89 protein-coding genes and 2 pseudogenes (2 of these 91 running past the window's edge) are annotated in these 115343 nt (G+C 65.3%); 48 read left to right on the plus strand and 43 right to left on the minus strand.

The genetic code is table 11. The features are described from left to right. The 6 genes from ASF09_RS05565 to ASF09_RS05590 all read right to left on the minus strand — a co-directional run. On the minus strand, positions 1 to 663 hold the 5' end (the start) of the coding sequence (locus ASF09_RS05565) for a glycoside hydrolase family 32 protein (protein WP_060525299.1). 984 nt of this gene lie to the left of the window's left edge; the window shows 663 of its 1647 coding nt (coding positions 1–663); the start codon lies at positions 661 to 663; the stop codon falls past the left edge of the window. A 125-nt stretch (positions 664 to 788) separates the two neighbouring features. Beyond that, positions 789 to 3683: a TonB-dependent receptor gene (locus ASF09_RS05570; protein ID WP_235529665.1), complete on the minus strand. Its 2895-nt coding sequence runs from the start codon at positions 3681 to 3683 to the stop codon at positions 789 to 791. 114 nt (positions 3684 to 3797) lie between these two features. After that, entirely contained in the window at positions 3798 to 5312 is a 1515-nt protein-coding gene (locus ASF09_RS05575) for a glycoside hydrolase family 32 protein (protein WP_060525300.1), read from the minus strand. Continuing rightward, positions 5309 to 6685: a sugar porter family MFS transporter gene (locus tag ASF09_RS05580; protein ID WP_156359233.1), complete on the minus strand. Its 1377-nt coding sequence runs from the start codon at positions 6683 to 6685 to the stop codon at positions 5309 to 5311. Before ASF09_RS05580 ends, ASF09_RS05575 begins: the two co-directional genes overlap by 4 nt. Further along, positions 6678 to 7640: an ROK family protein gene (locus ASF09_RS05585; protein WP_060525301.1), complete on the minus strand. Its 963-nt coding sequence runs from the start codon at positions 7638 to 7640 to the stop codon at positions 6678 to 6680. Before ASF09_RS05585 ends, ASF09_RS05580 begins: the two co-directional genes overlap by 8 nt. Before the next feature lie 189 nt (positions 7641 to 7829). Next, the gene (locus ASF09_RS05590; RefSeq protein ID WP_235529666.1) at positions 7830 to 8918 is read right to left on the minus strand and encodes an ROK family transcriptional regulator; all 1089 of its coding nucleotides are present in this window, start codon (positions 8916 to 8918) and stop codon (positions 7830 to 7832) included. A 392-nt stretch (positions 8919 to 9310) separates the two neighbouring features. Between ASF09_RS05590 and ASF09_RS05595 the strand changes: the two genes are divergently transcribed. The 3 genes from ASF09_RS05595 to ASF09_RS05605 all read left to right on the plus strand — a co-directional run bounded on the left by ASF09_RS05595 (position 9311) and on the right by ASF09_RS05605 (position 14318). Continuing rightward, positions 9311 to 10444 carry an ROK family transcriptional regulator gene (locus ASF09_RS05595; RefSeq protein ID WP_082444151.1) on the plus strand — a complete coding sequence of 378 codons (1134 nt, stop codon included), beginning with the start codon at positions 9311 to 9313 and terminating at the stop codon, positions 10442 to 10444. 107 nt (positions 10445 to 10551) lie between these two features. Further along, positions 10552 to 13350, plus strand: coding sequence for a TonB-dependent receptor (locus tag ASF09_RS05600; RefSeq protein ID WP_082444103.1), 2799 nt, complete (start codon positions 10552 to 10554; stop codon positions 13348 to 13350). A 38-nt stretch (positions 13351 to 13388) separates the two neighbouring features. Then, entirely contained in the window at positions 13389 to 14318 is a 930-nt protein-coding gene (locus tag ASF09_RS05605; protein WP_200912528.1) for a glycerophosphodiester phosphodiesterase family protein, read from the plus strand. Here ASF09_RS05605 and ASF09_RS05610 read toward each other — a convergent pair. Both ASF09_RS05610 and ASF09_RS05615 read right to left on the minus strand, forming a co-directional pair. Further along, positions 14300 to 15103: a phytanoyl-CoA dioxygenase family protein gene (locus ASF09_RS05610; protein WP_200912529.1), complete on the minus strand. Its 804-nt coding sequence runs from the start codon at positions 15101 to 15103 to the stop codon at positions 14300 to 14302. The two genes, ASF09_RS05605 and ASF09_RS05610, sit on opposite strands and share 19 nt — an antisense overlap. After that, positions 15075 to 15836, minus strand: coding sequence for a phosphocholine cytidylyltransferase family protein (locus tag ASF09_RS05615; RefSeq protein WP_060525305.1), 762 nt, complete (start codon positions 15834 to 15836; stop codon positions 15075 to 15077). Before ASF09_RS05615 ends, ASF09_RS05610 begins: the two co-directional genes overlap by 29 nt. Before the next feature lie 103 nt (positions 15837 to 15939). Here ASF09_RS05615 and aepX point away from each other — a divergent pair, with 103 nt between their 5' ends. Genes aepX through ASF09_RS05635 form a run of 4 tightly spaced genes read left to right on the plus strand, consistent with a single transcriptional unit; the run spans position 15940 to position 20748 of the window. Then, positions 15940 to 17571, plus strand: coding sequence for a phosphoenolpyruvate mutase (gene aepX / locus ASF09_RS05620; RefSeq protein WP_060525306.1), 1632 nt, complete (start codon positions 15940 to 15942; stop codon positions 17569 to 17571). Further along, the gene (gene aepY / locus ASF09_RS05625; RefSeq protein WP_060525307.1) at positions 17571 to 18707 is read left to right on the plus strand and encodes a phosphonopyruvate decarboxylase; all 1137 of its coding nucleotides are present in this window, start codon (positions 17571 to 17573) and stop codon (positions 18705 to 18707) included. Before aepX ends, aepY begins: the two co-directional genes overlap by 1 nt. Next, the gene (locus ASF09_RS05630) at positions 18704 to 19663 is read left to right on the plus strand and encodes a lysylphosphatidylglycerol synthase domain-containing protein (RefSeq protein ID WP_060525308.1); all 960 of its coding nucleotides are present in this window, start codon (positions 18704 to 18706) and stop codon (positions 19661 to 19663) included. The genes aepY and ASF09_RS05630 overlap by 4 nt, the downstream gene beginning before the upstream one ends. After that, positions 19660 to 20748, plus strand: a complete 1089-nt coding sequence (locus tag ASF09_RS05635; protein WP_200912530.1) for a 2-aminoethylphosphonate--pyruvate transaminase — start codon at positions 19660 to 19662, stop codon at positions 20746 to 20748. Before ASF09_RS05630 ends, ASF09_RS05635 begins: the two co-directional genes overlap by 4 nt. On the opposite strand, the gene ASF09_RS05640 is transcribed toward ASF09_RS05635, so the two are convergent. Next, entirely contained in the window at positions 20725 to 21312 is a 588-nt protein-coding gene (locus ASF09_RS05640; protein WP_060525310.1) for a CDP-alcohol phosphatidyltransferase family protein, read from the minus strand. The two genes, ASF09_RS05635 and ASF09_RS05640, sit on opposite strands and share 24 nt — an antisense overlap. A 115-nt stretch (positions 21313 to 21427) precedes the next feature. Here ASF09_RS05640 and dxs point away from each other — a divergent pair, with 115 nt between their 5' ends. Genes dxs through ASF09_RS05655 form a run of 3 tightly spaced genes read left to right on the plus strand, consistent with a single transcriptional unit; the run spans position 21428 to position 26362 of the window. Beyond that, positions 21428 to 23344 (plus strand): 1-deoxy-D-xylulose-5-phosphate synthase, encoded by a 1917-nt coding sequence (gene dxs / locus ASF09_RS05645; RefSeq protein ID WP_060525683.1) that lies wholly within the window; start codon positions 21428 to 21430, stop codon positions 23342 to 23344. Continuing rightward, positions 23341 to 23766, plus strand: coding sequence for a DUF2141 domain-containing protein (locus ASF09_RS05650; protein WP_060525311.1), 426 nt, complete (start codon positions 23341 to 23343; stop codon positions 23764 to 23766). Before dxs ends, ASF09_RS05650 begins: the two co-directional genes overlap by 4 nt. A 7-nt stretch (positions 23767 to 23773) precedes the next feature. Then, positions 23774 to 26362, plus strand: a complete 2589-nt coding sequence (locus ASF09_RS05655) for an MMPL family transporter (RefSeq protein ID WP_200912544.1) — start codon at positions 23774 to 23776, stop codon at positions 26360 to 26362. Positions 26363 to 26664: 302 nt separating this feature from the next. Here ASF09_RS05655 and ASF09_RS20910 read toward each other — a convergent pair. Both ASF09_RS20910 and ASF09_RS05665 read right to left on the minus strand, forming a co-directional pair. Next, a pseudogene (locus ASF09_RS20910) lies at positions 26665 to 27387 on the minus strand (MlaA family lipoprotein); the annotation flags it as partial. After that, a complete protein-coding gene (locus tag ASF09_RS05665) occupies positions 27384 to 27998 on the minus strand; it encodes an ABC transporter substrate-binding protein (RefSeq protein WP_060525313.1) in 615 nt (204 codons plus the stop codon). The pseudogene ASF09_RS20910 and the gene ASF09_RS05665, both read right to left, overlap by 4 nt. A gap of 238 nt (positions 27999 to 28236) precedes the next feature. On the opposite strand from ASF09_RS05665, the gene ispH reads away from it, so the two are divergent. Further along, positions 28237 to 29220, plus strand: a complete 984-nt coding sequence (ispH, locus tag ASF09_RS05670; RefSeq protein ID WP_235529728.1) for a 4-hydroxy-3-methylbut-2-enyl diphosphate reductase — start codon at positions 28237 to 28239, stop codon at positions 29218 to 29220. A gap of 8 nt (positions 29221 to 29228) precedes the next feature. Beyond that, complete coding sequence (hpnH, locus tag ASF09_RS05675; RefSeq protein ID WP_056049552.1) at positions 29229 to 30374, plus strand: adenosyl-hopene transferase HpnH; 1146 nt, start codon at positions 29229 to 29231, stop codon at positions 30372 to 30374. Here the strand turns inward: hpnH and ASF09_RS05680 are convergent. Genes ASF09_RS05680 through hpnA form a run of 7 tightly spaced genes read right to left on the minus strand, consistent with a single transcriptional unit; the run spans position 30297 to position 37942 of the window. Further along, positions 30297 to 30950 carry a phosphorylase family protein gene (locus ASF09_RS05680; protein WP_060525315.1) on the minus strand — a complete coding sequence of 218 codons (654 nt, stop codon included), beginning with the start codon at positions 30948 to 30950 and terminating at the stop codon, positions 30297 to 30299. The two genes, hpnH and ASF09_RS05680, sit on opposite strands and share 78 nt — an antisense overlap. Next, positions 30947 to 32866, minus strand: a complete 1920-nt coding sequence (gene shc / locus ASF09_RS05685) for a squalene--hopene cyclase (RefSeq protein ID WP_235529668.1) — start codon at positions 32864 to 32866, stop codon at positions 30947 to 30949. The genes ASF09_RS05680 and shc overlap by 4 nt, the downstream gene beginning before the upstream one ends. A 7-nt stretch (positions 32867 to 32873) precedes the next feature. After that, positions 32874 to 34127 (minus strand): hydroxysqualene dehydroxylase HpnE, encoded by a 1254-nt coding sequence (gene hpnE, locus ASF09_RS05690; protein WP_082444104.1) that lies wholly within the window; start codon positions 34125 to 34127, stop codon positions 32874 to 32876. Beyond that, entirely contained in the window at positions 34124 to 34963 is an 840-nt protein-coding gene (gene hpnD / locus ASF09_RS05695; protein ID WP_060525317.1) for a presqualene diphosphate synthase HpnD, read from the minus strand. The genes hpnE and hpnD overlap by 4 nt, the downstream gene beginning before the upstream one ends. After that, positions 34960 to 35820, minus strand: coding sequence for a squalene synthase HpnC (gene hpnC, locus ASF09_RS05700; protein WP_060525318.1), 861 nt, complete (start codon positions 35818 to 35820; stop codon positions 34960 to 34962). Before hpnC ends, hpnD begins: the two co-directional genes overlap by 4 nt. Then, the gene (locus ASF09_RS05705) at positions 35817 to 36944 is read right to left on the minus strand and encodes a glycosyltransferase (protein ID WP_060525319.1); all 1128 of its coding nucleotides are present in this window, start codon (positions 36942 to 36944) and stop codon (positions 35817 to 35819) included. Before ASF09_RS05705 ends, hpnC begins: the two co-directional genes overlap by 4 nt. Further along, on the minus strand, positions 36941 to 37942 hold the full coding sequence (gene hpnA, locus ASF09_RS05710; protein ID WP_235529670.1) for a hopanoid-associated sugar epimerase: 1002 nt from the start codon (positions 37940 to 37942) through the stop codon (positions 36941 to 36943). The genes ASF09_RS05705 and hpnA overlap by 4 nt, the downstream gene beginning before the upstream one ends. Positions 37943 to 38385: 443 nt before the next feature. Here hpnA and ASF09_RS05715 point away from each other — a divergent pair, with 443 nt between their 5' ends. Both ASF09_RS05715 and yghU read left to right on the plus strand, forming a co-directional pair. Beyond that, entirely contained in the window at positions 38386 to 39243 is an 858-nt protein-coding gene (locus ASF09_RS05715; RefSeq protein ID WP_082444106.1) for a serine hydrolase, read from the plus strand. A 178-nt stretch (positions 39244 to 39421) separates the two neighbouring features. Beyond that, complete coding sequence (gene yghU / locus ASF09_RS05720) at positions 39422 to 40315, plus strand: glutathione-dependent disulfide-bond oxidoreductase (protein WP_060525320.1); 894 nt, start codon at positions 39422 to 39424, stop codon at positions 40313 to 40315. Between the two features lie 9 nt (positions 40316 to 40324). Here yghU and ASF09_RS20205 read toward each other — a convergent pair. Further along, positions 40325 to 40429 (minus strand): annotated as a pseudogene (locus ASF09_RS20205) (IS5 family transposase); the annotation flags it as partial. Positions 40430 to 40656: 227 nt separating this feature from the next. Here ASF09_RS20205 and ASF09_RS05725 point away from each other — a divergent pair. The 4 genes from ASF09_RS05725 (at position 40657) to ASF09_RS05740 (ending at position 44410) form a co-directional block, all read left to right on the plus strand. Next, entirely contained in the window at positions 40657 to 40839 is a 183-nt protein-coding gene (locus tag ASF09_RS05725) for a hypothetical protein (RefSeq protein ID WP_056049531.1), read from the plus strand. Between the two features lie 80 nt (positions 40840 to 40919). Then, positions 40920 to 41909 carry an iron-containing redox enzyme family protein gene (locus ASF09_RS05730; RefSeq protein WP_200912531.1) on the plus strand — a complete coding sequence of 330 codons (990 nt, stop codon included), beginning with the start codon at positions 40920 to 40922 and terminating at the stop codon, positions 41907 to 41909. A 12-nt stretch (positions 41910 to 41921) separates the two neighbouring features. Continuing rightward, positions 41922 to 42920 carry an iron-containing redox enzyme family protein gene (locus ASF09_RS05735; RefSeq protein ID WP_060525321.1) on the plus strand — a complete coding sequence of 333 codons (999 nt, stop codon included), beginning with the start codon at positions 41922 to 41924 and terminating at the stop codon, positions 42918 to 42920. After that, entirely contained in the window at positions 42920 to 44410 is a 1491-nt protein-coding gene (locus tag ASF09_RS05740) for a hypothetical protein (RefSeq protein ID WP_060525322.1), read from the plus strand. The genes ASF09_RS05735 and ASF09_RS05740 overlap by 1 nt, the downstream gene beginning before the upstream one ends. 18 nt (positions 44411 to 44428) lie before the next feature. Here the strand turns inward: ASF09_RS05740 and ASF09_RS05745 are convergent, their stop codons facing one another. Next, the gene (locus ASF09_RS05745; RefSeq protein WP_060525323.1) at positions 44429 to 45271 is read right to left on the minus strand and encodes an endonuclease/exonuclease/phosphatase family protein; all 843 of its coding nucleotides are present in this window, start codon (positions 45269 to 45271) and stop codon (positions 44429 to 44431) included. 232 nt (positions 45272 to 45503) lie between these two features. Here ASF09_RS05745 and ASF09_RS05750 point away from each other — a divergent pair, with 232 nt between their 5' ends. From ASF09_RS05750 to ASF09_RS05760, 3 genes are all read left to right on the plus strand, one after another. Next, positions 45504 to 48317, plus strand: a complete 2814-nt coding sequence (locus tag ASF09_RS05750; RefSeq protein WP_082444108.1) for a TonB-dependent receptor — start codon at positions 45504 to 45506, stop codon at positions 48315 to 48317. Between the two features lie 73 nt (positions 48318 to 48390). Then, entirely contained in the window at positions 48391 to 49203 is an 813-nt protein-coding gene (locus ASF09_RS05755) for an acid phosphatase (protein WP_060525325.1), read from the plus strand. Between the two features lie 480 nt (positions 49204 to 49683). Continuing rightward, complete coding sequence (locus tag ASF09_RS05760; protein ID WP_060525326.1) at positions 49684 to 52692, plus strand: TonB-dependent receptor domain-containing protein; 3009 nt, start codon at positions 49684 to 49686, stop codon at positions 52690 to 52692. 132 nt (positions 52693 to 52824) lie between these two features. On the opposite strand, the gene ASF09_RS05765 is transcribed toward ASF09_RS05760, so the two are convergent. The 4 genes from ASF09_RS05765 to ASF09_RS05780 all read right to left on the minus strand — a co-directional run bounded on the left by ASF09_RS05765 (position 52825) and on the right by ASF09_RS05780 (position 55275). Then, positions 52825 to 53055: a hypothetical protein gene (locus tag ASF09_RS05765; RefSeq protein ID WP_060525327.1), complete on the minus strand. Its 231-nt coding sequence runs from the start codon at positions 53053 to 53055 to the stop codon at positions 52825 to 52827. Positions 53056 to 53150: 95 nt separating this feature from the next. Then, positions 53151 to 53963, minus strand: coding sequence for a sterol desaturase family protein (locus tag ASF09_RS05770; RefSeq protein ID WP_060525328.1), 813 nt, complete (start codon positions 53961 to 53963; stop codon positions 53151 to 53153). Beyond that, on the minus strand, positions 53960 to 54757 hold the full coding sequence (locus ASF09_RS05775) for a fatty acid desaturase (protein WP_235529672.1): 798 nt from the start codon (positions 54755 to 54757) through the stop codon (positions 53960 to 53962). The genes ASF09_RS05770 and ASF09_RS05775 overlap by 4 nt, the downstream gene beginning before the upstream one ends. Next, on the minus strand, positions 54754 to 55275 hold the full coding sequence (locus ASF09_RS05780) for a sterol desaturase family protein (protein WP_060525329.1): 522 nt from the start codon (positions 55273 to 55275) through the stop codon (positions 54754 to 54756). Before ASF09_RS05780 ends, ASF09_RS05775 begins: the two co-directional genes overlap by 4 nt. Before the next feature lie 269 nt (positions 55276 to 55544). Here ASF09_RS05780 and ASF09_RS05785 point away from each other — a divergent pair, with 269 nt between their 5' ends. Together ASF09_RS05785 and ASF09_RS05790 are read left to right on the plus strand one after the other, a co-directional pair. Then, positions 55545 to 58052: a TonB-dependent receptor gene (locus ASF09_RS05785; protein WP_060525330.1), complete on the plus strand. Its 2508-nt coding sequence runs from the start codon at positions 55545 to 55547 to the stop codon at positions 58050 to 58052. A gap of 17 nt (positions 58053 to 58069) precedes the next feature. Next, positions 58070 to 59239: a CehA/McbA family metallohydrolase gene (locus ASF09_RS05790; RefSeq protein WP_060525331.1), complete on the plus strand. Its 1170-nt coding sequence runs from the start codon at positions 58070 to 58072 to the stop codon at positions 59237 to 59239. Between the two features lie 45 nt (positions 59240 to 59284). Here the strand turns inward: ASF09_RS05790 and ASF09_RS05795 are convergent, their stop codons facing one another. Together ASF09_RS05795 and ASF09_RS05800 are read right to left on the minus strand one after the other, a co-directional pair. Then, entirely contained in the window at positions 59285 to 59803 is a 519-nt protein-coding gene (locus ASF09_RS05795; RefSeq protein ID WP_060525332.1) for a hypothetical protein, read from the minus strand. Positions 59804 to 59926: 123 nt separating this feature from the next. Continuing rightward, positions 59927 to 62749 (minus strand): TonB-dependent receptor, encoded by a 2823-nt coding sequence (locus tag ASF09_RS05800; RefSeq protein WP_060525333.1) that lies wholly within the window; start codon positions 62747 to 62749, stop codon positions 59927 to 59929. Positions 62750 to 62974: 225 nt separating this feature from the next. Between ASF09_RS05800 and rsgA the strand changes: the two genes are divergently transcribed. Continuing rightward, on the plus strand, positions 62975 to 63970 hold the full coding sequence (gene rsgA / locus ASF09_RS05805; protein WP_060525689.1) for a ribosome small subunit-dependent GTPase A: 996 nt from the start codon (positions 62975 to 62977) through the stop codon (positions 63968 to 63970). Between the two features lie 59 nt (positions 63971 to 64029). Continuing rightward, complete coding sequence (locus ASF09_RS05810) at positions 64030 to 64275, plus strand: hypothetical protein (protein ID WP_060525334.1); 246 nt, start codon at positions 64030 to 64032, stop codon at positions 64273 to 64275. Positions 64276 to 64280: 5 nt separating this feature from the next. Here the strand turns inward: ASF09_RS05810 and ASF09_RS05815 are convergent, their stop codons facing one another. From ASF09_RS05815 to ASF09_RS05835, 5 genes are all read right to left on the minus strand, one after another. After that, a complete protein-coding gene (locus tag ASF09_RS05815; RefSeq protein ID WP_156359236.1) occupies positions 64281 to 64625 on the minus strand; it encodes a Rap1a/Tai family immunity protein in 345 nt (114 codons plus the stop codon). 34 nt (positions 64626 to 64659) lie between these two features. Then, entirely contained in the window at positions 64660 to 65211 is a 552-nt protein-coding gene (locus ASF09_RS05820) for a L,D-transpeptidase (protein WP_443024973.1), read from the minus strand. Between the two features lie 356 nt (positions 65212 to 65567). Continuing rightward, the gene (locus ASF09_RS05825) at positions 65568 to 65843 is read right to left on the minus strand and encodes a hypothetical protein (RefSeq protein WP_056049482.1); all 276 of its coding nucleotides are present in this window, start codon (positions 65841 to 65843) and stop codon (positions 65568 to 65570) included. Between the two features lie 320 nt (positions 65844 to 66163). Further along, positions 66164 to 66499, minus strand: coding sequence for a hypothetical protein (locus tag ASF09_RS05830; protein ID WP_060525335.1), 336 nt, complete (start codon positions 66497 to 66499; stop codon positions 66164 to 66166). 3 nt (positions 66500 to 66502) lie between these two features. Then, on the minus strand, positions 66503 to 66844 hold the full coding sequence (locus tag ASF09_RS05835; RefSeq protein WP_060525336.1) for a hypothetical protein: 342 nt from the start codon (positions 66842 to 66844) through the stop codon (positions 66503 to 66505). Positions 66845 to 67029: 185 nt separating this feature from the next. On the opposite strand from ASF09_RS05835, the gene poxB reads away from it, so the two are divergent. Then, a complete protein-coding gene (gene poxB, locus ASF09_RS05840) occupies positions 67030 to 68778 on the plus strand; it encodes a ubiquinone-dependent pyruvate dehydrogenase (RefSeq protein WP_060525337.1) in 1749 nt (582 codons plus the stop codon). 16 nt (positions 68779 to 68794) lie between these two features. Here the strand turns inward: poxB and ASF09_RS05845 are convergent, their stop codons facing one another. Continuing rightward, entirely contained in the window at positions 68795 to 69157 is a 363-nt protein-coding gene (locus ASF09_RS05845) for a hypothetical protein (protein WP_060525338.1), read from the minus strand. A 209-nt stretch (positions 69158 to 69366) separates the two neighbouring features. Between ASF09_RS05845 and ASF09_RS05850 the strand changes: the two genes are divergently transcribed. From ASF09_RS05850 to ASF09_RS05860, 3 genes are read left to right on the plus strand one after another with little or no spacing between them, the layout of a single operon-like run. Continuing rightward, positions 69367 to 69873, plus strand: a complete 507-nt coding sequence (locus ASF09_RS05850; protein WP_060525339.1) for a 2Fe-2S iron-sulfur cluster-binding protein — start codon at positions 69367 to 69369, stop codon at positions 69871 to 69873. Next, a complete protein-coding gene (locus ASF09_RS05855) occupies positions 69870 to 70853 on the plus strand; it encodes an FAD binding domain-containing protein (RefSeq protein ID WP_060525340.1) in 984 nt (327 codons plus the stop codon). Before ASF09_RS05850 ends, ASF09_RS05855 begins: the two co-directional genes overlap by 4 nt. Further along, positions 70850 to 73183 (plus strand): xanthine dehydrogenase family protein molybdopterin-binding subunit, encoded by a 2334-nt coding sequence (locus ASF09_RS05860; protein ID WP_060525341.1) that lies wholly within the window; start codon positions 70850 to 70852, stop codon positions 73181 to 73183. Before ASF09_RS05855 ends, ASF09_RS05860 begins: the two co-directional genes overlap by 4 nt. A gap of 17 nt (positions 73184 to 73200) precedes the next feature. Here the strand turns inward: ASF09_RS05860 and ASF09_RS05865 are convergent, their stop codons facing one another. The 3 genes from ASF09_RS05865 to ASF09_RS05875 all read right to left on the minus strand — a co-directional run bounded on the left by ASF09_RS05865 (position 73201) and on the right by ASF09_RS05875 (position 78812). After that, a complete protein-coding gene (locus tag ASF09_RS05865; RefSeq protein ID WP_235529676.1) occupies positions 73201 to 74466 on the minus strand; it encodes an MFS transporter in 1266 nt (421 codons plus the stop codon). 191 nt (positions 74467 to 74657) lie between these two features. Then, on the minus strand, positions 74658 to 76250 hold the full coding sequence (locus tag ASF09_RS05870) for an ArnT family glycosyltransferase (protein WP_060525343.1): 1593 nt from the start codon (positions 76248 to 76250) through the stop codon (positions 74658 to 74660). Between the two features lie 129 nt (positions 76251 to 76379). Next, positions 76380 to 78812 (minus strand): TonB-dependent receptor, encoded by a 2433-nt coding sequence (locus tag ASF09_RS05875; RefSeq protein ID WP_060525344.1) that lies wholly within the window; start codon positions 78810 to 78812, stop codon positions 76380 to 76382. Positions 78813 to 79066: 254 nt separating this feature from the next. On the opposite strand from ASF09_RS05875, the gene ASF09_RS05880 reads away from it, so the two are divergent. The 5 genes from ASF09_RS05880 to ASF09_RS05900 all read left to right on the plus strand — a co-directional run bounded on the left by ASF09_RS05880 (position 79067) and on the right by ASF09_RS05900 (position 84983). After that, entirely contained in the window at positions 79067 to 79960 is an 894-nt protein-coding gene (locus ASF09_RS05880; protein ID WP_060525691.1) for a fatty acid desaturase, read from the plus strand. Continuing rightward, entirely contained in the window at positions 79957 to 80769 is an 813-nt protein-coding gene (locus ASF09_RS05885) for a phosphate/phosphite/phosphonate ABC transporter substrate-binding protein (protein WP_060525345.1), read from the plus strand. Before ASF09_RS05880 ends, ASF09_RS05885 begins: the two co-directional genes overlap by 4 nt. Before the next feature lie 15 nt (positions 80770 to 80784). Then, positions 80785 to 81732, plus strand: coding sequence for a serine O-acetyltransferase EpsC (gene epsC, locus ASF09_RS05890; RefSeq protein WP_060525346.1), 948 nt, complete (start codon positions 80785 to 80787; stop codon positions 81730 to 81732). Continuing rightward, complete coding sequence (locus ASF09_RS05895) at positions 81729 to 82499, plus strand: gamma-glutamyl-gamma-aminobutyrate hydrolase family protein (RefSeq protein ID WP_200912532.1); 771 nt, start codon at positions 81729 to 81731, stop codon at positions 82497 to 82499. The genes epsC and ASF09_RS05895 overlap by 4 nt, the downstream gene beginning before the upstream one ends. A 66-nt stretch (positions 82500 to 82565) precedes the next feature. Next, positions 82566 to 84983, plus strand: a complete 2418-nt coding sequence (locus ASF09_RS05900; protein ID WP_060525347.1) for a TonB-dependent receptor plug domain-containing protein — start codon at positions 82566 to 82568, stop codon at positions 84981 to 84983. 216 nt (positions 84984 to 85199) lie between these two features. On the opposite strand, the gene ASF09_RS05905 is transcribed toward ASF09_RS05900, so the two are convergent. The 3 genes from ASF09_RS05905 to ASF09_RS20210 form a co-directional block, all read right to left on the minus strand. Further along, positions 85200 to 85877 carry a nitroreductase gene (locus ASF09_RS05905; protein ID WP_060525348.1) on the minus strand — a complete coding sequence of 226 codons (678 nt, stop codon included), beginning with the start codon at positions 85875 to 85877 and terminating at the stop codon, positions 85200 to 85202. Between the two features lie 125 nt (positions 85878 to 86002). Next, complete coding sequence (locus tag ASF09_RS05910) at positions 86003 to 88660, minus strand: TonB-dependent receptor plug domain-containing protein (protein ID WP_060525349.1); 2658 nt, start codon at positions 88658 to 88660, stop codon at positions 86003 to 86005. A 133-nt stretch (positions 88661 to 88793) separates the two neighbouring features. Next, on the minus strand, positions 88794 to 89129 hold the full coding sequence (locus ASF09_RS20210) for a hypothetical protein (RefSeq protein ID WP_156359237.1): 336 nt from the start codon (positions 89127 to 89129) through the stop codon (positions 88794 to 88796). Between ASF09_RS20210 and ASF09_RS05915 the strand changes: the two genes are divergently transcribed. Genes ASF09_RS05915 through ASF09_RS05925 form a run of 3 tightly spaced genes read left to right on the plus strand, consistent with a single transcriptional unit; the run spans position 89128 to position 93808 of the window. Then, positions 89128 to 90471 (plus strand): MFS transporter, encoded by a 1344-nt coding sequence (locus tag ASF09_RS05915; RefSeq protein ID WP_060525693.1) that lies wholly within the window; start codon positions 89128 to 89130, stop codon positions 90469 to 90471. The two genes, ASF09_RS20210 and ASF09_RS05915, sit on opposite strands and share 2 nt — an antisense overlap. Further along, positions 90464 to 92581, plus strand: coding sequence for an alpha-galactosidase (locus ASF09_RS05920; protein WP_060525350.1), 2118 nt, complete (start codon positions 90464 to 90466; stop codon positions 92579 to 92581). The genes ASF09_RS05915 and ASF09_RS05920 overlap by 8 nt, the downstream gene beginning before the upstream one ends. Before the next feature lie 48 nt (positions 92582 to 92629). After that, complete coding sequence (locus ASF09_RS05925) at positions 92630 to 93808, plus strand: glycoside hydrolase family 68 protein (protein ID WP_082444109.1); 1179 nt, start codon at positions 92630 to 92632, stop codon at positions 93806 to 93808. Here the strand turns inward: ASF09_RS05925 and ASF09_RS05930 are convergent. Beyond that, entirely contained in the window at positions 93733 to 94758 is a 1026-nt protein-coding gene (locus ASF09_RS05930; RefSeq protein ID WP_060525351.1) for a LacI family DNA-binding transcriptional regulator, read from the minus strand. The two genes, ASF09_RS05925 and ASF09_RS05930, sit on opposite strands and share 76 nt — an antisense overlap. Before the next feature lie 184 nt (positions 94759 to 94942). Here ASF09_RS05930 and ASF09_RS05935 point away from each other — a divergent pair, with 184 nt between their 5' ends. The 4 genes from ASF09_RS05935 to ASF09_RS05950 all read left to right on the plus strand — a co-directional run bounded on the left by ASF09_RS05935 (position 94943) and on the right by ASF09_RS05950 (position 99016). After that, positions 94943 to 97630 (plus strand): TonB-dependent receptor domain-containing protein, encoded by a 2688-nt coding sequence (locus tag ASF09_RS05935; RefSeq protein WP_060525352.1) that lies wholly within the window; start codon positions 94943 to 94945, stop codon positions 97628 to 97630. Positions 97631 to 97830: 200 nt separating this feature from the next. Next, positions 97831 to 98052, plus strand: coding sequence for a hypothetical protein (locus tag ASF09_RS05940; RefSeq protein WP_060525353.1), 222 nt, complete (start codon positions 97831 to 97833; stop codon positions 98050 to 98052). A 195-nt stretch (positions 98053 to 98247) separates the two neighbouring features. Continuing rightward, positions 98248 to 98604, plus strand: a complete 357-nt coding sequence (locus ASF09_RS05945; RefSeq protein ID WP_060525354.1) for a hypothetical protein — start codon at positions 98248 to 98250, stop codon at positions 98602 to 98604. Between the two features lie 127 nt (positions 98605 to 98731). Then, positions 98732 to 99016 (plus strand): CsbD family protein, encoded by a 285-nt coding sequence (locus ASF09_RS05950; RefSeq protein WP_060525355.1) that lies wholly within the window; start codon positions 98732 to 98734, stop codon positions 99014 to 99016. Positions 99017 to 99464: 448 nt separating this feature from the next. On the opposite strand, the gene glpK is transcribed toward ASF09_RS05950, so the two are convergent. Next, a complete protein-coding gene (gene glpK / locus ASF09_RS05955) occupies positions 99465 to 100949 on the minus strand; it encodes a glycerol kinase GlpK (RefSeq protein WP_060525356.1) in 1485 nt (494 codons plus the stop codon). Positions 100950 to 101061: 112 nt separating this feature from the next. On the opposite strand from glpK, the gene ASF09_RS05960 reads away from it, so the two are divergent. Together ASF09_RS05960 and ASF09_RS05965 are read left to right on the plus strand one after the other, a co-directional pair. Next, complete coding sequence (locus ASF09_RS05960) at positions 101062 to 102576, plus strand: glycerol-3-phosphate dehydrogenase (protein ID WP_060525357.1); 1515 nt, start codon at positions 101062 to 101064, stop codon at positions 102574 to 102576. Continuing rightward, a complete protein-coding gene (locus tag ASF09_RS05965; RefSeq protein ID WP_060525358.1) occupies positions 102573 to 103361 on the plus strand; it encodes a DeoR/GlpR family DNA-binding transcription regulator in 789 nt (262 codons plus the stop codon). Before ASF09_RS05960 ends, ASF09_RS05965 begins: the two co-directional genes overlap by 4 nt. Before the next feature lie 43 nt (positions 103362 to 103404). On the opposite strand, the gene ASF09_RS05970 is transcribed toward ASF09_RS05965, so the two are convergent. Continuing rightward, entirely contained in the window at positions 103405 to 104133 is a 729-nt protein-coding gene (locus tag ASF09_RS05970; protein ID WP_060525359.1) for a hypothetical protein, read from the minus strand. A gap of 616 nt (positions 104134 to 104749) precedes the next feature. Between ASF09_RS05970 and ASF09_RS05975 the strand changes: the two genes are divergently transcribed. Beyond that, complete coding sequence (locus ASF09_RS05975; RefSeq protein WP_060525360.1) at positions 104750 to 106837, plus strand: catalase; 2088 nt, start codon at positions 104750 to 104752, stop codon at positions 106835 to 106837. A 151-nt stretch (positions 106838 to 106988) separates the two neighbouring features. Here the strand turns inward: ASF09_RS05975 and ASF09_RS05980 are convergent, their stop codons facing one another. Further along, entirely contained in the window at positions 106989 to 107369 is a 381-nt protein-coding gene (locus tag ASF09_RS05980) for a hypothetical protein (protein WP_235529678.1), read from the minus strand. Between the two features lie 108 nt (positions 107370 to 107477). After that, positions 107478 to 108650, minus strand: a complete 1173-nt coding sequence (locus ASF09_RS05985) for a methyl-accepting chemotaxis protein (RefSeq protein ID WP_060525362.1) — start codon at positions 108648 to 108650, stop codon at positions 107478 to 107480. 234 nt (positions 108651 to 108884) lie between these two features. Here ASF09_RS05985 and ASF09_RS05990 point away from each other — a divergent pair, with 234 nt between their 5' ends. The 4 genes from ASF09_RS05990 to ASF09_RS06005 all read left to right on the plus strand — a co-directional run. Further along, positions 108885 to 111467 carry a TonB-dependent receptor gene (locus ASF09_RS05990; RefSeq protein ID WP_060525363.1) on the plus strand — a complete coding sequence of 861 codons (2583 nt, stop codon included), beginning with the start codon at positions 108885 to 108887 and terminating at the stop codon, positions 111465 to 111467. Positions 111468 to 111476: 9 nt separating this feature from the next. After that, positions 111477 to 112721, plus strand: a complete 1245-nt coding sequence (locus ASF09_RS05995) for a histidine-type phosphatase (protein WP_060525364.1) — start codon at positions 111477 to 111479, stop codon at positions 112719 to 112721. A 299-nt stretch (positions 112722 to 113020) separates the two neighbouring features. Beyond that, positions 113021 to 113401, plus strand: coding sequence for a DUF2946 family protein (locus tag ASF09_RS06000; protein ID WP_060525365.1), 381 nt, complete (start codon positions 113021 to 113023; stop codon positions 113399 to 113401). A 100-nt stretch (positions 113402 to 113501) separates the two neighbouring features. Beyond that, a protein-coding gene (locus tag ASF09_RS06005) for a TonB-dependent receptor (protein ID WP_060525366.1) crosses the window boundary here: on the plus strand, positions 113502 to 115343 show its 5' portion. It continues 357 nt past the right edge of the window; only the first 1842 of its 2199 coding nucleotides appear in the window; it begins with the start codon at positions 113502 to 113504; its stop codon lies off the right edge, out of view.

The following is a 115343-nucleotide window of genomic DNA, read 5'->3' on the forward strand; positions in this document are numbered from 1 at the left end:
GGACGTGTAGACTCCGATCTTGCCTTCCTCGGACAGGGTCATCACCCAGCGATCGGTCGGCGCATGCCAGAACACGGTGGGATCGCGGAAATCCTTGTGACCACCGGGATTGGGCAGGACGATGTCATGGACCGTGAAGCTCGCGCCGCTGTCGCGCGAGTACCACAAGGCGCAGGACTGGCCGGCGCCCGGCACCGGCATCGTGACCAGGGTTACGAGCGTTCCGGCACCGAAACCGGCCGTGTTCGCCGTATCGACGACGGTACTGCCGCTCCACACGTCGCCGAAGCGGGTCGTGTTACGCGGGATCGCGATGCCCCGATCCTGCCATGTGACGAGGTCCTTTGACGTCCAGCGCCGCCAGCTCGTGCCGCCGATCGGGTAGGTGGGATTGTAGAGTGCCCACAGCGTCCAGGTGTCGCCGATCTTCAGCGGACGCTGCGGATCGTTGATCCAGCCACCGGCCGGGGCAGCGATGTGATAGCGCGGGCGACCATTCGACAGTTGGGGTGTGCCGGCTGGCGGCGGCGGAAACGAGGCCTCCGAGCCGGTCATCCGGGTGGCGCTGGCTCGGGCCAACGACTGCCCGCAGGCGTTCACCATCGGCAGCGAGGCGATCAGGCCGAGCGTCGTGCGCCGGGTGTAGAGTGTCTCGCGCGTCAAGGCCTCGGCCTCCTGTTGGCGTGGTCTTGGCAAGAGGCTCCCGGCCTCCTGCGACCGGACGGATCCCGAACGATGGCCGGGATCCAGTGCGGCGTGGGATCATCACGCCGCACGGGGCAGGGCGGTTACATCTTGAAGCGCAGGCCGAGGCTCATGTAGCGCCCTTCGATCCGAAGATCGCGACCGAAATACTGCGTCTCGTTATAGTAACGGTAGTTCCTGAACGGCTGTGCCAGGATGTTGCTGGCGTTGGCTACGAGCGAGATGTTCTTGTACGGCTCGAAGCTCGCCGAGAAATCCAGTCGCGATACCGGACGGACGAGCTCGCCCGCATATTGCGTCTCGTTGATGGTGCGGTTGTAGCTGGTCGTGTACCCGGACCGCCAGTTGTACGAGAGGCGCGCGGACACCTTGCCCTTCTCGTAGAAGCCGGTGAGATTATAGGCCCATTTGGACAGACCGGTGATCCGCACCTGGCGCTCGCTGTCGCCGAGCGTCTGCGGCAACTGGTTGGTGCCGTCGAGATAGGTGCCGTTCGCCTGCACGCCAAAGCCCGAGAGCAGACCGGGAAGGAAGTCGAAGAACGTCTGCGCCGAGGCCTCGATACCCTTGATCCGTCCGTCGCCCGCATTCTCGGGACGATTGAGCTGGACGCGGCCGTAGATCGGATCGTTCACCACCTGCGTGTAGTCGCCGATGAAGCCGTTGAGATCGCGGTAGAACGCGGCGACCGATGCCGATCCGTTCTTGGAAAAATACCACTCCAGGGTGGAGTCGTAGTTCTTCGAGGTCAGCGGGCGCAGGTTCGGATTGCCGCCCGAGCCGGTCGCATCGAACTGTGGCGGCGAGCCGTCCGGACCGGGGCTGTTGGCGGTGATGTTGAGCGACGGGTTCAACTGACCGAACCCCGGGCGGGTCCGCGTCTGCGTGTAGCCGAGACGCATCTGCCACTTGCGGGAGAAGCGAACGCGCGCGATCGCGGACGGCAGGACGTCGACATAGTTCTGCCTGGTCGTCGTCGGCACGATGCCGACGCTGCCGTTACTCGCCTGTACGCGACTGAAACCGCGATACGCGCCATCGGTGTTGACGATGCGTGCGCCAGCGGTGCCGTCGACCTCGATACCGCCGAGGTCGAAGGCGAACTTGCCCTGACCGTAGAACGCGTAGGTCGCCTCGCTGGCGGTGAAGCCGCCGAGCGGATCGACCGGGATTTCAGCCGTGGCGTACTTCGTCACGGCATCGCGGATGCCGCCATCGTTCGGGAACAGCACGGTCGCGCGCTGGACCGACTGATAGGCTAGCTGACGCAGTGCCTCGCTGTTGGCGATCATCGCGTCGCGATTGGGCGCAAGCCAGTTCTGGAAGCGCTGTGGATCGTTGCGGAACCCGTCGGTGATCACCTCGAGTGCGCCGGTGGGAAGGCTGGCGAGGGGGTTGTCGAGACCAGCCGTGTAGGCGTAGCGGGTGTTGTTCTGCGACGACGCATTGCGGTCGCTGGCCCGGACGCCGAACTGGAGATGCGGCAGGAAGCCCCAGTCGGTTTCGAGATCGAGATCGAGACGCCCCTGAAGGCCGTTGCCTTTCGCGACGAACTCGCGCTGGTTGAGACCACGCCATCGCGCGGTGTCCGGATTGGTGATGTTGTACCCGCCCAGATCGAACACGGCCGATCCGCGCGCGTTCCAGTCGACGTTGATGGTCGGCGCGGTGGCAAGCTGCGAATCGACGGTGATCTCCGACGCCTTGTAGCGGCTGTTGGTGTACGCGAAATCACCCGACAGCGTCGCGCGGCCGGTCGTCCACTTGAAGCCCAAGGCGCCCTGATAGGTGTCCGTGCGATCGTCCTGCGCGACGCGGGAAAACTCGGGAACGTAGCCACCGGTCTTGGTGAAGCTGGCGGCCTTGTTCGGTTCGCCGGGTACCAGCACGACGTTGCTGAGCGTGGGGGCGACACCGTTGGCGTCGGGACGTTCGAAGTTGACGTTGAACGAGTCCCGCAGGACGTTGCCGCGATACGCTTGCCAGAGACCTTCCGCGTAGACCTCTAGATTGGCCGACGGGCGCCACTGGATCGTGCCATTGATGGCGGGCCGGTGACGGACGCCCTTCTCGTAGAAGTTGCCGGCGTTTGCCGGAAAACTGAAGTTGCCGACGCCAGGGGTGGTGACGGTCAGGTCGTCGGCGGGCGTGTCGACGCCGAAACCGCGCGGCGTGATGACGGCGGCATCCGCATAGCGATCGGCATTGCGGTAGGTGGTGCGCGTGTAGCTGAGGTTCACCAGCGCGCCGATCTCGCCGATCGGCGTATCCCAGCGCTTCGTCAGAAGGAGGTTGCCCGACGGGTCGAACGCCTTGGACTGATCATTGTACGATCCGCGGATTTCGCCGGCGATCTCGGTGTCCTTCACGTCGAACGGGCGACGCGAGCGCAGATTGACCAGCCCTGCCAGACCGGGCTCGATCAGATCCGGCGTCCCCGACTTGTAGACCTCGATACCCGCGGCGACCCCGGCCGGAAAATCCTGGAGATGCAGGACGCGGTCTTCGGCCGAGAAGAACTCGCGTCCGTTGAACGTCGTCGCGACGTCCGGCAGGCCGCGCACGAGGATGACGCCGGCCTCGTCGTTGTAGCGCAGAACGGTCACGCCGACGATCCGCGAGATGGCTTCGGCGGCGTTGTTGTCCGGCAGTTTGCCGATGTCGTCGGAAACGACCGCGTCGACGATCGAAGACGAATTGCGCTTGAGTTCCTGCGCGGAGCCAAGCGCGGCGCGGTAACCGGTGACGACGATGTCCTTGTCCGCGCCTGCCGACGCGTTCTCGGGCGCGGCGTCCGACTGCACCTGCGCTGCGCTGGTCGGCGCGGGGTTCGGCACCGGATCGCTGGACGTCCGTGCCGGTGTGGCGCCGGTCTGGTTGGTGGCCGGCGCTACATCTGTTTGCGCCCAGGCGGCGGAGGCTACGATCATCGGCACGATTGCCGCCGACGCCAGCAAGGCGTGAAAAGACCTCGTCATAAAAATCCCCTTTTTATTACGTTATTGTGTGTTCGATCGTTGGTGGCCCGGGTCTTGAGCCCGATAGTTAGCCTGTATCCGGCACACTCGCCCGCCATGGTTCGCGACCGGCCATCACTTCGCAGCGACCTTCACCGTTCCGGCGTTTATCGACCATGCGGTGAGCTTCAGCGGCGCACTGCCGCCGCGCGAGGACGCGCTCCACCGAAGCGGTCCACTGCCACGGAAGAACCGGTCGGTGATCGTGCGCTCGCCGTCGTTGATGAAGACTTCCAGGATCGACTCGTCGGCCAGAATGCGCAGCTTCACGCGGCGGGTTTTCAGGTCGACCGGGGCGACGTGGCGGGCGGCGAACCCGTCATGGAAATGCGGCCCCGAGCGCGTCCGATCGACGAAGACCTCGTTCACGGTCGGGTTGACGCCGACGACGGTCTGATAGCCTTCGCCATCGGTAAGCGTGATCGCCACCTGCTCGGACGAACCAGTATCGATCGCGAACTCGAGATCCGCCGAGCCGCCCTGGATGGGAAGCGCGGTCGGGCTGTCGCGCAACGCGGCGGCGAAATCCTGTCGGGCGCCGTGCAGAGCTGCGACCTCGCGCACCGGCGCCTGCAGGATGCGATACCCCTCGGGCGATTTCCGGAGCGTGACCTGGCGCGGGACGGTCATCAGCCCGCGCGACGGCCAGGTCGGGATCACCTCGGCATAGCGCCAGTCGTTCGCCCAGCCGATCCAGATGCGACGGGGATCGTCCTTCGGCAGATCGTTCCAGGACACGGCGGCGTAGAAGTCCGCACCATAGTCCATCCACTGCGCATCGCCGGGCCAGCCCTGCACCGGCGTGAAGCGGGTACCGTCGAAGTCGCCGACGAAATACTGACCACCCGAGCCACCACCGACGGCATTGTCGCCGAGGTTGATGCCGAGCACCCAGCGCTTTTCGCCGGCAGCCCCGCCATCGACCGGCAATTCGAACAGATCCGGGCACTCCCAGTTCTTGCCGCGACCCCCAGCGGGGCCGAAACTGCTGGCGAACGTCCACTGCTTGAGGTTCGGCGAGGTGAAGATCACCGCGCGGTTCTCCAGCGCCATCACCGCGACCATGACCCAGCGCTTGGTGGCGGCATGCCAGAAGACCTTCGGATCGCGGAACTCGGGCGATCCGACGCTCAGCACCTCGCCGTGGACGGTCCATGTCCGACCGCGATCGTTGCTGTAGGCGACGTATTGCGACTGCAGCTTCGCCTTGGGATTGTGCCCGGTATAGATCGCGATCATCGGCGGCTTGCCGTTCCGGCCGAAACCGCTCGTGTTGTTCCAGTCGATGACGGCGCTACCGGAAAACGCCATGACGTCGGCGGTCTCGGGAATCGCGATCGGCAGCTCCTGCCAGTGGACGAGATCGCGGCTGACTGCGTGGCCCCAATTCATGTGCCCCCAGCGATCGCCGTGTGGGTTGTACTGATAGAACAGGTGATATTCGCCGTCATAGTAGACGAGCCCGTTGGGGTCGTTCATCCAGTTCTTGGCGGGTGCGAAATGGAAGCTCGGCCGAGGGTCGGCACGCTGCGCCGATGCCGGGGTTGCGAGAACGGCCACTGCCGCCAGCAGCATTGCGATCGTCTTCATGCTGCCGCTCCCCGCAGATCCATGTCTTCCAGTGCGACACCGTTCGTCTCCGGCATCACCTTCCAGGCCCAGAGGAACTGGAGCAGCATCATCGCGCCGAAGAACGCGAACACCCAGCCGCCGACGGCGCTGGCCACGACCGGGAACAGCCAGGTGATGATCGCCGCCATCACCCAGTGCGTGGTCGAGCCGAGCGCCTGACCCTTGCCGCGGACCGAACTCGGAAAGACCTCGGAGATGAACACCCAGATCACCGCGCCCTGGCTCACGGCGAACGCGGCGATGAAGGCGAGCAGCCCGACGAGGATCAGCGTGCCGTCCGGCGCCACGCGTTCGAGCTGCCAGCCGACGAGTAGCAGCGCGGCGGCACAGATGATCGACCCGACGAACAGCAGCGGCTTGCGGCCGAACCGGTCGATCAGGAACAGCGCCAGCGCCGTGAACAGCAGGTTGGTGCCTCCGACCGCGACCGACTGCAGCAAGGCGCTATCGGCGCCGGCACCCGCCAGCTCGAAGATGCGCGGTGCATAATAGAGCAGCGCGTTGATGCCCGAGAGCTGGTTGAACATCGCGATCGCGATCGCGCAGGCGACGGGAAGCGTGTGCGACGCCTGGAACAGACGCGGAGCACCCTTGACCGCCTCGCGCATGTCCGCGGCCTCGATGCGGAGCAGTTCGGCATCGGGATCGCTGAACCCGAGGCGCGTCATTGCGGCGACGGCACGTTCGCGGTGCCCCCGCACGGCCAGCCACCTTGGACTTTCGGGCAGGAAGAACGTGACCACCAGGAACACCGCCGAGGGAATCGCGACGATGCCGAACATCCAGCGCCACGCCGTCTCGGGCGGCAGCACCTGCGCAATGACATAGTTGGAGAGGAAAGCGATGAGGATGCCGAGCACGATGTTCAGCTGGTTCATCGCCACCAAGCGGCCGCGGAACCGTGCGGGCGAAACCTCGGCGATATAGATCGGCGTCACGACCGACGCGGCGCCGATCGCCACGCCCCCAAGAAAGCGGAATGCGATCAGCACGTACCAGTCGTGCGCCAGCGCAGTCCCGAGCGACGACACGACATAGGCGATCGCGACGGACAGCATGATCGCCTTCCGGCCGTACCGATCCGCCGGCGCTCCTGCTATCAGCGATCCCAAGACGGTGCCGATCAGCGCCGAGGCGACGGTGAAGCCCAGCGACGCCTCGGTCAGCGCGAACTGGTTTTGCAGCGCGTTGGTCGCGCCCGAGATCACAGCGGTATCGAAACCGAACAGGAGGCCACCGAGTGCAGCCCCTGCCGCGCTCATGATGATTGCCGGGGTCGCCCGGGCGTCGTCGACGATGCCGGCGTCGCCGGAACTCACAACACTATGCATTGACGGCATCCGCTTCGATGGAGGTGGTTTCGGTGATCGTCCAATGCGTCGGCCACTGCCGCGTCGCCGTCCGATAGGCGAGCGCGAGCGCGCCGGTCAGACCCGCCGACGATCCTGCGGTCGGCGCGGCGACATAGTCGGCCATGTCGATCGCGCGCATGCTGGCATCGTAGCCGGCCAGTTTTGCGGTCAGCGCGCGGCGCACCCGATCGTACATCGGCGGTTGCATGACACCGCCGCCGATGATGATGCGATCGGGGCGGACGGTGTAGGTAAGCGTCGCGCAGAGACCGGCGAGGTAATCCGCCTCGATGTCCCACGCCGAATGATCCTCGGGAAGCGTTTCGGCCGGTACGCCCCACCGGGCGTGCATCGCGGGCCCACAGGCCAGGCCTTCGAGGCAGTCGCCGTGATACGGACAGATGCCGGCAAACCGGTCGTCGCCCGGCGCGCGGGGCAGCGTGATATGCCCTGCTTCCGGATGATTGGCGCCGCCGTGCGGAGCGCCGTTGATCAGCACGCCGACACCGATGCCAGTGCCGACCGTCACATAGCAGAACGTGTCGAGACCTTGGCCACTGCCGAATAGCCGTTCGCCGACCGCAGCGCAGTTCACGTCGGTATCGAGCGCGGTCGGTGCGGCGATCGTGCGGCGGAAATGCGCGAGGAGGTCGACGTTCTGCCAGCCCGCTTTCGGGGTCGACGTGATGCAGCCGTAGTCGCCTGCAACGGGATTCAACGATAGCGGGCCGAAGCTTCCGATCGAGAAGGCTGCGAGCGTGCCGTGCTGCTGTACCGCGTCGGCGAAAAAGGCGCTCGCTGCGCTGAGCGTCTCGTCCGGCGTCGTCGTGGGGATGCGAGTCTGTATCAACGGCGTGCCGTCACGATCGGAAATGGCACAGAGAAACTTGGTCCCGCCCGCTTCGATCGCGCCAAGGAGCAAAGGCTCAACCATGGGCGCTCACCTGAAGGCGAACGGACGCCGACAATAGCTCAGAACGAACGAACACGAATTTCCTCTCCCCACACCAGCCACGTCTTCGCGGTCAGCTACTAAATCTACTAATGTGATCTAGTCTGTCAAGGACAGTTAAAAATGACGTCGGTACAAAGGGATGCGCGTTTTAGTTCTCGGACAACCGGGTCAAACCTTTTTAAAAAGGCTCGCCAAGTCCGGGGTGAAGCTCGCGTGAAGAGGAAGTAGACCTGCTCCTACAGCGGCGGCCAAGTTGCCAAGCGTCCCTTTGCGAATCTCGGGCGCGAAGAAATCTGGTGGCGCATCCGTTGAGAAGTGATGGCGCAGTCCGGCAGCGATGTCGTCCAGACACGCGGGTAAAATTGCGCCATCGATGATCACCGCTTCGAGATCGAGCAGGCTGTTGGCGCTGGTCACCGCGAAGGCCAGTGCCTCGACACACCGGCGCGTCCACGCGGCGCGCTCTTCGTCGCACACGGCCTGGTCGAGCGCGTAGAGCGAGGCGTGGTGGACCAGATAGTCGCTCTTGCCAGCGGCGCAGACCGGCATAGAGGCGAGCGCTCCGGCATTGCCGTGCCGACCCTGATGCACCCGACCGCCCAAGACGAGTCCGCCTCCGACGAACGTGCCGATGTTGATCGCGAGAAAATCCTGTAGGTCGACGCCGGCGCCGCAGAGCAGCTGCGCCAGGGCCGCGGCGTTACCGTCGTTCTCGAAGAAGGTCGACCAAGTCAGGCCGGCCTGGAGCCGATCCGCCACGTCGGCCCGGCGCCATTCGTCGGCTTGATCGACCGATATGCCAAGTTCGTCGCGCCATTCGCCGAGGAACCACGGCATCGCGATACCGATGCCCATGAACGCTTCGGCGCTCAACAGGTCTGTCGATGCGAGATGTTCGTCGATGAACCCGTCGATATGGCCGAGCACGGTATCGATCGAGGGAAAGCTGCCGGCATGGCGACCGACAGCTTTGCGCTCACCGTCGAAATCCAGGAGCACGATGATGGTGTCGCTCCGCCCGACCTCGACGCCGACGGTATATCCTCGCTTGCCGTTGATCCGGTAGATCGTCGCCGGCTGGCCCATGCCACCCGTGCGCTTGCCCGCCTGGAACAGCAGCCCGACCTCGGCCAGTTCATCGACGATGCGGACGACGGCTTGAGGTGACAGGCCCGTCATGCGAGCGAGTTCCGCCTTCGAAGCGCCGTTCATCCGTCGCACAGCCGACAGGATCAGGCGCTCATTATACCGTCGCATTCCGCCAGCATTCGTACCTCGCCGCATGGAATCCACGCCGTATCCTTTCATCCGTTATGCCGGAGCGTCGCGGAGACACTCGCCATCAGGCGTTCGCCGTTCCCCCGATAAGGCACCGGGGCTCATACGGAAGTGTGCGCAGCCCTTTTTTTGGTCGCGATCCATCCGAAGATTTCCCGTAAAACGAATGTGGCGCTGGTTGTCCGATTTCTGGCGCATCCCGCTGCCGTGCCGGATTGGCATCGGCCCTCTCTCCGCGACGCGCTACCCGTCGCCGGATGCTGCGCGCGCGTTTAACGCCGCCGTATATTATTGGCGTGCGCGAATTAAATCGAGCAGCGATGCGTACCGGAGGCTAGGGCGTGCGTCTCGTCAGTCGGCAGGATGACCGCGTGCACCCGAAACCTGAGATCCTGCTGTCCGAAGATCAGAAACGCATCGTCTGGGATCTGCGGATCAGTGGCCCCAGCGCGCGCACTGCCCTTGCCGACCGTCTCGACATGCACAATGGCGCGGTGACGCGCTTGAGCCGTGAGTTGATCGCGCTCGGGCTGGTCGAAGAGCATGTCCAGGACCAGCGGGCAGGGCGCGGCCGGCCGATCGTACCACTGGGTATCTCGAGCCGCGGCGGCTATGCGGCAGGCGCGACGCTGCATCCGGGCTGGCTCGAGATCGCGCTGGTCGATTTTGCCGGGACTGTGATCGTCCGCGATCTTGAGCCGTTCGACAGCCCCGATCCGCGCGCGTTCGTCGAGGCGGTGGATCGGCGGTTGCGTGGACTGAGCATGAGCCACAATGTGCTGCGGTCGCGCTTCCTGGGGCTGGGCGTGGCGGCGACCGGGCCGACGCTCGCGGGCGATCCGACGCGGCGCTGGACGGTCGACTGGCTGCAGGGCTGGCGCGATCTTGACCTGCAACGGCTGTTCGCCGACTATCTCGGCCTGCCGGTCTGGATCGAGAATGACGGGACGCTCGCCGCGCTCGCCGAATATTACGACAGTGGGCTGATCCGCACGTGCAGTTCGGCGATCGTGTTCTTCATCGGGCACGGGGTCGGCGGGGGGATCATCGTCGACCGCGCGATCCTGCGCGGCGAGCACGGCAATGCGGGCGAGATCGGCCGGTTGTTTCCGGGGAAATCCAAGCGGCCGTCGGGGATCGACCTGCTCGCCGAATTGCAGGCGGCCGGTGCCGACATCCGCGCGCTGAACGAGGTCGAGATGCATCAGGATACGCATGCCGCGTTGATCGACGCGTGGGTCGAGCGGGCTGGAGAGCAGCTTGCTGTCGCCGCCGACAGTGGGGTCGCGTGGCTCGATCCCGGCGCGATCGTCGTATCGGGCGCGCTGCCGCTGCCGATCCTCCACGCGCTCGGTGCAGCGCTGGAACGCGCCGACTGGGCGACGGCCTTCCCCCATTTGCCGCGGCCGAAAATGCATGTGTCGCGACTTGGCAGTTGGGCGGCGGCGGTAGGCGCCGCACTGCTTCCCATCCACCAGCTCGTCGCCCCGAATGCCGAACGATGACGCGATTTATTTCCGGATAAATAAATAAAACTGCCACAACCACCGCCTAGCCGCGCCGTCATTGGGGGCAGGCAGTCGATGCCGGCCAGACGGGCGGGGATCATCGCATGGTTGGGTTTTCACTACGGTTGCTGGCACTCGCCGGCGTGTCGTCGATCGCGATCGTCGGTCCGGTCGCGGCGCAACAGGCAAACGCCGCGCCGGCGACTGCGACATCAGCAACCGGGACGTCGGCGGCCGAAGCCGCGACCGCGCCACCCGGGGATATCGTCGTCACCGGCATCCGGCGCGCCAACAACGTCGCGATCGAGGCCAAGCGCAACGCGACCAACATCATCGACGTCATCGGATCGAACGATGTCCGCGCGTTGCCGGACGCCACCATCGTCGAAGCGCTGCGGCGCATCCCCGGTCTGTCGGTCCTGCCTGCGACCGACAACGAGCATCCGCGCGACGAGGCCGCGACGCCGGTGATCCGCGGGCTCGGCCCCGCATACAACAACGTGACGATCGACGGGTTGCAGCTCGCCTCGCCCGGCACGCCCAACGGAACGCTCGGCTCGATCTCGCGCGGGGTGCGTCTCGACATCCTGCCCGCATCGATGATCAGCCAGTTGCAGGTCGTGAAGACCTTCACCGCCGATCTCGATCCGAACGCGGTCGGTGGCGCGATCAACATCATGACGCGCAGCGCGTTCGAAGGCGGCGGCAAGCCGTTCGTCACGACCGAGGCGTCGCTCGGCCATGCGAACGACACCGGCCTGCCGCGCCACCAGCCCGATTTCGGCACGCGGCTCGGCGCGACGGTCAGCACGACGTTCGGCGCGAACCACCAGTACGGCGTCGTCCTGTCGGGCAATTACCAGACGCTCAGCAGCTACACCGACACGCACATGACGACCGATACGATCCACTATTCCTTCTACAATGCGGCAGGGCAACTCCAGACCGGCGCAGGCCTCGGCAACGGCTTCGCGGTGCCGCAGCAGGACAAATACTGGTACGTGATGGACAAGCGCGATCGCTACGGCCTGACCGGCAAGTTCGAGGTCCGGCCCACCGACACGCTCCAGGCCTATGCGTCGCTCGGCTATTATTATTTCAAGGACAAGATGGAGCGCAACGAGGTCCTGATCGACCCGCGCAACCGTGGAACCGTCCTGAACCAGACCGCGACTTCGGGCAATTATCCCGGCGGCGACGTCGAAGTAGGCTGGGAGAACGCCGATATCGTCACGCGGACGCGCGTCGCGCAAACCGGCCTGACGTGGCAGCCCAGCGATCGCCAGACGCTCTCGCTCAAGGGCAGCGCGTCGCGCGCGACCTATGACGAAGTGTTCCAGATGATCAAATACGCGACCGGCGTCGCACGGCCGGCGCCCGGCATCGCCGGGGCCACGCCGACCGCGACGTCGAACTTCGCGTTCGCCTACGACACCAGCCGCCTCGATCAGAAGTTCGCGGTCGATCCGGCCGCCTACAACAACTTGTCGAACTACAGCCTGCTCTATTACCGGCCGAACAACGAACGGCACGCCAGCGACACGGTGCTGACCGGCAGGCTCGATTACGGCTTCAATCAGGGCGCCGATGCGGACGGCATCGGGTTCGCGGCAGGCGCCAGCTACACCGACGATCGTCCCAAGTTCAATCTCGACCGAATCGATCTGGAGCCCAACACGACTGGTCGGCCGATCGGCCTTGCGACCGCGGTCGGCCCCGGCGGCGCGCCGCTCAACTATTCGAACGGCCTCTATCTGCTGACGATCGATCCGGCCGCCGCGGTCCGCGACATCACCGCGCAACCCGCATCGATCCTCAACAGCACGGATCAGTCGAACTACAACAACCAGGACGATTTCCGCCACGTCGAGAAGATCGCGGGTGGCTATGCGCTCGCCAGCTACGTCTCGTCAGCGATCAACGCGCAGGCGGGCGTGCATCTCGATCACACCGACCAGTCGACCGTCGGACGGATCAAACGCAACGGCGTCTTCGTCGATCAGCCCACCAGGTCGAACTACACCTACCTGCTGCCCTCGGCGATCGCGACCTGGCACGCGACGCACGCGATCGACCTGCGCGCCGCGGCCAGCCAGACGATCGGGCGGCCCAGCTATGACAGCTATGCCGCGCGCAGTTCGATCGGCTTCGTCAACGCGAGCGATCTCGGCAACGGCGCCGCGACCGGCGTCAACGTCACGATCGGCAATCCCGACATCAAGCCGCGGCGCTCGACCAATCTCGACCTCGCCACCGATTGGACGCTGTCGAGCCGCTATGGCGGGATCGTCTCGCTCGCGGCGTTCTACAAGGACATCAAGGACGAGATCTTCAACGCCGCCTCGGTCGGTTACACCTACGAGGGCGTGAACTACGTCAACGCGGTCGTCACGCGGCCGACCAACGCGACCAAGGCGAGCATCAAGGGGGTCGAGGCGAGCGCGGTGGTCAACTCGCTCGACTTCATCCATCCTTTGCTGAGCGGGTTTGGCGTCAGCGCGAACGCGGCATTGCTCCGCGGCCGGATCGACGTGCTGAACAGCGCGGGCGTCGCACGCCGCGTCGACCGGCTGGTCGGCCAGCCCGACAGTACGCTCAACGCCAGCGTGTTCTACGCCAGGCACGGCCTCGAACTGCGCGCGGCTTACAACCGGCAGGGCAGGGCGCTGCGCACGATCATCAACGATGTCTATTGGCAGGACCTGTACTGGGCGCCGCGCGAACAGGTCGACCTGACCGCGACCTACACGCTGCGGAACGGCGTCGCGGTGATCGGTCAGGTCAGCAATCTGACGCACACCCGCCTGACGAGCTTTGCCGGGCCGGACAAGAACCTCCTCAAGGACAGCTATTCCGTGCCGACGACGGTCTGGCTCGGGCTTCGTTTCACCCCCAAATTCTGATCCCGGAAAGGTCTTTCATGACACGATCGCGCCTTGGGATGATGTCCCTGCTTATGCTTGCCGCGCTGCCCTTGGTTTCGGCCGTTGCTCCGCCACGTGCTCGAAACGTAAAAGAGATCCATACCGCGCTGCTCGATCCAGACGGGCGCCTTCTGATCGCCGCGCATCGCGGATGTCATAATCCGGCGCCGAGCCAAGCCTTGCCGAGCGCGCCCGAGAATTCGCTGATGGGCCTCGATCACTGCGTGGCAATGGGCATCGACATTATGGAGACCGACGTGCGGCGCACCCGCGACGGCTATCTGGTCATGATCCACGACGCGACGGTCGATCGGACCACCAACGGGACCGGCGCCGTCGATCATCTCACGCTCGCCGAGATCAAGGCGTTGCGACTGCGCGACAACGAAGGCGAGAAGGATGCGGGCCTCACCGATCAGCAGGTGCCGACGCTCGACGAGATACTGGCGCATGCCGGCACCCGGATCGTGCTGAACCTCGATATCAAGGACGCGATCTATGCCGAGGTGATCGAGGCGGTGGCCCGTGCCGGCGCGACCGACCGGGTGATCGTGAAGACGGCCGCGGGTATCGGCAGCGCGCCGCTTGCCGCGATGGCGCCGTACGACCGCGTACCGTTCATGCCGATCCTGTCCAGTGGGGACGCTGCGGGAGCGGATCTTGCCGAGATCGTCACGCGCCAGGCGTCCGGCCGACGGCATGCGATCGGCATCGAACTCCCGCGCATGCCCGCTGCCGCTCTACCCGGCGTCGTCGCCGCTGCGCGCGGGGCTCATGAACGCGTCTGGGTGAACACGCTTTGGGAGGGGTTCGTCGATGGCTATGGCGGCGACGTCGACGCCCTGCGCGATCCCGACGCGGTATGGGGTCGCCTGCAACGCGCGGGCATCAGCATAATACAGACCGATGAATCCGAAGCGCTGCGCCGCTACACGCGAAAAACGTAGTTCGCCCCCGGCAATCGTTCGATATCCGGCGGAAAGTTCGCGCGTTTGTCGTCGTAATATCGGCGGCGGTGATCGCCGTCCGACGCGGCGTTGTACGTCAGGTACAGGATGCGGCGTTGCGCGTTGGTCAGGTTGGGCTTCGATGCATGCGGGGCGTAGCTGTCGAAGAACAGCACGTCGCCGGGCTCGGTCGGGACCGGAATCAGATCGAACGCAGCCATCTGCTTGGGGCTGAGCGGCTGCCATTCCTCGCCGATCATCTGCGACAGACGCGGTGCGCTGGTCATTTCCAGACAGCCATTCTCGGTCGTCGCGCGATCGATACCGACCAGCGCCGTGACGAACATCGGCGCATAGGTCGTCCAGCCTGCCTGCTGGTCCTGATGCGGTTCGAAACCGGCACCGCCAGCCTTCTTGAAGTTGATCTTTTCCTTGAACAGGACCGCCTGGCTGCCGAGTAGCTGCGCGACCGCCGCGGACAGCCGTCCATGACGGACGAGGTCGTCGAACGCCGCGTGATAGGGACAGAAGTCCTCGATCCGCTGCATCACGCGCGTGCTGGGAGTGGTCAGGCTGTCCTCGTAATAGACCATGTGCCGACCGGGCATCTCGGGCAGGGCGACGAGTTCGTCGGTCCAGCGTGCGATCTCCGCGGCCTCGTCGGCGCTGAACAGGCCGCGACGGGCAACCCAGCCGGTCTCGGCGAAATGCGCCAGGTCGTTGGCCGTCAGCGGATGCGGATCGTTCAGGGCCATGTCAGCCTGCCAGATGCGGGAGGATCGCATCGCGCGCCTTGCCGACGTCTTCGGGGAAATCGATCTCGGTCCAGGGCAGATCGGTCACGTCGACATAAGTGAACGCATCGGGCTCTGCGAGCATCAGGTCGCGGATCGCCTCCTCATACTCGATGTCGGTGCGACCGGCCGCGACATAGCGGTCGCAGGCGTCGGCAAGCTTTGCCGCCATCGCCGCACCGAATTTGAAGAACCCGACCGATTCCCCGTGCCAGTCGTGCGCATGATCGGGGCGCTTGCGGAAATCGACCATCGTCTCGCCCCGGAAGCAGACCTTCACGGGCTCGTCGCCCGGTTCCAGTTCGCGGTCGACAAGCAGCACCGCCTCGCCCGGCGCAGCGACCAGTCGCGCCAGCATCCGGGTGTCGTAGAGCACGTCGCCGTCCATCAGCAGGACCGGCCGGCCCGCGCGCAAGCGGTCGCGCTGCACCCAGAGCGATACGAGACTGCCCTGTCGGTAGTCGGGGTTGAGCATGGTTCCCGCGCGGTCGCCGATCGCGTGCCGCAACGCCTCCGCCTCATGGCCGACGGTAACGACGAGATCGTCGACGCCCACCGCCGTCAGCGCCGCCAGATGGCGGTCGAGCAGCGAGCGGCCGTCGAAATCGAGCAGCACTTTCGGGCCGTCATGCGTCTCGCCCAGCCGTTGACCGACCCCGGCCGCGAGCAGGATGGCGATCGGCGATGTTTCTGCGGCGGCGGCAGGGGGCTGGCTTGTTTGCATGGCCCGGCGTCTATAACGAGCCGGCTTGCCGCGGCCAAGCACATCGGGCCGGCCGCGACGCCTGCTCGATCACTGCCTGAACGATCATCGAAAGTCCCGTTTCATGAACGACCTCCCCGCCGATTTCGTCACGCAGACGCCATCGCCCTCGCGCGCCGCGCTGTTGCGGCACGCGATCGAGCGCCCCGACCTCGCGTTCCTGATGGAGGCGCATAGCGGCCTGTCCGCCAAGATCGCCGAGGAAGCCGGGTTTGGCGGGATCTGGGCGTCGGGGCTCAGCATCTCGGCCAGCCTCGGCCTGCGCGACAGCAACGAGGCGTCGTGGACGCAGGTGCTCGACGTGCTGGAATACATGGCGGACGCCTGCGCGCTGCCGATCCTGGTCGACGGCGACACCGGCTACGGCAATTTCAACAATGTCCGGCGGCTGGTGCGCAAACTCGGCGAACGCAACATCGCCGGCGTCTGCATCGAGGACAAGCTGTTCCCGAAGACCAATTCGTTCATTGGCGAGGACCAGCCGCTGGCAGAGATCGGGGAATTCTGCGGCCGCATCACCGCGGGCAAGGACAGCCAGACCAGCGACGATTTCGTCATCGTCGCACGGATCGAGGCGTTGATCTCGAGCCGGCCGATGGAAGAGGCGCTGCGCCGGGCCGAGGCGTACCACGCGGCCGGTGCCGATGCGATCCTGATCCATTCGAAGAAGGCCGAGCCGACCGAGATCTTCGAATTCTGCCGTCGCTGGGGCAACCGCGCGCCGGTCGTGATCGTCCCGACCACCTATTATGCGACCCCGACCGACCTGTTCCGCGAGGCGGGCATCTCGACGGTGATCTGGGCGAACCACCTGATGCGCGCGTCGATCACGGCGATGCGCGAGACCGCCAGGACCATCCACGACGAACAGTCGCTGAGCAACGTCGAGGGCCGCGTGATCCCGGTCAAGGAGGTGTTCCGCCTGATGGGCAACGCCGAGCTCGAGGAGGCGGAGCGGCGCTATCTGCCCGAGACGCCGCGTCCGCGCGCGATCGTGTTGGCGGCGTCGGGCGGCGATCTCGGCGAACTGACGCGCGACAAGCCCAAATGCATGATCGACGTGCGCGGCCAGTCGCTGCTCGCGCGCCAGGTCGCTACGTTCGCCGACAGTGGCATCCGCGACGTGACGGTGGTGCGCGGCTTTGCCAAGGACGCGGTGGCGGTGAAGGGCATCCGCACCGTCGACAATGATCGCTTCGCCGAGACCGGCGAGGCGTATTCGCTGGCGCAGGCGGATGCGGCGCTGACCGGTGAGCTGGTGGTGTCGTACGGCGACGTGCTGTTCCGCAACTACATCCTGGAAAGCTTGCTTTCGAGCAAGGCCGACGTCGTCCTCGCGGTCGACGCCGCGCAGCGCAAGGACACGCGCGTACGCGATCTGGTGCTCGCCGATCATCCCTTCTCGGGCGGTTATCTCGACGATGCGCCCGCGCACATGATCCGGATGGGCAGCGATCTGGCCGCGGACGCGAGCGGCGAATGGGTTGGCCTCGCGCGATTCAGCGTGACCGGCGCGACATGGCTGCGTGAGGAGATCGCCGCGTTGTCCGCCGAGGGCTCGCTCGAAACCGCCGACCTGCCGCTGCTGCTTACCCGGATCGCCGCCAAGCACCCGGTGCGCGTCAAGTATTTCATGGGCCACTGGATGGACGTCAACACGCTCGCCGACGTCGCCGACGCGCGCAACTTCACCTGATGATCACCGCGGACGCCTTCATGGCCGAGGCATCGGCCGCCGGGTTCGATTTCTATACCGGCGTACCGTGCAGCTATCTGACGCCGCTGATCAACGGCGTGCTGTCCAATCGCGCGCTTCGCTATGTCGGCGCGGCGAGCGAGGGCGAGGCGGTCGCGATCGCCGCGGGCGCGTGGCTTGCCGGGCGCAGCACGGTGGCGATGTGCCAGAACTCCGGGCTCGGCAACATGGTCAATCCGCTGACCTCGCTAAACGCACCCTTCCGAATTCCGACCCTGCTGGTGACGACGTGGCGCGGCCGGCCGGGCGAACCCGACGAACCGCAGCATGTCGTGATGGGCGAGGTCACGCATGACCTGCTGAGCCTGATGGGGATCGAGCACCGACCGTTCCCGAATGTCGACGCCGCGATCGTGCCGTCGTTGCGCGAGGCGGTCACTGCGATGGACGCCGCATCTCAGCCTTTCGCGTTCGTCATGGCGAAAGGCGATGTCGCCGATACCGCGCTCGATCAGCGCCCACGTGATCTGCCTGCGCGAGGACGACTTGCGGATTACGCGACGCGCGGCGCGCGACCGACACGTGTCGCGGCGCTCGAACGGTTCCTCGCGCTCACGGACGATTCGACCGCGGTGATCGCGACCACCGGCAAGTCTGGCCGCGAACTGTTCACGCTCGCCGACCGCGAGCAGCATCTGTATCAGGTCGGATCGATGGGCGGCGCGGCCGGCATGGCACTTGGCGTCGCGCTTAATACCCCGAAGCGCGTAATCGTCATCGACGGCGACGGTGCGGCGCTGATGAAGCTCGGTACGCTGGCGACGATCGGGGCGGAGGCGCCAGCTAACCTGATCCACATCCTGTTCGATAACGGCGTACACGATTCGACCGGCGGGCAGGCGACGGTTTCGGCCTCGGTCGACTTCGCCGCGGTCGCGGTCGCCTGCGGCTATGGCTATGCCGCCTCTTGCGATGACCTTGACGGGTTCGAGCGGGCATGGGCCGAAGCCGCCACCGCCGGTCGCCCGGCAATGATCCACCTCCGCATCGCGCCCGGATCGATGGCGACGCTCGGCCGCCCGACCGTGACACCAGAGGCGGTCGCGCGGCGGTTCAAGGCGTTCCTCGCGCGGTGAAGCGGTCCGCGATCCTGGCGGTCGTCATCGGGCTGATCCTCGCGGTCACGCTGATCGCCACGAACGATTTCGCGAAAATCCTGGACGCGTTGCGGCAGGCGGGATGGGGGATCGCACTCGTCGTGCTGCTCCACCTGCCACAGACGTTCGCATCGGCGATCGGCTGGCAGGAACTGCTCGACCGGCGCGCGCCCGTGTCGCGCTTGTATGTTTTGCGCTGGATCCGCGAGTCGGTGAACGCGCTGCTACCGGTGGCACAGATCGGCGGCGATCTGGTACGCGCGCGGCTGCTGGCACGACGCGGACCACCGCTCGCGCCATCGCTGGCCTCCTCGATGGGCGATCTGTCGGTCGAGGGCGCGACTCAGGCGATCTTCACGATCCTGTGCGTCGCGCTGCTGATCGCCGGACCGCATGGCGGCGAGGCGATGACGCTCGCGATCGGCGTCACAGTGGCGAGCATCGCGATGGCCGTGGCGTTCGTCGTCGCGCAGCGCTTCGGCCTGTTCGCGCTGATCGAACGCGGCGTCGCCCGCTGGACCAAGGCAAGCGATCTCACCGGACTGAACGCCGCCGTGCTGGCGCTGTACCGGAACCCCGCCAGACTGTTGCGTTCGGCGGGCTGGCACCTGCTGTCGTGGCTACTCGGCGGGATCGAGACCTGGGCCGGGCTGCACGTCCTCGGGGTGCACGCGTCGCTGCGTGAGGCGATGGTGATCGAGGGGCTGGGGCAGGCGGTGCGCGGCGTCGGCTTCCTCATTCCCGGCGCGCTCGGTGTGCAGGAGGGGGGATATCTGCTGATCTGCGCGATGTTCGGCATCCCTCCGCAGCAGGCGCTCGCGCTATCGTTGATCCGCCGTATCCGCGAACTCGCGCTGGGCCTGCCGGGGCTGGCCGTATGGCACCGAATGGAAGCGCGCCCCCCGGTCGGCAGCGTGCAGGAAGGACTATCGTGACGCCTCTATTGTTGACGCCCGGTCCGCTGACTACCGATCCCGCCGTGCGCCGGGCGATGCTCGACGACTGGGGCTCGCGCGATCCGGCGTTCATCGCGCTCACAGCGGAACTGCGGCGGCGGTTGCTCGACGTCGCGAATGGCGGCGAAACGCATGTCGCGGTGCCGATCCAGGGCTGCGGTACCTATGCGCTGGAGGCGGCGGCCGGCACGTTGCTCGGTGCGGACGATCGCCTGCTAATGCTGATCAACGGTGCCTATGGCGAGCGTATGGCGGCGATCGCGACACGGTTGGGGCGTGCCGTCGAGACGCTGCGCTGGGACGAGAACGAACCGGTCGACGCTACGGTCGTCGCGGCGTGGCTGGCGGCAGACCCGGCGATCACGCACGTCGCGTTCGTCCATGTCGAGACGACGACCGGGCTGCTCAATCCGCTTGAAGAGGTTGCCCGGGTGGTGGCCGACGCCGGTCGCCTGCTGATCGTCGATGCGATGGCGAGCTTTGGCGCGCTGCCGATCGACCTGTCCACGCTGCCTGTTGCCGCGATCCTCGCTTCCAGCAACAAGTGCCTCGAGGGGACGCCGGGCCTAGGCTTCGCGCTGGTCGACCGCGCGGTGTTGGAGGGGTGCGCTGGGCAGAGTGCGTCGATGAGCCTCGATCTCCACGCACAGTGGCGCGGGTTCGAGGCGAATGGCCAGTGGCGCTTCACCCCGCCGGTGCAGGTCGTCGCGGCCCTCGTCGAAGCGCTCCGGCGGCTGGAGGCGGAGGGTGGCAGCACCTCCCGGCTTGCGCGCTATACAGGCAACCTCGCGACGCTGCTGCGCGGCACCGATGCCTTGGGCCTCGATCTATATCTCGATCGATCTTTGCAGGCACCGATCATCGCCACGTTCCGATCGCCCGATCGCTTCGATTTCACGACCTTCTACGACGCGCTCGCCGCGGCCGAGTTCGTGATTTACCCGGGCAAGCTGACCAAAGCGGAGTCGTTCCGGATCGGCTGCATCGGCGCGATCGGTCCGGCGGATTTCGATCGGTTGGTGACCGCGATGCGCCCCGCGCTAGCGGCGGCGACGCAGGGCTAGCAGCGCGAGGATGATCGCCGCGCTGGGCGTGATGACCGCTGCGGCGATCGTCATCGGCCAGGCGAGGCCGAGCCAGATCAGCACCGGCACCAGGATCATCGCGTCGTCTGGATCGACGGTGAAGCCCGCCGAGAGCTCATAGCCGCGGACGTCGGCGAAGTTCAGGACATTGAGTTCGGCGAACAGCGTGCCGATGCCGACGCCTGCGAGGATACCGAGCCAGAGCGCGGCCGTGCCGTGCGTGGCGGCCAACCCTATCCCCAGCCCGACGAACGTGGCGACGCTGGCGATGCAGTCGCTGGCGAGATCGTAGCGATAGCCCCACACGCTCATCTGTCCGGTCTGCCGCGCGAGTTCGCCATCGGCGCGATCGAGCAGCATCGACACGACGAACACGACCCCGCCGATCGCCATCCAGCCATATGTCCCCTCCGCAAGACACACAGCGGCGGCGATGCCCGACACCAGCCGCACCGTCGTGATCTGGTTGGGCGTGATCGCGGTTCGCGCCGCGATCCGGACGGCAGGTCGAACGATGCGGTGGATGATCGTATTGTGGCTCACGCGGCAGCTCCGGATCGGCGAGATAGGCGGATGTCACGGCGCGGCGGTGGCTTGCAAGGCCGACATCGCCGAAACATCGCTTTGTATTCGCGAAACCGGTGGATTAGAACCGACCATGGCCTCTTCCGCGACCCCGCTGCTCGACACCGTTTGGACACCCGCCGACCTCCGCAAGTTGCATCCGGACCAGCTCCGCCAGCTCGCCGACGAACTGCGTACGGAGACGATTTCCGCGGTCGGCACCACCGGCGGGCATCTCGGTTCCGGGCTCGGTGTGGTCGAGCTGACCACCGCGATCCACTATGTCTTCGACACCCCGCGGGACCGATTGGTGTGGGACGTTGGTCACCAATGCTACCCGCACAAGATCCTGACCGGACGCCGTGACCGGATCCGCACGCTGCGCCAGGGCGGTGGCCTCAGTGGCTTCACCAAGCGCAGCGAGAGCGAATACGATCCGTTCGGCGCGGCGCATTCCTCGACCTCGATCTCGGCCGCGCTGGGCTTTGCGATCGCCAACAAGATTGCGGGGACGCCGGGCAAGGGCATCGCGGTGATCGGCGACGGCGCGATGTCCGCGGGCATGGCGTACGAGGCGATGAACAACGCCGCGCAGGCGGGCAATCGGCTGGTCGTGATTCTCAACGACAATGACATGTCGATCGCGCCACCGGTCGGCGGTCTCTCGGCCTATCTCAGCCGTATCGTGTCCAGTCGCGAGTTCCTGGGTTTCCGCGATCTGGCACGCAAACTCGCCAAGCGGTTGCCAAAGCCGATCGCGGACGGAATCCGCAAGACCGATGAACTCGCCCGCGGCATGACGATGGGCGGCACGCTGTTCGAAGAACTCGGCTTTTATTATGTCGGTCCGATCGACGGGCACAACCTCGAGCATCTGATCCCGGTGCTCGAGAATGTCCGCGATGCGGAGGAGGGCCCGATCCTCGTCCACGTTGTCACCAAGAAGGGCAAGGGCTATGCCCCCGCCGAGGCTGCCGCGGACAAGTATCACGGGGTGCAGAAGTTCGACGTGATCTCCGGCGTCCAGACCAAGGCGCCACCGGGCCCGCCGCAATACCAGAACGTATTCGGCGCGCAGCTCGTCGCGGAGGCCGCGAAGGACCCGCGGATCTGCGCGATCACCGCGGCGATGCCGTCTGGCACCGGGCTTGATGCGTTCGCCAAGGCGTATCCCGACCGGTTCTTCGACGTCGGCATCGCCGAACAGCATGGCGTCACCTTCGCCGCCGGCCTCGCTGCGCAAGGCATGCGCCCGTTCTGCGCGATCTACTCGACGTTCCTCCAGCGCGCGTATGATCAGGTCGTGCATGACGTCGCGATCCAGAACCTGCCGGTCCGCTTCGCGATCGATCGCGCAGGCTTGGTCGGTGCGGATGGCGCGACTCACGCAGGGTCGTTCGATGTCACCTACCTCGCGACGCTGCCGAACTTCGTCGTGATGGCGGCGGCGGACGAGGCCGAGCTGGTGCACATGACGCACACTGCGGCGCAGTACGACACCGGCCCGATCGCGGTGCGCTATCCGCGCGGCAACGGCACCGGCGTCGCGCTGCCCGAGACTCCGCAACTGCTGGAGATCGGCAAGGGTCGCGTCGTGCGCGAGGGCAAGAAGATCGCGATTCTGTCGCTCGGCACGCGTCTCGAGGAAGCGCTCAAGGCCGCCGAGGTTCTCGAAGCCAAGGGGCTGTCGACCACGGTCGCCGATCTCCGCTTCGCCAAGCCGCTCGACGTCGACCTGATCCGCAAGCTGCTCACCACGCACGAAGTCGCGGTGACGATCGAGGAGAATTCGATCGGCGGCTTCGGCGCGCACGTCCTGACGATGGCGTCTGACGAGGGGTTGCTGGACGGCGGTCTGACCGTCCGCACGTTGCGCCTGCCCGATGTCTTCCAGGATCAGGACAAGCCGGAACGCCAATATGCACAGGCCGGGCTCGACGCGACGGCGTTGGTCGACACCGTGCTGAAAGCCCTCAGGCATAATATCGCTGCTGCGGGCGTGTCCGCGTGAAGCGTGTCGCTGCGTTTGCATTGCTCACCCTGCTGGTAGGCGCTGCGCCGCCACCGGAGGGAGTCCTGACGATGCACGTCGCCAATGTCCGCAACGCCAAGGGCCGCGTGCATGTCGACGTCTGCCCGCAAGCGAAGTTCCTGAAGGAGGATTGCCCGTGGTCGGGGGTGGCACCGGCGCAGGCGGGTATGACGACCGTGACCGTCCGTGGCCTCCCTGCCGGCTCTTACGCGGTACAGGCGTTCCACGACGCGAACGCCAACGGCAAGGTCGACCGCGCGCTGTTCGGTATCCCCAAGGAAGGCGTCGGCTTCTCCAACGATGCGCCGATCCGGATGGCGCCGCCGAAATGGGCCGCCGCCGTCTTCGCGTTCGATGGGCGCGCACAGACGATCGCGCTGAAACTACGGTACTTCCTCTGACGTGACGATGTCCTCGACCCTGCGGATGCTGGTCCCGCGCCTCGTGTCGATCAGTATTCGCCGGCCCTGGCTGACGACCGCGCTCGGCCTGCTCACCGCGTTGCTCGCGCTGCTGTTTACCGCCACGCACTTCACGATGACGACGGATACCGGCGCGCTGATTTCGCCCGATGTCGACTGGCGGCGTCAGGAGCGCGCGATGAAGGACGCGTTCCCGCAGTTGCGCGACGCGATGCTGATCGTCGTCGATGGCCGGACGCCCGAACTCGCCGAGGATGGCGCGGCCCGGCTGTCGGCGAACCTGGCGGCGGACCCGCGACATTTCCAGTTGGTGCGCCGACCCGATGGCGGCGACTTCTTCGCGCGCGAAGGCCTTTTGTTCGGCTCCCCTAACGACGTCCGCAAGGCGACCGCGGCGCTGATCGCGGCGCAACCGATGCTTGGGCCGCTTGCTGCTGATCCATCGCTGCACGGTGTCGCAGGCGCGTTGTCGACGATGCTCGACGGGGTGGCGGCCGGCTCGGTGACGTTGGCGCAGATCGATCCGCCGATGCGCGCGCTCGCCCAGGCGATCGATCGCGTCCTCGCGGGCAAGCCGGCGTTCTTCTCCTGGCAGACGCTGTTCGCGGACGGCAGTTCAGCACTCGCCGCACCGACCCGTCGGCTGATCCTGGTCAGGCCGGTGCTCGACTACGGCTCTCTGACCCCCGGCAAGGAGGCCGCACGTGCCGTCGCCGCAGCCTCCGGCGCATTGCGGCTCGATGCAGCGCACGGTGTCGACGTCCGCCTGACCGGCGAGGTACCGCTGGCGGACGAGGAGTTCGCGACGCTGGAGGAGAATATCGGCGTCGTCGGGCTGGTGATGCTGGTCGCGATGCTGGTGACGCTCTGGCTCGCGACCCGTTCGGTTCGGCTGGTCGCCGCGATCGTCGCGACGATCGTCGTTGGTCTGGTCGTCACCACCGCGATCGGGATGGCGGTGGTCGGTCGCCTGAACTTGATCTCGGTCGCGTTCATCCCGTTGTTCGTCGGTCTCGGCGTCGACTTCGGGATCCAGCTTTGCGTGCGGTTCAACGCCGAGCGGGTCGACGGTGCCAGCCCTGCGGACGCTCTGCGCGGCGCGGCGACCGCGCTCGGCGCGCCATTGCTGCTCGCGGCCGGCGCGGTCTTCCTCGGTTTCGGTGCGTTCCTGCCGACCGCGTATATCGGGGTCGCCGAGCTGGGCGTGATCGCCGGGCTTGGCATGATGATCGCGCTGGCGTTCAGCGTGACGTTGCTCCCCGCGCTGGTGCTGCTCCTGCGGCCGGGGGCGCCAACCCGCGAGGTCGGGTTCGCCTGGGCTGCACCGATCGACCGCGCGCTCGAAACGCGGCGGCGGACGGTATTGTGGGCGTTCGGCGTGGCGATGCTGGCCAGCATCGCGCTGCTGCCGTTCGTCACGTTCGACTTCAATCCGCTCCATCTGCGCGATCCGAACGGTCCGGCGATGCGCACGCTCGCCGATCTGGCGCGAGATCCGACGCGGACGCCCAACACGATCGATATCCTCGCCCCGGATCATGCCCGCGTGGTCGCACTGACCCGGCAGCTGAGCCGCCTTCCCGAAGTGAAGCAGGTCATCTCGATCAACAGCTTCGTACCCGCCGACCAGCCGGTGAAGCTGGCGGTGATCGGCGATGCCAACGTCCTGCTCGACCTCACGCTCAACCCGTTCGATGTAGCCCCCCGCACCGATGATGCCACGCGCGTCGCCGCGTTACGGGCCGTGACCGCCAAGCTGCGCCAATCTGGCGATCGTTCGGGGCTGGCCGATGCGTTCGATCGGCTTGCCGCCGCGCAGCCCACGGCACGCAACCGGGTGGACGACATGCTGTCGCAACCGCTCGCGGTCATGCTCTATCAGGCGCGTGCGGCATTGCAGGCACAGGGCGTGACGCGCACGACGCTCCCACCGGCGCTGGTCCGCGACTGGCAGGCCCCGACCGGCCAGTACCGGGTCTCGGTGTTCCCCTCCGGCAATGCCAACGACAACCGCGTGATGGAGCGGTTCCGCACGGCGGTGACCGCGATCGCTCCCAACGCATCGGGGCTGCCGGTCGCGACCCAGGCGGCCGCTTTCACGATCGCCGGCGCGTTCGTGCAGGCCGGCGTGATCGCGCTCGTGCTGGTCAGCCTGCTGCTGTTCGCGGTGCTGCGCGATGCGAAGGAGGTGGCGTTCACGCTGGCGCCGGTGGTGCTGTCGATCTTCCTGACGCTCGGCACCTGCGTCGTGATCGGCCAGCCGATCAACTTCGCCAACATCATCGCCTTCCCGTTGCTGTTCGGCGTCGGTGTCGCGTTTCACATCTATTTCGTGATGGCATGGCGCGGCGGCGCGACCGATCTGCTGCAATCGAGCCTTGCGCGCGCGATCGTGTTCAGCGCGCTCGCCACCGGCACCGCGTTCGGCAGCCTGTGGCTGTCGCACCATCCGGGCACCGCCAGCATGGGCAAGATCCTGCTGATCTCGCTCGCCTGGACGCTCGTCTGCGCGTTGATCTTTGAACCCGCCTTGCTGGGCCCGCCCCGCAAGGGGAAGGATTCCAAGGCTCCGTAATCTTGACGGAGGTCAGGGTAATGGCGTTGAGGACGGGTTCGGTGTCGGGGATTCGCCTGAGACGCGGCTGGGTCGGTCAGCGGATCAGCAAGCTCTGGAGCGGAGTCAGGTGCCGATGTCGTTGGCGTCGCTGCCGGCGAAGACGTTGCCGCAGGATCGGCCAATGGGTCCGAAAGTTCGGGAGCATCCGACGCCGGTACCGTAGCGCCATTCGCCGGATCTGCCAGCGGGTCGTCCAGTTCGCCACCGGCCGCCTTCGCCTTGGTTCCCCGCAAGCGCTGGATCTCGGCTACCCGGTTTTGCAGGTACACCGATTGCAGCGTCGCATACGGATCGACCGCACCGGCGAACAATGCACGCAGATCGTCGTCCGCCTCCGCCCGCGTGTCCAGCCCGGTCAGGAAAGCGCGCGGCGCCTGGTATTCGAGCCGGTCGAATGGCGATCCGACCGTCAGCGGCAGCACCAGTCCGTCAGCCTGTCCGCCGAGCAGATCGCGCAATGTCGACGGCCCGACGAACGGCAGGAATATATAGGGCCCAGGCTTCACACCGTAGAGGGCCAGCGTATTGCCGAACCCGTTGGGTCGGTGTGGTAGCTTGATCGCCGGCAGCTTGGCGACGTCGACCAGCCCGCCGATCCCGAGCGTCGAATTGAACATGAAGCGGCCCAACGTCTCGGCGGCCTTGCCGGGCTTCAGCTGGAGCAGATAGTTCAGGAAGACGATCGGCTCGCCCAGGTTGCTGAAGACGTTCCGGATACCCGAGCGCACCGGTTTGGGCACGACATGCTTGTACCCCATCGCCGCGGGACGAAAGAGCCGCCGATCGAAACCCTGCTGCGTCGCGAACATGCGACGATTGAAACCCTCAAGCGAATCCCTGCGCGCATGGCGGGGACGGGCACGCGGTCCGGCGGCTGGGGGCGAAGCGGCGGGCGCCTCGCCAACCTGCGTGGGCGCAGTTTGGGGGAGGGGCGCGGCCTGCGAAGCCCCGGCCAGCAGCAATGCCGCGATCGCTGGACTCACTTGGTGCTCTTCGCCGCGAGCTCGTCAAGATGGGTCACCAGCGCCTTGGCGCCGCCGCTCTGAAGGACGCTGGCAAAATCGGCACGGCGCGTTGCAAGCTGGCTGATCGAATTGCGGTAGAAGACGTCGATGATCTTCCAGCTGCCGCCGCTTTGGCGCAGGCGATAGGACAAGGCGGTCGGGCTACCGGACTTGCTCGACAGCGTCGTGCGGACAAGACGGTCGCCACCGCGCGTGTCGACCTTGGGATCTATCGTGAGGGCCTGCCCGGACCAGCTGTCGAAGTTCTTGGCATATTGCGCGATCGTCATGCGGCGGAAGGCTGCGACGAGCGCGCTCTGATCCGCTGCGTTGGCCGTGGTCCAGCCTGCGCCGACCGAAAGCCGAGTCATCAACGGCAGGTCGAAGCTGCGATCGATGACCGGGCCGATCGCCGCGGCGCGGGCGGCTGCCGGCTTGCCGCTCTTCATGATGCCGAGCAGGCCGTCGTCGAGCGCCTTGACCGGCGCTTGTGCCGGATCGCTCGCCTGCGCCGAAACGGGTGCCACGGCAAGCAGGGACGAGGGTAGCAGGACGGCCGAGGACAGCAGGATCTGGAGCGGGGATCGCATGCGGGTTTCTCCGAAAAACTGATTGCATGATCGCATACCGCCGGTCGCGTGCCAGGTCCACAAAGCGAATACATGGCGCGATTCGATCGCCTCTAGGGCCGAAGCGACATTTTGACCTTTCACGAGACGGTCGCAATGCTTACCTACGTTATAACACCGAGAGGCGGGTAGAAGTCGGAAAGTACGCCTTGTTGATGACGGAAAGGACCTGGCGGTCTTGCAAACCACCGATAGGGACATCGATCGTTCCCCCGCTAATGCGACGACACCGCTTCAGGTGATCCTCGCGCAACCTCGTGGTTTTTGTGCCGGCGTGGTCCGTGCAATCGATATCGTCGAGAGGGCGATCGAGCGATACTCCGCTCCCGTTTACGTCCGTCACGAGATTGTCCACAACCGTCACGTCGTCGACAAGCTGCGGCGCAAGGGTGCGGTGTTCGTCGAGGACCTGACCGAGATCCCGCCCGGTGCGGTGACGATCTTCAGTGCACATGGCGTCGCGCGCAGTGTGCAGGAGGAAGCGCGCTTGCGCGAACTCCCCGTCCTCGATGCGACCTGCCCGCTGGTCACGAAGGTCCATATCCAGGGTCGCCGCTATGCGAAGTCGGGGCGCACGATCGTGTTGATCGGCCATGCAGGTCATGTCGAGGTGATCGGCACGATGGGGCAGGTCGACGCGCCAATGCATCTCGTCTCGACCCCCGAGGAGGTCGAAGCGTTGTCGATCCCGGTCGACACGCCGATCGCCTACGTCACGCAGACCACGCTGAGCGTCGACGACACCCGCGGTGTCATCATGGCGCTGCATGCGCGGTTCGCCGATGTCGAGGGGCCGGACGTCTCGGAGATCTGCTATGCCACGCAGAACCGCCAGACCGCGGTCCGTGATCTGGCGCGGGTGAGCGATCTGCTGATCGTCGTCGGCGCGGCCAACAGCTCGAATTCGAACCGCCTGCGAGAGATCGGTACCGAGATGGGCATACCGAGCTATCTGGTCGATGACGGCGACGGGGTCGATCCGGTATGGCTCGACGGCGTCGCCGCGGTCGGTATCACCGCAGGCGCCTCAGCACCCGACGAACTCGTCGATTCGGTGATCGCGGCGTTGCGACTGTTGCGACCCGTGCGCGTTTCACAACTCGACGGCGTGGAAGAGAATGTCGAATTCAGCCTCCCCGCCGAACTCAGAATGCCCCGCGCCACCGCCGCGGCGGCCGAATAGGAACGAGCATGAGCCTTCCCCTCAGCCAGATCGCCCGCATCGGCGCCTACACCGTCAAACAGCATATCAAGGGCGGCAAATATCCGCTCGTCCTGATGCTCGAGCCGCTGCTTCGCTGTAACCTGGCGTGCGCAGGCTGCGGCAAGATCGACTATCCCGACGCGATCCTCAACCAGCGGCTGAGCTATGACGAGTGCATGGCGGCGATCGACGATTGCGGCGCGCCGGCAGTTTCGATTGCCGGCGGCGAGCCATTGCTGCACCGCGACATGCCGAAGATCGTCAAGGGGTACATCGAGCGCAAGAAGTTCGTCATCCTGTGCACCAACGCGCTGCTGATGAAGAAGAAGATCGACGATTATACGCCGTCGCCGTTCTTCACCTGGTCCATCCATCTCGATGGCGACCAGGCGGCACACGACAAGTCGGTCTGCCAGGACGGCGTGTACGACGTCGCCAAGGATGCGATCGCACTCGCGAAGGCAAAGGGCTTCCGCGTCCAGGTCAACTGCACCGTGTTCGACGGCGCCGATCCGGCACGCACCGCGGCGTTCTTCGACGACATGGAAGCAAACGGCGTCGAGATCACGATTTCGCCGGGCTATGCCTATGAGCGCGCGCCCGACCAGGCGCATTTCCTCAACCGCGAGCGGACCAAGAACTTCTTCCGCGACGTGTTCTCGCGCGGCAATGGCGGCAAGGCATGGACCTTTACCAACTCGCCGCTGTTCCTCGATTTCCTGGCTGGCAACCAGACCTATGAATGCACGCCCTGGTCGATGCCGCTGCGCACCGTCTTTGGCTGGCAGAAGCCGTGCTACCTCGTCGGCGAAGGCTATGTGCCCACGTTCGCCGAGCTAATGGAGGGCACCGACTGGGACGAATACGGCGTCGGCAAATATGAGAAGTGCGCCGACTGCATGGTCCATTGCGGCTTCGAAGGCACGGCGGCGACCGATGCGATCCGTCATCCGCTCAAGCTCATGAAGGTGGCGATGAAGGGCGTTCGGACCGACGGACCGATGAAGCCGGATATCGACTTGTCGCATCAGCGTCCCGCTGCCGAGACCTATGCGTCACAGGTCGAGCGGGAACTCGCGCGGATCAAGGAAGCCGATCCCGTGGGCTTCAAGCGCGCGCAACGCGCGGCCTAACGCTCGGAACGCCCGCTCCGCGTCGAGACCGGTGCGAATCAGCGCGGGGAGTTGGGCAGGGTGCCGCGCGAGTGATTTCAGCACCGCGTCTAGTGCCATCCCGCCGTCCGGCCGCATGCCGACGAGCGCGGCGGGCGGCAGGGTCCGCCGCGCATCGTCGGACACCACGCGGATCGCCGCGAACGGCAGCCCTCGGTGGAGAGCCACGCGCGCGGCGACATGCGACTCCATGTCTACGGCCAGCGCTCCGGTAGCGAGATGAAGGCGGCGTTTGTCGTCGCTTGTGGCTGCCGGACTGTCTTGCCCAACGATCGCGCCGGTACGAGCGTGGGGAAGGGCGGCTCGTAGCCACGCAATCAGACCCGCAGTGTGGGCATCGATCACCACATCGCCGATGTCGAGATCGGCCGCCAACGCCCCGCAGAGCCCGATCGACAGGATCGCGCTGGCCTCTTCACAGCGCCGTTCGAGCGCGTTCCCCAGCCGCTCGGCATCGCCGCCGCCGATCACCGGGACCAGCCCCGCCTTTGCGATCAGCCGCGCCTCGCGCTGCAGGCCGCACGCGGCAAGTATCACATCCCGTACCCGACGGTGCGCGTGTTGGAGCGCTTGAGGTTGCGATACCGCGCCATCGCCCAGAGCGGGAAATACTTTGGATAGCCGTGGTAGCGCAGGTAGAACACGCGTGGAAATCCGCCCCCGGTATAGTGTTCCTGGCCCCACAGACCCTCGGCATCCTGATGCGCTGAGAGCCAGTTGATCCCCCGCTCGACCGCATCGCCGTCGACGCTACCCGCCGCCATCATCCCAAGCAGCGCCCAGGCGGTCTGCGACGCGGTCGACGGCGCGGGCGTGTAGCCGGCATAATCCAGCGCATAGCTGTCGCAATCCTCGCCCCAGCCGCCATCGGCATTCTGAATGCGCTCGAGCCAATCGACCGCCTTGGCGACGATCTGATGTTCGGCGGCAAACCCTGCCGCGTTCAGCGCGCACAGCACCGACCAGGTGCCGTAGATATAGTTGACGCCCCAGCGCCCGAACCAGCTGCCGTCCGCCATCTGCTCACGCTCCAGATAGGCGAGCGCGCTGGCCATGCGGGGCCCGTCGCGTTGGCCGAGCTGCGCGAGCATCGACACGACGCGCGCGCTGACGTCCGCGGTCGGCGGGTCGAGCAATGCGCCATGATCGGAGAAGGGCAGGTTGTTCAGATAGTCGTAGCTGTTGTCCGCATCGAACGCGCCCCAGCCGCCGTTGCGGCTTTGCAGCCCGACGGTCCATTCGACGCCGCGTTCGATCGCAGTAGTGTACGCTGCCCCGGCCTGCGCGCGATCCATCGCCATCACGACCACGGCAGTGTCGTCGAGATCGGGATAATGGTCGTTGTTGTACTGGAACGCCCAGCCGCCGGGCCGCACGTCGGGCTTCTCGTCCGCCCAGTCGCCCTTCACGTCGAGCACCTGGCGCGGCTTCAACCAGGCGAGCGCCTTCGCGGCCAGGTCGTCGCGGCCTGCTTCGAACATCGCATGCGCCGCTAGTGCGGTGTCCCACACCGGCGAGACGCAGGGCTGGCAATACGCCTCGTCCTCGCCGACGATGAGCAAATTCTCGATCGACTGCCGCGCGATCGCCCGCGCCGGATGATCCGCCGCATAGCCGAGTGCGTCGAACATCATCACGCTGTTCGCCATCGCCGGATAGATCGCGCCGAGCCCGTCCTCGCCGTTCAACCGCTCGGTGACGAACGCTGTGCACGCCTCGATCGCACGCCGGCGCATCCGCTTGGGCCAGAGCCGGTCGCCGACCTTCAGCACCCGGTCGAGCGCGTTGAACCCGGCCGTCCACAGCCACTTCGTATCTGCAGCCTTCGACCGTGGCCGAACCGCCGCGCCGGTGTAAAGTTCGTCGATCTTCACCCCCAGCGGATTGCGGGCGACCGGCTTCAGCGCGGCCAGCACGAGCAACGGCACGACGACGGTGCGTGCCCAGTACGACATCTTGGACAAGTGGACCGGGAACCAGCGCGGCGTCAGGATCAGTTCGGGCGGCATCGTCGGCACGGTCGCCCACGGCCCTGCGGCGAACAGCGCCAGCTGGATCCGCGTAAAGACGTTGCTCGCCGCCGCACCGCCCGCAGCCAGGATCGCGGTCCGCGCGCGTGCCATATGTGGCGCGTCGGTCGCGTCACCGATCATTTTCAACGCATAATAGGCCTTCACGCTTGCGCTGACATCGAACGCGCCCTCGTGGAACAGGCCCCAGCCACCATGCGCCTCGGATTGGATGCGGCGGAGGTAGCGTCCGATCTTCGCTTCCAGATCCGCAGCAACGGGCTCGCCGAGATAATGCCGCAACAGGACGTATTCGGCCGGGATCGTCGCGTCGGCCTCGAGTTCGAATACCCAGTGCCCGTCGTCGCGCTGCTGCGCGGCCAATGCGGCGGTAGCGCGGTCAACCGCGACTTCGACCGCGGCAAGCGAAGGGGGGGCGTGCATAGGATCGTTATCGGGCATGATCGCCCCTTACCAAATGGGCGGCGGTTTCGCCCGAGCGCAGCGCCCCCTCGATCGTCGAGGGAAGGCCGGTATCGGTCCAGTCGCCCGCAAGGAACAGGTTGCGCCAGCGGGTACGCGCAGGCGGGCGTTTGGCGTTCTGCTCGGGCGTGGCGGCGAAGGTCGCCCGCTTCTCCTTGACGATCTGCCAGCGCGGCATCGGCGCGTCGATCTTGAGCGCGGCGCAGATATCCGCCCAGAACGCCCGTGCTAGCGTCTCGCGGTCGCGGTCGACGAGATGATCAGCTGCGCTCACGGTCACCGAAAGTCGATCGTGAAACGCGAAGACCCATTCCGCCGTCCCGCCGAGCAGTCCCAGCATCGCCGGCGCGCCGGTTGGGGCTGGAAACGCGAAATGCCCGTTGACGATCGCGCGGTGTTCGTCGGGCGCCTGGAGACCGGGAATCAGCGCGGTTGCGGTCCAGGCGGGCACGGCGAGGATCACCGCCTCGTCGTCTGCGATCTGTTCCGGTCCGTTGCCCCAGTCCAGGCTGGTCGCACGGTCGCCCTCGAAGTCGATCGCGCGAAGGCGGCGGCCGAGCGTCACCGGGCTTGCATGGCCTGCGAGCCACGCCAGCGCCGGATCGATGAACGCCGCGGACAGGTTCGGCTCGGCGATCCGTGGACGCATCGCCTTGCCACCTTTCGCGATCGTCTCGCGCAGGACCGCGCCTGCGAGCTTCGCCGAACTCTCGGCAGGTGCGGTGTTCAGCGCGGCGAGCAACACGGGTTCGAGCAACCGGGCCCACACCGGACCATCGGTCGCGATCCGCGCGTCGATCCGCTCCTCCCGATCGCCGAGCAGACGGGCTAGCGGCAGATAGTCGCGCGCACGGCTGCCCGGCACGCGACGGCGTTTCGCCATCACCCACCAGGGCACCGGACCATCGTTGATCCGCACCGTCCACCGTTCGTCCGTCGCAAGATTGCAAAATGCGAAATCGGCATGGTCCGGCCCGGCGAGTGGGGTCGTCGCGCCGATCGTCGCCCGGAAGCGGGTGACCGCAGTATTGCCCGACAGAACCAGATGATTGCCGTTATCGATCGTCAGCCCGAGCTGCGGATCATGATACGACCGGCAGCGTCCGCCTGCCTGCGCCGCGCCATCGACCACCCGGACCGCCAGCCCCGCCTCGCGCGCGGCGACTGCGGCGGCAAGCCCTGCCAGCCCCGCTCCGGCAATCGTCACGCCGGAAAAGCTCACCGGGTCAGGCTCAGGCGCAGCATCGTCCAGAGCAGTGCCAGCTTCGATACGCGGACGCGGGTTCGCGGCGGCGCCCAGCCGACACCCTCCATCCGCGACAGCACCTTGGCATAGGCCGCCGCCATCAACCGCGGCGCGATCAGGTGTCCGCGCGGGCGCTTCGCCAGGATCGCGTTGGCCTGCGCATAATGGCCATGCGCTTCGGTCGCGAGTGCGCGGGCAACGGCGTCGATGCGCGGATCAACGATGACCTCGGCCGGTGCGGTGATCGTGATGCCCGCACCGCTGAGCAGTTCGAACGGCAGGTAGACCCGGCCGATCGCGGCATCCTCGTCGATGTCGCGCAGGATATTGGTCAGTTGCAACGCGCGGCCAAGATGGAAGGCGAGCGCGATACCGGGCGCAGGGTCCATCCCGAAGATCCGCACCGACAGTCGCCCGACCGCCGAGGCGACGCGGTCGCAATACAGGTCGAGCGTCGCGGCGGGGGGCCAACGTATGTCGGCTGCGACGTCCATCCCCATACCATCGATAACCGCGTGCAAATCGGCGCGATCGAGATCGAAGCGGCGGACGGCCTCGGCGACGATGATCGCCTGTCCGGGGTCGCCACCAGCATAGAGCGCATCGATATCGGTCCGCCACTGGTCGAGCTGGGCGGCGCGCTCCGCTGGTATGCCCTGCTGATCGTCGGCGATGTCGTCGACGATCCGGCAAAACGCGTAGATCGCATACATCGCCTCGCGCTCGGCCTTGGGCAGCACGCGCATGCCGGCATAGAAGGAACTGCCCGATACCTGGGCGCGGAGCGCGGCGGGTGTCGCATTGGGATTCATCGCGAACGTCCCCGTACAAGGCTGCCCAGCGCAGCACCCGCAGCGAGCCACGCCGCCTCCAGCTTGCCGTGATGGACGCGCTCGCTCAGCGGATCCCGCGTCAGCAGGCGTTCGGTTAGGCTCTCGGCAAGTCTCTGGATGATCGCCACCTCGGCGGCAAGCCGGCGGTCGCGGATCATCGCGGAGAAACCGGCGCTCGTCGCAAGCAGGCCGCGCGTGCGTTCGGCGAGCGTGACGATCGTGGCCCTGAGCGCGGGCGATGCGGCATCTTCGCCAAGATGCTCGACCCGGGCGCCGTGTGCGGCAAGTATTTCCGTGGGAAGATACACGCGGTCGATCGTGCGGTAGTCCTTCCCGCAATCCTGGAGATGGTTGATGATCTGCAACGCCGCGCACAGCGCATCCGACGCCTCCCAGGTCGCGCGATCCTCGCCGTGGACGTCGAGTACATAGCGTCCCACCGGCATCGCCGAGAGCCGGCAATAGGCGATCAGCGAGTCCCAGTCGGCATAGCGGCGCACCGTGACGTCGTGTTCGAACGCGTCGAGCAGGTCGTTGGCATGGCGCGCGTCCAAACCCCGTTCGGCCATCACCTGATGCAGCGTCAGCGCATGCGGTTCATCGCCTCGGCCGGTCACGCCCAGCCGCATGGCGTGCAGTCGGGCTAGCTTGTCGGAGGCGGGTGCGGTCGGATGGTCGGCGACGTCGTCGGCGGCGCGCGCGAAGCGATAGAACGCCATGATCGGCGCGCGGTGCTCCCGCTTCAGGATCGCCGAGGCGACCGGGAAGTTCTCGCCCGTGTGATCCTTGCCGGACGCGAGGTCGGCGGTCTGCTGATGCGATGCCGTTGCCATCATTGCCGCGCAGCCTGCGCGCGCCCTTTCCACATGCCGCCACGGCCTCGCCCGTGCTGCCAGGCGGATAGCAAGGTGCAGCCCGTGTAGAAAGCCGCAATGAGCGGGAGGCACGGCGACCATAACGGCGAGCGCCGGTAGAAGCGCAGCATCGGCAGGAACGACAGCGTCATCAGCAGCCATGCCGCTATCCCGAGCGCGCGGGCCGGCCCGTCGGCAAACAGCGCGAGCAGCGGCGGGGCGGCATAGACGAGCGCGAGGCCGATCACCGCCCCGATCAGCTTGAGCGGCGAATAGTCGAGCTGTGCGTAGGCGGACCGGGAGATCATCTCCGCGATCGGGCGGATGCCGTCATACGGACGTATGCTGCGCGACCGCTCGGTCAGCCCCAGCCAGACCGGTCCCTGCGTCTTCATCAGCGCACCGAACGCGCAATCGTCGATCAGCGCACCGCGGATCGCGCCGATCCCACCCACTAATGCCAGAGCCTCGCGGCGCACCAGCATACAGCCGCCCGCTGCGGCACCCGGTCCCCGGCCGTTTACGCGCGAAAACGGGTAGAGCATCTGAAAAAAATACACGAACGCGGGGATCAATGCGCGCTCCGCCCAATGCGTGCAGCGCAGCTTCGCCATCAGCGAGACCAGGGCCAGATCATGGTGGTCGGCCCGGGCGACCAGCGACCGCAGCGTATCGGGGGCATGCGCGATATCCGCGTCGGTCAGCCAGAGATAGCGCGGTGATTCGGCGGCCGCGATACCCTGCGATACCGCCCACAGCTTGCCGGTCCAGTCCACGGGCAGGGGTGTGCCCCGTACGATGGTCAGCCGATCGCCACCGGCGTCACGCGCGATGTCCGCCGTCCCGTCGCTGCTGCCGTCGTCGACCAGCACGATGCGGAAATCGCCGGGATAGTCCTGGTCGGCCAGACTGCCGATCGCGCGCGCGATGACGTCGGCCTCGTCGCGCGCGGGTACGATCGCGACGACATCGGGCCAAGACGTAACACTGGGCGCGGGGGCAGGGGGTACGTCGCGCGTGTCGCGTTCGCGGGCCAGCCAGAAGCCGCCATTGCCTAGCACCAGATACAGCCAGATCGCGACCGTCGATACGGCGATGCCGATCACCCGATCATGCCCGCCTGCCGGAACCAGGCGATCGCATCGGCCAGCGCCTGCTCATGCGGCCGCGCGTGGTAGCCAAGCTCGCGCGTCGCCTTGGCGGAACTGTAGAACATAGTGTGCTTGGCCATCCGCAGTCCGTCTAGCGTCAGGAACGGCTCCTTGCCGGTGACCGCGGCCAGTCGTTCGTTGAGCCACGCCAGCGGGAACAGCGGTGCGCGCGGCAGGCGGACCGTCGGCGCACGACGACCGACCATAGTCGCGATCGCCCTGAGCATATCCGCCAGCGCGACGTCCTGCCCGCCAAGCACATAGCGCTCGCCGATCCGACCCCGATCGAGCGCCAGCAGATGACCGCGCGCGACATCGTCGACATGGACGAGGTTGAGGCCGCTGTCGACGAACGCGGGCATCTTGCCGTTCGCCGCTTCGACGATGATCCGCCCGGTCGGCGTGGGCCGCACGTCGCGCGGGCCGATCGGCGTCGAGGGATTGACGATCACCGCGGGCAGGCCCTGCTCGCGGACCATCGCCTTGACCAACCGTTCGGCGACCACCTTGCTGCGCTTGTACGCGCCGACGACGGTCTGTTCGGTGGCGGGTCGGGTTTCGTCGGCGGCCCCCATAGGGTCGGGGAGCAGCGTCGCGACGCTGCTGGTATAGACGATGCGCTCTACCCCGGCTGCCAGAGCAGCCGTCATGACGTTAAGCGTGCTGGTGCGATTGTTGCGGACGATCTCTTCGGGATCGCGGGCCCAGATCCGGTAGTCGGCCGCGGTATGGATGACGCGGCTTACGCCCCCCATCGCCGCCGTCACGGCAGCCGCATCGCGCAAATCCGCTTCGACGAGGGCGCCGGGGAAATCGACAAGGTTGGTCCGCGTGCTGGATGGTCGGACCAACCCCCGAACCGGCATGCCATGCGCCGCCGCCGCCCTGGCAATCGCGGATCCCACGAAACCGGCGACGCCGGTGATCAGGAGCGTCTCGCTGGAGCTGGTCACGGCATCGAACTCTCACCGAACATAGTTGTCCGAATGCCTTACGGCCATCGTCGCGCCGCGCAATCCCAGCCTGCGCTTCCGAGGATCGCTTCCGTCGCGATACCGGTCCACGCCGCCCCTTTTTTCCGTTGCGCCGCTGGTTCGACGGGCGTGCCGTTTTCGGGCAGGGGAAATAGCGCTGCCCGAGGGTCGGGAGTCATTATGCCCGCCTGGCACCGCTTACCCTATCCACGATCTCCATCATCTCGTGCGACGATCGCAGCGGCTTGGCTCAGCGCCGCTTGCCCAAAAAGCCGCCAATGCGTAGGCACAGCTGCCCGGTTTCGCGATGAACGGCACTCGACGCGTCGTTGTGTGCATTTTGCCGACGGGCAACACGATGTGTTCAGGTTTTTCGGTTTAGCAGGAGCAGGCTGCCGAAGAGCTATACGCAAGGACGATCGATGCACGCACGCCGGCTTTCCCATCTGTTTCTGTCCTGTATCGCCGCGACCGTCCTCGTCCCGGCACCGGCGGCCGCAAGCTCTCCGGACCTCATCGGGCTCGAGCACGCGCTGAGCAAGCTGATCGCGGAACGCTCCGGGGACTATGGCATCGCTGCGCTGGACCTTCGCGATGGCTCGACCGTCTCGATCAATGGCGATACCCCGTTTCCTATGGCGAGCACGGTCAAGCTCGCCATCGCAGCCGCCTATCTCGGCGAGGTCGATCAGGGACGACGCAGCCTTGGCGACATGATCGTCGGTCGGCCCGCGGCGAAGGTCATGGAGCTGATGATCATCCGCAGCGATAATCAGGCGACCGACCAGTTGCTTGCTGCGCTCGGCGGCCCCGGCGCGATCCAGCAGTGGCTGTCATCGCAGAATATCACTGGTATCCGGATGGACCGGACCATAGCCCAGCTGCTGCGGGAGCGCGGCCACCTTGCGGACAGCCGGGATGTCGCCACGCCGGTCGCGATGGTCACGCTGTTGAACAAGATCGACAACGGTACCGTGCTGACGGCGCAAAGCCGCACGTTCCTGTTGGAGCTGATGAGCCGATGCGCGACCGGCACGCGCCGGATCCGCGCACTCCTCCCCGCCGGTACGCGCGTGGAGGACAAGACCGGCACGCTCGACGGTATCACCAACGACGTCGGGTTCATTACCATGCCCGACGGCCGCCGCGTGGCCGTCGCGGTGTTCGCGCGCGGTGGACGCGATCGGCAGCCCGTCATCGCCCAGGTGGCGCGGGCGATCTATGACCGGTTTGCGGATAGCGTCCGCAACGCGGTCTCTATCTTCATGCAAATGCGGTAGTCGCCCGGTCCTTGGGTCGGTCGCTGTGTACCGGCGCAGGCAGACGGCGGTGCGTTCCGCTCGTTGGTTGCCTGAATGTGTGGCTCACGCCGACACCGTCGCGTCCCAAACGGCTGGAGCAATTCCGGATTACCGCCTATCGCCGACGGGAGAGTCCTGAATCTAGCGGAGAGACCCGATGACCGAGACCGCCGAATACGTGCCGCCCAAGATCTGGACGTGGAACAAGGAGAGCGGAGGCCGGTTCGCCAGCATCAATCGTCCGACCGCGGGCGCGACGCATGACAAGCCACTCCCCATCGGCAAGCATCCGCTTCAGCTCTATTCGCTGGCAACGCCCAACGGCGTGAAGGTGACCGTGATGCTCGAGGAGCTGCTCGCTGCCGGGCACGTCGGCGCCGAATACGACGCGTGGCTGATCAGGATCATGGACGGCGACCAGTTCGGCAGCGGTTTCGTCGAAGCCAATCCCAATTCGAAGATACCGGCGCTGGTCGATCGCAGCGGCGCGACTCCGATCCGGGTCTTCGAGTCCGGTTCGATCCTGCTGTATCTTGCCGAGAAATTCGGCGCGTTCCTTCCCACCGATCCGGCCAAGCGCGCCGAAGTGCTGTCGTGGCTGTTCTGGCAGATGGGCGCGGGTCCGATGCTCGGCGGCGGGTTCGGGCATTTCTATGCCTATGCGCCCGTGAAGATCGAATATGCGATCGACCGCTTCGCGATGGAGGTGAAGCGCCAGCTCGACGTCCTCGACCGGCGGCTCGGCGAGAGCGAATATATCGGCGGAGACGAGTATTCGATCGCCGATATGGCGGTGTGGCCGTGGTACGGCGCGCTCGTGAGTGGCGAGGTCTATGAGGCTGCCGAGTTCCTTCAGGCGAACGACTACAAGAACGTCCTGCGCTGGACCGACTTGATCGGCGCGCGGCCTGCAGTGAAGCGCGGGCGGATGGTCAACCGGGTGATCGGCGATCCCGCCAGCCAGCTCCACGAACGCCACGATGCGGGCGACTTCGAGACTAGGACGCAGGACAAGCTCGATGCGACGGCAACGGAAGGCGAGACGCGCTAGGGTTAGGACTCACTGTTCTAGCCGGAAGATGACGGTGGCAGTGAGGGCGATGGCGGAGAAAAAGACCGTGGGGCGTCGGTCGTAGCGGGTCGCGACGGGGCGCCAGTCCTTCAGGCAAGCCGAGCCATGCGGTGTGCCTTTAGGTAAGGTCGCGTCGAGGCTACCAGTTCGTAGACTATAATCCCTTGCGGCGATCTGCGTCGTTTCGGGTCTATCTGCCGGGGAGGGGCGTCGCGGTGACGCCATATCGGAGGTGTCTTCGATTGATCCCCCCTGCGTCCGGGCAGAGCATGCCTCCCAGCCGGCTCGACGAAGCCGGCACCACGACAAAGGAGGACATCATGTCTGCAGCTGCCGCACATCCGACGGTTCACGAAGTGAAGCATGCCGATCTCGCGAACAACACGTTCGACGGCAAGAAGCCCGATCTGTACATCAACACCGGCACCCTGGGCGGGAAGCACTTCCTGTTCACGGTCGAGAAGGCCGATGGCCGCCCGACCTTGATCGCCATCCACCTCTGACGCGTTCGCTGCTGGCCGGCCGTGCGGCGTTCCCGCACCGCCGGCCATGCGCGACCGCGCGACCGCGATCGGACGATAGCGTGCAGATCGAAGACCTCCAGACCATCGGCCGCCCCCGGCTGAACACCGAAATCCGCGTCGGCGGGACCGCGCTGCTGCTCGGCGACCGCCATACGCTGGTCGCCCGCGACATGCCGCAGTCCGTGCTCGAACGCGCGCTGCGCCGGATGGACGGCGCGACCACGCTCGACCGGATCGTCGCCGACGAGCCCGCTCTCCTGCGCGAGGTGGCCGATGATCTCGTCGCGTCGCTCGATGGGCTGGGCCTGCTCGACGACACCGCACTGCCGCCGTTTCGCTCCGGGTCCGAAGTGATCCTGGAGCTCGAGGAACTGGTCGAGGCCCGCTGCGAGACGACGATCTACCGCAACCCGTTCTGGCAGACCTGCCTCGCCGCCAACGCGCCGGGCGACCTTCCGCAGCGGCTTGCGACCGGCATGGTGATCGAGAACTGGCATTTCCTGTTCCGCGAAAGCTATTTCGACGCGCCGGTGCTGTCCTATGTGCCCAACACCGCGGTCCGGCTGTTGCTGAACGAGTTCTTCTCCGAAGAATATGGCCATGACGAGATCCTGCTGCGATCGCTCACGCATGTCGGCCTGACCTATGCGGATATGCAGGACGCGATCCCGCTGCCCGAGACGATGGCGCTGTGCAACGCGCTTGCTTATTGGGCGCACAACGATCCGCTGTTCTTCTTTTCGACGCTCGGCTTGCTCGAGGGCCAGGGCATGAAGGAGGACAGCTTCATCGAGGCGTGTACCCGCGTGGGCATGGACGACGGCTTCGTCGGTCCGCTGCGCACGCATGCGAACATCAACATCGACGCTGGGCATGGCAACCTCACCCGGCTGATCTTCCAGCAGATCCCCGCAATCGCCGAGACCGACGTGCGGCGTCTTAAGGCGCAGATGCCGTTGTTCGTCGACCTGTACGACGCGTTCTACTCGGGCGTCTGGCGGCACTATACCGGCGATGCGCCCCTGCTCCGCCGCGTCTCCGATCTGTGAAAGGACGATAGCATGGAGGCCACCATAGCCGGGCTCAGCCAGCCCAAGTTTCGGCTCGGCGTCACCACGGATATCGAGCCGAACGAAGCCACGATCCGCATCGGCAAGACCAGGTGCGCGTTCGCGTTCGAGACGGCGGAGGCGCCTGCCGTGGCTCGCCTGATCGACCAGCTGGTGGGCGGCGGCGTGTCGATCGACGCGATGATCGCCGGGGTTCCCGAGATCGCCGACAAGGTACCGGCGCTGCTCCAGGGGTTCGACGCGGTCCGGCTGTTGGTCGAATCCGAACCGCGCACGGAAGGGCTGGTCAGCGGCGCGCAGCTCTACCGCGAGATCCGCCGGATCGCCGATCGTGTCACGCAGCGCGTCGCGCGGTCCGCATTCCACACCGCGCTCGTCGAGCATCGCGCGACGCGCGAACAACTGATCGGCTATGCGCTCGAATATTTCTACATCGTCAAGGCGGCGCCGGGGCTGATCGGACCCGCGCTCGCGACCGCGCGGACGCCGCGGGAACGCGACCTGCTGCAGGGGTTCCTCAAATCCGAACTCGGCCACGACGCGTTTTTGGCGCGCGCGCTGGAGGCGGTCGGTCTGACCCCGGAGGAGCTGGAAGCGCATCAGCCGCTACCGACCACGTTTGCGCTCTGTGCCGCGCTCGGCGTCTATGCGCGCCAGCACCCGCTGTCGTTCAAGGCCGTACTGTTCCTGTTCGAGGTGGCGCAGGTGGCGTTCGTCGACGCGTTCGACGATCGCTGTCGCGAACTCGATCTGCCTGCCGCCTTCTACCTGCCGCTGCGCGATCATGCCGACCTGAACGCGGATTACGAGCATGCCGACATCTCGCGTGACCTGATGGCGCTCGAAGGCGTGGTCGACCGCGAGGCCGCAGTGGTGGTCAAGCGCAACGTCGCGCTGATGATCGAGACGATGATCCTACAGGAAGAGCAGATCCTGACGTTCTATGCCCAGCCCCGTGCGGCGATCGCGCGCATCTTCGAGGACTCCTGATGGATCTCTGGACCTTCCACCGCTACCGCGATCCGCGCTTGTGCGTCGACGCGATCCAGCACGCGCCCGATGCGTCCGCGATCGCGCTTACGCAGGGCGATGCGCGATATGTCCTCGCGCTCGACGATCCCGCGTCGGCGACACGGATGGCGGCCGAACTGGCGACGCTGCGCGACGGCGGGGCCCCGTTATGGGACCTGATGCGCGAAGCAGGGGCGGACGGCTGGGGCGCGTTGGGTGCGTTTCTCGATGGCCGCGCGCTGATCGGGGAGGGGCATGACGGGATCCGACAGACGCTTGCCGCGCGGATCGCCGCGATCGACGCATGTATCGACGGCACCATCGCCGCCATTCGGGCGGACCTGCCAGCCCACCGGCTCGAACGCCTAGTCGCCCACGCAGCCGTGCTGAGGATCGAGTCGGACATGGCGCTCGCCAGCGCCACATTGGGCACCACGGGCGACCCGTTCGACGCGGACGTCCAGCCCAACTTCCATCTTGGGCTGATCATCGCCGAGTTCGCCTATTTCCGAAACTCGGCGCCACTGACTCTGATCGCCGCCGGGGTGATGCTCGCGAGGATCACGGGCGAGGAAGCCGCGCTGCCGGAAAGCGACGCGATCGTCGAGGCGCTGGCGCTCTACGATCCGCGCGATCTGGAATCGCACCTCTGGCTGGTCGGGCGCGCGCTGGCGGACTCGACCGGCGATACCGCGCTGCGCTTCGCCGTTCCGCCGATCCCCGATCTGCCGACGCTGTCGGGCCTCGAATTCATGCGCCGCGTCGAGATGCTGACCCGCAGCACCCTCGGGAAATGGGGCGAAAACCCGTATGTCACGATGCTCGACGCGCTCGGCGATCGCTGGTCGCCGCTGATCGCGGGGCCGTTCATCGAACAATATCACGTGACTTGCCGGTTCGTGGAGATCATCGCGCCCAATCTCAGTCGCCGGCTGATCGCGCCGCTGCGCGCGATGATGTTCCGCTATTTCGGCGAGGAGGTCGGGCACGAGGCGCTCGAGAGCACGACCTGCGAGACGCTCGGCATCACCCAGGCGGCGCTCGATCGCGCGGTACCGCTGCCGCTGCATTTCGCGTTCGTCGACCTGCTGACGCTCGTCGCGCAGGTCGATCCGGTCACGTCCTGCGCGTCGGTCATGGTCATCGAGGGTGTGTTCGGCGAACCACCCAAGATGTCGCTCCGGCTCGCCTCGGTGGCGCGTACCAATCCTGCGTTCAGCGATCTGGCGGGCGATCATGACGAACTGAACGAGGATTTGAACCACAACAGCATCTCGCGCGACGCGTTCGAGCACATCGTCGCAATACCCCCTGCAACGCAGGCGCGCGTCATGCGCCGCATCCTGTTCCTGCTCGAACTCAACCACCGCGCCTGGGGCGGGATCGCCGACTTCTACGGATCGCAAACGTCGCTGCACCTGCAGGGTCCGCTCGGTCGCCCGCTGGCCCCCGGCGGTAGTTCGGGTTGAGGTGAAACGTCGGAGAGCTCAGTCCTTGCGCCGAAGCACGGCAACGATCGGAAAATGGTCCGACGGATAGCGGTCGCCGGCGTGATCGGTCAGCACGGCGACGCTGACCGGCGCGAAACCGCGTACCATGATGTAGTCGATCATTGCCTGGGGCTTGCCGGTGAAGTCGTGGAACGTGCCTTCAGGACCGGCTTTCCTGGGCGAGGTCGCCCAGACATCCGTGAGAACGGCCGACAGCCGACGATGCGCTTCGCTGTCGGGCGTCGCGTTGAAATCCCCGGTGAGCACGATCGGCAGGCCCTTGGCGAGCATCGGTAGCCTGGCGGCGATCAGGTCTGCGGATCGACGACGGGCTTCCTCGTCTTCGACATCGCGGTTCGCGAAATGCGTGTCGATCATGAGGAACCTGTAGGGCTTCGTGCCGCGCGTTGCGAAGATACCCCAGGTGACCATCCGTGGCAGCGTCGCACCCCATGCCATGCTGCCTGGCACCTCCGGGGTTTCGGAAAGCCAGAAATCCCCCTGGCTGACGAGACGGAGATGATCGGTGCGGTAGAAGATCCCCATATGCTCTGTCGAATGCCCGCCGAAACGGTCGCGGCCGAACCAGCGGGATTTTGGCAGCGCACGGACGACATCGCGGCCTTGCGACTGGAATAGCTCCTGTGTTCCGATCACGTCGGGATTGGCCGCGCGGACCGTCTTCACGAACACGTCGCGGCGCTTTGCCCATACGTTCGGACCATCGTCGGGGTTCGGATAGCGCACGTTGAACGTCATGACGCGCAGGTCCTGTGCGACCGCCGGCATTGCCTGGGCCAATGTCAGGGTAGCCAGGATCTTGAGGGAATGGCGCTTCATGGAAAACCTGCTGCACGAAGAATGACGGGATGGTCCGATCGGATTCCGCCGCGCTAATCGGGGTTGATGTCCGTCTGATGACATCGACCGATGCTCACTATCGCTGCCAGTTTCGATTGTGCGACCACGCCTAAAACGGCGTTACATATATTATACGATACGTCACATCGCCGTCATACGCTCGCCCTAGGGGCGGCGCAGACCAAAGTTATTCCCCATTTTCAGGTGTTGCATGAACAGATTTGATCGTTCTGCCGAGGACGTGCGTCCGATGTCCGGCGTGCTCGCTTTGCGCGGCAGTGCCGCCTGTCTGGCGATTGCAATTGCTACGCTGGCCCTGCCGTCGGCCGCCTATGCGAAGGGTACTGACGCACCATCCGCGCAAGCCCAGGCGCAGGGGATCGTCGTCGGCAAGTCCGACGAGGTCAAGAATGCTGCCGGTGAGGAGATCGTCGTCACCGGACACGCGTCGAAGAAGGCGGAGATCGAGTCGACCGGTACGACCAGCGTCCTGTCGAGCGCCGACCTCCAGCGCCAACCCAATGTCAGCGTCGTCGATGCGATGGCACGACTGCCGGGTATTTCGGTCGCACCCACCGACTTTTTCGGCACGCCTTCGTCCGGCAATCACGGCGGCCTCGACGGCGCGGCGCGGGGTGGCGCGAGCTTCGTCTATCTTCGCGGGCTGAGCGGTTCGTACAACGTCAATCTGGTCAATGGCGCGAACGCGGCGCAGGGCATGCCGTATTCGCGGCAGATCCAGCTCGATCTGCTGCCCCCCGTCGGCATCGCCGCGGTGGTCGTCAATAAGACGTCGACCGCGGACATGGACGGCGACGCGATCGGTGGCACGATCGATTTCCGCACGCCGTCCGCGTTCGACTTCGACAAAAAGACGCATGTCGGTCTCTATCTGCAGGGTGGCCTGAGCCAATACGCGCTCGATTACCACACGCCGGCGGGGACGGGGATGGTGCAGGCCGAAGTCTCGCACCGGTTCGGCAACGACGAACAGTTCGGCGTCTACGCATCGGGTTATTACGGCAAGCGGTACTTCGCCTCGACGATGGTCGACTTCCAGGCAGGTCAATGGGAGTTCGCGGTCTCGCAAGGCGAGCAGGGCAGCAATCCCGATGGATTTTCCAAGAAGGACAATCTGCTGCTGACCAGCACCAATGCCCAGTTCAGCGAGGGCAATCAGGTGCGGTATGGCGGCGCGCTCGGGTTCGACTGGCATCTGGGCGCCACGAAACTCTACGCGCGGGGCACCTATGCGGTCTCGAACATCGAACAGAACATCTATCAGAAAAGCATCCAGGCCGACCGCTATTCGGCCGCGGTCGTTCGCCCCGATGGTCTTTACCAGAATGCCGAGAGCGACGGGGAATATCACGCGTGGTTCGAAACGGCGCCGGCGCAATCCACGCTCGCTTCCGGAGTCATCGGCGGTACGACCGATGCCGGTCGCCTGACGCTCGGCTACAGCGGCTTCTGGAGCTGGGGCAAGAGCGCGGCACCGGACCATTCGGAGGTGACCTACCAGACGTTCGCGGGCAACCAGTTGAACGGCCCCTTCGCGCTCTCCTATCGCAACGGCTATCCTCTGCCCCTGCTCAGCGCTGCGCAGCTGGCCCGTTTCAACAACAATGCGCTGTACGGCGTCGAACAGGACAGCGGCGAGTTCACGAATTCGCGCAGTACCGCCTCCAAGCTCGGCGGACGCTTCGATGCGACCTACAAGATCGGGTCGTGGCTGGAATCGCTGACAGCCGGCGTCAAGGTCGTGCACAGTACGCGCGACAGCTTCTCGCGCGACTACAGCAATCTGAACTTCCTGCCCGCCGGCCAGACACTGAACGCCAGCCCGTTCGCGCGCGGCGAGGAGTCTTCGATCGATCGGGAATACTATCCGTACACCTTCGTACGAGGAGATGGCGCCGCGCTTACCGCCGCGGCGCGCAACGCCGCAGCGGCCACGACGCTGTCGGCCAACGACTTCAATCGGAACACGCTGTCGGGGCATGAAAACGTTTATGCGGGGTACGCGCTCGCCAAGATCGTCAGCAACGCGCTCGAGGTCCAGCCGGGCTTGCGGTTCGAGCATACGGATATCGACAACATCTTCTGGAATTCCGTCAGCGTCGACGGCACCTCGGGATCGGCGCTACAGGAAGGCTTCAAGTCCAGCCGGACCCACTACGACATTCTCCTCCCAAGTATTCACGCCAACTATCGGTCGGGCGAAGAGAACGTCATTCGCGGTGCGGTCTGGCGCAGCTACACGCGCCCGGCGTTCTTCCAGCTTGCCGGCGGGAGCCAGACGAGCGTGAACTCTGATGGCACGATCAGCGTGACCGAGGGCAATCCGGATCTGAAGGCCGTCAAATCCTGGAATTTCGACGCCAGCATCGAACACCAGCATCGCGGTTTCAGCGCCTCCGTCGCCGGCTATTACAAGGCGCTGAGCGACTATCTCTACGATCGGGGCACCGACTTCCGCGCCTCGCAGATCGCGGTCGATGGCCTTCAGTCGGTGTCCAAGCCGGTCAACGGCGGAACCGCAGGCCTTTACGGCGTGGAAGTCGCTGCACGCTACCAGCTGGTGGAGTTGCCCGGCTGGGAATCCGGGTTCGGCATATCCGGGAACATGACGCTGCAGCATTCGTGGGCGCATCTCAACGACGCGTCGACCGACAAGTCGCAGCCGATGCAGGGGGCACCCGAACGGCTCTACAACGCCTCGCTGTTCTACGAAAAGGGCGGCCTCTCCGCGAACGTTTCGTACAGATACAACGGCCCGTTGATCGCTGCGTACCGGTTCGGCACGTTTGGCGGCAAGCAGCTGAACGACACGCAGCGCGCGACTAGAAGCGTCGACACGACGGTCGGCTACAGCGTCAACAGCGATCTGAAGATCGCCGGCGCGGTGTCGAACATCTTCGACAATATCAGCTATTACCGCACGGTCGGCCCTGACAGCTATCAGGTTCCGCAGATCGTCCGCTGGGGCCGCACCTTTACGATGACGCTCACGGCAGGCTTCTAGCCGCGTTTCCCGACACCTGCCGATCTCATCGATCGGCAAGGTACTTCACACGACCGACCCAGGAGACGCCGACATGCGGGTGCCCTCAGCCATTCTTGCCGCGACCGCGATACTCGGCCTTTCCGCAATTGCCCTGGCGCAAGGCGTCGTCGAACGCCCGGAAGGCGAGGAGCCGCTCGTCTACTTGGCGAAAGGCGCGTTCGATATCCTTGCGGTGCTTCCGCCTGCGCCGCAGCGGGACGACCCGCGCTGGCAGGCGGACCGCGCGATCTTCCGCCAGACGCGTGCGTTGGTCGGCTCGCCGCGCTGGCGACTGGCGACCAACGACGTGAAGCTCGGGACGGGCGACATGATGCGCGATTTCAGTTGCGCGATGGGGGTCGAGCTAACGCCCGCCAACGCACCGCTGACCGCGCGCCTGATCGAGAAAGCCGGTTCCGACACGGCGCGCAACACCGGCATCGCGAAGTCATTCTACAAGCGAGAGCGCCCCTATCTGATCGACAAAGGTCCGGTATGCCAGCCGGTCGGTGAATTGCAGGGCAGCTACGACTATCCGTCGGGACATACCACGGCGGGGTGGACCTGGGCGACCTTGCTGGCACAACTCGCACCCGACCGCGCGACCGCCATCCTCGCACGCGGTCGCGCGTTCGGGGAAAGCCGCATCGTCTGTGGCGCGCATAACGCCAGTGCGGTGGAAGCCGGCCGATTGTCGGCGAGTGCCACGTTGACCGCGCTGTCGTCGTCGCCCGCGTTCCAGGCGGATCTCGCGGCGGCGCGGACCGAGCTATCGGCGCTACGACAGGCTCCCGCCGCCGCCCGTCCGGCGGTTGCCGGCTGTGCTGCCGAACGGGCGCTGATTGCCCAGCCCATTCTACGTTAAGCGCCTATTCGGGTCGGGTGAGTCCCCGTGGTTCACCGGGTAAAGGCATGTGGCGGCAGTCGAAATGCTAGAGCAATCGAGCGCGAGTGCAGCGCGCAGTAAGACCATCTGAACGCCCGCCCCGCGCAAACTGCGCGCACGCTGGTTAGGGCGTTTCGTAGTCCCCGTTATCACTCCAGCGGCTCGGACGCAGCCCGCTGACCGGCGTCACGAGGCGACGGCCTTATGTAATTTTCGTACGCTCTGCCGCCGACCAGTGAAAATATTACAAATTCACCGGTGTTCACGCCACCGATTGTGTCATTTCCGTCACTATGTCGCGCTGTTCGTCACACGCCAGCATTGCGGCTTTACATGACAGATACGTTACCTCACTTCTCTCCCCATAGTCCTGATCAGCCGCGCCGCGGCGGTCGGGACACATCGTTCCGGACGGATCGTCAAAGCGACCGTTCGGGGCCACTGGGGGGAAATTATTTCATGATCTCGACATCTCATTCGACCTCGAAGGCGATCCTGCTCGCGGCCGCTACGCCGCTGGCATTCATTCTTTCGACGGCCGCCGGTTTTGCACAGGATGCGACCACCACCACCGACGCTTCGGCAACCGCGCCGGCTCCCGCTACGATCACGCCGCAGGAGACCAAGGCCGAGCCGGCCGATGCGACCGGTCAGGAGATCGTCGTCACCGGTTCGCTGTTCCGTCGGACCGACACCGAGACACCGTCGCCGGTCACCGTGCTGACCACGCAGACGCTGCAGCGCGCGGGTATCACCAACATCAACGATGCGGTCCGCTCGATCTCGGCGGATGGCGCCGGCTCGATCTCGACCGGCTTCCAGAACGGCTTCTCGGCCGGTGGTGCCGCCGTGTCGTTGCGCGGCCTTGGCGTATCGTCGACGCTGGTGCTGATCGACGGGCTGCGCTCGACCAACTTCCCGCTCAACGATGACGGCCACAACGCCTATGTCGATCTGAACTCGATCCCGTTCAGCGCGGTCGAGCGGATCGAAGTGCTGAAGGACGGCGCGTCGTCGAGCTATGGCGCCGACGCGATCGGCGGCGTGGTCAACATCATCATGAAGAAGCACGTCGTCGGCGTGTCGGGCACCGCCGAGGGCGGCATTTCCGAACTTGGCGACGGTGGCCGCTACCGCGCCAACCTGACCGCCGGTATCGGCGACTATGACCGCCAGGGGTTCAACTTCTACGTCAACGGCGAGTATCAGAAGGACACGGCGATCTCGGTCAGCGATCGCAAGTTCCCGTTCAACACGCTCGATCTGAGTTCGATCGGCGGTGCGGACGGCAATCCGAACGACAACGCACTTCCGCAGAATACCATCAACGCGATCGTTCGCCGTTCCACGCAGACCGACCTGAACAATCCGTTTGCCGGCGGTACCGCCGCAACGGGCACTTACACCTCCTTGAACCTCAACTGCGCCAACGGAACCTATACGGTCGCCGGCGCGGCTGGCGGCACGGCGTGCAAGCACGACAACACGAACGAGTATACACAAGTCCAGCCAGCCCAGGAGCGGTACGCGTTCTCAGGACGTCTGAGCTTAAAGGTTGCCGATAATATCGAAGGTTATGTCTCGGGCAGCTATTCGCACAACCAAGTCGTGACCAAGACGCGTCCACCATTGTCGATCCGCCAGACGCAGCCCTATGGCGCATCGCCGACGCTCGCATCGAACAATCCAGGTATCGTCCTGCCGGTGTATATTTGCTCGGCGGGCGTCAATTGCGTCACGGCAGCCGACCGCCAACTCAACCCGAACAACCCATATGCAACTGCCTTTGCCAACGATCCCAGCAATGGTGCGGCCCGCATTTATTACCTGTTCGGCGATCTGCCTGCGAGCCAGATCCGCACCAACGAAGTCATCCGCGGCGCCGCTGGTCTGCGCGGCAGCTTCGACGGCGGCTGGAACTGGCAGGTCGACGCGGTCGGCGCGAAGGACAACCTGAACATCGACTCGCTCGGCGTGGTCAACATCGCCGGGCTCAAGCAGGCGATCAACACCGGCGCATACAATTTCGTCAATCCGTCGTTGAACAGCCAGGCAACGCGTGATCTCGTCGCGCCGCGCTATTCGGTGGGCTCGCACACGTCGCTCGCCTCGCTCGATGCGTCGGTCAGCAAGGCTCTGTTTGATTTGCCCGGCGGCCCGCTTCAGGTCGCCGTCGGTGGTCAGATCCGTCATGAGGTCGAGGAAAACAACAGCCTCAACGCGAACCTCGATCGCTATGCCAACACATCGGCAGCATTCGGGTCGCACACCGTGACCGCAGGCTATTTCGAAATCAACGCGCCGGTGCTGAGCACGCTCGAGATCAACGGTTCGGGCCGCTACGATCATTACTCGGAAGGCTTCAGCAATTTCTCGCCGAAGATCGGTGCGAAGTTCACGCCGATCAAGCAGATCGCAGTCCGCGGTACCTATTCGAAGGGCTTCCGCGCACCGACGTTCGCCGAGAACAACGCACGGTCGAGCTATGCCGGGTTCGTCAACTCGACGCCGCCGTGCAGCTTCATCCTGGAACATGGCGGCTCGGGTACGCTCACGTCGTGCAGCGCCAACGGCAATCCCTATAATCTGGCGTATAACGTGGGTTCGGGCTTTTCTGGCAACCCTGACCTGAAGCCAGAAAAGTCGCGCAGCTTCACCGGCGGCATCGTCGTCGAGCCGACCCCGTGGTTCAGCTTCACGGTCGACTACTACAACATCAAGAAGACCAACGTAATCGTCACCGGGCCGCAGACCGCGGACGCGCGCGCTGCCTATTTCGCCGGTACCCCGCTTCCGACCGGCTATTCGGTCGCCGCGGTCGACTCGATCGATCCGCTGTTCCCGAACGCGCGGCCCCGCGTGCTCATCATCAACGCACCGTACGTCAACGCGGCTAGCCAGATGGTGTCGGGCATCGATCTGGGGGCGAACGTCAACGTGCCGCTCGGCGGCGAGGCGCGCTTCATCAGCCGGATCGACGTGACTCGCCTGTTCAAGTACAACGTCGACAACGGTAACGGCGTCGTCCAGAAATTTGCCGGAACGCTTGGACCGTACGAGCTGTCATCGGGCGCGGGCACGCCGCGGATCCGCGGCAATTGGCAGAACACGCTGCAGTTCGGAGCGTTCTCGCTGACCGCGACGACCTATTACGTGTCGCGGATCAAGGCGGTCGCAGCGGATGAAATCGACGCCGACGACAACGGCAACATCGATTTGAGCTGCGCGAACAACCTGTATGGAACCGGCGACAAGTTCTGCTACATCAAGCGCTTCATCTACGCCGATCTGAACATGTCGGTCGAAGTGAACGACAAGTTCTCGTTCAACTTCAACGTCGGCAATTTCACCAACGAGAAGGCACCGGTCGCGCCGGCGTCGTACTCGGGGACCAACTACCTGCCGACCTGGCATTATGCCGGTGTGATCGGTCGGACGTTCCGCGCTGGGGCAAACTTCAAGTTCTAACCTTCGCTGACAGAGACGAAGAAAGGCGGCCTTCTCGCGAGGGCCGCCTTTTCTGTTGGATGGGGGCACGTCGCGTGGCGACGGATCGCCGCCGATACACCCAGCCTTAGCGCTACAGGCGGAGGCGCACGATCAGTTCGCAGTCTCCTTGCGGGCGCCGACAATCATCCGGCGTGCAATCCGGCGAACGCCCTCATCGTCCTTGGTATCGTCGGTGGCCGGATCGCCGAGGTGATCCAGACTGTCTTCCATGAAGTCGAGCAGCCCTGGATGCTGCGCCTCGACATATTCCATCAGCTTGAACAGCAGGTGCTCGGTCGCGATCTCGCGCTGGCGGGCGCTTACGGCAGTGGCGTCGGTCATTGTCATCTCCCTCAGATGGAAGCGAAAACGCGCCCGGTGCGATAAGGAGCCAGACTGTAGGACTTACGCCCGAATGATCGAGCGATCGCCCGAACTTACCGCCCCGACTGTAGGGAGCTTGGTCCATCGGCGTCAGCCCGCACGCCAGCCGCATCGGCCGCAGCCGCCCGGCGTTCGGCACGTGCGTGTTCGCGGAGGAAGTCGCCGACGCCGCGATCGGTGCTGCACAGCCGGTCCCAGTGCCGGAAATACAGGCCATAGTTGCACGCGTAGAGCTCATGATGCCGCTGGTGATGGCTGGCCGTGATCAGCCAGCCGCCAAGCCGTCCCGACCACATGAACTTCGGGAAGATCTCCCACCCCATGTGGTTGGTGACGCCCATCACCGTCATGATCGTCAGCACGATGGCCAGCCCGCTGATGTGGATCGGCACGAAGAAGACCAGCAACGGGATCACGACCGCGCCGGTTAGCGCCTCGATCGGATGGAACGCCATCGCCGCCCACGCGGTCGGCGGTCGGCTGGCATGGTGCAGCGCATGCGCGAGCTTGAACGGCGCGGGCCGGTGCATCCAGCGATGCGTCCAGTAGAACCACGCGTCGTGAAGCAGCAGATAGAGCAGCACCGAGACCGGCCAATACCAGAGCGGATACGCGTGGATGTCCGCATAGACGCGGGTCCAGCCGCGATGCTGCCAGCCCCAGGCGACCACGCCGGCCGGGATGCCGTAGATCGCCGCCGAGGCGAGGCTCCAGACGATCTCGCGCCGGACCTGCGGGTCGAGGCCCATATACAGACCCGGATGCTTCCGGCGCGTTGCCCAGGCGAACGCGCCCGAGACGGCGAGATAGCGGATGCCGACGATCACGGTCATCGCGATCGCGGACAGTATAATGGCCAGCATCATAGCGCGCGTCGTGTCGGTTCGGGGTGGCCGGTTCGTACCGTCAGGGCGCGACGTCGGGCGGGCAGGCCCCACCACGGCGTACCCGGCGACAGGTGATGTTCGTGATGATAGCCGCCGAAATGAAAGCACGTCAGCAGCGACAGCAGCGGCGGGATTTTGGCGCTGTGCGCGTGGTGATGGTCGGCAAACGGCTCGTCCCGCTCGCGGTGCGGCAGCCAGGTGCCGAACACGAACAGCTGCAACACCGCACCGAGTGCGGGCACCGCCCAGAACACGACGATATTCCCCAGCGGCGCACCCAGCACCAGCGTATAGACCAACGCGACGAGCGTGATGCGGACGATCTGCCCGTGCGAATAATAGGTGCGGAAGAACTGCCCGAACCACCCCAGCAAGCTCGGATCGCCGCCATGGAAATCGGGATCGCCCGCGGTGCCGGCATGGCGATGATGCAGGTGATGCTGCGGCAACAAGGTCGCGTAGGACAGACAGGCGTACAGCGAGAGGCAGGTCGCGCCGGTCAGGCGGTTGAGCTGCGTATAGCCGGGCGCCAGCGCGCCGTGCATCGAATCATGCGCGATGATGAAGAGGCCGGTGCTGAGCCAGGTCTGCACGACCACCATCACGATGGCGATCGGCACGGTGGCCAGACTCCACTGCCAGAAGAAGATTCCGGTGATGTGGATCGCGAGCCAGACCGCGACGATCGCCGCGGCAAGCGACAGACCGATCCACGCCTGACGCTGAGCCGCAGCGCCGCGCGAGGCCGCGGGCAGGGTATAGGCGCCGCTCACTGATCCGCCACTACCGACGGGGCCGCCTGCGCAGATCGTGCGACGCGGCGCTGGGGATCGGCATTGGCGCGCAACTGCGCCTTCAGCACGGCCGGCTTGCGCGCGAACAGGAACCCGTGGCTGACCGTGCCGTCCTTGCCCTCGACCGCGTGATGAAGCCGGTGCGCCTGCAGCAGTCGCTTGAAATAGCCCTGTTTGGGGACCCAGCGAAACCCGCCGCGCTGATGCACCAGCATGTCGTGGACGAACGCGTAGATCCCGCCATAGACGGTGATGCCGAGCGCGCCCCACCAGAGTGGCTCCCACCACAGGCCGACGACGAACAGCATGATCGGCACGATCGCGAATACGATCGCGTAATAGTCGTTCTTCTCGAACCACCCGTCATGCTCTTCGTGATGCGATTTGTGCCAGCCCCAGCCCCAGCCGTGCATCACGTATTTGTGCGCCGCCCAGGCGAAGCACTCCATGAACAGCACCATGCCGGCGACGATCGCGAGTTTCTCGACCCACGACATCAGCGTCTGGCCCCGTGATCGGCCGTTCGATGCGACGATTTCATCATACGCTCCATATACGCGCTAAGGCGTTGCGATGCGAGGCATTGCGCCCAGAATATCGGTTGCTCGCTGAGGTCGGCGAGCGGTCGTCTTTGAAGCGGCAAGACACAAGTTGAGTTCCGTGCTCGGCGCACCGTTGCCGGCATCTGGTATTGCTACCGCCTTGTCACAAAAACGATACCAAAGACTATCATAGGTCGGCCCAGCTTTTGGCTGGGTGGGAAATAATGATGACCCGTATTCTCGTGTCGCGCGTGGCCTTGGCCACCGCGCTCTCTACTATCGCGCTCGTCGCACAGCCCGCTTTTGCGCAGGCCGCGACAACACCCAGCGTTCCCGCAGCCGGCCAAGATGGCGGAGATACGAACGGCGACGACATCGTCGTCACCGGCCGCGCCGGTACCGAAGGCCAGCGCAAGGTCGAGACGAGCTACGCCATCTCGACGATCTCCGACCGCGATCTCCGGCTGCGCGCACCGGTCGGGGTGGCCGAAGCGCTCAAGCAGGTGCCGGGGTTCTATACGACGCCCACCTCGGGCGAAGTCAGCGCGGGCGTCCGCGTTCGCGGTATCCCGAGCGACGGGTTCCAGACCGTCGCGCTGCTGGAAGACGGCATTCCGATCCAGGGCGACCCGGGGCTCGGCTGGCTCAACGGCGACCAGTCGCTGCGGATCGACCAGACCGTCGAGCGGATCGAGGTCGTCCGCGGCGGACCATCGGCGATCTTCTACTCGAACGCCCCCGGCGCGGCGATCAACTTCATCTCGCGGCGCGGCGGCGATACGCTCGAGGGGCTGATCCGCTACGAAGGATCGAGCTATAACTCGCACCGCGTTGACGGCTGGCTCAGCGGCCCGATCGGCGATACCGGCTGGCACTTCTTCACCGGGGGCTATTACCGGCTGTCCGACGGCCAGCACCATTCGGACTTCAGGCAGGACCAGGGCGGGCAGATCCGCGCCACGCTGTCGCGCGATTTCGATCGCGGCTCGGTGTCGTTCGGCGTCAAGCGTATCGATGAACGCGTCGGCTATTGGGGTGGCGGCATCTACACCACTAACGCGGACGGCGACGTCGTCAGCGTTCCCGGCCTCGACAATCGCAAGGACAATATCGCCGGCCCGGACACGCAACATCTGACCTTCCGAACCCCCACTGGCCCGGTCTCGTTCGACAATGCGGTCGGCAGCACGGTCCGGCTCACGCAGCTCAGCCTGCAAGCCGAATACAAGCTGACCGATACGATCAAGATCCAGCAGAACATGCGCTACCGCGACAGCTTCACGCAGCGCAACAGCATCACCCCCTACAGCGTCGCGCCCGCACAGGCGTTCCTCACCACGAATTTCGGCAAGGCGATCAACGCCGCTGCCGGGCAGACGCTCGGGCTGTTCTACCGCGACACTGGCACCGCGTTCGATATGGCCAACCAGAACGGCAACGGGCTCGCACTGGTCGATCTCGCGCGGACGCATACCGTACCGCTGAGCGAGTTCATCAACGACACCCGCATCGTCGGCAAGCTTGACCTGCTCGGCCATCACGATCTCGCCATCGGCTTCTATTACGCGCGGGAGAACGAGCGATATGGCGCGAACACCGCGTCGGTGCTGACCGACGTCAAGAACCACGCCGACCTGCTCGACGTTTATCGGCTCGACGCCAGCGGCAACAAGCTCGCGTCGCTGACCGAAGGCGGCATCGTCGGCTACGGCGCCGAGTTCGCCAACGCCAACGGCATTTCGGACAACGTCGCGGTCTATGCGAGCGACGAGTGGCAGATCACGCCGAAGCTGCGGTTCGACGGCGGCGTCCGCTACGAACGGATCAAGACCAGCGGCGCGGTCGAGGGCGCGCAAAAGGTCAATCTGGGGCAAAGTCCTACGCTCGCCGATGACTCGGTCGGGACAGGCACGGGCGTCTTCACGCCGTTCTCGCGCAAATATGACGGGTTCGCCTGGACGGCGGGCGCCAATTATCAGTTCCAGCCCTATGTCGGCGCGTTCGTGCGCTACACCGACACGTTCCGGCTGCCGGCAGTCTCCAACTTCATCACCAATGCGGGCGCGACGCCGGTGGTGCAGACGCTCAACATGCTGGAGGGCGGCATCAAATACTCGCGCGGCCCGGTCGATTTCTACGCGACCGGCTTCCGCACCGTCTACAACAGCTACCAGATCAGCGATTTTCGCACGCTTGCCAACGGCCTGCTATCGCCGGTCACGGTGTACGGCGACACGATCACCAAGGGCGTCGAACTGGAAGCGACGATCCGTCCGGTCGCGTGGTTCGACCTGCACGGCTCCTGGACCTACCAGGACTCACGCTTCTCCGATTTCGTCTACACCAACAGCGCAGGCGTGCTCACCGACTATTCGCACCACCGCCTGAACGGCATTCCCGAGAATATCTTCCGCGTCACCCCCGGTGTAACGCTGTTCGGCGATACGCTCCGTGTCCAGGCCGACGTCAATTATTCCGGCCAGCTCTATACCGACGTTGCCAACAAGATCAGCCTGCCGTCCTATGTCAGCGTCGACCTGCAGGCGCAGGTCAACGTCGCGTCGAAACTCCAGCTCCAGCTGATCGCGCAGAACATCACCAACACGCTCGGCCTGACCAACGGCAATCCGCGCGCGGGAACGATCGACAGCAGCGAAGCGGGGCAGGCGGTCTTCATCGGCAGCTCGCTGTACCAGCGCAACGTCCGCGCCGCCGTCAGCTACCGCTTCTAAGCCGGAAGGATCCCATCATGCTCGATCGTCTCGCGCTCGTCGCGCTCCTGTTTGTATCCTCCTCGGCAGAGGCGGCTGCTCCTGTTGCCGCCGATCCGAAGATCCCGCCGGTTGCCAGCCTGACGGAGGGCCAGTGGCTGAAGGGCGATCTCCATCTGCACTCGCGGCACAGCACCGATTCGAGTAACAACCCGGAGGCGAAGATCATCCGCTTCGCCGAAAACGCCGGGTTCGATTATTTGGCGATCACCGATCACGACAATCACGTCCACGGCGACGTCGCGCACAACACCTGGTCAGACCCCGAGTTCAAGTCGAAGTCGGTGATCCTGCTGTACGGCGCGGAATGGACGACGGTGCGTGGCCACGGCAACGTCTTCTCGGCCAAGCCCTATGATCACCAGCGCCTGTTCGACGTCGAGGACGAGCGCGATGCGAAGATCCTCGCGGTCAAGAAATCGCTCGGCATCCATTTGTCGGCGAACCATCCGAGCGGCAAGGATCATTTCGGCTTCTCCTACGACATGGTCGACTCGATCGAAGTCTGGAACTCCGCGGTCTGGCCGACCAACCTCAACGCGATGATGATCTGGGACGATATGCTCCGCTCGGGTCGCAAGCTGACCGGGCGCGGCGGTAGCGATTCTCACCACGGCATTCCCGACACCGCTGCACAAACCGTGCCCAACAGCATCCAGGCGACCGCCAACTATGTCGGCACGCCGACGACCTGGGTCTTCGCCAGGACGCGCACCGCGCAGGGTGTGATCGATGCGCTCGGCAACGGGCGCGTCTCGGTCAGTGCCAACCCCGACGACCCGCGCGTCGAGCTGTTGGCGGACCGCGATGGCGACGGTCGGATGGACATGATGATGGGCGACAACGCGGCGCCGACTGGCAGGCCGGTGACGTTTCAGGTCAAGCTCGTCGGTGGCGGCATCAAGGGCGCGGCGTACAAGATCAAGGTGGTCAAGGATGGCGAGGATTTCGGCGCCTATACCAGCAATCCGGCGACCGGATCGGTGACCTTCACCGACACGCCGCCGGTCCACGGTCGCACCTATTACCGCGTCACCGTCGAGGGCCCGCAGACGCCCTATCCGCAGGTGCCCAATTCGATGGCGCTCAGCGGCAACATGGTCGCGCTGTCGAACCCGATCTTCTTCAACTTCGACCCGAAGTTCTAGCGCGGGGTGGGCGGGGCGACCCGATGCGGGATGTAGCGACCACCCTCAGGTGATCCAGCTCCGCACGCAGGTCGCCGACCACGTCGCCTGCGGCCGCCGGACGACGCAGATCAGCCCGTATCCGAAGGAATCCTGTTCGCGAAAAGACACTTCGACGATCGCGAGACGTCCGGTTTTTGCGAAAATCGGAGCCGTGAATGTCACGTACCTGGCGTGGCCCTCTTCGTCGGTTGCCGCGCCACGCGTCCCCTTCCATTCACATGCAGGCTTGAAGTCGGGCACCGCATAGGCCGTCGCATTGCCCGCCATGTCCTCTAACTCTTGCGAAGACAGCGAGAGCGAAGCCTTGAAGTCGGGCGTCCAGCTCTGGATGGACAGGATGCGGGAAGCAGCCTGCACATCCGGGGGATACGCTGTCGATCGCGAGTTTGTCGTGGCGGTATAGGCCGCCTGTAGAACGTCGCAGGTTCGCGCCGCCGATGCGAATGTCGTCGTGACAGGCGGTGAGCCGGCTGTCATCGGTCCGAGAAGTCCGACCGTCAGTGCCGCCATGATCAACAGCATCGGTTTCCAAGACTCCCTGGCGTTTGGGCACACTGTCTTGGCCTATATACCACGACGGCGCGGCCAGTGGCCAGTCGATCACCGCCGGTCGCCTCTCACTAGCGAACGGCGGTGATCTCACCGTTACATCTTCATCGTCAGGCTGAACTGGAACACGCGACCGGTATTCATGTAGCCGCCGTTGCGATCGTTCGAGATGTAGCGTTCCGACTTGCCGACCGTCGCCCAATAGGTGTGCTGGTCGAGCAGGTTGCGCGCCGCCACGCCGATCTCGAGGTTTTCGGTGGCGGCGAAGGCGAGGCCGAAGTTCATCTCGCCGATCGGCTGGACGTAGATGTCGGGCTGGCTGTCCTGCACGGTCGCCAGGAAACGACCGGTGTAGTTGTACGACAGGTTGGTGCGGAACTGGCCGGCGGCATAGAAGATCTCGGCATTGTAGATCAGGTTCGGCGCCTGCGGCAGGGTCGATTTCCGGATGTCGGTCGCCGAGATCTGATAGTTCGCTTCGGTGTGCTGGTACGTGATGTTGCCGCCGACCCCGAAATTGCCAAGGAAGTTCGATGCGAGCATGTCGCCGATCGTGAAGCGGCCCGACGCCTCGATACCGCGAGCGTTGCCGTCGCGGCCGTTGGCGGGCTGGATCGTCGTCACCGATCCGACGGTGTCGCCGATCGAGCGCGTCCCGGTCGGCACGAGGATGTTCTTGAGAGTCTTGTAATAGAGCGCGACCTGGAGATAGCGGCCGACGCCGCCATAATATTCCACGCCCGCGTCATAGCTCCATGCCTCGACCGGTTTCAGGTTCGGGTTGGGCCGGGTGACGGTGATGTTGCCGCTGGAATCGGCCTCGCTCCGCTGGGTCGGGCCAGCGAGCTGGTCGAAGGCCGGACGCGCATAGCTCGACCGCACCGCGCCGCGCACGACGAACCGCGCATCGGGCTTCCACGCCGCCAGCAGGCTGGGGTCGAGATGGTCGTAATCGCGTCCCGCATCGACGAAAGTGCCGCCGACGCCGTTCGCGTTGGTCGAGAAATACCGCGCCCGGAAGCTGTTGTCCTCATAGCGGAGCCCCGGCATCACCTCCAGCGTCCCGATCGTCAGCGTTGCCGTCGCATAGGCCGCCTTGCGCTTTTCGTTGCCCTTGAGCAGCCCCTGGTTGATCACCGTCGGTGAGACTAGCGACTGGTTCACATACTGGCTGACCTGGGAATCGAGCTGGCTGCGGTCGAGGACCTTGATCCCGCGCGACGGATAATAATCGAGGAAGTCGGTCAGCACATGGCCGTTATACTGGTTGATCGTCGGCCCCTGCACGGTCCCGTTCTGGAGCGGCGTCAGGAACCGGTAGCGCGTGACGTCGGGCGCCAGCGAGCGACCATCGCGGTCCGAATTCTCGTACAGCCCGCCGATCGCGACGTTGGTCAGCACGCCGGTGCCGTCCCAGCCGATGCTCCCCTTCACGGTCTTCTTGACCTCCGACAGATAATCGTAGCCCTGCTGGATGTAGAGCTGGCTCGGTCGGTCGAGCGACGAGACATAGGCGCTCGCCCCCGACGACAGCACCGGTCGCGGCGATTTGGGATTGGACAGGTCGACAACGACGCCCTGCGTTGCGGCGCCGGTGTTGTTCGCCGCGCCGTTATAGGCGATCCCGCGGAACGCCGCCTCGATCCGTTGCGGCTGATCGAAGCGACCGTCGGCATAGGCGCCTTCGAGCGAGGCGGTGAAACCGTTCCAGTGGGCCTTGCCGCCAAGCTGCGCGGAGAACAGTTCCTGCTCGACGTCCTCGGTGCGGAAATAGCTGGCCGGGTTGATGCCGAGCGGGGTGTAGACGCCCGCGGCGTTGTACGACTGCGTCGTGCCGCCACCGGTCAGGGGGCGAACCGGGTTGGAGCTGGTCTGGCCGCGCGTCAGTTCGTTGCGCAGCCCGGTCTGGTTCATCGTGTTGGTGTTGAGATAGGTCGCGTAGTTCACCCGCGCGAACAGTTCGATCGGGTCGCCGTGATAGTCGAGCGAGCCGGTCGCACCGTAGCGCTTGATCTCGTTGTTGTAGAAATTCCACTGGACGCCGTCGGCCGACAGGGCGTTCCCGTTGGCGCGGGGTGTGCCGACGTTGAAGGCGGTGGTCTTGTAGTCGTTCTGCACCGCGGTCGATTCGGCGGCGTTGGCGCGCTCCTCGTAATAGCCCGCGACATAGACGCCGAACTGACGGTCGCTGCCGAACCGCCGCGCGGCGTCTATGCCGACCGCGCCGCCGAACCCCTTCTGCTTGCGGTCGAGCGCGAGCTGCGCGCCCTGGGCGAGGACGCGGGCGCGCGTGAAGTCGGTCGAGAAGTCGAACGCGGTCGGCGTCCGCAGGTCGATGATGCCGGCGATCGAGTCGGAATCCTTGGCCGCCCCGGGCGTCTTGTCGACCGCGATCGCGCCGACCGCGAACGGCGAGAACAGGTTGAGCGAGATCGCGCGCGAGCTGCCGGCGACCTGCGGCAGGCGCAGGCCGTCAAGCGTGTAGGCGTTGTAGCCGGTGTCGAACCCGCGGATCGAGACGTACTGTGCCTCGCCGGTCGCGCTCTGGTTGCGGCCCTGGTCGCGGCTCACCGAGATGCCGGGCAGTTGCTTGGCGAGATCGGCGATCCCGGTCTGCGAGTGGATGGCGACGTCGCCGGTGGTGACGATGTCGATGACGCCGACCGCGTCATGCTCCTCGGCGAGCGCGGTCTGCTGACGACGGCCGTTGACGACGATGTCTCCGGTGATCGCCTCGCTGACGGTCTCCTTCGGCAGCGTGTCGTCCGTCGTCGCAGTGGCCGGGCTGGTCTGCGCGAACGCAGCCGTGCCGGGGACGATGACGATCGCGGCGGCCAGCGCACCGCCGGCGACATGCGTCAAAAGAGCAAGCGCGCGCGATCGCTGCCGGCGTACCGGCATCGGGAGTGTCGTGTTCATGGTTTCCCCCCTGGGATGGTTGGGCGGACTGATACGTCCGTTGACCGGGCAGCTAGGACCGATTCGATACCGTTTTATGACAGGATCGTATAATTGTACGTGTTTGGTTACTTTTTACGCTACGGAACGAGCGGATGCGAGACGGCCATCAGCCGAACCTATCCGCCGCTGATCGAACACTGCAATATCCGATGCCGGTCGATCGAAAGCGGTTATAGTGACCCGATGACACCGACGACCGACACGCTGGCAGACCTTGGCTGGACCGCGCATTTCAGCGAGCAGATTTCGGACGAGGAGGCGCAGCACTGCCATCCGGTCCGCGTGATGGCGGTCCACCGCGGCAAGATCGCGGTGGCGGGCGAGGGATCGCGCGACTTCGTCTCGCCCTATATCCCCGGCGCGCAGCCGACCGACGACCACCCGACCGTCGGCGACTGGCTGCTGTTCGACGACGCGATGGGGCATCCGATCCGCGTGCTGCACCGGATCAACCTGTTCAAGCGACGCTCGCCGGCCGATCCGCGCAAGGACCAGATGATCGCGGCCAACGTCGACACGGTGTTCATCGTCGCGTCGTGCAACCAGGATTTCAGCGTCGCGCGGCTGGAGCGCTATCTAGTGCTGGCGCGTGAGGTCGGCGTACAGCCGGTCGTGGTGCTGACCAAGTCCGACCTGACCGATACGCCCGAAACGTTTGCGGCGGCGGCGCGCGCGATCGAACCGGGTTTGCTGGTCGAGACGGTCAATGGTCGCGACCCAGCCGACGTCGCGCGGCTCGCGGCGTGGTGCGGTCCGGGCAAGACCGTCGCGTTTCTCGGATCGTCGGGAGTCGGCAAGTCGACGCTCGTCAATACGTTGCGCGGCTCCGACAGCATCGCGACGCAGGCGATCCGCGCCATCGACGGGACCGGGCGGCACACCACGACAGTGCGCGAGATGCATCGGCTTGAACAGGGCGGATGGCTGCTCGATCTGCCGGGGATGCGCGAGCTGCAACTGTCCGAGGCAGCGTCGGGCATCGCCGAGGTCTTCGACGATTTCACCCTGGTCGCGCAGGAGTGCCGCTTCTCGGACTGTTCGCACCGGGTCGAACCGGGCTGCGCGATCCAGGCGGCGATCGCCACGGGGACGCTGACCCCGGAGCGGTTCGACCGCTGGCGCAGGCTCGCGGCGGAGGAAAAGGGAACGGTGTCGACCGGCGGTCGGCGGCGGTCCTAAGCGCGCGTCATGCCAAGGTTCGGCGTGTTCCGGTCCTTAGCCGCTACGCCGATGCCGTAATGAACGATGCCAACCCTTCGCACCGTCCCGCGCTGCATTTCGTCGGGTTTCGGGGAGACGAATATTCCCGCGCGATCCGTATCTTCGGGCCGCCGGACTTCATCCATGTCGGCTGGGACAGCTGGGCCAAGCTGGACGTGGCGGCCGGCGACGTCGTGGTGTTCGCACGCGGCACGTTCGACGATCCCCCGTCCGCCTACGGTTTCCCGGATATCTACGAAGCGCCGGACGATGTGTCTGCCTGACAGGCTTACTTGCGCTTCCGCTTGACCGCGGTGCTTCCGCACGGAAATTTCGCCCGTAACGCGTTGCGCACGACGAAGGATGGCGCATCGGTCCATTGCTCGTCGTGCATCCGCAGGTATCGACGGACCGACGCGACGGTCTCCAGCGTCGAGGCGGTCGCGGGTTTCGGACAGATCTGGCGCGCCTGCGACAGCGTGTCGAACGCGCCGATGATATAGCCGGTGCAGAAGGTGGCGGCAGGATCGGTGTCCTTGCCGCGACAGTCGCTGACCAGCTGCTCGGTCGTCAGCGAACTGACCACGACGGGCGCCTTCGACGCGGCGAGTGCGGCAATCATCAACAGGATCATGCGGTTCTTCTCTTCGATCGAGCGGGTATAACGGTCATGCAGCGGGCTCGCTCTGTGCTGCGCCGTCGAGATACGGCAGCAGGCGGAGGCGGGGGAATACATCGTCCAGCGTCTTCGTGTCCGGCAGGATGTAGACCACGCCACCGGCCTTCTTGAACAGCGGGCTCAGTTTGCGCGTGTAGAAGGGCGTGCCGACGTTGACGCAGCCGAACGAGATCCGGTTGTCGTCGGGCGATGGCGACAGGAGCCGCTGGACGCGCTTCTCTTTCTTGTTCGTGGTGATGACCGCGTGGATCGCGACGGAATTGGCATAGTCCACCCAGAGCACGCGCTCATGGCCGAACGCGCGACCGAACTTGGCGACATACCGACCAGCGGGCGTCGTGCGTTCGGCGGGGCCGATGTCTTCGAGCTTCTTGGCACCGACCCCCGGGGTCGAATCGTCGCCGATGCCGATGCCAAGCAGCACGGGCGTCTGTCCGAGCAACGTGCCGTCTGCCTTGAACAGATAGAGCAAAGCGGCCGGCTTATCGATGACGATATAGGGCAGGGTGGCGTTGTCCTGCGCCGCCTTGACCCAAGCCATCACCCGAGATGCGGATTCTGTCGGAATGGGAGCGGGCACCGGGGGAGCAACGCTCGCGACCTTCCGTTTTGAAGGTGGGCGTTTTGAAGATGCGCCTTTTACCGATGCGCCTTTTACCGACGGGCGCTTGGCAGGCCCGGTTTTCGCGTTCGCCGCTTTCTTGGCAGGTCGAGTGCTGGCGTCGGCGGTCTGGGCATTCGCGAGGCAAGGTACCGCCGTAAGCGACACCAATGCGGCGACCCGAAACGCACAAGAAAACGGCTCTGACGCCATCGTTCGAAGATTGATCATTCGACGATTTAGCAGAGCCGTTTTCCGTTACAAGTGCCGGTTACCCGGCATTAGATGTTCGGCGATCAGCCGCGCGGCTTGCGCGCGCGCTGCTTCTGGAGCTGCTGCATCTGCTGGTCGACGCCATCGACGCGGCCGTTGAGCTGGTCGATCCGCTGACCATTCTGCTGTGCCTGGCCGGCTGCAGCCTGGGCCTGGGTCAGCGCCTGACCCGATACGCCCTCGACCGTGCGCAGACGTCCGTCGATGCCGTCGATGCGGGTGTTCACCGTGGCGATCTGATCGTTGACATAGCCCTTGGTTGCGCAGCCGCCGAGGCTGACCGAACCGAGCAGGATCATCGCAACTGCCGAACGCTTTGCAAAGTTAGAATTCATTCCCTCACCTCATCTGTAGTGGTATTTCCCGGCGACCAAGGTCCCGGCCCGATCCATTTGGCAATTCGTTTTGGCTGAAATGTGTCCGTTACGGGTCAAATCGAAGCACCGACTTTGCGCAAAACGGGGTCTATCCGACGGCGGTTGCGCGGTTCCGACGTCGTGGCAGCGAATACTTCGTCAGGCTGTATCTCATTGGCACCGCTTCGTTTTTTAGACGTCGTGGTCGCAGGGCGTGCATCGTCACGGCGTCGATCCGCCGCCTTCGACCCGGGTCAGAGCGTTCACCCCTGATCGTTTGCGCCGTTTTCGAACCACTCCGCATAGGGCGTGTTGGCGACCATGCGGCGGTTGAGGTCCGGCGTGCCGTCATCCCACCAGACCGGCCCGCGTTCGCCGAGCGCGACCTTCGCACGATCGACGCCCGCCCGCGGCTCCGCCAACGCCGCCTTGTCGGCCTTGCGCAACGCGACCCCCACCGCACGTCTGGCCTGCATCAGCTCGGCGACCAGCGTGGTACGACGGTCCTCGGACAGCGAGGGATCGGCGCGACGCCATAGCCTGCCTCGGACGACGAAGTATCGGCCGTCCGGGGTTACCGGATGAACGTCCGCGGGCACGCCTCAGCGGGTCTTCTTGGCGGGCGACGCGGTGAAGTCGGGATCCTTCTTCGCGACCCAGTCGACGAACTTGCGGATGGTCGGATTGGCGAGCAGGCTGTCGACATCCATCCCGGCGCGCTGCAATTCCGAATTGGTAAAATTGGTGGTCAGCGTCTGCTGGCAGACCGGGTGCATCGGCACGACATCGCGTCCACCGCGGCTTTTCGGCACCGGATGATGCCAGACGATCGTCGTCCCGGTCGGACGGCCGCACAACCAGCATTGCACCACCTGAGGAACGTCCTGCTCCTCCGCCGCCTGCGGGTCTTCATAGGGCATGTGTTTCGAATGCTTGCGGGCCATGGTGTACCTGAACTCTCTCGACGGGCGCTTCCGACGGGGGTGACTCAAAGCCGTTCCGTCCGTGTCGCGCAAGCAGGCTTTGGGTGAAAGGTTGCGTGCGCTGCATCCCTACCGACGTGAAACGCGTTTGCGTCCTGTCCGTCGTTCGATCGACAGCGATCATTCAAATTGCCTGGAGCCGTTACATGCCGAAGACCGTCATCGCCGACCTGTTCGCCGAAACGCTGCATCTGGCCGGGGTCGAGCGCATCTACGGGGTGGTCGGCGACAGCCTGAACGGGCTGACCGACAGCTTGCGGCGCCAGGGCAAGATCGAATGGATCCATATGCGCAACGAGGAGGCCGCCGCGTTCGCCGCGGGTGCCGAGGCGCAATTGACCGGTCGGCTCGCGGTCTGCGCCGGGTCATGCGGCCCCGGCAACATGCATCTGATCAACGGCCTGTACGACTGTAACCGGACCCGCGTTCCGGTGCTGGCGATCGCTGCGCAGATCCCTAGCGGAGAGATCGGCTCGAACTATTTCCAGGAGACGCGTCCCGAGGCGCTCTTCCGCGAATGCAGCGTGTATTGCGAGACGATCTCCGACGCCGACCAGATGCCGCGTACGCTTGAGACCGCGATCCGCGCGGCGGTCGGCCATCGCGGTGTCTCGGTCGTCGCGATGCCGGGCGATGTCGCGTTGCGCTCGACCACCGGCACGCTGGCGCGGTCGGCGGGCGCCTTGTTGCCGCCGCGCGCGACGACGGTCCCCGCAGACGCCGATATCGCCGAACTGGCCACGCTCCTGAACGGCGCCGGCAAGGTGACGATCCTCGCCGGCCGCGGGTGTCGGACCGCGCACGCCGAACTGCTCGAAGTCGCCGAACGGCTCCAGGCGCCGATCGTCCACGCGCTCGGCGGCAAGGAGTTCGTCGAATACGACAACCCCTATGATGTCGGCATGACCGGGTTGATCGGCTTTTCGAGCGGGTACGACGCGATGATGGGCTGCGACGTGCTGCTGATGCTCGGCACCGACTTTCCCTATCGCCAATTCTATCCGGTCGACGCCAAGGTCGCGCAGATCGACCTGCTCCCCGAGAATCTCGGACGGCGGACCGCGATCGATATCGGGCTGGTCGGCGATGTCGGCGCGACGCTCGCGGCGCTGATGCCGCATCTGACGGGCGCCCGCGACGGCGCATTCCTGAAATCCGCGCGCGACAATTATGCCGAGGCGCGCAAGGGACTCGACGAACTCGCCGACGGCACGCCCGGCAGCGGCGTGATCCATCCCCAGCATGTCGCCCGCGTCGTCAGCGAGGTCGCGGCAGACGATGCGGTGTTCGCCTGCGATGTCGGCACGCCGACGATCTGGGCGGCGCGCTATCTGAAGATGAACGGGCGGCGCCGGCTGATCGGATCGTTCAACCACGGATCGATGGCCAACGCATTGCCGCAGGCGATCGGCGTGCAGGCCAGCTTCCCGGATCGCCAGGTCGTCACGCTGTCGGGCGATGGCGGTCTGGCGATGCTGATGGGCGAATTGCTCACCGTCCGCCAGCTTGGGCTACCGGTGAAGATCATCGTCTTCAACAACGGCACGCTGGGCTTCGTCGAGATGGAGATGAAGGCGGCGGGGCTGGTCGAAACCGGCGTCGCGCTCGATAATCCGGACTTCGCGGCGATGGCGCGGGCGATCGGAATCCACGGCGTGCGGGTCACCGATCCGGGCGAGGTGGAGGCCGGCATCCGCGAGGTGCTGGCGCATCCGGGACCCGCGCTGCTCGATGCGGTGACGGCGCGCACCGAGCTGTCGATGCCGCCCAAGATCACGCTCGAGCAGATGAAGGGCTTCACGCTCTACATGGCCAAGGCGATCATCAGCGGGCGGGGGGATTCGGTCGTCGAGCTTGGCAAGACCAATGTCGGTCTGCTGAAACGGCTGTTTTGACCTAACGGGACGCGCTTCACTGGTAGCGCGCGGTCCGGTCGAAGCCGTTGTTCGTCTTGACCATCTTGGCGAGCTTGCGGACGTAGGACCGGACGTGGCGGTCGAATCGCGTGTCGTCATATACGCCACGCCAGATGAACTCGTCACGGTCGAGCAGTGCCTTCAGGTTGGCGGCGAAGCGCGTCTGGTCGACCGCCGAGTCCTTGGCCTGCATCATCGTGCAGACCATCTCCTCGGCGGTGGCCTTGTCGCAGTCGTCCTGCTGGCCATAGCCGCCGCGTTCGGCGACGACCTGATCGGACCGCGCCGCGGCGATCCGGGCGTCGAGCCATTTGCGCACCTGTGCTGCGTCCCAGTCGGTCGGACTAATGTCTGCCATCGCTTGTTCCCGATTGCGGTGCCGTCGCGCTTGCTCCGGTCTCTTCCGTTTGGCGCCCGCATACCGCGTGAAACGCGCTTTGGAAAATAGGGCGACATATCGCGCGGCAAGCCACTGGCGCATCGCAATAAACCGCCTATACCGTTCGGTATAAAATTATGCCCGGCCGCGTCGTATGCGCGAGCACATGTTTTAGCTAGGAGAGAGCGATGCCGATACTCGTCAATGGATCGGCAGTCGCTTTGCCCGACGATCCCCGCGTCTCGCTGCTCGATCTGTTGCGCGAGGGGCTGCACCTCTCCGGCACGAAGAAGGGCTGCAACCAGGGCGCATGTGGCGCGTGCACGGTGCTGGTCGACGGTGAGCGTATCCTGTCGTGCCTCGCGCTGGCGGTCCAGTATGACGGGCGTCGGGTCACGACGATCGAGGGACTGTCGGACGGGAATGCGCTGCACCCGTTGCAACAGGCGTTCATCGACCATGACGGGTTCCAGTGCGGCTATTGCACGCCTGGCCAGATCTGCTCGGCTATCGGCATGGCGGCAGAAGCTAAGCGCGGCGTACCGAGTAACGTCAGCGCCGATCTCACCGCTGATGTGCAGCTGACACGTGAGGAAATGCAGGAGCGGATGAGCGGCAATCTATGCCGATGCGGCGCGCATAACGGGATCATCGATGCGATCCGCGAAACCGTGGCGGCGGAGATGGCGGCATGACCCCCTTTGCCTATGCGCGGGCCGGCGATACCGCCGAAGCGCTCCGTCTCGGCCATGCGGAAACGGCGGCCTATCTTGGCGGCGGGACCAATCTGGTCGACCTGATGCGCGAGACGGTCGCCAAGCCCGACACGCTCGTTGATGTCACCGGGTTGTCCGATACGATCACCGAGACGGCGGATGGTGGGCTGCTGATCGGGGCGGCGGTGCGTAACACCGCGCTCGCCGAGCATGCGGGGGTACGCGCGCGCTACCCGATGCTGTCGCGCGCGATCCTGGCGGGGGCGTCGGCGCAGATCCGCAACATGGCGACGGTCGGCGGCAATCTGCTCCAGCGCACCCGCTGCACGTATTTCTACGACACCGACGGTTCGCGTTGCAACAAGCGGGCGCCCGGCGAGGGCTGCGATGCGGTCGGGGGCTTCACGCGTATCCATGCGATTCTGGGTGCATCGGAGGCCTGCGTCGCAACGCATCCGTCCGACCTGTGCGTCGCGTTTGCCGCGCTCGATGCGCTCGTCCATGTCGAGGGCCGCGGTGGCGCGCGGACGCTTCCGTTTGGTGAACTGCACCGTCTGCCGGGCGATCGTCCCGATCTCGACACGGTGCTGGCGGCGGGCGACCTGATCACCGCGATCGAACTGCCCGCGATGCCGTTCGCGGCGACTTCGACCTATCGCAAGGTCCGCGATCGGGCGAGCTATGCCTTTGCACTGATCTCGGTCGCGGCGGCGCTCGACGTGGTCGACGGGCAGGTGAGGGACGTGCGTATCGCGCTCGGCGGCGTGGCGCACAAGCCGTGGCGCGCGACCAAGGCGGAGGCGCTGCTGCGTGGTGGCCCGGCGACCGAGGCGGCGTATCGTGCAGCCGCGATCGCCGAACTCGCCGACGCCAGGCCGCTCCGCGACAACGGTTTCAAGATCGAACTCGCGAAACGGACGATCGTCGCCGTCCTTGGCGACCTGGGAGTATCCGCATGAGCATCGTCGATACCGTCAAGCAGACCGCGCAGGGTCTGGTCCAGGGTGCGGTCAGCAAATTGGTCCCGCTCGCGCCGGACAGCTGGGTTCCCGGCGGCGTTCCCGATCCGCTGATCGCGCGTCAGCACGGCCTGATCGGTACATCGGTGTCGCGACTGGATGGGCCGTTGAAGGTGAAGGGCGCGGCGCGGTTCGCGGCCGAATTCGCGCTCGACGACATGGTCTATGCCGCGCTGGCGTTCGCGACGATCCCGCGCGGGCGGATCGCGACGCTCGACGTGGCGGCCGCGGAGGCTTCGGCTGGCGTCGTCGCGGTGATGACGTATCGCAATGCGCCGCGGATGAACCAGCCCGCGGTGTTCGGGTCTGGGCCGACCGCGGCGGCGCCCGCCGACCTGCCGATCATGCAGGACGATCGCGTCGCCTGGAACGGGCAGCCGATCGCGGTTGTCTTGGCCGAAACGCAGGAACAGGCGGACTACGCCGCATCGCTGATCGTCGCGACCTACGCCGTAGAGCCATCGATCACGTCGTTTGCGGCGGCAAAGGCCAAGGGCGCCGAGCCGGCAACCTTCATGGGCCAACCGCTGTCGAACACAATCGGCGATGCCGACGCCATGCTCGCGGTGGCGCAACACAAAGTCGACCAGGTCTATCGAACGCCGCGGCACAACCACAACGCGATCGAGCCCCACGCAGCGACGATCGCCTGGGTGGGGGACGAGCTGATCGTCCACGATGCCAGCCAGCTGGTGACGATGGCTGCGGCAACGATCGCCGACGTGTTCGACCTGAAGGCCGAGCAGGTCCGCGTGACCTCTCCCTATGTCGGTGGGGGATTTGGCGGCAAGTGCCTGTGGGATCACCAGATCCTCGGCGCCGCGGCGGCCAGGCTGGTCGGGCGCCCGGTCCGCATCGTGCTGACCCGAGAGGGCGTCTACCGCGGCGTTGGCGGACGTACGCTGACCGAGCAGCGCGTCGCGATCGGTGCGGGTGCGGATGGCCATTTCCAGGCGCTGATCCACGCCGGGACCACCGCGGATACGCCGCACAACCACATGCCCGAACCGTTCATTCTCGGCACGCGCGCGGGCTATGCCGCGGACAGTATCAAGCTGTCGGTCGACGTCGTGAAGATCGACATGCTCGCCAACACGTTCATGCGTGCGCCCGGTGAATCGGTCGGGACGTTCGCGCTGGAATCGGCGATCGACGAACTCGCGGTCAAGCTCGGCATCGATCCGATCGACCTGCGTCTGCGCAACGAGCCGGAGGTGGATCCGACGTCGGGCCTGCCGTTCTCGTCGCGGCACATCGTCGAGGCGTGGCGTGCTGGGGCGGATGCGTTCGGCTGGGCCGACCGTGCGCTGCCGGGCGCGCGACGCGAGGGCGAATGGCTGATCGGGATGGGCTGCGCGACCGGGACCTATCCCTATTACCGGATGCCGGGAGCGGCAGCGCGGATCACGCTCGATCGCGCGGGCACGGCACTGGTCGAGGTCGCGGCGCACGAAATGGGGATGGGGACGTCGACGACCACGGCGATGGTCGCCGCGGAACGGCTCGGGCTGCCGCTCGATGCGGTCGAGGTTCGCTATGGCGATTCGATCATTCCTGGGTCGATCCTCGCGGGTGGATCGCAGCAGACGGCCGCGATCGGCGGCGCGGTGATCGCCGCGCATAACCCGCTGGTGGCGGAATTGTTGAAACTCGCCGGCAACGATTCACCGCTTGCCGGACTGTCGCCGGACGAGGTCGGCAGCGAGGATGGCGGTCTCGCCAAACTCGACGATCCAACCCGGCGCGAGTCTTATGTCTCGATCCTCGGCCGGGCGCAGCGCGATGCGGTCAGCGTGTCGGCCGAAGGATCACCGCCGCTCGAGCAGATGCACTGGTCGATGCATTCGCACAGCGCGATCTTCTGCGAGGTCCGCGTCAACGCGGTGACGGGGGAGGTGCGCGTCACTCGGTTCCTGGGGGCGTTCGACTGCGGCCGGATCCTCAATCCGAAGACCGCGCGCAGCCAGTTCCGCGGCGGCATGATCATGGGCCTTGGCCTAGCGCTGATGGAGGAGACCGAATTCGACGAGCGTAACGGTCGGATCATGAACCCCAGTCTCGCCGAATATCACATGCCGGTGCATCTCGACGTGCCCGAGATCGAAGTGATCTGGACCGACATCGCCGACCCGCACACGCCGATGGGTGCGCACGGAATCGGCGAGATCGGCATTACCGGGGTAGCCGCAGCGGTCGCGAACGCGGTCTATAACGCGACCGGAACGCGGGTCCGCGATCTGCCGATCACGTTGGACAAGTTGCTGGTCTGAAGCGACGCGGCCTGAACTCAATTCCGGTGTTTGGTCTCCGGCATCGCGAAGAAATAGAGCGCAAGGCCTAGTCCGGCAACGACCGCCAGCGTCAGGAAGCCGGCGGTGTAGCCGGCGCCGACGATGATCGCGCCGGCTAGTGAGGCCGACAGCGCTGCGCCCAAGCCTTGTGCGCTCGCGACCGCGCCCTGGCTGACGTTGAAGCGGCCGGTGCCCTTGGTCAGGTCGGCGATCACGACCGGGAACAGCGCGCCGAAGATGCCCGCGCTAATGCCGTCTAGCGCCTGGACCCCGACCAGCCACCACGGATCGTTCGACACGGTGTACAGCGCACCGCGTGCAGCGAGGAACGCGAAGGCGACGAGGAAGAGCGGCTTTGTGCCCCATTTCTCGGTGTTGCGACCGACGACGATCGCGACCGGTACCATCACCAACTGCGCGGCGACGATGCAGGCGGCGGTGAGCGATGTCGCCTGGTCCTTGCCGACCGTGCGCGAGAGAAGCTGGCTGACCGACGTCAGCATCGCGGCATTGGCGAGGTGGAACAGGAATGCGGTAACTGCGAAGATCATCAGCGGCTTGTTCTCGATCAGCGACTTCCAGCCGCTCGGCTCCTCGCAATCGTCGTCCGGTTCGCAGTCGAGACCCCGCGCGACCGCGTTGTCGATCGCGCCGTTGTCGATCCGCGATGCGGTGACGATGCTCGCGACGGTCAGTCCGCCCATCAACCAGAACACGACGACCGGGCCGAACTTCCACGCCAGTACGCCCGCCAGAGCGGCAGATACCGCGTTGCCCGCATGATTGAAGGCTTCGTTGCGGCCCACGCGCTTGGCGAACAGCTTGGGTCCGACCAGCCCGAGGGTAATCGCCGAGATCGCCGGCGCGAACACGGCGCCGGCGACCGCGGCGACCGACTGGGTGATGGCGACGACGGTGAAACCGGTCACGATCGGCAGCGATATGCTGCTGAGCGTCACGAGCAACGCGGCGATCATCACGATCCGCGGCTTGTTCCTGGCGCGATCGATCAGGCTACCGGCAGGAGTTTGCGAGATCAGGCCGATGATCCCAGCGATCGTCAGGACCGCGCCGACGGTCGCCTCGTTCCAGCCATGCGCGGGCCCGCGGACCGCCAGCAGGTAGATGGCGAGATACGGTCCAAGCCCGTCGCGCACGTCGGCCAGGAAGAAGTTCAACGCATCGAGCGTCCTGGTCGGGACGGATGTGCCGCCAGGTTCGTCCCGCGTGTCCGTTGCGGAAGGCGGATCCGTCATAGCCATGAGAATTCCTGAAACTTGCTGTCGAGCGCCCGACATTGTTCGCGAACCGGCCGTCGTCGGATCGTTAAATCGACCAACGCCCGGAAAGTTTCGACGATTGTATAATATCGATCGTGTAATTTAGGTAATGATCTCATGACCTAAACTGAAACTGAACGGTGCCGATAGCTTTCGGGGCGCACCGGGACCGATTATTGCGTGCCGGTCATCGCCGCGAAATTGTGCGAGCCGCTACCGGTTGCAAGTAGGTCTGGGCGGGCGGTGATCGGAGTCGCGCGAACCGCGACCAGGGTCACACCGGGACCGATCGCGAACCGGGCTCGGCGCTGGAGATACCCACGCGTCTCGACCGCCTGTGTCAGGACGATGCTGTGTGGGTAGGCCAGCCGCAGTCGTTCGCCGACGACGACCACGCCGCGGATCCCGAGGCGGTCCAGCGTGGCCGCTGCCTCGCGTGGGGTTCGCGCGGTCAGGACATAGCCGCGGCCCATGAAGTCGCTGGTCGACAGCCACTGCGAGGCCCTGGCCACCCAGATCCGCCGCCGGCCACGATCGGCATAGGCTGCCGCGGCGATCACCGCACCTTCGCCGCCGGCGCGACCGTCGACCAGCCAGAGACCGGGCGTGTCGATCATGGTCCGCGCGATTGTCGGCGCGCCGAGATCGGGCTTGGCGGTCAACTGGGCCAGCGCGACCGCGGGCACGACAAGCGCGCCGACGGTGCACGCGACCGCCGCCGCACGGTAGACCGCGCCGAGCCGCCACAGGGTTAGAACGCCCAGCGCGACGAGGATGGCGCACCATGGCAGCAACGGCAGGATGTAGCGGTCGACCAAAGCGACCGGAATGGCCGCCTGGAAGATCAAGGTGGCGAGGATCATCGCCACCGAGAGCCTGACGACCGGCCCTGCGCGCCCGTCGCGCCACCCCCAAATCGCTCCGATCAGCAGGAGGAGTATCCCGCTCCAGCCGATATTGGCGCGCACCGCCTGAAGATTGGTGACGACCGAGTCCCAAGCATAGGCGAGACCCGGGGCATAGTTGAAGCCCCCCGCCGAAATCCTGAACGAAATCAGATACCATGGCAGAATCAGCACCCCGGTCACCGCTCCGGCAACCCACAGCTTGCGGTCCCGCAACAGATGCCAGCGGCGCGACAGGACGATGTCGATCGCGGGGACGAGGACGATGAGCAGGCCGTTGCCCTTCACCAGCGTCGCGAACACCGCGAGCGCGGAGAACAGCGCGAGACGCCACCATGACGGGGTTTCGGCCGCGGCCAGCCAAGCGATGCCGGCGAGTCCGACGACCAGCGTCACCGGCTGGTCGAGGAGGAAATAGCGCGCGCTCTCGATCTCCAGGGGCAGGAGCAGCACCACGAATGCGGCGGCAATCGCCAGGCGTGGTGCGCCGGCGCGGAACAGGCCCCAGCCGACGAGCGACGCCGGCAGCCCTGCGATGAACGCGCTGAGGATCGCGGCGGCAAAAGGAGAGGGGCGCAGTACCGCGAACAGCGGTGCGAGCAGTGCGTACCAGCCGGGGGGCCAGTGACCGATCGAGAGCTTTGGAAAGTGCGCGTAGAAATCTTGCGCGAACGTCATCGGCGAGGGTAGCCCGGCGCGCAGCCAGTCGCCGATAAACAGCGTGTTGATGTAATGCGAGGACTCATCGGGATCGATGAAGCTCGCCGAGAGCTCGCCCGTGAGCGCAGCGAGCGCCAGCGCCGCCAGCCCGAGCAGCGGCGCAAGTGCGATCGTTCGCGTGACGGCCCCCCGGTTGGTCATCGCGCAAAACTAGCCGACCGGGCGCCCGAAAACCATGATCATTCGGTACCATCGCGCGGACGGGCCCGGGTAGACCGAAGCCGATGCCTTGGAAGGCAAAGGACTTCGGTCCGAGGGGCTAAGGGCGGTTCAGAACGCCCCGGACAGCGTGAAGAACACCTGCCGCGGCGGCGTCGCATAGCTGTTGTAGGTCGTGCTCGCCGCGCCGACGACGACTTCGTAGATGCCCTTCCGGTTAGTCAAGTTGGTGACGTTGACCGAAAACCGCGTGTTCTTCAGGCCGAGACCGCCGATCGGTGGCAGCGCGTAGCCGGCCTGCGCACTCAGCAGGACGCGACCCGATACCGACTGGTCGTTGGTGTAGGTGGCGAACCGGCGACCGACGAAATCGCCGATCACCTGGACGTCGAACGGGCCGTCGTTCGCGCTGGCGACGACCTTGTTGAGCCATTTGGCGGTGTTGGGGACGTATTTACCCGCCGTCGGGACCGTCGCGGTGCCGCTGATGTAGTTGTCGTCGTATTTCGAGCTGTTGTACGACAGCGCGTCGTAGAGCGAGAAATGAGGCCCGAAACGCACCGTCGTCGCGAAGTCGACGCCGTTGGTCGTCACGCCACCGACGTTTTGCAGGATCGATACGCCGCCGACGACCGACGCGATCACCGGCGTCGCGCTGATCTGCAACAGGCGGTTGCTGAAATCGACGTGGTAGTAGTTCACCTGGCCTTCGACTGCAGTGATCGGGCCGAGCGACACCTGACGATGCGAGCGGACGCCGGCCTCGTAGGTCCACGAGCTTTCGGGCGATGTCTCGGCCTTCAGCTGGTCGAACGCCTGCTGGCTGCCGAGATTATACGGCGACAGCCCGGCGGCGACCGACGTCTGGAACTGGCGGACGTTCTTCTGCACGTTGGCGAAGAGCTGCTCCGACGAGGTCACGTCCCAGGTCCCACCGACGGCGGGCAGGAACCATTTCTTGGTGCTGATCTTGCCTTCGGGCAGGCCGGTCGAGGCCCCCGACAACGCGCCTGGCAACGGCTGGACCGGTACTGCGCCATTGGCGAACTGCAGGCTCGACTTGAAGCCCGCCTCCAGCGTGACCGCGGGCGTGACGTGCCAGCGATCCTGGAGGTGGAATTGGACGATATCGACATCGACGTCGCTGCCATATTGGGTCAGGCGGCGCAGTGCCGGGTCGGCGCGGACATAGGGCGTCGAGGGATTGTCGATCGGGAACGCGTACCAGCGGCGCCGGACGGTGTTCGCGTTGTGCTCGTACCAGCCGCCCAGTTCGATCTCGTGATTGCCGGCTTCGATCGCGAGCCGCGACAACAGCCCCTCGCGATCGACGGTATATTCGGTCGTCCGCAGCGCATAGCCCGAATTGCCGAACACCTGCTTCAGGTTCTGGCCGGGATAATAGATGCGGAACAGCGCGGGCAGGCCCGCCACCGTGATCGGCCCGGCGATCTGCCCTTCGCCATCGTCGTGATGATAATACACTTGGTTCGAGAACGTCACCGCGTCCGAGAAGCGGTAATCGAGCTTCACATAGCCCAGATAGTCCTTGCGCTGCGCATCGCCGTAATAGTTCAGATAATTGGCCGGCGCGTTCGCGGGGACGTTGCCGTTGGCATCAAGATACGCAAGCGCCGCGCCGAAGTTCGGATAGAGCAGGCTGCGATAATAGGGCTCGATCCCGCCGGCATTGTGCGCGACCGAATCCTGGTTCGGCTCCTGCTTGTTGGAAAAGGCGAAATAGCCGGTCAGCGTGACGTGGCTGTCCTTGTGGACGAACTTCGCGTTTACCTGATAGCCGCCCTGTTTCGCGTCGAACTCCCACGCGCGCGCCTTTTGGCGGACGGCGGACACATAGCCGCTGTTGGTGCCGCCAAGGCCTTCGAATTCGCCGCTGTCGACCCGCAGATAGCTGCGCTGCGCATCGTAGCTGCCGAGCGTCTGCGCGAACCGGAGGCCGAGATCGCGCGCGGGATCGCTGGTGAAGGTCTCGACCGCGCCGCCGAGATTGCTGGCCGACGCCGTCCCGAGATCGGCGGCCCCCGACGACAGGCGGACCTGGCCGACATTCTCGCTGATCACCGCGCGCTGTGGCGAGAGGCCGTTGAAATTGCCGTAGGATTGATCGCCCAAGGGCACGCCGTCGAGCGTGAAGCCGAGCTGGTTCTGGTTGAACCCGTGGACGACCAGCGAGATGTTCTGTTCGTTGTTACCCCACGGGTCGGCGGTTTCGAACTGGACGCCGGGCAGGGTCTGGATCGCCTTGACCGGACTGACGCCGGGCATGGTCTTCTGCATCTCGACGCCCGACAGCGCGACCGAAGATCGCGTCGTGCGGCTGGCGGTCACCATGATCGTGCCGTCTGCGGTCGCGTCGCGTGGCGTGTCCTGGTTGGCGTTGGCGGTCGCGGCATCGGCGCTGGCCTCACCGTTTGCTTGCGCCGGTGCGGCCTGCGCGATCGACGGCGTTGCGCAGGCCATGATCCCGATCGCCGCCGACGACAGAAAAAGCGAAGCGCGATGCACGCCCCGGAACTCGAACATTGCAGATCCCCTTGTCGCCGCCCAAACGCGGCCTGAGGGCGGCCACTAGGCGGGGTCCGCGACACGTCGGTGTCGGTTCGGTTACATATATTATACAGTTGAGGCGGGGGGCCGCGCGGTAGGGCCGGGCGTGCGGCAATGCCGATCAGCCGTCGTTTTGGCCCCGCCAACAAAAGCTTTGGTGGCACAAAGGACAAAGACTTTCCAACGCCTATCGATCTGGGGGACATTGCTCGCGTAACCAGGAGGTGGCGATGCCACGATCGATGGAGCGTTCGAATGTCCAGTGGCCGACGGTTGCCGTCGCGGTTGCGATCTATGGCGGCTGGCTCGCCGCAACCGCGTGGCATAACGCGGTTCCTTGGCCCGTTCTGGTCGCGATTGGAGGGTGGCTGCTCGCGTGGCACGGGTCGTTGCAGCACGAGACGATCCACGGCCATCCGACGCGATACCCCGCGATCAATGCGGTGATCGGGTTCGTGCCGTTGTCGCTGTGGCTGCCGTACGGATCCTACCACCGAAGCCACCGCGCGCACCATGCCGCCGCGGTCATCACCGATCCGTCGCACGATCCGGAATCGCGGTATCGCGCGCGCGACAACGGTCTGGCGGCGTTGCTCGGCCTGCTGCAATCGACGCTGGCGGGGCAGATGATCTTCGGGCCGCCGATCTCGGTCGTACGGTTCCTGTTTGGAGAGGTCCGGCGGGTGGTCCACGAACCGGTGCTGGTGCTGCGGGACTGGGTACCGCATCTGGCTGCCGTCGCAATTCTTATCGCGTGGCTCGATCATGTCGGGCTGGGGCTCGGGCGCTACATTCTGACCTTCGTCTATCCTGGAATGGCGTTGACGATGCTGCGGTCCTACGCCGAGCATCGCGCCGATCTGGCTAGCCCCGGCCGTGCCGCGAGCGTCGAACGCGGCAGTGCGCTGGGGCTACTGTTCCTCAACAACAACCTCCATGCCGCGCACCATGAATCGCCGTCGCTCGCCTGGTATCGGTTGCCGGAGTATCATGCGCGCAACCGGGCGCGGTTCGTCGATCTCGGGGCACCGATCTACCGCGGGTATGGCGAGATCCTCCGCCGGTTCGCGCTGCGGTCGCATGACGACATGGTCCATCCGCGGCATAGGGGCACCCCGTCTTGACGAGGCACTGCGCATCGCTCGGCATGTACGATCATCCGGCGCAGCGGTCGGCGAACGATCGGATCTGGGCGGCAATGGCGGGGATCCTGCGGTCGGAGAGCGTTGCCGACGTACCGGATACGCTTGATCGGTCGCGCGACGTCCATGCGCTGTGGCGAGACCCTTCGCTTCTGTTCGGGCAGGCCTGCGGATACCCGCTGATCGCCGATTCGTCGCTGGCGCTCCGCGTGCTGGCGCTGCCGGTGTACGCTACACCGGGTTGCGTCGGCGCGACCCATACGAGCGTGATCGTGGCGCGGGTTGATGATGTCGGGACGTCACTCGACCGGTTCCGTCAGGGCTGCGCGGCGATCAACGACCGACGGTCGAACACGGGGGCGAACCTGTTGCGGGCGACGATCGCACCGGTCGCGGGGGAGGGGGCGTTCTTCTCCAGCGTGATCGAAACGGGATCGCACCGTGCCAGCATGATCGCGGTCGGCGCAGGCCAAGCGGATATCGCTGCGATAGATTGCGTGACCTACGCGGCGCTCGCACGCTTCGAACCGGCGGTGACCGCGGCGTTGCGGATCGTCGCGCACAGCCCGGCGTCGCCGACGCTCCCGTTCGTGACCGCCGCTTCGACAAGCGCGGCTACCGTAACGGCGCTTAGGATGGCGCTTGATCGGGTCATGGTCGATCCCGATCTCGCTGAGGATCGCGCGAACCTGTTCCTGACCGGTGCGATAGCGGCGGACCGTGCCGCGCTCGCGCCGATCGCTGCGCTCGAAGCCACGGCAATCCACGCCGGTTATGCCGAACTGAGATGACATGAGGATCCGATCATGATGCACGTCCCCGACACCCTCGATCTCGCATCGACGATCGCTGAACTGCGCGCGGCGCGCACCGCGTGGCGTCACGATGCGGATGGCCGCCACACGGTCGCACGGTTTCCGTCGCGCGATGCGGTCTCGGCGGCGATGGACGATCTGGTCGCGGCGCTGTTCCCCGGGCGGCTCGGCGCGTTCGCCGGCCCGGCGGACCTCGAGGATGCGTTCGTCGAGGCACGGCTTCGGGCGGCGCTGGCAGAATTCCGGCGGCAGATCGAACGCGAGTTCGGCTATTGGCAGGAAGAGTCGGTGTTGGCGTTCGATGCGAGCCAGGCGGCGATGATCGTCGATCTCTTCGCCGCCGACCTCGGACCGATCCGCGAACTGGTCGACGATGACGTCCGCGCGGCGTTCCTCGGCGACCCCGCGGCCCGCAGCGCCGACGAGATCCTGGTCTGCTATCCCGGCATCACTGCGATGCTGTACCATCGGATCGCGCATGCACTGTATGGTCTCGGCGCACCGATCGTCGCGCGGATCGTGTCCGAACTGGCGAACGGCCGTACCGGTATCGACATCCATCCGGGCGCGACGATCGGCCGACGGTTCTTCATCGATCACGGCACCGGCGTCGTGATCGGCGAGACCGCGATAATCGGCGATCGTGTGCAGCTCTATCAGCATGTGACTCTCGGCGCACGCAGCCCGCTCGGCGTCACCGAGGTCTCGCCGCGCGAACGGCTTGCCCGTCATCCGATCGTCGAGGACGACGTGGTGATCTATGCGGGCGCGACGATCCTCGGGCGCGTGACGATCGGGCAGGGGGCGACAATCGGCGGCAATGTCTGGCTGCTGGAGGATGTCCCCGCAGGCAGCGTCGTCGCCCAGCCCACCGCGGTGATCTTGGCGGGCGAGGCCGCGGACCATCTGCACGAGACGCTGCGGGGGCGCGCCGCATGAGCCGCTTTGCCTGTTGCCGCGAGATCGATGGCCCGCCGAAACCGGTGATCGGCGTGTTGTGCTGCAACGAGATCGCCAGCCGGCCGATCCAGGCGGTCGCCACGCGGTTCGTCGAGCCGCTGGTGCGCTATGCGGGTGCGACCGTCCTGCTGGTGCCCGCGGTGGCGGATGCGATGGATACGCGGTCGCTTGCCGGGCGGCTCGACGGGCTGTTGCTGACGGGATCGCGGTCGAACGTGGCTGGCGGGCGCTACGGCAACACGGATGCATCCGACGACGCGCTCGATCTCGACCGCGATGCCGTTGCGCTGGAGCTGGCGGGGCGGATGATCGAGGCGGGTCGGCCGGTGTTCGGGATCTGCCGGGGCTTGCAGGAACTGAACGTGCTGTTCGGGGGCACGCTGACCGACACGCTCGACGAGGGGCATCATCGCTCGACCGACGACGCCACCGCGTATGAAACGCTGTTCGATCACGTGCACGACGTCACGCTGAGCGCTGGCGGGCTGTTGGCCTCCGCGATCGCGCAACCGAGCATCTCGGTCACGTCCGTGCATCGCCAGGGCATCGATCGGCTTGGCGAGGGCCTTACCGTCGAGGCACATGCGGTATCCGACGGATTGGTCGAGGCGTTCTCCGCTCGACCGTGCGGGGGGGATGTGTTGGCGGTGCAATGGCATCCAGAGTGGGACGTTGCGGCTAGTGCATCCGGTCAGGCGTTCTTTACACTTATCGGACAGGCGCTCGGCGCCTATCGCGACCGCTGAAGGCGGCGAAAAATCATCAAACGCATCGAGATCGTCGCAGAACGATCGCTCAACAGGGACACTATCATGACTGCTTATCGTACCGCGCTGGCGCTCACCGCCTCGGCTTTCGCCTTCGCCATCGCGCACCCGGCGTTTGCGCAGGACGCGCCCCCCCCGGCCGCAGCGGCGCTGCCCGATACGCAGGACGACATCATCGTCACGGGCACGCGCGCGGTCGGCCGGTCGCGGCTGGATAGCGCGTCGCCGGTCGACGTGCTGAGTTCGGCGGCGCTCCAGCGGCAGGGAACGACCGAGCTCGGTGCGGCGCTGTCGGCGATCGCGCCGTCGATCGACTTTCCACGGCCGTCCGCGGTCGACGGCACCGACGCGATCCGCCCTGCGACGTTGCGCGGTCTGTCGCCCGACCAGACGCTGGTGCTGATCAACGGCGTGCGCGGGCATACCGCGGCGCTGCTCAACGTCGGCGGCTCGGTCGGACGCGGGTCCGCCGCGGTGGATCTGAATACGATCCCGACCGTCGCGCTCGACCGGATCGAAGTGCTGCGCGACGGCGCATCGGCGCAATATGGCTCCGACGCGATCGCCGGCGTGGTCAACCTGCGGCTGCGCGAGGCTCGCTCGGGTGGCGGCGCGACCGTCAACTACGGCTTTTACAACACCGATATCGATACCGCGCGCGGCAGCCGCAACACCAACGGCGAGCATGCCGTCACGGTATCGGGCTGGCAGGGCATCGGCTTCGGTGGGGACGGGTTCCTGACCGTGTCGGGCGAGTATCTCGATCGTCAGGCGACCAACCGCGCCGACTTCGACCCCCGCGTCACCCCGACCCGCGTCACCGGCCGGTTCGGCGATCCGCAGGTCGAACAATACAGCATATTCGCCAATGCCGGCACGACGCTGACGGGCACGTGGAAGCTGTATGGCTGGCTCGGCTATCAGGAACGCGACACGCGCAGCGCCGCCTTCCCGCGGCTCGACAACGCGACCACCCAGCTGGCCGGGTATACCGGCGGGTTCCTTCCGCTGATCAACACCAAGTCGCGCGATCTCAATTCGGCGGTCGGCATCAAGGGCGAGGTCGCCGACTGGACCGTCGACCTGAACGTCAGCTACGGCCGCAACAAGATCGGCTTCCGCACGCTCAATTCCGCCAACTACGCGTACGGCGCGGCGACGCCCAAGGACTTCTCCGATGGTGCGCTGATCTACGACCAGCTCGTCGCTGGGCTCGACGTCAGCCGCAAGCTCGACGTGTTGCAGGGCCTGAACGTCGCGTTCGGTGTCGAAGGACGCCGCGAGGGGTTCGAGATCCAGGCGGGCGAACTCGCCTCCTATGGCTATCCGACCAGCGGCGCGGTCGCGGGCGCTTCGCCGGGCGCGCAGGGGTTCGGCGGCTTCGCGCCGGCCAACGAAGTCGATCGCCATCGTCGCAACGGCAGCGTCTACCTCGATCTCGAGGCGCAGGTGACCGACAAGCTGCTGATCGGCCTGGCGGGGCGCGGCGAGGATTATTCCGATTTCGGCAAGACCGGCACCGGCAAGATCTCCGCGCGCTATGATTTCGCACCGTGGTTCGCATTGCGCGGTACCGCCTCGACCGGGTTCCGCGCGCCCGCGCTCCAACAGCAGTATTTCACCTCGATCGCGACCGTCATCCAGAACGGCGTGCCGATCCAGACCGGCACCTTCCCGTCGGTCAGCCCCGTCGCGACGCGGTTGGGCGGCCTGCCGCTCGAGCCCGAGAAGTCGACCAATCTGTCGTTCGGCACGGTGGTGCGGTTCGGTCGGTTCGACCTGACCGTCGATGCGTACCGGATCCACATCCGCAACCAGATCGGGCTGTCGGAGAACATCACGACATCGACCAGCCAGTCGGCTGCGGTCAACGCGCAGATCGCCAGCCTGCTCGCCGGATCGGGGGCGACCGCGGCGCGGTTCTTCATCAACGGCCTCGCCTCGACCACCAAGGGTATCGACGCGGTCGCGCATTACCGGATGCCGACCGATGCGGCCGGGACCTTCGACCTGACGATCGCGGGCAACATCAACGACAGCGACGTGACGCGCGTGCCGACCTCGACCTCGACGCTGAACCCCGCGCCGACGCTGTTCGCGCGCAGCCGCGTACTGACGCTGGAGGACGGCACGCCGGGCGCGAAGGTGACCGGATCGGTCGACTGGTCGCTCGATCGGCTCGGGGCGCTGGCGCGCGTCACCTATTATGGCGACGTCAACCAGCCGGGCACCACGCCTGCTGCCGACGTTCATAGCGGCAAGCACGTCATCACCGATGTCGAGCTGCGCTATCAGGCGACCAAGGGGGCGCAGCTTGGACTGGGGGTGAGCAACCTGTTCGACGTGTATCCGGATGCGACGATCCCGGCGAACAACACGACCGGGGTGATCGGCTTCCCGTATTATTCGCCTTTCGGGTTCAACGGGCGGTACCTGTACGCGCGGGCTGGGCTTAGCTGGTAGGCGAGCTGGGCGTTGATCGATGCTCTGAGGAGGATCGACCTTGGCGTGCTGAGGACTTTTCTCCCCTCCCTGGAAGGGAGGGGGCGGGGGTGGGTTGGGTTCCGTATCACGGAACGTCGGCGACACGAGCGGGCCTACCCACCCCCAACCCCTCCCTTTCAGGGAGGGGGGAAGATCAGTCGTTCCCCTGAGCGGCCGGGCGAATACGATCCGCCGCTAGTCGTCGAAGCCGATGAACATCGCGGCCTCGGCGACTGGGCGTCGCTCGGACACGACCGCGTTGGCGGGAAAATCCTCGTCGGGCCAACCCAGTGCGATACTTTTCATGATCACCTGATCATCGGGGATCCGCGCGTGTTCGCGGACGACGGGGGATTGCATGATCCCCTGGCTGTTGATCACCGTCCCGAGCCCGCGCGACCATGCCGCGTTGACGAGCGCGGTGGCCACCGCGCCGCAGTCGAACGCGGTGTCGTCGCTGCCTGCAAGGTCGCGGTCGTAGGTGATGATGACGCAGACCGGCGCGTCGAACTGGCGGAAGCCGCGCATCACCCAGTCCTGGCGGGCGTCCTTGTCGTCGCGGGCGATGCCCATCGCCGCGAAGAGTTGTTTGGCCACGCCGACCTGCCGCTCGCGGTGCGCGCCAGCAAAGGCCTCGCCGGTGCGAAATTCGCGCGACTGCGGGATGCCCGCCGCCATCCGCTGCGTGTTGCCCGCGCGGATCGCGTCGAGCGCGGCGCCGCCGACGACGTGAAAATGATAGGGCTGGGTGTTCATCGACGACGGTGCGCGCATCGCCAGCGTGAGGACTTCCTCGATCAGCGTGCGCGGCACCGGCTTGGGCAGATAGCCGCGAATGCTACGCCGGCCGATGATCACGTCGTCATAGTGCATGCAGGGCCCCGGTCACAGTGATTGTCCGTACTGGATACAGACTTCTCCGATGACGAAAACCCTGGCGATCGCTCTGCTGTGGGCGATCCGCGAGTATCGGGGACGCCGAAGCGCCCCCGACGATCTCAGTATTTCACGCGGAGCCGGGCGTAATAGAGGCCGCCGTTGAAGCCGAACGGTCCACCGTTACGCGCGTAGACCTGACCGTCGGACGATCCTCCGGTCAGCGGATAGATCGGGGTCGACACCGACGACAGCTTATCGGGACGTTCGTCGAGCAGGTTCTGCGCGCCGAGCGTCAGCGTGTAATTCTTGGCGAAGGTATAGCTGACGTCGAGATCGGTGGTGAACTTGCCGCCGAAACGCTGCGCCACGGGGTTGGAGGCCGATACGTAATCCTGCGCGCTCAGCCACCAGCTATAATAGTTCTCGCGGACGTTGATGCTGACGCCGTCGAGCGACCAGTTGGTGGTGAAGACCACGCGGTGGTTCGGCGCCAGATGCTCGGCGTCGAGGATCTGGTTCGGCCCGATCACCTGCGGATCGTATTTGGTGACGGTGCTCTTGTTGTAGTTGTAGGCGAGCGTCAGGTTGACGGCTGCCTCGTCGAGCGTCGTGCGGTAGGTGCCGACCACATCCACACCGCGCGTGCGCGTATTGAAGCCGTTGGTGAAGTAGTTGACCTGGCCGTTGACGCCGACTGCGAGCAATGCCGGCTGGGCGGCGAGATCGGCCGCCGAAACGATGAAGTTCTGCGTGATGCCGATCCGGTTGCGCACGCTGATGCTGTAGCCGTCGACGGTCAGCGTCAGGTTCTTCACCGGATTGAGGATGAAGCCGATGCCATAGTTGGTCGACTTTTCGGGCTTGAGCGCATCGGCCCCGAAATATTGCGCGATTGCGGTGCTGACCGGGTAGGTGCCGCTCTGGACCGCGTTGCCGCCGACGAACGCAGTGGTGATGATCGCGTTGTTGGACTGGCCCGGCGAGGGTGCGTGGAACCCGGTGCCGACCGTGCCGCGCAGCGAAAACGCGTCGGCGAACTTGTAGATCGCGTTGAACTTACCGACCACCGCGCCGCCGAACGAGTCGTAATGCTCGTAGCGGCCGGCCGCGCCAACACTGAGCGCGGTGGTCAGATCGGTCTCGACGTTGACGTAGGCGCCATAGCTCTTCTGGCTGTAACGGCCGGCGGCTTCGGGGCTGGTCCCGGCATAGCCGCTGGCGCCGACGCCTTGCGCGCTCGACGTTCCGGAGAAGCTGTAAACGCCGGGTGCGGTCTGCGTGTAGAGTTGCTGCGCGACCGAATAGGGGCCGGCGGCGTAAGATTGCAGATCGCCAACGGTCTGCTCGTAGGTTTCCTTGCGGAATTCGGCGCCGCCCGCGATCGTCAATGGGCTCGGCAAACCGACTTCCAGCGGGTAGCTGAGATCGAGGTTGGCGTCGGCCTCTTCCTGGATCAGTTCGCCGAACGTGAAGCTCGTCTGCGTCTGCGGGCCGTAGGAAGCGTTGAGCGAATCGTACATCGACAGCGTCAGCGTGTTGCGGCTGAGCGAGCCGGACAGGTTGTATTTCAGGCCACCCGCGATCTCGCCCTTGTAGCCGAGCGTCCCGTAAAGCTCCTTGGTCACGCCGACGAAGCGCGGCGTGAAGCCGGCCGGGTAGAGCGAGCTGTAGCGGAACGTGTTGCCGTCGCGGACGAAGCCGCCGGCGGGGCAGGTCGCGCTGCCGGTCGGGCAGGCGGTCAGGAAGAAGGTGTTGTTGAACAGCGCGTTGGCGCTTTGCGTGCGGGTCACGCCGTCGGTATCGACCGCGGTGCTGGTGACCGAGGCGCGATAGTTGAAGCTCTGGTCGGCCTTGCTGCGCGCGAAGTTGCCGAAGAGATAGAGCTTGCTGTCGCTGGTGATGTCGATCGCCGAATTGACCACGAATTTATAGCCGTGCGACGGCGACGAACCCCAGATCTGCGCGGGGAGCGGGTAGTTGGGAAGCTGCGACGCGGAGCCCGGATTGTTGATCGCGTAGTTGGCGGCGGAGGGGCGTTGCGCACCGCGGCTGGTCTGACCGTCGTCGTTATACTCGCCGGTGACGTTGATGAACCCGAGAGTCCCGAGCGCGACGCCGGCATTCGCGGCGATCTGATAGCTCTTGCCGTCGCCTGCATAATATTCGCCGTAGCGCGCGACCATTTCGAGGCCGGATACTTCCTTGAGGCCGTAGTTGAGGACGCCGGCGATCGCATCCGAGCCATATTGCGCGGTGGCGCCTTCGCGCAGGATCTGGAGGCTGCCGATCGCGAGCGAGGGGATCGCGGAAATGTCCGCGCCCTGCGAGCCGCGGCCGAGGCCGGTATCGCTGCCGCCATAGACCTGGACGAGCGCGGAGCGGTTGTAGCGTTTGCCGTTGATCATCACGAGCACCTGATCGGCGGGCAGACCGCGGAGCGACGGCGAGCGGACGAAGGTCGAGGCATCGGAGATCGAGTTCTGGCCGACGTAGAAGGACGGCACGATGCTCTTCAGCGTGTCGAGCATGTTGGCGGAAGGCTGCGCGGCCAGTTCGGCTGAACTGATGACGTCGACCGGTGATGCCGAGTCCGCGAGTGTTCGATCGGTGCGGCGCGTTCCGAGAATGACGATATCGCTGCCGCCCTCTTGCGGTGCCGTCTCGATTACTGATGCTGTCTGGGCAGATGCTTCGGGAATGGTCTGCGCGGCCGCCGCGGCAGTTCCGGAGAGGAATGCCGCCGCCAATGCCAAAGTCGAGCTCGTATAGTTGATCATCCTAGGCCCCTTTCAAAGTGAGACTCTCAGGATCCTTCCCCTAAACTCGCGTATCGGGCCGTCTTTTGAAGACGTGTTCACGAGACGCGCTATTATCGGTGCGATGATCGACGGCGATGTTGGGTGAGCTGCTTCAAATTACGTGTCGATGATTCCTGCTACATGTGATTTCGACGCACCATCCCGCGCCGATCGATCGGCGAATCTTGACGATGCTTGTCACTCCCCGCCGACAAGTCGCCACATCGTTCGCGCTCTGGCAATGCAAAATTTCAAAAACTGAAACAGTTTTGTCGTTTTGTTGTAAAATTGCCGCAATCGATTTGACCGGGCCACGCGCGCGTAATTCTTTCGATAGGGCGCAATCTGCGCAGCCATTGCAATCGATTGTTGCTTTTTCATTCGGGCGCTGTAGGTTTGCCTCTATCCCGCGCAGACGGGCGTTTTTGCCAACGAGGATGGCCGTCATGCGCGTACCCGATACCAAGCCGCACTTATCGCTACCGCGCATTCTCGAAATGAACCTGGGGTTCCTCGGACTGCAGTTCAGCTTTGGCCTGCAGCAGGGCAACATGGCGCCGATCTACAGCTATCTCGGCGCGTCGGAGGCGTCGTTGCCGCTGCTGCAACTGGCCGGGCCGATGACCGGATTGCTGATCCAGCCGCTGATTGGTGCACTCAGCGACCGGACGGATTCACGCTGGGGGCGGCGGACGCCGTATTTCCTGTTCGGCGCGGTGCTGTGCGCGCTCGGGCTGTTCTTCATGCCGCTCAGCCATTCGATCCTGATGGCGGTATCGATGTTGTGGGTCCTCGATGCCGGCAACAACATCACGATGGAGCCGTACCGCGCGTACGTGTCGGACCGCCTGAACGAGGACCAGCACGAGATCGGCTTCCTGACGCAGAGCGCGTTCACCGGGCTCGCGCAGATGCTTGCGTTCCTGACGCCGTCGCTGCTGGTGTGGGCGGGGATGAACCAGGATTGGGTCGACACGCACAACATCCCGTACACCGCGCGGATCGCGTTCATGGTGGGCGCGGTGCTGTCGTTCTCGACGATCCTCTGGTCGATCAAGCGCGTGCCCGAACTGCCGCTGTCGCTCGCCGAGCGCACGGCGATCGCGGCCAAGCCCAAGGGTCTTGCCGCCACACTGACCGAGATCGGTTCGGCGATCCGCGACATGCCGCCGGCGATGCGCAAGCTCGCGCTGATGAGCCTGTTCCAGTGGTACGCGATGGCGGCGTATTGGGGGTATGTGATCTATTCGATCGGCCGGTCGGTGTACGGGACCGACGTGCCAACCTCGTCGGGTTTCCACTCCGCGGTGCTGACGAACGGCGAGATGGCGGCGTTCTACAACGGCGTCGCGTTCGTCGCGGCGTTCGCGATGGTGCCGCTGGCGAAGCGGCTCGGCGCGGCGAGCCTGCACGCGCTGTGCCTCGTGCTCGCCGGGATCGGCATGCTCTGGCTGCCGCATATCGACAGCAAGGCGCTGCTGTTCGTGCCGGCGATCGGTATCGGCATCGGCTGGGCCAGCATCATGGGCAACCCGTACGTTATCCTTGCCGGCGCGATCCCGCCCGAGCGGACCGGTGTCTACATGGGCATTTTCAATATGATGATCGTCATCCCGATGCTGCTGATCGCGGCGACGCTGCCCTTCTATTATGGGCCGTTGATGCACGGCGATCCGCGCAACGTGCTGACTCTGTGCGGGATCCTGATGTTCTGCGCGGCGGCGGCGGTATGGACCGTGCGCGAGCGCAATGCCGAAGGGCTTCCGGTCGGGGCGACGCAGCATGACTGAGCCGATGATCACGCTGACCGGCAACACCATGAGTGCGATGATCGAGCCGCGCGGCGACGCATCACCGGTCTGGCGCTGGTGGGGTGGCGCGGTCGACGTGCGCGGTCTGCCCTCGCTGGCCGATACGCGGCCGGCGGCGTCCTTCTCGCTCGATATCGACCAGCCGTTACCGGTGGTGCCGACGTTCGGCACCGGCTGGTTCGGACCGCCCGCGCTCCGCGCGCACCGCGACGGCCGGCATTTCGCGCAGTGGTTCGAGACGGTGTCGATCGAAACCGGCGACGATAGCCTGACGGTCACGCTGATCGATCGCACGTCGCGACTGACGCTGGTCCAGCGGATTGCCGTCGCTGGCGACCTGCTGACGCTGTCGGCCGAGGTGGTCAACGACGGCGAGGACGTGCTCGAGATCGAATGGCTCGCCGCGGGTACGCTGCCGCTGCCGGGCGATTGCGCGCAGATCCACAGCTTCACCGGGCGGCACAATGCCGAATTCGTACCGCAGACCGAACCGATGCCGGCACATGGCTGGGTGCGCGAGAACCGCCGCGGGCTGACCGGGCATGCCGGGCCACCCGGACTGTTCGTTAGCGGTCCGGCAAGCGGCTGGCATGCCGGGCGCGTCCATGCCGCGCAGCTCGCCTGGTCGGGCAATCACCGGCTCGCGGTCGAGCGCGACGACGATGGCGTCTGGGTGTTGCAGATGGGTGAGGCGCTCGCACCCGGCGAGATGCGGCTGGCGCCCGGCGAGCGTTATGCGACGCCCGAGATGCTGGCGACCTGTTCGGGCGAGGGGCTCAACGGCGCGATGCAGGCGTTCCATGCCGCGATCCGTGCGCGCGCGCCTTGGCCCGCGGGGGGCATGCGTCCGCGGCCGGTCCATGTGAACAGTTGGGAAGGGTTCTATTTCGATCACGACGAGGCTGCGCTGATGGCGCTCGCCGACCGCTCCGCCGCGCTTGGCGTGGAGCGGTTCGTGCTCGACGATGGCTGGTTCAAGGGACGCGACGACGACACCGCCGCGCTCGGCGACTGGGTGCCGGACCCCGTCAAATATCCGCGCGGTCTGGGGCCACTCGCGGCGCACGTCGTCGGACTCGGGATGGAGTTCGGGCTGTGGGTCGAGCCGGAGATGGTCAATCCTGACAGCGATCTCGCGCGGGCGAATCCCGACTGGGCGCTGCATCTGGACGGCGTGCCGCAGCATAGTTCGCGCAACCAGCTCGTGCTCGATCTCGGGCGCGAGGATGTCCGCGACTATCTGTTCGCGCGGCTCGATGCGCTGCTGACCGAACTGCCGATCGCGTATCTGAAATGGGATCACAACCGGGACCTCGCGGTGGCCGGCGGCGCCGATGGTCGTGCCGGCTATCACGCGCAGGTTCGCGGCGCCTATGCGCTGTTCGACCGGCTTGGTGCTTCGTATCCGGCGCTGGAGATCGAGGCGTGTGCGGGTGGCGGCGGGCGGATCGACGCAGGGATCGCCGCGCGGACGCACCGGTTCTGGACCAGCGACTGTATCGACGCGGTCAGCCGGGTGCGGATGCAGCGCGGCTTCCTGCATTTCATGCCGCCAGAGATGATGGGCGCGCACGTCGGCGCCAGCCCCGCGCATTCGACCGGCCGCAGCCAGGGCATGGCGTTCCGCGCCGCGGTCGCGCTGCCGGGGCATTTCGGCGTCGAGCTGGACCCCGCGACGATGGTGGAAGCGGATACCGAAACGCTCGCGGCTGGGATCGCGCGGTACAAGGCGTTGCGCGACCGGCTGCATCGGGGTCGCGTCTGGCTGGGGGAGGGGCCCGATGGCCTCGTCTGGCAGGCGCACGGCGAGCCCGACGACCTGATCCTTCAGGTCACGCGCGTCGAACCGACCACCTTGCGCCGACCGCCTGCGATCGTCTTGCCGATGCTCGCCGGGCGTGGTGCGCTCCGCGTCCACCTGCTCGACCTCGCGACCGAGGCGGGGCATCCCGCGCCCGATGCGCCGGTGTTCGCGGCGATGCGCGAGGGCGGCGTAATCTATTCGGGCGACTGGCTCGCGCAGGCCGGCCTGCCGACGCCGGCGATGAAGGCCGAGAGCGCCGCGCTGTTCCGGATCGAGCCCGCGTGAGTCTCCCAAGAATTCCTCCCTTTTTCCGTTTCTGACTCCAGGATAGCCATGCCCGCCATCACCCATTGGTCCGCCGAGATGCTCGGTCGGATCGCCGATCAGTCCGACGCCGAGCTTCCGGTCATCACCGCCGCCGACGTCGTACCGGTGGTCGCCGATCACGACGTCTGGGACATGTGGCAGATCGCCTATGCCGATGGCCGCACCGCGATGATCGGCGGCCGCAGCTGGTGGTTCTTCCTCGCGACGCCCAAATTCGACGATCCCGACGATCGCCATGACGCGGCGCGGATCCGCCTGACCAGCTACGGCACCGATGGCTGGCGCGATCACGGCGAGACGTTCCCGAAAGGGTTTACGCCGGGCAGTCGCGAATGGTCGGGATCGGCGGTGCTCGGCGACGACGACACGACGTTAACGATGTATTTTACCGCGTCCGGGCGACGCGGCGGTCCGCGAACGTTCGAGCAGCGGCTGTTCGAAACGCAGGGGCGGTTCGTCGATGGCAGGACGTTCGACTGGAGCGAACCCGTCGAATCCATCGCCGCCGATGGTACCTACTATCTCCGTGCGGATCAGGTCGAAGGCGTAAATGGCCGGATTAAAGGCTTTCGCGACCCGGGCTATTTCCGCGATCCCGTCGACGCCACCGAGTATCTGCTATTCGCTGGTTCGGCAGGCTGGGTCGATGCGCTCGACGACGGCGTGATCGGCGTGGCCGTGCGCGCCGCGGGCGATACACGCTGGACGATCGCTCCGCCGCTGGTCGAATCGATCGGCGTGAACAGCGAACTCGAGCGGCCGCACATCATCCTGCGCGACGGGCTGTATTATCTGTTCTGGTCGACCCAGGCGAAGCGGTTCGCGCCCGGCATAGCCGCGCCGACCGGACTGTACGGGATGGTCGCCGACACAATGGCGGGGCCGTGGCGCCCTCTCAACGGATCGGGACTGGTCGCAGCAAACCCGGCCGCGGAACCGTTCCAGGCGTATTGCTGGTGGGTGACGGGCGAGTTCGACGTCATCAGCTTCGTTGATTTCTGGGGTCTCAAGGGTGTCGCGCCGGACACCGCCGAGCGTCGCCGTGCGCATTTCGGCGGTACCGCCGCGCCGTGGTTCCGCCTTCTACTCGACGGAGACCATGCGTCTGTTCAGGTAGAGTCGCGCTCCACGAGCACCGGCACCATCTCGACCGATGGCGAGTCCTCGCCCGCCAGCCGGGCGTAGAGCGCGGCGACCATCGCCTTCGCGCCAGCAGCGATGTCCTGACGGATCGTCGTCAGCCGCGGCACGGTCTGCCCCGCGAGCGGCAGGTCGTCGAAGCCGACCACGCCGATCGCATCGGGGACCGACAGGCCGTGATCGGCGAGCACGCGCAACGCGTTCATCGCGATCACGTCCGACGCGCAGGCCAGCCCGTCGATATCGCGGCCGATCCGCGCGACATGCGCGGCGATCTCGTGTTCCATGACATCCGAAGCGAGATGCGTGTCGAGCTGGAGGGGAGGGGGCAGCCCGGCGGCGGCGGTCGCGGCAACGACGCCTTCGTAGCGCTGGCGGATTTCAGGGGTGCGCACCTCGCCGAGGAACGCGAGGCGACGTTTGCCGCGCGCGATCAGATGCTCGCCCGCCAGCCGCCCACCGCCGACATTGTCGGTGCCGATCGCGCAGTGGACCTGGCCCTCCCAGTGACTGCCCCACGCGACCAGCGGGCGATATTGCCCGGCGACGCGCTCGATCGCGTCGAACTGGGTCGACTGGCCGATCACCAGCACCCCGTCGAGCATCCCGGAATCGACGATCGCCTCAAGCCAATCCTCGGCATCGGGAATGATCCGGGACAGCATCACATCATACCCGTTCTCGGTCAGCGCATCGGCAAGATGGCCGAGCATCGTCATGAAGAACGGGTCGGAGATGTGTTGGCGGCGTTCGTGGCCGAGCGGCACGACGACACCGATCACGCCGGTGCGTTGCGTCCTGAGCCGGCGCGCCATCTGGTTCGGACGGAAGTCGTGTTCCGCCGCGAGCGCCTGGATCCGTGCCCGCGTCTCGGCATTGACCAGCGATTTGCCCGCCAGCGCGCGCGATACCGTCCCCGCCGACACACCTGCCAGCTTGGCGAGTTCGGCGATGTTGCGCACCCGCCGTCCGGTCCTGCCCAGTCCCTCGTCCATCGCTTGTTCCGCTCGGTTGATCGCGTGCCTTGTCGGGCGCGTACCATGTTCCGTCAACATCATCCCAAAAACCTCAACAATCGATTGCGGAATGACTGTTGCAATCGATTGTAAGTGGTTTTAGAGCGCGATTATCGAGCGGCCCGAAGAAGGTCGCGTCATTATCCCAAGGAGGGGACCGATCATGCGCCTGCCATCGACGTCACTGGTTTCGCTTGCTGCACTCGCCGTAGCGTTGGGGGCCACGCCCTCGTTCGCGCAGGTCGCGACGGTCCCGACGCCAGCATCCGGTCAGCCCGGTGCACCCTCGGTCCAAGCGACCACGCCGCAGCCCGGCCAGGCCGCGAACAGCTCGGCGACCGCGACCACCAACACCGCGATCGACGGTTCGCCCGTGGCGGCAGCGACGACCGCGGATGACAGCGGCGCATCGGGCCAGTTTCTCAACGACATCGTCGTGACCGGTTCGCGCCAGGGCCAGACCAAGTTCCGCAGCTCGACCTCGGTCAGCGACGTCACCGCGGCGCAGATCACCCAGTTCACGCCGCGCTCCGAAGCCGACGTCCTCCATCTGATCCCAGGCATCCGCGTTGAATCGACCGCGGGCGCGGGCGGCAATTCGAACATCACCGTGCGCGGCCTGCCGCTCGCCTCTGGGGGCTCGAAGTACGTCCAGCTCCAGGAAGACGGCCTTCCCAACGTCGAGTTCGGCGACATCGCGTTCGGCAACAATGATTTCTGGCAGCGCTACGACTATACCGTCGACCGGTTGCAGGCGGTCCGCGGCGGCACCTCGTCGACCGGCGCCTCGCAGGCGCCCGGCGCGGTCATCAACTATGTATCCAAGACCGGCGAGGCCGCCGGCGGCCGCGTCGGCGTTTCGACCGGCCTCGGCTACAACGATAAGCGGGTCGACTTCGATTACGGTGCGCCGATCAGCGACACGCTGCGCTTCAACGTTGGCGGCTTCTACCGCAACGGCGAGGGCCCGCGCGATCTCAGCTACACCGCGGAGAACGGCTACCAGGTGAAGGCGAACGTCACCAAGACGTTCGACAACAACGCCGGCTATATCCGCCTGAATTTCAAGCGGCTCGACGATCGTGCGCCGACCTACACATCGATGCCGTTCGGCGTGCGCGTCAAGGGCGATACGATCACCGGATATTACCCGCTCGACGGCTATGACGCGCGCAAGGACACGTCGTTCTCGAAGAACAACCTGACCTTCCCGGTCGTCAATTCGGACGGTTCGGTCTCGCAGGGCAACAACAAGGACGGCATCTCGGTCCGCTCGACGACCGCGGGTGGCGAACTCCACTACGACTTCTGCAAGAATCTCGCGATCGACAACCGCTTCGCCTATACCTGGAACAACGGCGTGTTCTCGGTGCCGTTCTTCGGCAGCCTGACCAACGTCAGCGCGCTCACCTCGGGCGCCAATCCGTACACCGTCACCACCGCGAACGGCACGACCTACACCGCCGCCAGCGCGCGCTATGCGAACGGGCCGAATGCGGGGCAGACCGTCGCGGGCAACGCGGTCGTCAACGGCAACCCAACGCTGCGCACCGCGATGAACAACATGAACCATTGGGCCAATGATTTCGGCGTGACGGGCAAGTTCGACGTCGGCGCCGGGAAGGTCACCGCCCGCGCCGCCTATTATCATTACAACCAGACGATCAACATGGACTGGCAGTGGAACGGCAGCCTGACCGCCGCGACCGCGAACGACCCGGCGATGATCGACCTGTACAATGCGGCGGGCGTGCGCCTGACCGACAACGGCATCACCGGCTACAACACCGGGTTCGGCAACACCAACCGCCACTACGACCTGAACTATGCCGGCAATGCACCCTATGCGACGCTGAACTACGAGGACGACCATGTCAGCCTCGATGCCAGCGGGCGGTATGAATTCCTCCACGCCTCGGGCAATTTCTTCCAGACCGCCGCCACGAAATCCGCGCTCGACGTCAATGGCGACGGCGCGTTGTCAGTCGCCGAGCAGAATACGTATCTGAACAGCGGCGTGGCGCAGAAGATCGACTACAGCGTCAACTACTTCAACTGGTCGCTCGGTGCGAACTATCGGTTCAACGGCAATACTAGCGCGTTCATCCGCGTCAGCCAGGGCCACCGCGCCAATGCCGACCGGATCGTCTCGGACTTTCCCGGCGCGTTCACCGCAGCGGGCAGGCTGACCGACATCGGCCGCTCGGTCGCGGTCAATCCGGTGACTCAGCAGGAACTGGGTATCAAGCAGCGCGGCAATGTCGGCGCGTTCAGCTACGGTGCGTTCCTGACCGGCTTCCGCAGCCAGGCGACCGAATATAATTACGACCTCACGCGCCCGGTGGGCCAGCGGCAGATCTTCCAGCGCTACAAGACCTACGGTGCCGAGCTGGAATCGCAGATGTCGTACGAGCATTTCGCGCTCAACGCGAACATCGTCTACACGCATTCGCGGATCGCGCAGGATCTGATCGGCAACAATTCGGGTAACACGCCAGCGGCGACGCCGGACTTCATGTTCACGATCTCGCCGTCGTTCAACCTGCCGCTCGGTTCGATCGGCTTCACGTATCTCGGCCAGACCAAGACCTACACGGACTCGAGCAATCTGCTGAAGCAGCGCGGGCAGGGGATCTTCAACGCCTTCGTGTACGTCAAGCCGGTCGAGCCGCTGACGATCAGCCTGAACGTCGCCAACCTGTTCAACAGCTGGGATCAGTCCGGTCGTCTCGATCAGGCATCGGTCGGCGACCTTGCTACGACGGGTTCGCTGTACGGCGTCGCCTATGCCGGTACAAACCGTGCAGGGTTCGGGCGGACCTTCTCGCTGTCGGCGAGCTACGCGTTCTGATCGTCGAACCCTGGGTCTGACCGAGCGAACTATCACCGCCGCCGGCTGCGAAGTCGGCGGCGGAATGCTGTCGAGTGTCGTGGCAGGACTCGACGAAGTACGCGCGAAAAGATGACGAGGAATGTGACAAAAATCACATGGAACGTTGCAGGATCGTCATCGGTATTTTGCGGGTCTGCTTTAACGAAAAGGAAGTCCGTATGCGTCGCAGTGCTCTGTTCATTCTGCCCATGATGATGCTGTCGGTTTCGCCCGCGCTGGCCAAGGGTTGCATCCGCGGCGCGGCGGCTGGCGGCGTCGGTGGGCATTTCGTCGGCAAGGGTCATGCCGTGATGGGTGCTGCCGCCGGCTGCGTGATCGCGCACCATCACTACGCCAAGCAGGCCCGTGCCCAGAAGGCGGCGGCTCGCACGCACGGCTGAACCCCGCCGCTACGCTTCGCTGACGACTAGCCGTTCAGCGAAGCGTACGCCCCGCACGCGGCGAGTGCATAAAACATAGGTTATAGTACCGAAATACCTGAATATATCTTCTGCCCTGTGAGTTCATGTCCAAGGAGTATGTGTTTCAAGCTCTATCGAGCGTGAGCGTCATATCCCGACACCACGGGGGTTATCATGATCGATTTCCGAAACACCTTTCGCCTCATGACCGTTAGCGCCTGCGCACTTTCGCTCGCCGCATGCGTCAATCCTTCCAGCAAGATCGCCACGTCGCTCGAGGGCTATGGTTTTCAGCCTGCGCAATCGCAGTGCGTCGGCGACCGCCTCGAAGCCAATCTGTCGATCGGCCATCTCCAGCAACTGGACCGCGCGGCGAAGGCGTCGCGCCAGGGAGACACGACGCCCGGTCGGCTGACGATCGGCGATTTCGTTCGGGCGTCGGCGCAGGTGAAGGATCCGAAGGTGCCGTTCGAAGTCGGCAAGGCCGCCGCGGCTTGCGGGCTCCTGACGGACCCGGCGTCCCCGCTTTAAGACCTTTGGTCATTAGTGCGACGGACACGCGGGCGCGATCATCGCCAAATCATATGGTCGGGATACGGACCGATTTTCAGACGTTTCGCATCCGGTTCATTCTTACACACAACCAAGGAGATACATCATGAACAGCGACACCATCACCGGCACGACCTCGGATCTTGGCGGCAAGCTCAAGGAAGGCCTCGGCAACGCGATCGGCGACAAGTCGCTGCAGACCGAAGGTGCCGCCGACCAGCTGAGCGGCACGGTCCAGAAGACCTATGGCCAGGCCAAGGACGCCGTGGAAGACAATATTCGTCCGGTGATCGACTATGTCCGCCAGTTCTCCAAGGAGCGTCCGTTCACCGCCGCTGCCGTAGCCGGCGTTCTCGGCATCGCGCTGATCAACACGCTGCGCGGCAAGTAAGCTGTCCGGCGGGGGCGCCAGTCGCCCCCGCCGTAATCTCGAACGATGACAAACGACCTCGCGTCCGGCGAACTTAAGCCTTGCCTGTGGCGACACACTTAGTGGAAGCAGCCTGATATGACGGGCCACACCGACTTCAATGCCCGGTACGATACGCGACATAATCACGCCCCCAGGAAAATTCGGTCGGACGAAGAGTGGGAGGGGTTGTGGCATGCCGACGACCACGGCGCCCGTTCCGGTCGTATGGTTGAACTCTGTATCGGCGCTTTGGGAGCCGCCGTCGCGTTGCTTGTCGTTCAGCGCGGATGGCGTCGCGTCTCGACACCAGTAAAGCGGTTCGTACCGTCCGCGGCCGACATCCATGTCCGGATGCCGCCACCGCGTTAAGCAGGGCACACGACAGACGGTTTCCCGGCTTCCAGAATTCCAGCGTGTCGGATTGCCGCTACCTGAGCGTCCTTTGCAGCGCATCGTGCCAACCGGCGACCAGCGTATTGCGTCGATCGTCTGGCATGGCAGGTTCGAAAGAGCGGTCGCGCGACCAGAGCGTTTCCAGCTCGTCGAGACCCGACCACACACCGGTCGCGAGCCCCGCGTGAAAGGCCGCTCCCCGTGCGGTCGTCTCCAAATCCTCCGGGCGTTCGATCGGAACTTCGAGAAGGTCGGCTAGGAAGCCGCAAAGCCAGTCGTTGGCTGCCATGCCGCCATCGACGCGCACGCTGGCGGGCCTTCCGCCGCCGTCCGCGATCATCGCCGCCACAAGGTCAAGCGTCTGATAGCCGACCGCCTCCAGTGCCGCGCGTGCGAGATGCGCCTGCGTCGCGCCCAGCGTCAGCCCGAAGATCGCGGCGCGTGCGTCGGCATCCCAGTGCGGCGCGCCCAGCCCGACGAACGCGGGCACCATGTAGACGCCGTGATTGTCGGGCACCTGCGTCGCCATGTCGTCGGTGTCGCGCGCATGCGTGATGACCCCGATCCCGTCGCGCAGCCACTTCACCGCCGCGCCCGCCACGAAGATCGATCCCTCCAGCGCAAAGGTGGTTTTTCCCGCCAGCCGGTAGGCGGGCGTCGTCAGCAGCCGATGTTTCGAGCGGATTGCCTCGGCTCCGGTGTTGAGCAGCATGAAGCAGCCCGTGCCATAGGTCGACTTGGTCATGCCGCGCGCGAAGCAGGCCTGGCCGAACAGCGCCGCCTGCTGATCGCCGGCGATGCCCGCGACGGGGATCTGCGCATCGAACAGGCCGGGGGCGGTCACGCCGTAGTGATGGGCGTTGTCGTGGACCTCGGGCAGCATCGCGATCGGCACGCCGAGCAGGTCGCACATCGCGCTGTCCCAGCAGTCTTCGCGGATGTTCCAGAGCAACGTGCGCGACGCGTTGGTGACGTCGGTCGCGTGGACGGTGCCACCGGTCAGCCGCCACAACAGGAAGCTGTCGATCGTCCCGAATGCGAGCAGGCCGCGCTCGGCACGATCGCGGGCGCCCGCGACGTGATCGAGTATCCACGCGACCTTGGTTCCCGAGAAATAGGGATCGAGCAGCAATCCGGTGCGCTCGCGAACTTCGTCCTCGGCGCCCGCCGCGCGCAGTTCGGCGCAGCGGGTCGCAGTCCGGCGATCCTGCCACACGATCGCGGGATGGATCGGGGTACCCGTCGCGCGATCCCAGACGACCGTCGTCTCGCGTTGATTGGTGATACCGATCGCAGCGATGTCGCGTGCGGCGACGCCGCTCGTGGCGATCGCCTCGCGCGCCGTCGACAGGACATCGCGCCAGATGTCTTCGGGGTCATGCTCCACCCATCCCGGCGCAGGATAATGCTGCGCGAACTCGACCTGCGCCGCCGCGACACGCTTGGCTTTGGAATCGAAGACGATGCTCCGCGTCGACGTGGTCCCCTGGTCGATCGCGAGGATGTGCTTGCCGGTCATGTGATCCTCTCCGCTTGCGCGTGACTTGTGCCGGTTTGAAACGACGGTCAATCCTTTCGTTTGGCTTCGAACTTCGCTAAAGCGAGCGCAACCGAAAGCAGAAGGCTATCCCGTGCGTGCATCATCGTCTCCGGCCTACGACCTGCTGATCGTCGGTGGTGGCATCAACGGCGCGGGGATCGCGCGCGATGCGGCGGGGCGCGGGCTGCGCGTGCTGTTGGTGGAGCAGGACGATCTCGCGAGCCACACCTCGTCCGCCTCGACCAAGCTCATCCATGGCGGGCTGCGCTATCTCGAATATGGCGAGTTCAGGCTGGTGCGGGAATCGCTGATCGAGCGCGAACGGCTCTGGGGCATGGCGCCGCATATCATCTGGCCGCTGCGCTTCGTCCTTCCGCAGACGCAATCGCCACGTCCCGCCTGGATGGTGCGGCTCGGCCTGTTTCTCTATGACCATCTCGGCGGACGGAAGCGGCTGCCAGGAACCGAAACGATCGCGCTCGACCGATCGCCGGTTGGCAACGGGCTTGCCGACCGACAGGGCAGAGCGTTCGTCTATTCGGACTGCTGGGTCGAGGATAGCCGTCTCGTCGTGTTGAACGCGCGCGATGCCGCCGATCGCGGAGCGGAGATTCGCACGCGCACCCGGCTCGTCGAAGCGCGTCGGGAAGGTGGTCAATGGACGGCAACGATCGTCGATGCGGGGGGCGAGCATCGGATACGCGCAAAAGCGCTGGTGAATGCCGCGGGCCCTTGGGTCAGCGACGTGATCGGTCGCGCGGAGGGTATCCGCAGCGAGAGCAAGGTGCGGCTCGTCAAGGGCAGCCATATCGTCGTGCCGCAACTTTACGAGGGCGCACATGCGTTCATGCTGCAGAACGAAGACCGCCGGATCGTCTTCGCGATCCCCTATGAGGGCAAGTTCACGCTGATCGGCACGACCGACCAGCCATGGGACGCTGCGCCCGGCACGCCGGTCATCAGCGACGCGGAAACGGCGTACCTCATCGCGACGGTAAACCGCTATTTCACGCGCAAGCTGACTCCGGACGATGTCGCGTGGAGCTATGCCGGGATCCGTCCTTTGCATGACGATCATGCCGGCAACGCCTCCGCGGTGACACGCGATTACGTGCTTGATCTGGCCGCAGGCGAAGGCAAGGCGCCGATGCTCAGTATCTTCGGCGGCAAGATCACCACCTATCGCAAGCTCGCCGAACACGCGATGGCCGAACTGGCGAACGTCATGCCTGCGATCGGCCCGGCCTGGACTGCCGGCGTCGCGCTGCCGGGCGGTGATATGCCGGAGGCGGATTTCGATCGGTTCCTTGGCAGGCTGACGGCTGCGCGGGCCGGACTGCCTTCCAAGCTGCTTCGGCGACTGGCGCGTGCCTATGGTACCGACGTCGATGTGTTGCTCGGCGATGCCGTCGATATCGCGGCGCTCGGCGAGGATTTTGGCGGCGGATTGACCGAGCGCGAGGTCGACTATCTGATCGCGCGCGAATGGGCGCAAACGAGCGACGACATCCTGTACCGACGCAGCAAGCTCGGACTGCACGTCCCGTCGGGGACCGCCGACCGACTGACCGCCTATCTCGAAGCCCGACCGTCGACCCGAGCATGACCCCGGTGCCGCTCGAACACGCCGTGCTCCGCCACCGTCGGATCCTCGAACTCGCGCGCCAGACCGGCAGCGTCACCGTCGAAGCGCTGGCGGCTGAGTTCGGCGTCTCTTCGCAGACGATCCGCAAGGATCTTAACCAACTGTCGAAAACGGCGATGGTGTCGCGCGTGCATGGCGGTGCGGTGACGACGTCGGGAGTCGACAATCTCGATCACGGCGCGCGGCGAGCGGTAGCGTCGGGGGCGAAGGTCGCGATCGGCGTTGCCGCGGCGCGGCTTATCCCCGACGGCGCCAGCCTGTTCATTAACATCGGCACGACCACCGAGGCGGTTGCTCGGGCGCTGACCAGTCATCGCAACCTGTTGGTGATCACCAACAACCTCAACGTCGTCGATATCCTGCGCGGCTCGCCGTCGATCGAGATCCTGATCGCGGGCGGCCGCGTCCGTGCCGCCGATCGCGCGGTCGTCGGCACGCTGGCAATGGATTTCATTCGTGGCTTCAAGACCGATTTCGCGATCGTCGGTGCGTCCGGAATCGATCGCGACGGTACGCTGCTCGATTTCGATGTCGACGAGGTGCGCGTGTCGCAGACGATCATCGCGCAGGCGCGGAAAGTGATCCTCGTCGCCGATCGCTCCAAGTTCCATCGGCCTGCTCCGATCCGGATCACCGACCTCGATGCGATCGATTATTTCGTGACTGACCGTCTCGGCGATCCCGCGATCCTGGCGGCCTGCCGATCGGCGAATGCCGAGGTTGTGGAGGCCGCGCCCGGCGACTGATCCGAACCTCGGCGAACTGTTGGACGTTGCGGCACTACCGCCATCACATACCGCAGTTCGAACGGCAGCGGGTTGCCGGCGCAACGACCGGAGTGGCGTAGGGGTTTTCGAAAAGCCCGCTGACAAACTTGGCGATCATGATCGGCCGGACCGACGCATCGATCCGTGCCTGCGCAACGCGTCCGGCGAGTCCTGCGGCGATGATCGGTGCCGGCGTTTCGCCATCGTCGATCCGGCCACGACCGTTCGTTTTAACGCGAGGGGGCGCGCGCATTTCCTTGTCCGGATCGGTGGTGATGGTGATCGGTATCCCGAGCCGCGATGTCTCGCCGATCGCCTGGAGCGCAGCGTTCTGCTCGGCAAAGCGTCGCGGGGAAAGAGCGGTCCGGCTACCGAAGCTGGTGATGCCATGCAGTCGCACCATCGTGGTGACGCGCGCCAGGTCATAGCGCTCGAAGGTTCGGCCGACCCCTGGGCCTGCAGCGGTCTCGACCGTCGGCAGCGCCACGTGCAGCATCGTCCCCGCCTTTTCCGTCAGGGTCATGCGACCGAGCAAATCGTCCGTCCGTCGCTCTGGTGAAAGCCGCCAATCCTCATACGCATCAAGCCTGCCATTGCGGTCCAGATCGCGGAAGCGATGCCCGTCCAGCGTCAGGATCGGCCCTGATCGGCTCTCGACCTGTGGATCGGCCTTGATCGACGGCGCCAACAGCAGACCCGCCGGTATCGCGACGCCGATCAGCCAGATCGACGAAAGCCGACTGCCGCTCACGACCTCGACGCCGAGTCATGAAGCCAACTTCGTATAATATTCCAGTCGCGATTGCCTGACCCGGATAGTCTTGCCCGCGCCGAACATTTTTTTCTCACTCCCGCGTGCGAATCGATCGCAGTGAACGCGGCGACACCGGCCTCCATTGATAGTCCGGTCAAAGCACTCTCCCAAATAGATAGGCGTGATCTCCTCCTGAGATTTTCCGCATATCTACCCGAAGGCCGCTACCAGCTGAAACGTGCTTTTATCAAGGTATATCGATCGATCGCCCGAACGATAAGTGACGCAGAAAAATCTTATAGAACCAGTTCGGATCTAAACAAACATAAATTCAAACCTTTCGATGGAGATACGGGAAAGATAAGGACACTGAGCAAGATCAATGTTCGATCTCGCCAGACTGGCGGAGCCGCTGAATAAGCCATCTTTCTGCAGTTTTATATGGTCGATGCCTCGTATCAGGCGTTTTTCGTCATGAGCGTCGGCAGCGGCGATTTGAACGCTGGGCTGATCGATGTTGAAATTGCAGCTTTTTAACCGCTGTCGCGTAGCGCGGACGCGCAACCTTTATCGTCTCCGAACCGTTCCCCGTCGGCATGACACGAGGATTCCCATGACCGACTTTTCAGATCTCAACGCAGGGAACGGCGGCGAGACCCATCAGGTCACCGATGCCGATCATCCGGTACTGACGACCAACCACGGCACCCCGATTTCCGACAACCAGAACCAGTTGAAGGCCGGTGCCCGCGGTCCTGTTTTGCTCGAGGACGAGGCCTATCGCGAGAAAATCAATCACTTCGACCATGAGCGCATTCCCGAGCGGATCGTCCACGCGCGCGGCAGCGCGGCGCATGGCTATTTCGAATGTACCGAAAGCCTGTCTGACATCACCGTCGCCGACCTCTTCCAGAAGAAGGGCCAGCGGACCGAAGTGTTCACGCGCTTCTCCACCGTCGCCGGCGGCGCTGGCTCGGTCGACACACCGCGCGACGTGCGCGGCTTCGCTGTCAAATTCTACACGCGCGAGGGCAATTGGGACCTCGTCGGCAACAACATCCCGGTGTTCTTCATTCAGGACGCGATCAAGTTCCCCGACCTGATCCACGCCGCGAAGATGGAGTCCGACCGCGGCTATCCGCAGGCGGCGACCGCGCACGACACGTTCTGGGACTTCATCAGCCTGATGCCCGAAGCGACCCACATGATCATGTGGGCGATGTCGGACCGCACTTTGCCGCGGACCTTCGCGAACATGGAAGGCTTCGGCGTCCACACGTTCCGGATGATCAACAAGGACGGCAAATCGACCTTCGTCAAGTTCCACTGGAAGCCCAAGGCAGGTCTCGCCTCGACCATCTGGGACGAGACCGTCAAGATCGCCGGTGCCGATCCCGACTTCCAGCGTCGCGACCTGTTCGAGCGGATCGACCGCGGCGATTATCCCGAGTGGGAGCTGGGCCTCCAGCTGTTCGACGAGGAGTTCGCCAACAGCCAGCCATACGACGTGCTCGATTCCACCAAGATCATTCCGGAAGAAATCCTGCCGGTGAAGATCGTCGGTCGGATGGTGCTCGACCGGTATCCCGACAATTTCTTTGCCGAGACCGAGCAGGCCGCGTTCGTGCCGAGCCATGTCGTCCCCGGGATCGGCTTCTCGAACGATCCGCTGCTGCAGGGGCGGTTGTTCAGCTACACCGACACGCAGCTGTCGCGGCTCGGGTCGGTCAACTTCCACCAGTTGCCGATCAACGCCGCCAAGGGTCGTGCCGCCGCGGCTGGCAGCCCGTTCAACAATCAGCAGCGTGACGGTCACATGCAGATGGCCGTGCCCAAGGGCCGCGCCAATTACGAGCCGAACAGCCTCGCCAAGGCAGGTGAGGAAGCCGGCGCGCGTGAGGATCCGGACAAGGGCTACAAGACCTTCCCGTCGGACGAAGAAGGTCAGAAGCTGCGGATCCGTCCGGAGAGTTTTGCGGACCATTACAGCCAGGCGCGGCTGTTCTTCCGCTCGATGGACCCGGCCGAGCAGGCGCACATCGCATCGGCGATCGTGTTCGAGCTGTCGAAGGTTTCGCTCGATCACATCCGCATCCAGATGATGGCGAACCTGCGCAACGTCGACGAGGATCTGGCCAAGCGCGTTGCTGCCGGCCTCGCCATGGACCTGCCCGAGGCATCACCGACTGCGGCACCGGTTCTCGACATGGACCTGTCGCCTGCACTGCGGATCATTCGTGGCCCGCTGGAGAAGCATACGCTGGAAGGTCGCACGGTCGGCATCCTGATCGCCGATGGCACCGACGCCGGCGAACTGAACACGCTGAAGGATGCGATCAAGAAGGCCGGTGGTCAGGCAAAGACGATCGCGCCCAAGGTCGGCAATGTCCCGCTGTCGGACGGATCGTCGATCGCGGCGGATGCGCAGCTGTTCGGTCAGCCGTCGGTGACGGTCGACGCGTGCGCGGTAATCCTGAGCAAGGACGCCTGTGCAAAGCTCGTTAAGGAAGGCGCGGCGGTACAGTGGGTCATGGATGCCTTCGGGCATCTCAAGGCGATCGGGCACAACGCCGCAGCCAAGCCGTTGCTCGACAAGGCCGGGGTCGAGGCGGACGATGGCGTCGTCGATCTGGCTGCGTTCGTCGACGCAGCCAAGAAGCGTTACTGGGATCGCGAGCCCAACGTTCGTACGCTGGCGTAATCGTTATTGGCGCCGTTTCGATCTCTCGGATCGAATCGGCGCCGCGATTTCGGCATTCGGCAGACAGTAAAAAACCACGCTCGGCTTGGCCGGGCGTGGTTTTTTCAACGTCGTCGATAATACCGGGCCGGCGGACCGGCCCAGTAGTAAGTCAGCTCTTTTTGCGCGCGCGCTTGGGGCTCGCGGCGGCTTCGACGTCCTCGGCTTCGTCGGGCGAATCCTCGCCGGCTTCGGTCAGCGCCTCGCCGAGCGCCTTCAGCTTGTCCTGCGACTTGTCGGCCTTGTCGGCGATCTTGGTCGTCGCCGTACCGAGACGGTGCAGCAGTGCGTGGATGCGATCCGCATCGGGCTCGCCCTTCTCAAGCTGCTTGCGCAGCGCGGCAAGGTCCCGCAAGATTCCCTTGGCGCCTGGCGTGTCGATCTCGGCGAGCGCGGACTCCCAGTCCTCCACCATGTCGGCACCCTTGGTCGGCTTGGTGGCGTCGAGTCCGCGATTGATCGCGTTCATCGTTCCTGCAAATTTAACAGCCATGTTTCGCTCTCCGCAGCCATGATTTGGCATATTGAAAACGAAGCGGATCCGCGAATATGTCCGTGTAATCACAGCAACCTTGATCAACATCGGCGGATTTTTATGTGATCAGAGCCTGATCGATTGCTGACCGTAGGTAAGAACATTTGCCGCCGTCGACGTCGCGTCCTTGATCCGGCCCGAGAGCATTTTTACTTCGTTTGCCACCACCGCAAAGCTCTTGCCGCGTTCGCCGGCACGCGCGGCCTCGATCGAGGCGTTGAGCGCGAGCATCGACGTCTGCCGCGTGACCGCACCAATGTCGTCGACGATCTCCGCCAACTTCGACAAGGTGTCTTCGTGAGCCTTGCGGCGCGTTTCCGCCTCCTGACGGAATTGTTGCGCGCGTGCCGATTCTGTCTGCTCCGCTTGACGCATCGCAGTCACGTCGGTCGCCCATTTGACGATCTTCACCACGCTACCGTGCTGATCGAAGATCGGATTGTAGGTTGCCTGCAAATGGACGTCGGCGCCGCCTTTGGTCCGTCGGCGATATTCGCGTTGGACGAACCGTCCAGCACGGAGGTTGGCCCACAAATCCACATAATCCTGGGACGCTCGGTCTTCCGGCGAGCATAACATGCTGTGATGACGCCCCGCCAGTTCGGTCATGGTGTAGCCCATGAGCGTCAGGAGGTTGCGGTTCGCGGTCACGATCGTCCCGTCGATCGTCATCTCGAGCCAGCATTGCGACCGGTCGATCGCCTCCAGCTTGCTGCGATGTTCGGCGCTGTCGGCGAGCTCCTGGTCGGCCCTTTGCAGCGAGGCGCCATTCAACAGGACCGAGGTCTCGAGCGCATAGAGTGTATAGAGCGAATGCGTCAGCCGGGTCAGCGTCGCCGGCTCGCCCGTCAGCGCCGCCGACAGACGGGCATGACGCGCGTGATAGCTGCGAAGCAGACCGGCGGAGAAGGCGATCTCCGTCGCCCGGTCCATGCTGCTCGCCCGACCACGGCGTACCATCTTGCCGATCAGCTTCTGGTTCAGGCCGCCGGTGAATTTGAGTTCGGTGTAGTCGATGTCGCGACGAACGAGGTCGTCGATCCGGACCTGCTGCAGATGATACGGCGTGGCGTCACCGGCGAACGGCCGCCAGAACCGGCGCACGTCCTCATCGACGCCGTCCTTGATGACCGTCCAGATTTCACGCAGATCGCTTTCGAGGGTTCCGTCCGGATCGAAGGCCAGACGGAGGTCCCGAACGTCGTCCTCATTGAAATTTGAAGTCTTGGTGATCGTCATCTCGGCCTAGTTTCGCGGCGCCTGCGTCGCACGATACAGTCAAAATGGTGTTAACCAACACACAAATAGAGCCTTTTTGGGAACGGGCGGTTTCTCGTCGTTGCGCCGCAAGCTAACCGTCGGAGATCATCGACGGGCAGCCCCACTGGGTGACTTGGGTCTGTCACGATATCGTCGCGGAACTGTCGCAGGTGACCGGTAGGCGATCCCCAATTGGGCCGGGGACGATTGCAGATGAACGGGATTTCGAAAGCTGCGCTGGCAGCGAGCGCGTCGCTGTGCGCGATCCTGACGGGACCGCTCCAAGCGCAGACTGCCCCGGTCGCGCCCCCGGCCCCCAAGCAGGACACTGCCCCCGACGACATCGTCGTGACCGGCACCCGAGCCGGAGAACGCAAGGCGATCGAGGAAAAGCGGACCGCGAACAATTTCGTCGAGGCGGTTTTCGCGAACGATGTCGGCAAGCTGCCCGATCAGAACGTCGCCGAAGCGGTCCGCCGGCTGCCGGGCGTGTCGGTCGCCAACGATCAGGGCGAGGGGCGTTACGTCATCGTCCGCGGGATCAACCCGGATCTCGTCAACGTCACGTTGAACGGCATGACCTTGCCCGCGCCCGAGCCCGAGGGTCGGCAGGTCAAGCTCGACGACATTCCCTCGGCGCTCATCAGCGCGGTGGTCGTCACCAAGTCGCTGACCGCGGATCAGGATGCCAACGCGATCGGTGGGTCGGTCGATGTCCGGACGCTGTCGGCGTTCGATCGGAACAAGCCGTATTTCGCGGATGCCCGCGCGGGCTATGGCTGGTCGCGGCTCAACGGCAAGCATCCGTATGAGGGCGACATCCAGGTCGGCGGGCTGTTTGGCCCGGATCGCCAGTTCGGCGCGGTCCTGTCGGTCAACTATTCGAAGCGGCCGATCGAATCCGAAAACTTCCAGGGCTCGACCAACTGGCGCGTGCCGGTGGCGGCTAACGGGTTCGTCGTGCCCGACCAATACGGTCTGCGCGATTACAACCTGACGCGGACGCGCAAGGGCGCGGTGCTCAATCTCGACTGGCGACCGAGCGACACGACCAAGTTTTTCCTGCGCGGAACGTATTCGGCGTTCGACGACAACGAAACCCGCGACCAGTTCATCATCGACAACGAGTCCGCTTTCTCCAACCAGACCGCCACCACCGGCCGGTTCCGCGGACGTGGCAGCGTCCGCGTCCGGCGGCGGGAGGAGAAGGATAACACCAAGTCGGCGCAGGGCGGGGGCGAGTTCGATTTGGGGCCCGGCCATCTCTCGCTGACGGGGGGCTATGCACGCGCGGAGAAGCGCGACCCGCTCCGGTCTGAATATAATTTCCGAACCGGCGGCACCGCGCTGACGGTCGATTACGATGTCGCCGACACGCCCTACAATTTCGTGCCGACGACGACGCTGGCACAGTCCGCCTATGCGCTCAACAGCGTCAACTACGACCAGCGCCTCGCCGTCGAGAAACTGGCGCAGGGCCGGATCGACTATGCCATTCCAGTGGGGATCGGGTCCGAATCGGTCGTCAAGATCGGCGCGAAATATCTCGACCGGCACAAGACCAACAACCGCGACTACGTCACCTATGGGCTTGCCAGCGGGCGGACGTTCACGCTCGCCAACGTCTCGTATCTCGGCGACACCAGCTTCTACGGGAGCGACTACAGCTTCGGCCCGCGGATCGATTACGCCGCCGCGCAAGCGTACCTCGCCGCCAATCCGGGCACCGTCACGCTCAACACCGCGGGGTCGATCGCCAACAGCCTGGCGAACGATTACGACGTGAAGGAGCGGATCATCGCCGGTTACGCGATGGCGACGCTGAAGTTCGACAAGCTGACGCTCGTGCCCGGCGTCCGCGTGGAACAGACCCGCGATCGTAGCCAGGCCAAGCTGATCACCGCCACCTCGTCGCTGACCTCGGGCTATAACAGCTTCGGATCGAAGCAATATACCGATGTGTTTCCCGGTCTCAACGCGCGCTACGACCTGACCGACGCGCTGGTCGTACGCGGCGCGGTGACGACCGCAATCGGCCGGCCGAACTATGCGCAGCTCGCGCCGTATGTCTCGGTCGATCAGACGACGTCGCCCAACTCGGTTGCGCAAGGCAATCCGAACCTGAAGCCGTACAAGGCGCTCAATTTCGACGGCGCGGTCGAATATTACCTGCCGGGGCAGGGGCTTATCTCGCTCGGCGGCTTCTACAAGAAACTCGATGATCCGATCTATGCGCAGTCGCTGCTCGGCCAGACCGGCAGTTTCGCCGGGCAGGCGCTGACCAACGCGACCATCTCGACGCCGCTCAACATCGACAAGGCCAATGTCTACGGTATCGAGGCCAATCTGCAGACGCGCTTCACCTTCCTGCCGTCGCCGCTCGACGGGTTCGGCGTGGCGGCGAACTACACGCGGATCTGGGGCAACGGCAACGGCACGATCCTCGGCACGCCGTCGCGGACCGGCGATATCCCGCTGTTCCAGCAATCGAAGCACGTCGGCACCGCGCAAATCTTCTACGAGAAATATGGGTTCGCCGTGCGCGCCGCCTATTCCTATCGCTCCGCCTATCTCGATACGCTCGGGCAGACCGCCGCGCTCGACCAATATACCGACAATAACGGCCAGCTCGACGTCAACGCAAGTTATCAAGTCTCGCCGGAACTCACCTTCTTCGCCAGCGCGACGAACCTGACCGATGCGCCGTGGCGTCGCTATATCGGCAGCAAGGCGCTACTGGTCGAGCGCGAGCGCTACGACATGTCGGTCCGCTGGGGCGCGCAACTCCACTTCTAGGATTCTGCCATGCGATCGATCCTTTCCGCCGCCGCGGCGATCCTGCTGGCCTCGACTGGATCTGCTGCCTCCGCGCAGGCCGCGGTGCCGGCCGGGCTGCACGTCGACCGGGTCGTGATGCTGATGCGCCACGGCGTCCGTCCGCCGACCAAATCGCCGCCGATGCCCGCAGGCACGGCGGCCGAGGCGTGGCCCGAATGGACGGTCAAGCCGGGCTATCTGACGCCGCACGGTGCCGATGCGCTCCGCCTGCTGGCGGCTGCCGATCGCGCCGCCTTCCTTGCCGAAGGTGTCCTGCCACGGACCGGATGCGGGACGATGCGGATCATCGCCGACAGCGATCAGCGGACGATCGCGACTGCCCAAACTTGGGGCGCCGCGCTCGCGCCCGGATGCACGCTCGATATCGCGCATCGCCCACAAGATGTCGGCGATCCCGTGTTCTCGCCGATCGACGAAGGCGCGGTGCCGTTCGATGCGGTGCAGGCGCGCGCCGCGGTGCTCGACGACATCGGCCCCGCCGGTATCGTGGGGGAGGAGCGTCGCCTGCGGCCCGTGTTGTCGCGGATCGATGCGATCCTGTGCGGCGCGGCGAAATCGGCGTGCGGCGTCACCCGCGAGCCGTCGACGCTAGCGCCGCTCAAGTCCGGCGCGCGGCCGAAGCTCGCCGGGGCGCTCGACCGCGCATCGACCGTCGCGCAGATCCTGTTGCTCGAATATGCGGACGGCAAGCCGATGCGCGAGGTCGGCTGGGGGCGTGCCACCGCCGCCGATATCGGCCGCGCGTCGGAACTGCATGCGGTCGAATTCCGCCTGGTCGCCAGACCGCAATATGTTGCGGCGCGGGGGTTGTCGGGGATCGGCGCCTTGATGCGCCAGGCGATCAGCGATCCGCGCAAGGATGCGCCGGCGATCACGATGCTGTCGGGTCATGACACCAACATCGCCAATCTGGGTGGTCTGCTCGACCTGCACTGGCGCGTGCCGGGGCTGGCCACGGACGATCCTTCGCCGGGCGGCGCGATCGTGCTCGAACGGCTCGCCGATCAACAGGGAAAGCTCTACGTCCGCGCGGTCTATCGCTCGCAGACGCTCGATCAAATTCGCAACCTCACGCCTTTGGGTAGTGCGGCGAAACCGTATCGCAGCGTGATGCCGATCGTCGGCTGTTCAGCGCGCGGGGTTCGCGGGCTCTGTACGCTGGCGGCCTTCGAGATGCTGATGAACGAGCGGCTGGTCGGGCAGGTCAGGTAAGGCGGGCGGGATCGGAACGGCGCGAAATCCTGTTGGCCCTTCCCCCTTCGGTTCAGGCATGGAGGAAGAGTGGCGGGCGCCATTGATGATCCGCTGGACCAGCTAATCGCCATCCCGCCGCATAGATCTTGCGCCGCAACGCAACATCGGTTTACGGACCCGACACTCCAGATCCGCGAGCGCGCTTGCGGACCAGCGGATTGGCGTCTACGGGCCGCTTGAATGTTACACTACAACATCACACGTAAGCACTGACCGTGACGGCGGGCGGATGCGAGAGCGGGCAGCGGCCTGAGGGTATGCTGCTTCGGCAGGCGAACACCCGCGCGTTCCGCATCGCCATGCTCGTCGTGGCGCTGTTCGCGATCCTCGTCCAGGGTCTCGTCGTCCAGGCGCATACGCATGTGCACCGGAACATGGCGCCGATCGTCCACGCCGCCGGGGCCGAAGCCGTCGCCGGTGCAGCCGATGACGGCTCGACGCAACAGGACGAGTCGGATTGCCCGTTGTGCTGGGAGTTGGCGCACGCCGACGCCTTCCTTCTGCCCGAAGACACTGTTTTTCTTCCCCCCGCGACCAGCAAGATCTGGCTCGCCGCGCTGTTGCAATCGGTATCCGTCCGCAACGTGCGCTCGCACGCCTGGCGTAGCCGCGCGCCACCGCTCCCCCTCCAAGCCTGACACTATTTTCGCGGGTGCGGCGTCGACGAACGCCGGTCCGTACTGCGTCGGCGTCGCGTAAGCGCGATCCGTCGCTCTAAGTTCTTGGAGCTCTTCAAAAATGCGACATCTTCTTCTGCTGGGCGTGGCCACGGCTGCGCCTTTCGCCCTGCTCGTTCCCGCCAGCGTGTCGGCACAGACCGCGTCCGCCGACACGACCGCCGCACCACAGGCCGATACCCCGGTCCCGCCTGCCGCTGCGACTCCTGCTCCGGCTGCCGGCGGCGATATCGTCGTGACCGCGCGGCGGCTCGATGCCGCGCGCGATGCGATCCTCCCCTCGCTGGGATCGAGCGACTATACGCTCGATCGCGCGCTTCTCGAGCGCCAGCCGGGCGGCCTCAATCGTAGCCTGGCGCAGGTCCTCCTCCAGGCGCCGGGCGTGACGCTCGACAGCTACGGCGCGATCCACGTCCGCAACGAGCACGCCAATCTCCAATACCGGCTGAACGGCGTGATCGTGCCGGAGAGCATCTCGGGCTTCGGATCGACGTTCGATCCGCACATCGCCAAGTCGATCGACCTGCTGACCGGCACGCTGCCCGCGCAATACGGCTATCGGACGTCGGGCGTGATCGATCTGAAGACCGAGAACGGCGCGTTCGAGAATGGCGGCGATCTCGGCTTCTACGGCGGCAGCCGCGGTACGGTCCAGCCGACCGCCAGCGTCCACGGATCGAGCGGCGGGCTCAATTATTTCGCGTCGGGCAGCTATCTTGAAAACGATCTCGGCGTCGAGAACCCGACCGCCTCGCGCGATGCAATCCACGATCATACGCGCCAGTATCGCGGGTTCGGCTATGTGTCCGACATCCTGTCCGAAACGAGCCGGCTGACCGCGTTCGGCGGCACGTCGATCGGGTATTTCCAGATCCCGAATAATCCGGGGCAGGCGCCGGCGTATACGCTCAACGGCCAGTCGACGTACGACTCCGCCAAGCTCGACCAGAACCAGCGCGAGATCACGCATTACGGCGTGTTGGCCTATCAATATGCCGGCGATGCGTTCAATTTCCAGATCGCGCCGTTCATCCGCTATTCGCAGACCCGGTTCACGCCCGATCCGCAGGGTGGCGACCTGATCCTCGCGGGCGTCGCCGACACGTCGCGCTTGTCGAGCCTGACCGCGGGAGTGCAGGCAGACGGCAGCTACAAGCTGTCCGACAGCCATACCCTGCGCTTCGGCCTGTTCTTCCAGAACGAGCGAACGCGATCGAACGTCACTTCGCGGGTCTTCACGGTCGACGATTCCGGAGCCCAGACGTCGGACGTACCGCTGACGATCAACGATCGCGGCGGCCGGACCGGGCAGCTCTACGGCGTGTATCTGCAGGACGAATGGTCACTGACCCCGACGCTGACGCTCAACTATGGCGCGCGGTTCGACGCGGTCCGCGCCTATTCCGACGAGCAGCAACTGAGCCCGCGCGCCAATCTGGTGTGGAAGGCGGACAGCAGCACCGTGTTCCATATCGGTTATGCGCGTAACTTCACGCCACCGCCGCAGGAACTGATCGCATCGCCGACGCTGGCGCTGTTTACCGGTACGACCAAGGCTACCGCGATCACGACGGCGGACCCGGTGCGCGCCGAACGGGAGCATTATTTCGACGGCGGGGTCCAGCACACCTTCGGCTCGGCGTTCAAGCTCGGGGTCGACGCCTATTACAAGATCAAGCGCAACCTGCTCGACGAGGGCCAGTTCGGGCCGTCGCTGGTGCTGTCGCCGTTCAACTACGCCAAGGGCTATGCGTGGGGGACCGAGGTCACGGCGAGCTACACCAAGGGGCCGCTCGACCTGTATGCCAACGTCGCGCGCGGGCAGGAGAAGGGGAGGAACATCGTCTCCAGCCAGTATTTCTTCCAGCCCGACGAAATCGCCTACATCGCCAACCACTACATC

This window comes from Sphingomonas sp. Leaf242 (assembly GCF_001422045.1).
GTDB lineage: Bacteria > Pseudomonadota > Alphaproteobacteria > Sphingomonadales > Sphingomonadaceae > Sphingomonas.

Bases quoted from the DNA above. Each gene is read 5' to 3' on its own strand.
- ASF09_RS05570 (WP_235529665.1), bottom strand. From the start codon at position 3,683: ATGACGAGGTCTTTTCACGCCTTGCTGGCGTCGGCGGCAATCGTGCCG.
- ASF09_RS05575 (WP_060525300.1), bottom strand. From the start codon at position 5,312: ATGAAGACGATCGCAATGCTGCTGGCGGCAGTGGCCGTTCTCGCAACC.
- ASF09_RS05580 (WP_156359233.1), bottom strand. From the start codon at position 6,685: ATGCATAGTGTTGTGAGTTCCGGCGACGCCGGCATCGTCGACGACGCC.
- ASF09_RS05585 (WP_060525301.1), bottom strand. From the start codon at position 7,640: ATGGTTGAGCCTTTGCTCCTTGGCGCGATCGAAGCGGGCGGGACCAAG.
- ASF09_RS05590 (WP_235529666.1), bottom strand. From the start codon at position 8,918: ATGCGACGGTATAATGAGCGCCTGATCCTGTCGGCTGTGCGACGGATG.
- ASF09_RS05600 (WP_082444103.1), top strand. From the start codon at position 10,552: ATGGTTGGGTTTTCACTACGGTTGCTGGCACTCGCCGGCGTGTCGTCG.
- ASF09_RS05605 (WP_200912528.1), top strand. From the start codon at position 13,389: ATGATGTCCCTGCTTATGCTTGCCGCGCTGCCCTTGGTTTCGGCCGTT.
- ASF09_RS05610 (WP_200912529.1), bottom strand. From the start codon at position 15,103: ATGCGATCCTCCCGCATCTGGCAGGCTGACATGGCCCTGAACGATCCG.
- ASF09_RS05615 (WP_060525305.1), bottom strand. From the start codon at position 15,836: ATGCAAACAAGCCAGCCCCCTGCCGCCGCCGCAGAAACATCGCCGATC.
- aepX (WP_060525306.1), top strand. From the start codon at position 15,940: ATGAACGACCTCCCCGCCGATTTCGTCACGCAGACGCCATCGCCCTCG.
- aepY (WP_060525307.1), top strand. From the start codon at position 17,571: ATGATCACCGCGGACGCCTTCATGGCCGAGGCATCGGCCGCCGGGTTC.
- dxs (WP_060525683.1), top strand. From the start codon at position 21,428: ATGGCCTCTTCCGCGACCCCGCTGCTCGACACCGTTTGGACACCCGCC.
- ASF09_RS05655 (WP_200912544.1), top strand. From the start codon at position 23,774: ATGTCCTCGACCCTGCGGATGCTGGTCCCGCGCCTCGTGTCGATCAGT.
- ASF09_RS05665 (WP_060525313.1), bottom strand. From the start codon at position 27,998: ATGCGATCCCCGCTCCAGATCCTGCTGTCCTCGGCCGTCCTGCTACCC.
- hpnH (WP_056049552.1), top strand. From the start codon at position 29,229: ATGAGCCTTCCCCTCAGCCAGATCGCCCGCATCGGCGCCTACACCGTC.
- shc (WP_235529668.1), bottom strand. From the start codon at position 32,866: ATGCACGCCCCCCCTTCGCTTGCCGCGGTCGAAGTCGCGGTTGACCGC.
- hpnD (WP_060525317.1), bottom strand. From the start codon at position 34,963: ATGAATCCCAATGCGACACCCGCCGCGCTCCGCGCCCAGGTATCGGGC.
- hpnC (WP_060525318.1), bottom strand. From the start codon at position 35,820: ATGATGGCAACGGCATCGCATCAGCAGACCGCCGACCTCGCGTCCGGC.
- ASF09_RS05715 (WP_082444106.1), top strand. From the start codon at position 38,386: ATGCACGCACGCCGGCTTTCCCATCTGTTTCTGTCCTGTATCGCCGCG.
- yghU (WP_060525320.1), top strand. From the start codon at position 39,422: ATGACCGAGACCGCCGAATACGTGCCGCCCAAGATCTGGACGTGGAAC.
- ASF09_RS05725 (WP_056049531.1), top strand. From the start codon at position 40,657: ATGTCTGCAGCTGCCGCACATCCGACGGTTCACGAAGTGAAGCATGCC.
- ASF09_RS05735 (WP_060525321.1), top strand. From the start codon at position 41,922: ATGGAGGCCACCATAGCCGGGCTCAGCCAGCCCAAGTTTCGGCTCGGC.
- ASF09_RS05740 (WP_060525322.1), top strand. From the start codon at position 42,920: ATGGATCTCTGGACCTTCCACCGCTACCGCGATCCGCGCTTGTGCGTC.
- ASF09_RS05745 (WP_060525323.1), bottom strand. From the start codon at position 45,271: ATGAAGCGCCATTCCCTCAAGATCCTGGCTACCCTGACATTGGCCCAG.
- ASF09_RS05750 (WP_082444108.1), top strand. From the start codon at position 45,504: ATGAACAGATTTGATCGTTCTGCCGAGGACGTGCGTCCGATGTCCGGC.
- ASF09_RS05755 (WP_060525325.1), top strand. From the start codon at position 48,391: ATGCGGGTGCCCTCAGCCATTCTTGCCGCGACCGCGATACTCGGCCTT.
- ASF09_RS05760 (WP_060525326.1), top strand. From the start codon at position 49,684: ATGATCTCGACATCTCATTCGACCTCGAAGGCGATCCTGCTCGCGGCC.
- ASF09_RS05765 (WP_060525327.1), bottom strand. From the start codon at position 53,055: ATGACCGACGCCACTGCCGTAAGCGCCCGCCAGCGCGAGATCGCGACC.
- ASF09_RS05770 (WP_060525328.1), bottom strand. From the start codon at position 53,963: ATGATGCTGGCCATTATACTGTCCGCGATCGCGATGACCGTGATCGTC.
- ASF09_RS05780 (WP_060525329.1), bottom strand. From the start codon at position 55,275: ATGTCGTGGGTCGAGAAACTCGCGATCGTCGCCGGCATGGTGCTGTTC.
- ASF09_RS05785 (WP_060525330.1), top strand. From the start codon at position 55,545: ATGATGACCCGTATTCTCGTGTCGCGCGTGGCCTTGGCCACCGCGCTC.
- ASF09_RS05790 (WP_060525331.1), top strand. From the start codon at position 58,070: ATGCTCGATCGTCTCGCGCTCGTCGCGCTCCTGTTTGTATCCTCCTCG.
- ASF09_RS05795 (WP_060525332.1), bottom strand. From the start codon at position 59,803: ATGCTGTTGATCATGGCGGCACTGACGGTCGGACTTCTCGGACCGATG.
- ASF09_RS05800 (WP_060525333.1), bottom strand. From the start codon at position 62,749: ATGAACACGACACTCCCGATGCCGGTACGCCGGCAGCGATCGCGCGCG.
- rsgA (WP_060525689.1), top strand. From the start codon at position 62,975: ATGACACCGACGACCGACACGCTGGCAGACCTTGGCTGGACCGCGCAT.
- ASF09_RS05810 (WP_060525334.1), top strand. From the start codon at position 64,030: ATGAACGATGCCAACCCTTCGCACCGTCCCGCGCTGCATTTCGTCGGG.
- ASF09_RS05815 (WP_156359236.1), bottom strand. From the start codon at position 64,625: ATGATCCTGTTGATGATTGCCGCACTCGCCGCGTCGAAGGCGCCCGTC.
- ASF09_RS05820 (WP_443024973.1), bottom strand. From the start codon at position 65,211: ATGGCTTGGGTCAAGGCGGCGCAGGACAACGCCACCCTGCCCTATATC.
- ASF09_RS05825 (WP_056049482.1), bottom strand. From the start codon at position 65,843: ATGATCCTGCTCGGTTCGGTCAGCCTCGGCGGCTGCGCAACCAAGGGC.
- ASF09_RS05835 (WP_060525336.1), bottom strand. From the start codon at position 66,844: ATGGCCCGCAAGCATTCGAAACACATGCCCTATGAAGACCCGCAGGCG.
- poxB (WP_060525337.1), top strand. From the start codon at position 67,030: ATGCCGAAGACCGTCATCGCCGACCTGTTCGCCGAAACGCTGCATCTG.
- ASF09_RS05845 (WP_060525338.1), bottom strand. From the start codon at position 69,157: ATGGCAGACATTAGTCCGACCGACTGGGACGCAGCACAGGTGCGCAAA.
- ASF09_RS05850 (WP_060525339.1), top strand. From the start codon at position 69,367: ATGCCGATACTCGTCAATGGATCGGCAGTCGCTTTGCCCGACGATCCC.
- ASF09_RS05855 (WP_060525340.1), top strand. From the start codon at position 69,870: ATGACCCCCTTTGCCTATGCGCGGGCCGGCGATACCGCCGAAGCGCTC.
- ASF09_RS05860 (WP_060525341.1), top strand. From the start codon at position 70,850: ATGAGCATCGTCGATACCGTCAAGCAGACCGCGCAGGGTCTGGTCCAG.
- ASF09_RS05865 (WP_235529676.1), bottom strand. From the start codon at position 74,466: ATGGCTATGACGGATCCGCCTTCCGCAACGGACACGCGGGACGAACCT.
- ASF09_RS05870 (WP_060525343.1), bottom strand. From the start codon at position 76,250: ATGACCAACCGGGGGGCCGTCACGCGAACGATCGCACTTGCGCCGCTG.
- ASF09_RS05875 (WP_060525344.1), bottom strand. From the start codon at position 78,812: ATGTTCGAGTTCCGGGGCGTGCATCGCGCTTCGCTTTTTCTGTCGTCG.
- ASF09_RS05880 (WP_060525691.1), top strand. From the start codon at position 79,067: ATGCCACGATCGATGGAGCGTTCGAATGTCCAGTGGCCGACGGTTGCC.
- epsC (WP_060525346.1), top strand. From the start codon at position 80,785: ATGATGCACGTCCCCGACACCCTCGATCTCGCATCGACGATCGCTGAA.
- ASF09_RS05895 (WP_200912532.1), top strand. From the start codon at position 81,729: ATGAGCCGCTTTGCCTGTTGCCGCGAGATCGATGGCCCGCCGAAACCG.
- ASF09_RS05900 (WP_060525347.1), top strand. From the start codon at position 82,566: ATGACTGCTTATCGTACCGCGCTGGCGCTCACCGCCTCGGCTTTCGCC.
- ASF09_RS05905 (WP_060525348.1), bottom strand. From the start codon at position 85,877: ATGCACTATGACGACGTGATCATCGGCCGGCGTAGCATTCGCGGCTAT.
- ASF09_RS05910 (WP_060525349.1), bottom strand. From the start codon at position 88,660: ATGATCAACTATACGAGCTCGACTTTGGCATTGGCGGCGGCATTCCTC.
- ASF09_RS05915 (WP_060525693.1), top strand. From the start codon at position 89,128: ATGCGCGTACCCGATACCAAGCCGCACTTATCGCTACCGCGCATTCTC.
- ASF09_RS20210 (WP_156359237.1), bottom strand. From the start codon at position 89,129: ATGACGGCCATCCTCGTTGGCAAAAACGCCCGTCTGCGCGGGATAGAG.
- ASF09_RS05920 (WP_060525350.1), top strand. From the start codon at position 90,464: ATGACTGAGCCGATGATCACGCTGACCGGCAACACCATGAGTGCGATG.
- ASF09_RS05925 (WP_082444109.1), top strand. From the start codon at position 92,630: ATGCCCGCCATCACCCATTGGTCCGCCGAGATGCTCGGTCGGATCGCC.
- ASF09_RS05930 (WP_060525351.1), bottom strand. From the start codon at position 94,758: ATGGACGAGGGACTGGGCAGGACCGGACGGCGGGTGCGCAACATCGCC.
- ASF09_RS05935 (WP_060525352.1), top strand. From the start codon at position 94,943: ATGCGCCTGCCATCGACGTCACTGGTTTCGCTTGCTGCACTCGCCGTA.
- ASF09_RS05940 (WP_060525353.1), top strand. From the start codon at position 97,831: ATGCGTCGCAGTGCTCTGTTCATTCTGCCCATGATGATGCTGTCGGTT.
- ASF09_RS05945 (WP_060525354.1), top strand. From the start codon at position 98,248: ATGATCGATTTCCGAAACACCTTTCGCCTCATGACCGTTAGCGCCTGC.
- ASF09_RS05950 (WP_060525355.1), top strand. From the start codon at position 98,732: ATGAACAGCGACACCATCACCGGCACGACCTCGGATCTTGGCGGCAAG.
- glpK (WP_060525356.1), bottom strand. From the start codon at position 100,949: ATGACCGGCAAGCACATCCTCGCGATCGACCAGGGGACCACGTCGACG.
- ASF09_RS05965 (WP_060525358.1), top strand. From the start codon at position 102,573: ATGACCCCGGTGCCGCTCGAACACGCCGTGCTCCGCCACCGTCGGATC.
- ASF09_RS05975 (WP_060525360.1), top strand. From the start codon at position 104,750: ATGACCGACTTTTCAGATCTCAACGCAGGGAACGGCGGCGAGACCCAT.
- ASF09_RS05980 (WP_235529678.1), bottom strand. From the start codon at position 107,369: ATGGCTGTTAAATTTGCAGGAACGATGAACGCGATCAATCGCGGACTC.
- ASF09_RS05985 (WP_060525362.1), bottom strand. From the start codon at position 108,650: ATGACGATCACCAAGACTTCAAATTTCAATGAGGACGACGTTCGGGAC.
- ASF09_RS05990 (WP_060525363.1), top strand. From the start codon at position 108,885: ATGAACGGGATTTCGAAAGCTGCGCTGGCAGCGAGCGCGTCGCTGTGC.
- ASF09_RS05995 (WP_060525364.1), top strand. From the start codon at position 111,477: ATGCGATCGATCCTTTCCGCCGCCGCGGCGATCCTGCTGGCCTCGACT.
- ASF09_RS06000 (WP_060525365.1), top strand. From the start codon at position 113,021: ATGCTGCTTCGGCAGGCGAACACCCGCGCGTTCCGCATCGCCATGCTC.